108 protein-coding genes (2 of these 108 cut by a window edge) are annotated in these 114,516 nt (G+C 68.5%); 38 read left to right on the top strand and 70 right to left on the bottom strand.

Going from position 1 to position 114,516, the window contains the following annotated elements; all coding sequences use genetic code 11:
- The 5 genes in view from paaE to paaA are tightly spaced (at most 25 nt apart) and all read right to left on the bottom strand, a layout consistent with a single transcriptional unit that may run on beyond the window.
- Positions 1-733, bottom strand: the 5' portion of a protein-coding gene (gene paaE / locus OG474_RS35305) for a 1,2-phenylacetyl-CoA epoxidase subunit PaaE (protein ID WP_405057964.1). It extends 365 nt beyond the left edge of the window; only the first 733 of its 1,098 coding nucleotides appear in the window; it begins with the start codon at positions 731-733; its stop codon lies off the left edge, out of view.
- Between the two features lie 25 nt (positions 734-758).
- Positions 759-1,238 (bottom strand): 1,2-phenylacetyl-CoA epoxidase subunit PaaD, encoded by a 480-nt coding sequence (paaD, locus tag OG474_RS35300; RefSeq protein WP_405057963.1) that lies wholly within the window; start codon positions 1,236-1,238, stop codon positions 759-761.
- The gene (gene paaC / locus OG474_RS35295) at positions 1,232-1,966 is read right to left on the bottom strand and encodes a 1,2-phenylacetyl-CoA epoxidase subunit PaaC (RefSeq protein WP_405057962.1); all 735 of its coding nucleotides are present in this window, start codon (positions 1,964-1,966) and stop codon (positions 1,232-1,234) included. Before paaC ends, paaD begins: the two co-directional genes overlap by 7 nt.
- Positions 1,963-2,244, bottom strand: coding sequence for a 1,2-phenylacetyl-CoA epoxidase subunit PaaB (paaB, locus tag OG474_RS35290; RefSeq protein WP_405057961.1), 282 nt, complete (start codon positions 2,242-2,244; stop codon positions 1,963-1,965). The genes paaC and paaB overlap by 4 nt, the downstream gene beginning before the upstream one ends.
- On the bottom strand, positions 2,241-3,158 hold the full coding sequence (paaA, locus tag OG474_RS35285) for a 1,2-phenylacetyl-CoA epoxidase subunit PaaA (protein ID WP_405057960.1): 918 nt from the start codon (positions 3,156-3,158) through the stop codon (positions 2,241-2,243). The genes paaB and paaA overlap by 4 nt, the downstream gene beginning before the upstream one ends.
- 173 nt (positions 3,159-3,331) lie before the next feature.
- Between paaA and OG474_RS35280 the strand changes: the two genes are divergently transcribed.
- The gene (locus OG474_RS35280) at positions 3,332-4,522 is read left to right on the top strand and encodes a DUF418 domain-containing protein (protein ID WP_405057959.1); all 1,191 of its coding nucleotides are present in this window, start codon (positions 3,332-3,334) and stop codon (positions 4,520-4,522) included.
- Between the two features lie 70 nt (positions 4,523-4,592).
- Positions 4,593-5,207: a GNAT family N-acetyltransferase gene (locus OG474_RS35275; RefSeq protein WP_405057958.1), complete on the top strand. Its 615-nt coding sequence runs from the start codon at positions 4,593-4,595 to the stop codon at positions 5,205-5,207.
- A 1-nt stretch (position 5,208) separates the two neighbouring features.
- Here OG474_RS35275 and OG474_RS35270 read toward each other — a convergent pair whose 3' ends face one another.
- Complete coding sequence (locus OG474_RS35270) at positions 5,209-5,646, bottom strand: VOC family protein (protein WP_405057957.1); 438 nt, start codon at positions 5,644-5,646, stop codon at positions 5,209-5,211.
- A 42-nt stretch (positions 5,647-5,688) separates the two neighbouring features.
- Between OG474_RS35270 and OG474_RS35265 the strand changes: the two genes are divergently transcribed.
- Positions 5,689-6,255 (top strand): winged helix-turn-helix domain-containing protein, encoded by a 567-nt coding sequence (locus OG474_RS35265; protein ID WP_405057956.1) that lies wholly within the window; start codon positions 5,689-5,691, stop codon positions 6,253-6,255.
- 78 nt (positions 6,256-6,333) lie between these two features.
- Positions 6,334-8,061, top strand: a complete 1,728-nt coding sequence (locus OG474_RS35260) for an alpha/beta hydrolase (protein ID WP_405057955.1) — start codon at positions 6,334-6,336, stop codon at positions 8,059-8,061.
- Positions 8,062-8,546: 485 nt separating this feature from the next.
- On the opposite strand, the gene OG474_RS35255 is transcribed toward OG474_RS35260, so the two are convergent.
- The 14 genes from OG474_RS35255 to OG474_RS35190 all read right to left on the bottom strand — a co-directional run bounded on the left by OG474_RS35255 (position 8,547) and on the right by OG474_RS35190 (position 26,970).
- On the bottom strand, positions 8,547-11,039 hold the full coding sequence (locus tag OG474_RS35255; RefSeq protein WP_405057954.1) for an ATP-binding protein: 2,493 nt from the start codon (positions 11,037-11,039) through the stop codon (positions 8,547-8,549).
- Positions 11,040-11,197: 158 nt separating this feature from the next.
- Complete coding sequence (locus OG474_RS35250) at positions 11,198-11,647, bottom strand: hypothetical protein (protein WP_405057953.1); 450 nt, start codon at positions 11,645-11,647, stop codon at positions 11,198-11,200.
- Positions 11,648-11,683: 36 nt separating this feature from the next.
- On the bottom strand, positions 11,684-12,430 hold the full coding sequence (dapB, locus tag OG474_RS35245; RefSeq protein ID WP_405057952.1) for a 4-hydroxy-tetrahydrodipicolinate reductase: 747 nt from the start codon (positions 12,428-12,430) through the stop codon (positions 11,684-11,686).
- A 305-nt stretch (positions 12,431-12,735) separates the two neighbouring features.
- On the bottom strand, positions 12,736-13,731 hold the full coding sequence (locus OG474_RS35240) for an ABC transporter ATP-binding protein (protein WP_405057951.1): 996 nt from the start codon (positions 13,729-13,731) through the stop codon (positions 12,736-12,738).
- The gene (locus tag OG474_RS35235; RefSeq protein ID WP_405057950.1) at positions 13,731-14,729 is read right to left on the bottom strand and encodes an ABC transporter ATP-binding protein; all 999 of its coding nucleotides are present in this window, start codon (positions 14,727-14,729) and stop codon (positions 13,731-13,733) included. The genes OG474_RS35240 and OG474_RS35235 overlap by 1 nt, the downstream gene beginning before the upstream one ends.
- Entirely contained in the window at positions 14,726-15,619 is an 894-nt protein-coding gene (locus OG474_RS35230) for an ABC transporter permease (protein ID WP_405057949.1), read from the bottom strand. The genes OG474_RS35235 and OG474_RS35230 overlap by 4 nt, the downstream gene beginning before the upstream one ends.
- On the bottom strand, positions 15,612-16,538 hold the full coding sequence (locus OG474_RS35225; RefSeq protein WP_405057948.1) for an ABC transporter permease: 927 nt from the start codon (positions 16,536-16,538) through the stop codon (positions 15,612-15,614). The genes OG474_RS35230 and OG474_RS35225 overlap by 8 nt, the downstream gene beginning before the upstream one ends.
- On the bottom strand, positions 16,539-18,122 hold the full coding sequence (locus tag OG474_RS35220; RefSeq protein ID WP_405057947.1) for an ABC transporter substrate-binding protein: 1,584 nt from the start codon (positions 18,120-18,122) through the stop codon (positions 16,539-16,541).
- A 780-nt stretch (positions 18,123-18,902) separates the two neighbouring features.
- Positions 18,903-20,603: an ATP-binding cassette domain-containing protein gene (locus OG474_RS35215; protein ID WP_405057946.1), complete on the bottom strand. Its 1,701-nt coding sequence runs from the start codon at positions 20,601-20,603 to the stop codon at positions 18,903-18,905.
- Positions 20,604-20,733: 130 nt separating this feature from the next.
- Entirely contained in the window at positions 20,734-22,047 is a 1,314-nt protein-coding gene (locus OG474_RS35210; RefSeq protein ID WP_405057945.1) for a M16 family metallopeptidase, read from the bottom strand.
- On the bottom strand, positions 22,044-24,269 hold the full coding sequence (locus OG474_RS35205) for a polyribonucleotide nucleotidyltransferase (RefSeq protein WP_405064645.1): 2,226 nt from the start codon (positions 24,267-24,269) through the stop codon (positions 22,044-22,046). Before OG474_RS35205 ends, OG474_RS35210 begins: the two co-directional genes overlap by 4 nt.
- 285 nt (positions 24,270-24,554) lie before the next feature.
- Positions 24,555-24,827, bottom strand: coding sequence for a 30S ribosomal protein S15 (rpsO, locus tag OG474_RS35200; RefSeq protein WP_132167710.1), 273 nt, complete (start codon positions 24,825-24,827; stop codon positions 24,555-24,557).
- A 115-nt stretch (positions 24,828-24,942) separates the two neighbouring features.
- Positions 24,943-25,920, bottom strand: a complete 978-nt coding sequence (locus OG474_RS35195; RefSeq protein WP_405057944.1) for a bifunctional riboflavin kinase/FAD synthetase — start codon at positions 25,918-25,920, stop codon at positions 24,943-24,945.
- A gap of 48 nt (positions 25,921-25,968) precedes the next feature.
- On the bottom strand, positions 25,969-26,970 hold the full coding sequence (locus tag OG474_RS35190; RefSeq protein ID WP_405057943.1) for a hypothetical protein: 1,002 nt from the start codon (positions 26,968-26,970) through the stop codon (positions 25,969-25,971).
- A 184-nt stretch (positions 26,971-27,154) separates the two neighbouring features.
- Here OG474_RS35190 and OG474_RS35185 point away from each other — a divergent pair, with 184 nt between their 5' ends.
- The 6 genes from OG474_RS35185 (at position 27,155) to OG474_RS35160 (ending at position 34,798) form a co-directional block, all read left to right on the top strand.
- Positions 27,155-28,159 (top strand): LacI family DNA-binding transcriptional regulator, encoded by a 1,005-nt coding sequence (locus OG474_RS35185; RefSeq protein ID WP_405057942.1) that lies wholly within the window; start codon positions 27,155-27,157, stop codon positions 28,157-28,159.
- Positions 28,156-29,778: an FAD-dependent oxidoreductase gene (locus tag OG474_RS35180; protein ID WP_405057941.1), complete on the top strand. Its 1,623-nt coding sequence runs from the start codon at positions 28,156-28,158 to the stop codon at positions 29,776-29,778. Before OG474_RS35185 ends, OG474_RS35180 begins: the two co-directional genes overlap by 4 nt.
- 25 nt (positions 29,779-29,803) lie before the next feature.
- Entirely contained in the window at positions 29,804-31,927 is a 2,124-nt protein-coding gene (locus tag OG474_RS35175) for a hydantoinase/oxoprolinase family protein (RefSeq protein WP_405057940.1), read from the top strand.
- Entirely contained in the window at positions 31,924-32,436 is a 513-nt protein-coding gene (locus OG474_RS35170) for a hypothetical protein (protein ID WP_405057939.1), read from the top strand. The genes OG474_RS35175 and OG474_RS35170 overlap by 4 nt, the downstream gene beginning before the upstream one ends.
- A 2-nt stretch (positions 32,437-32,438) precedes the next feature.
- Positions 32,439-33,710: a hypothetical protein gene (locus tag OG474_RS35165; protein ID WP_405057938.1), complete on the top strand. Its 1,272-nt coding sequence runs from the start codon at positions 32,439-32,441 to the stop codon at positions 33,708-33,710.
- Positions 33,711-33,784: 74 nt separating this feature from the next.
- Entirely contained in the window at positions 33,785-34,798 is a 1,014-nt protein-coding gene (locus tag OG474_RS35160) for an SGNH/GDSL hydrolase family protein (RefSeq protein WP_405057937.1), read from the top strand.
- A 69-nt stretch (positions 34,799-34,867) separates the two neighbouring features.
- Here the strand turns inward: OG474_RS35160 and OG474_RS35155 are convergent, their stop codons facing one another.
- The 4 genes from OG474_RS35155 to OG474_RS35140 form a co-directional block, all read right to left on the bottom strand.
- Complete coding sequence (locus OG474_RS35155) at positions 34,868-35,974, bottom strand: FAD-dependent oxidoreductase (RefSeq protein ID WP_405057936.1); 1,107 nt, start codon at positions 35,972-35,974, stop codon at positions 34,868-34,870.
- A gap of 68 nt (positions 35,975-36,042) precedes the next feature.
- Entirely contained in the window at positions 36,043-36,924 is an 882-nt protein-coding gene (locus tag OG474_RS35150) for an NAD-dependent protein deacetylase (protein WP_405057935.1), read from the bottom strand.
- A gap of 13 nt (positions 36,925-36,937) precedes the next feature.
- Complete coding sequence (locus OG474_RS35145; protein ID WP_405057934.1) at positions 36,938-37,513, bottom strand: transcriptional regulator; 576 nt, start codon at positions 37,511-37,513, stop codon at positions 36,938-36,940.
- Positions 37,510-37,866, bottom strand: coding sequence for a hypothetical protein (locus OG474_RS35140; protein WP_405057933.1), 357 nt, complete (start codon positions 37,864-37,866; stop codon positions 37,510-37,512). The genes OG474_RS35145 and OG474_RS35140 overlap by 4 nt, the downstream gene beginning before the upstream one ends.
- Before the next feature lie 59 nt (positions 37,867-37,925).
- On the opposite strand from OG474_RS35140, the gene OG474_RS35135 reads away from it, so the two are divergent.
- A complete protein-coding gene (locus OG474_RS35135) occupies positions 37,926-38,933 on the top strand; it encodes a PEP/pyruvate-binding domain-containing protein (RefSeq protein WP_405057932.1) in 1,008 nt (335 codons plus the stop codon).
- Positions 38,934-38,939: 6 nt separating this feature from the next.
- On the opposite strand, the gene OG474_RS35130 is transcribed toward OG474_RS35135, so the two are convergent.
- The 8 genes from OG474_RS35130 to rimP all read right to left on the bottom strand — a co-directional run bounded on the left by OG474_RS35130 (position 38,940) and on the right by rimP (position 47,771).
- On the bottom strand, positions 38,940-39,317 hold the full coding sequence (locus OG474_RS35130) for a hypothetical protein (protein ID WP_405057931.1): 378 nt from the start codon (positions 39,315-39,317) through the stop codon (positions 38,940-38,942).
- Positions 39,318-39,408: 91 nt separating this feature from the next.
- Positions 39,409-39,777: a hypothetical protein gene (locus tag OG474_RS35125; RefSeq protein ID WP_405057930.1), complete on the bottom strand. Its 369-nt coding sequence runs from the start codon at positions 39,775-39,777 to the stop codon at positions 39,409-39,411.
- Between the two features lie 1,208 nt (positions 39,778-40,985).
- Positions 40,986-41,873, bottom strand: coding sequence for a tRNA pseudouridine(55) synthase TruB (gene truB, locus OG474_RS35120; protein WP_405057929.1), 888 nt, complete (start codon positions 41,871-41,873; stop codon positions 40,986-40,988).
- Between the two features lie 2 nt (positions 41,874-41,875).
- Positions 41,876-42,313 (bottom strand): 30S ribosome-binding factor RbfA, encoded by a 438-nt coding sequence (gene rbfA, locus OG474_RS35115; RefSeq protein ID WP_405057928.1) that lies wholly within the window; start codon positions 42,311-42,313, stop codon positions 41,876-41,878.
- 98 nt (positions 42,314-42,411) lie between these two features.
- Positions 42,412-45,708, bottom strand: a complete 3,297-nt coding sequence (gene infB, locus OG474_RS35110) for a translation initiation factor IF-2 (protein WP_405057927.1) — start codon at positions 45,706-45,708, stop codon at positions 42,412-42,414.
- A 203-nt stretch (positions 45,709-45,911) separates the two neighbouring features.
- Positions 45,912-46,190 (bottom strand): YlxR family protein, encoded by a 279-nt coding sequence (locus tag OG474_RS35105; RefSeq protein WP_405057926.1) that lies wholly within the window; start codon positions 46,188-46,190, stop codon positions 45,912-45,914.
- A 44-nt stretch (positions 46,191-46,234) separates the two neighbouring features.
- A complete protein-coding gene (gene nusA / locus OG474_RS35100; RefSeq protein ID WP_405057925.1) occupies positions 46,235-47,227 on the bottom strand; it encodes a transcription termination factor NusA in 993 nt (330 codons plus the stop codon).
- A 1-nt stretch (position 47,228) separates the two neighbouring features.
- On the bottom strand, positions 47,229-47,771 hold the full coding sequence (gene rimP / locus OG474_RS35095; protein ID WP_405057924.1) for a ribosome maturation factor RimP: 543 nt from the start codon (positions 47,769-47,771) through the stop codon (positions 47,229-47,231).
- Between the two features lie 186 nt (positions 47,772-47,957).
- Between rimP and OG474_RS35090 the strand changes: the two genes are divergently transcribed.
- The 10 genes from OG474_RS35090 to OG474_RS35045 all read left to right on the top strand — a co-directional run bounded on the left by OG474_RS35090 (position 47,958) and on the right by OG474_RS35045 (position 57,780).
- Positions 47,958-48,512, top strand: coding sequence for a cell division protein FtsK (locus OG474_RS35090; RefSeq protein ID WP_405057923.1), 555 nt, complete (start codon positions 47,958-47,960; stop codon positions 48,510-48,512).
- The gene (locus OG474_RS35085; RefSeq protein ID WP_405057922.1) at positions 48,509-48,919 is read left to right on the top strand and encodes a ferritin-like domain-containing protein; all 411 of its coding nucleotides are present in this window, start codon (positions 48,509-48,511) and stop codon (positions 48,917-48,919) included. The genes OG474_RS35090 and OG474_RS35085 overlap by 4 nt, the downstream gene beginning before the upstream one ends.
- 315 nt (positions 48,920-49,234) lie before the next feature.
- Complete coding sequence (locus OG474_RS35080) at positions 49,235-49,573, top strand: cupin domain-containing protein (RefSeq protein WP_405057921.1); 339 nt, start codon at positions 49,235-49,237, stop codon at positions 49,571-49,573.
- Positions 49,566-50,912, top strand: coding sequence for a class I tRNA ligase family protein (locus tag OG474_RS35075; RefSeq protein ID WP_405057920.1), 1,347 nt, complete (start codon positions 49,566-49,568; stop codon positions 50,910-50,912). Before OG474_RS35080 ends, OG474_RS35075 begins: the two co-directional genes overlap by 8 nt.
- 5 nt (positions 50,913-50,917) lie before the next feature.
- The gene (locus tag OG474_RS35070) at positions 50,918-53,278 is read left to right on the top strand and encodes an FAD-dependent oxidoreductase (RefSeq protein WP_405057919.1); all 2,361 of its coding nucleotides are present in this window, start codon (positions 50,918-50,920) and stop codon (positions 53,276-53,278) included.
- The gene (locus tag OG474_RS35065) at positions 53,275-53,643 is read left to right on the top strand and encodes a hypothetical protein (RefSeq protein ID WP_405057918.1); all 369 of its coding nucleotides are present in this window, start codon (positions 53,275-53,277) and stop codon (positions 53,641-53,643) included. Before OG474_RS35070 ends, OG474_RS35065 begins: the two co-directional genes overlap by 4 nt.
- A complete protein-coding gene (locus OG474_RS35060) occupies positions 53,640-54,884 on the top strand; it encodes an acetyl-CoA carboxylase biotin carboxylase subunit family protein (RefSeq protein ID WP_405057917.1) in 1,245 nt (414 codons plus the stop codon). The genes OG474_RS35065 and OG474_RS35060 overlap by 4 nt, the downstream gene beginning before the upstream one ends.
- The gene (locus OG474_RS35055) at positions 54,881-56,116 is read left to right on the top strand and encodes an MFS transporter (RefSeq protein WP_405057916.1); all 1,236 of its coding nucleotides are present in this window, start codon (positions 54,881-54,883) and stop codon (positions 56,114-56,116) included. Before OG474_RS35060 ends, OG474_RS35055 begins: the two co-directional genes overlap by 4 nt.
- On the top strand, positions 56,113-57,351 hold the full coding sequence (locus tag OG474_RS35050) for an ATP-grasp domain-containing protein (protein ID WP_405057915.1): 1,239 nt from the start codon (positions 56,113-56,115) through the stop codon (positions 57,349-57,351). Before OG474_RS35055 ends, OG474_RS35050 begins: the two co-directional genes overlap by 4 nt.
- Before the next feature lie 54 nt (positions 57,352-57,405).
- On the top strand, positions 57,406-57,780 hold the full coding sequence (locus OG474_RS35045; protein ID WP_405057914.1) for a YchJ family protein: 375 nt from the start codon (positions 57,406-57,408) through the stop codon (positions 57,778-57,780).
- Positions 57,781-57,832: 52 nt separating this feature from the next.
- Here OG474_RS35045 and OG474_RS35040 read toward each other — a convergent pair whose 3' ends face one another.
- Both OG474_RS35040 and OG474_RS35035 read right to left on the bottom strand, forming a co-directional pair.
- Positions 57,833-59,167 (bottom strand): IS4 family transposase, encoded by a 1,335-nt coding sequence (locus OG474_RS35040; RefSeq protein WP_405057913.1) that lies wholly within the window; start codon positions 59,165-59,167, stop codon positions 57,833-57,835.
- Between the two features lie 229 nt (positions 59,168-59,396).
- Entirely contained in the window at positions 59,397-60,287 is an 891-nt protein-coding gene (locus OG474_RS35035; RefSeq protein ID WP_405057912.1) for an SDR family oxidoreductase, read from the bottom strand.
- A gap of 85 nt (positions 60,288-60,372) precedes the next feature.
- On the opposite strand from OG474_RS35035, the gene OG474_RS35030 reads away from it, so the two are divergent.
- Complete coding sequence (locus tag OG474_RS35030; RefSeq protein WP_405057911.1) at positions 60,373-60,948, top strand: TetR/AcrR family transcriptional regulator; 576 nt, start codon at positions 60,373-60,375, stop codon at positions 60,946-60,948.
- Between the two features lie 715 nt (positions 60,949-61,663).
- Here OG474_RS35030 and OG474_RS35025 read toward each other — a convergent pair.
- From OG474_RS35025 to hisD, 6 genes are all read right to left on the bottom strand, one after another.
- A complete protein-coding gene (locus tag OG474_RS35025) occupies positions 61,664-63,052 on the bottom strand; it encodes an alkaline phosphatase PhoX (RefSeq protein WP_405057910.1) in 1,389 nt (462 codons plus the stop codon).
- 119 nt (positions 63,053-63,171) lie between these two features.
- Positions 63,172-63,855 (bottom strand): SAVMC3_10250 family protein, encoded by a 684-nt coding sequence (locus OG474_RS35020; protein ID WP_405057909.1) that lies wholly within the window; start codon positions 63,853-63,855, stop codon positions 63,172-63,174.
- A gap of 16 nt (positions 63,856-63,871) precedes the next feature.
- Positions 63,872-64,513: an imidazole glycerol phosphate synthase subunit HisH gene (gene hisH / locus OG474_RS35015; protein WP_405057908.1), complete on the bottom strand. Its 642-nt coding sequence runs from the start codon at positions 64,511-64,513 to the stop codon at positions 63,872-63,874.
- Complete coding sequence (gene hisB, locus OG474_RS35010; RefSeq protein ID WP_405057907.1) at positions 64,510-65,109, bottom strand: imidazoleglycerol-phosphate dehydratase HisB; 600 nt, start codon at positions 65,107-65,109, stop codon at positions 64,510-64,512. The genes hisH and hisB overlap by 4 nt, the downstream gene beginning before the upstream one ends.
- Positions 65,106-66,236, bottom strand: a complete 1,131-nt coding sequence (locus tag OG474_RS35005) for a histidinol-phosphate transaminase (RefSeq protein WP_405057905.1) — start codon at positions 66,234-66,236, stop codon at positions 65,106-65,108. The genes hisB and OG474_RS35005 overlap by 4 nt, the downstream gene beginning before the upstream one ends.
- Positions 66,233-67,561 (bottom strand): histidinol dehydrogenase, encoded by a 1,329-nt coding sequence (gene hisD, locus OG474_RS35000; RefSeq protein WP_405057904.1) that lies wholly within the window; start codon positions 67,559-67,561, stop codon positions 66,233-66,235. Before hisD ends, OG474_RS35005 begins: the two co-directional genes overlap by 4 nt.
- A gap of 127 nt (positions 67,562-67,688) precedes the next feature.
- On the opposite strand from hisD, the gene OG474_RS34995 reads away from it, so the two are divergent.
- Complete coding sequence (locus OG474_RS34995; RefSeq protein ID WP_405057903.1) at positions 67,689-68,357, top strand: LON peptidase substrate-binding domain-containing protein; 669 nt, start codon at positions 67,689-67,691, stop codon at positions 68,355-68,357.
- A gap of 132 nt (positions 68,358-68,489) precedes the next feature.
- Here OG474_RS34995 and OG474_RS34990 read toward each other — a convergent pair whose 3' ends face one another.
- Entirely contained in the window at positions 68,490-68,858 is a 369-nt protein-coding gene (locus tag OG474_RS34990) for a hypothetical protein (protein ID WP_405057902.1), read from the bottom strand.
- A gap of 45 nt (positions 68,859-68,903) precedes the next feature.
- Here OG474_RS34990 and OG474_RS34985 point away from each other — a divergent pair, with 45 nt between their 5' ends.
- Positions 68,904-69,140: a ribbon-helix-helix domain-containing protein gene (locus OG474_RS34985; protein WP_405057901.1), complete on the top strand. Its 237-nt coding sequence runs from the start codon at positions 68,904-68,906 to the stop codon at positions 69,138-69,140.
- A 1-nt stretch (position 69,141) separates the two neighbouring features.
- Entirely contained in the window at positions 69,142-69,444 is a 303-nt protein-coding gene (locus OG474_RS34980; protein WP_405057900.1) for a type II toxin-antitoxin system PemK/MazF family toxin, read from the top strand.
- On the opposite strand, the gene ilvD is transcribed toward OG474_RS34980, so the two are convergent.
- Positions 69,441-71,291, bottom strand: a complete 1,851-nt coding sequence (ilvD, locus tag OG474_RS34975) for a dihydroxy-acid dehydratase (RefSeq protein ID WP_405057899.1) — start codon at positions 71,289-71,291, stop codon at positions 69,441-69,443. The two genes, OG474_RS34980 and ilvD, sit on opposite strands and share 4 nt — an antisense overlap.
- Before the next feature lie 136 nt (positions 71,292-71,427).
- Between ilvD and OG474_RS34970 the strand changes: the two genes are divergently transcribed.
- From OG474_RS34970 to OG474_RS34945, 6 genes are all read left to right on the top strand, one after another.
- On the top strand, positions 71,428-72,354 hold the full coding sequence (locus OG474_RS34970; protein ID WP_405057898.1) for an RNA polymerase sigma factor: 927 nt from the start codon (positions 71,428-71,430) through the stop codon (positions 72,352-72,354).
- Positions 72,355-72,412: 58 nt separating this feature from the next.
- The gene (locus OG474_RS34965; protein WP_405057897.1) at positions 72,413-73,426 is read left to right on the top strand and encodes an SAM-dependent methyltransferase; all 1,014 of its coding nucleotides are present in this window, start codon (positions 72,413-72,415) and stop codon (positions 73,424-73,426) included.
- A 9-nt stretch (positions 73,427-73,435) separates the two neighbouring features.
- Positions 73,436-74,278, top strand: a complete 843-nt coding sequence (locus OG474_RS34960) for a helix-turn-helix domain-containing protein (RefSeq protein WP_405057896.1) — start codon at positions 73,436-73,438, stop codon at positions 74,276-74,278.
- Entirely contained in the window at positions 74,275-74,685 is a 411-nt protein-coding gene (locus OG474_RS34955) for a VOC family protein (RefSeq protein WP_405057895.1), read from the top strand. The genes OG474_RS34960 and OG474_RS34955 overlap by 4 nt, the downstream gene beginning before the upstream one ends.
- Positions 74,686-74,936: 251 nt before the next feature.
- Positions 74,937-76,790 carry a DNA helicase RecQ gene (gene recQ, locus OG474_RS34950; RefSeq protein WP_405057894.1) on the top strand — a complete coding sequence of 618 codons (1,854 nt, stop codon included), beginning with the start codon at positions 74,937-74,939 and terminating at the stop codon, positions 76,788-76,790.
- A 61-nt stretch (positions 76,791-76,851) separates the two neighbouring features.
- Positions 76,852-77,421, top strand: coding sequence for a dihydrofolate reductase family protein (locus tag OG474_RS34945; RefSeq protein WP_405057893.1), 570 nt, complete (start codon positions 76,852-76,854; stop codon positions 77,419-77,421).
- Between the two features lie 22 nt (positions 77,422-77,443).
- Here OG474_RS34945 and OG474_RS34940 read toward each other — a convergent pair whose 3' ends face one another.
- Positions 77,444-78,322 (bottom strand): LysR family transcriptional regulator, encoded by an 879-nt coding sequence (locus tag OG474_RS34940; RefSeq protein ID WP_405057892.1) that lies wholly within the window; start codon positions 78,320-78,322, stop codon positions 77,444-77,446.
- Positions 78,323-78,420: 98 nt separating this feature from the next.
- Here OG474_RS34940 and OG474_RS34935 point away from each other — a divergent pair, with 98 nt between their 5' ends.
- Positions 78,421-79,122: an SDR family oxidoreductase gene (locus tag OG474_RS34935; RefSeq protein ID WP_405057891.1), complete on the top strand. Its 702-nt coding sequence runs from the start codon at positions 78,421-78,423 to the stop codon at positions 79,120-79,122.
- On the opposite strand, the gene OG474_RS34930 is transcribed toward OG474_RS34935, so the two are convergent.
- Positions 79,119-79,478 (bottom strand): VOC family protein, encoded by a 360-nt coding sequence (locus OG474_RS34930; protein ID WP_405057890.1) that lies wholly within the window; start codon positions 79,476-79,478, stop codon positions 79,119-79,121. The two genes, OG474_RS34935 and OG474_RS34930, sit on opposite strands and share 4 nt — an antisense overlap.
- A gap of 25 nt (positions 79,479-79,503) precedes the next feature.
- The gene (locus OG474_RS34925) at positions 79,504-80,328 is read right to left on the bottom strand and encodes a helix-turn-helix transcriptional regulator (protein ID WP_405057889.1); all 825 of its coding nucleotides are present in this window, start codon (positions 80,326-80,328) and stop codon (positions 79,504-79,506) included.
- Positions 80,329-80,411: 83 nt separating this feature from the next.
- Between OG474_RS34925 and OG474_RS34920 the strand changes: the two genes are divergently transcribed.
- A complete protein-coding gene (locus OG474_RS34920; RefSeq protein ID WP_405057888.1) occupies positions 80,412-81,608 on the top strand; it encodes an MFS transporter in 1,197 nt (398 codons plus the stop codon).
- Positions 81,536-82,339, top strand: a complete 804-nt coding sequence (locus OG474_RS34915) for an alpha/beta fold hydrolase (RefSeq protein WP_405057887.1) — start codon at positions 81,536-81,538, stop codon at positions 82,337-82,339. Before OG474_RS34920 ends, OG474_RS34915 begins: the two co-directional genes overlap by 73 nt.
- On the opposite strand, the gene OG474_RS34910 is transcribed toward OG474_RS34915, so the two are convergent.
- The 5 genes from OG474_RS34910 to OG474_RS34890 all read right to left on the bottom strand — a co-directional run bounded on the left by OG474_RS34910 (position 82,314) and on the right by OG474_RS34890 (position 90,324).
- Positions 82,314-83,951 carry a DUF3352 domain-containing protein gene (locus tag OG474_RS34910; RefSeq protein WP_405057886.1) on the bottom strand — a complete coding sequence of 546 codons (1,638 nt, stop codon included), beginning with the start codon at positions 83,949-83,951 and terminating at the stop codon, positions 82,314-82,316. The two genes, OG474_RS34915 and OG474_RS34910, sit on opposite strands and share 26 nt — an antisense overlap.
- 51 nt (positions 83,952-84,002) lie before the next feature.
- Positions 84,003-84,638, bottom strand: coding sequence for a hypothetical protein (locus tag OG474_RS34905; RefSeq protein WP_405057885.1), 636 nt, complete (start codon positions 84,636-84,638; stop codon positions 84,003-84,005).
- 23 nt (positions 84,639-84,661) lie between these two features.
- Positions 84,662-88,216: a DNA polymerase III subunit alpha gene (gene dnaE, locus OG474_RS34900; protein WP_405057884.1), complete on the bottom strand. Its 3,555-nt coding sequence runs from the start codon at positions 88,214-88,216 to the stop codon at positions 84,662-84,664.
- Between the two features lie 105 nt (positions 88,217-88,321).
- The gene (locus OG474_RS34895; protein WP_405057883.1) at positions 88,322-89,737 is read right to left on the bottom strand and encodes a DHA2 family efflux MFS transporter permease subunit; all 1,416 of its coding nucleotides are present in this window, start codon (positions 89,735-89,737) and stop codon (positions 88,322-88,324) included.
- Complete coding sequence (locus OG474_RS34890; RefSeq protein WP_405057882.1) at positions 89,734-90,324, bottom strand: NADPH-dependent FMN reductase; 591 nt, start codon at positions 90,322-90,324, stop codon at positions 89,734-89,736. The genes OG474_RS34895 and OG474_RS34890 overlap by 4 nt, the downstream gene beginning before the upstream one ends.
- Positions 90,325-90,419: 95 nt before the next feature.
- On the opposite strand from OG474_RS34890, the gene OG474_RS34885 reads away from it, so the two are divergent.
- Positions 90,420-91,070: a TetR/AcrR family transcriptional regulator gene (locus OG474_RS34885; RefSeq protein ID WP_405057881.1), complete on the top strand. Its 651-nt coding sequence runs from the start codon at positions 90,420-90,422 to the stop codon at positions 91,068-91,070.
- A 6-nt stretch (positions 91,071-91,076) separates the two neighbouring features.
- Here the strand turns inward: OG474_RS34885 and OG474_RS34880 are convergent, their stop codons facing one another.
- Genes OG474_RS34880 through OG474_RS34870 form a run of 3 tightly spaced genes read right to left on the bottom strand, consistent with a single transcriptional unit; the run spans position 91,077 to position 93,042 of the window.
- Positions 91,077-91,985, bottom strand: coding sequence for an RluA family pseudouridine synthase (locus tag OG474_RS34880; protein WP_405064644.1), 909 nt, complete (start codon positions 91,983-91,985; stop codon positions 91,077-91,079).
- Between the two features lie 14 nt (positions 91,986-91,999).
- A complete protein-coding gene (gene lspA / locus OG474_RS34875; RefSeq protein ID WP_405057880.1) occupies positions 92,000-92,614 on the bottom strand; it encodes a signal peptidase II in 615 nt (204 codons plus the stop codon).
- Positions 92,587-93,042, bottom strand: a complete 456-nt coding sequence (locus OG474_RS34870; RefSeq protein ID WP_405057879.1) for a TraR/DksA family transcriptional regulator — start codon at positions 93,040-93,042, stop codon at positions 92,587-92,589. Before OG474_RS34870 ends, lspA begins: the two co-directional genes overlap by 28 nt.
- Here OG474_RS34870 and OG474_RS34865 point away from each other — a divergent pair.
- The gene (locus tag OG474_RS34865) at positions 93,041-93,271 is read left to right on the top strand and encodes a hypothetical protein (protein WP_405057878.1); all 231 of its coding nucleotides are present in this window, start codon (positions 93,041-93,043) and stop codon (positions 93,269-93,271) included. The two genes, OG474_RS34870 and OG474_RS34865, sit on opposite strands and share 2 nt — an antisense overlap.
- 390 nt (positions 93,272-93,661) lie before the next feature.
- Positions 93,662-96,814 carry an isoleucine--tRNA ligase gene (gene ileS / locus OG474_RS34860; protein WP_405057877.1) on the top strand — a complete coding sequence of 1,051 codons (3,153 nt, stop codon included), beginning with the start codon at positions 93,662-93,664 and terminating at the stop codon, positions 96,812-96,814.
- 375 nt (positions 96,815-97,189) lie between these two features.
- Here ileS and OG474_RS34855 read toward each other — a convergent pair whose 3' ends face one another.
- Complete coding sequence (locus OG474_RS34855) at positions 97,190-97,666, bottom strand: MarR family winged helix-turn-helix transcriptional regulator (RefSeq protein WP_405057876.1); 477 nt, start codon at positions 97,664-97,666, stop codon at positions 97,190-97,192.
- A 46-nt stretch (positions 97,667-97,712) separates the two neighbouring features.
- Between OG474_RS34855 and OG474_RS34850 the strand changes: the two genes are divergently transcribed.
- Positions 97,713-98,171 (top strand): pyridoxamine 5'-phosphate oxidase family protein, encoded by a 459-nt coding sequence (locus OG474_RS34850; RefSeq protein WP_405057875.1) that lies wholly within the window; start codon positions 97,713-97,715, stop codon positions 98,169-98,171.
- 105 nt (positions 98,172-98,276) lie between these two features.
- Here the strand turns inward: OG474_RS34850 and OG474_RS34845 are convergent, their stop codons facing one another.
- From OG474_RS34845 to OG474_RS34770, 16 genes are all read right to left on the bottom strand, one after another.
- On the bottom strand, positions 98,277-99,047 hold the full coding sequence (locus OG474_RS34845; protein ID WP_132416021.1) for a DivIVA domain-containing protein: 771 nt from the start codon (positions 99,045-99,047) through the stop codon (positions 98,277-98,279).
- Positions 99,048-99,225: 178 nt separating this feature from the next.
- Positions 99,226-99,531, bottom strand: coding sequence for a YggT family protein (locus OG474_RS34840; RefSeq protein ID WP_405057874.1), 306 nt, complete (start codon positions 99,529-99,531; stop codon positions 99,226-99,228).
- A gap of 47 nt (positions 99,532-99,578) precedes the next feature.
- A complete protein-coding gene (locus OG474_RS34835; RefSeq protein ID WP_405057873.1) occupies positions 99,579-100,139 on the bottom strand; it encodes a cell division protein SepF in 561 nt (186 codons plus the stop codon).
- 69 nt (positions 100,140-100,208) lie between these two features.
- Positions 100,209-100,919 carry a YggS family pyridoxal phosphate-dependent enzyme gene (locus OG474_RS34830; RefSeq protein WP_405057872.1) on the bottom strand — a complete coding sequence of 237 codons (711 nt, stop codon included), beginning with the start codon at positions 100,917-100,919 and terminating at the stop codon, positions 100,209-100,211.
- Positions 100,916-101,653 (bottom strand): polyphenol oxidase family protein, encoded by a 738-nt coding sequence (locus OG474_RS34825; protein WP_405057871.1) that lies wholly within the window; start codon positions 101,651-101,653, stop codon positions 100,916-100,918. Before OG474_RS34825 ends, OG474_RS34830 begins: the two co-directional genes overlap by 4 nt.
- 28 nt (positions 101,654-101,681) lie before the next feature.
- On the bottom strand, positions 101,682-102,653 hold the full coding sequence (locus tag OG474_RS34820) for a S41 family peptidase (protein WP_405057870.1): 972 nt from the start codon (positions 102,651-102,653) through the stop codon (positions 101,682-101,684).
- Between the two features lie 45 nt (positions 102,654-102,698).
- A complete protein-coding gene (gene ftsZ, locus OG474_RS34815; RefSeq protein WP_405057869.1) occupies positions 102,699-104,183 on the bottom strand; it encodes a cell division protein FtsZ in 1,485 nt (494 codons plus the stop codon).
- A 151-nt stretch (positions 104,184-104,334) separates the two neighbouring features.
- Positions 104,335-105,075 carry a cell division protein FtsQ/DivIB gene (locus tag OG474_RS34810; RefSeq protein ID WP_405057868.1) on the bottom strand — a complete coding sequence of 247 codons (741 nt, stop codon included), beginning with the start codon at positions 105,073-105,075 and terminating at the stop codon, positions 104,335-104,337.
- A gap of 33 nt (positions 105,076-105,108) precedes the next feature.
- Positions 105,109-106,569, bottom strand: a complete 1,461-nt coding sequence (gene murC / locus OG474_RS34805; protein ID WP_405057867.1) for a UDP-N-acetylmuramate--L-alanine ligase — start codon at positions 106,567-106,569, stop codon at positions 105,109-105,111.
- Positions 106,566-107,654, bottom strand: a complete 1,089-nt coding sequence (murG, locus tag OG474_RS34800; protein WP_405057866.1) for an undecaprenyldiphospho-muramoylpentapeptide beta-N-acetylglucosaminyltransferase — start codon at positions 107,652-107,654, stop codon at positions 106,566-106,568. Before murG ends, murC begins: the two co-directional genes overlap by 4 nt.
- Positions 107,655-107,682: 28 nt before the next feature.
- On the bottom strand, positions 107,683-108,930 hold the full coding sequence (gene ftsW / locus OG474_RS34795; protein WP_405057865.1) for a putative lipid II flippase FtsW: 1,248 nt from the start codon (positions 108,928-108,930) through the stop codon (positions 107,683-107,685).
- A gap of 15 nt (positions 108,931-108,945) precedes the next feature.
- Positions 108,946-110,400, bottom strand: coding sequence for a UDP-N-acetylmuramoyl-L-alanine--D-glutamate ligase (murD, locus tag OG474_RS34790; protein ID WP_405057864.1), 1,455 nt, complete (start codon positions 110,398-110,400; stop codon positions 108,946-108,948).
- Positions 110,397-111,473 carry a phospho-N-acetylmuramoyl-pentapeptide-transferase gene (gene mraY, locus OG474_RS34785; protein WP_405057863.1) on the bottom strand — a complete coding sequence of 359 codons (1,077 nt, stop codon included), beginning with the start codon at positions 111,471-111,473 and terminating at the stop codon, positions 110,397-110,399. The genes murD and mraY overlap by 4 nt, the downstream gene beginning before the upstream one ends.
- Complete coding sequence (murF, locus tag OG474_RS34780) at positions 111,470-112,882, bottom strand: UDP-N-acetylmuramoyl-tripeptide--D-alanyl-D-alanine ligase (RefSeq protein WP_405057862.1); 1,413 nt, start codon at positions 112,880-112,882, stop codon at positions 111,470-111,472. Before murF ends, mraY begins: the two co-directional genes overlap by 4 nt.
- Positions 112,879-114,402, bottom strand: a complete 1,524-nt coding sequence (locus OG474_RS34775) for a UDP-N-acetylmuramoyl-L-alanyl-D-glutamate--2,6-diaminopimelate ligase (protein ID WP_405057861.1) — start codon at positions 114,400-114,402, stop codon at positions 112,879-112,881. Before OG474_RS34775 ends, murF begins: the two co-directional genes overlap by 4 nt.
- Positions 114,403-114,464: 62 nt before the next feature.
- Positions 114,465-114,516, bottom strand: the final stretch of a protein-coding gene (locus tag OG474_RS34770; RefSeq protein ID WP_405057860.1) for a peptidoglycan D,D-transpeptidase FtsI family protein. It continues 2,189 nt past the right edge of the window; only the last 52 of its 2,241 coding nucleotides appear in the window; its start codon lies off the right edge, out of view — the gene reads right to left on this strand; the stop codon is at positions 114,465-114,467.

The raw sequence follows: 114,516 nt of genomic DNA, 5'->3' as shown, positions 1-114,516 counted from the left end.
CGACGCCTTCGGCGAGCAGTAGCTCCTGCGCACCGACGACCATCGCGTACGGGCCGCAGAGGAACCACTCGTCGACACCTGCGATCGGCAGGATGGTTGCGAACATGCGCTGCAATCGCTCCGCGTCGATGCGGCCACTGAACAGCTCCACCTCGGTGGACTCCCGCGACAGCACGTGCACGAGGTGCAGACGCTCGGCGTACACGTCCTTGAGGTCGGCCAGCTCGTCGGCGAACATCACCGAGCCCGCAGTGCGGTTGCCGTAGAGCAGGGTGACGCGGCTGGACGGTTCGACCGACAGGGTGGTCGCGACGAGCGAGAGCACCGGGGTGATGCCGCTCCCCGCAGCCACGAAGGCGTAGTGCTTGGCGTTGGCCGGGTCGAGCGTCGTACCGAAGCGGCCGAGCGGGGTCATCACCTCGAGCTCGTCGCCCACCTTGAGCTCATGCGCCGCGTACGCCGAGAAGGTGCCACCGGGGATCCGCTTCACCCCGATCCGCAGCACACCGGAACCAGCGCGCGAGCAGATCGAGTAGCTGCGCCGGGTGTCGTCGCCGGTACGGCGGACCGTCAGGTGCTGGCCCGCTGCGAAGTCGTACTCCCCCGCAAGCTCCACCGGTACGGCGAAGGTGATCGCCACCGAGTCATCGGTCAGCGCCTCGATCGCCGCCACCTTCAACGCATGAAAGGTCGCACGGCGCCGAGCAGCCACTGGACTAGTTGTAGTAGTCATCAGATCGCCTTGCTGAGTTGGATGTTCAAAGGTCTTTGAAGTGATCGAAGGGCTCGCGGCAGATGTTGCAGCGCCAGAGCGACTTACAGGACGTGGACCCGAACCGGCTCAGCTCCGAGGTGTCAGGCGAGCCACACAACGGACAGCGGATCGTCAGCGACAGCATCACCGGACCGCCGACCGCACGACGCCCAGTGGGCGGTGCGATCCCGTACTCGGTCAGCTTCGCCTTACCCGCCTCACTCATCCAGTCCGTCGTCCACGCCGGCGACAGCACGGTCTCAACATGACCGTCGACACCAAGGTGGTTCAGAGTCAGCTCAACCTCGTGCCGGATCAGATCCATCGCAGGACAGCCCGAGTACGTCGGTGTGATCGTCACGACGACCTCATCACCCTCATGCCGCACACCGCGCAGCACTCCGAGGTCTGCGATCGTCAGCACCGGCACCTCTGGGTCAGCGACCTCACCTACCGCGTCGAGGATCGCAGCGTCGGTCACCATGTCGCACCCGGGTGTGAGCGCGCCACATGCTGCAGCTCTGCCAGCAGGTACCCCATGTGCTCCGTGTGCCGACCACTCCGGCCGCCCTTGTGCTGGTACGACGCTTCCGGCCGACTGCACGTGGACTCGTCGATGACCGCGAGCACCCGGCGCTCCCACTCATCCCGTAAACCGGCCGGATCCACAGCGACCGGTAGACGCCGTACAAGCTCGTCGGACTCGAAGATCTCCGCGGTGTACGGCCAGAGCTCGTCCAGCGCGGCCTGCATCCGGCGGTGGCTCTCCTCAGTACCGTCGCCCAGCCGCACGACCCACTGGGTCGCGTGGTCGACGTGGTACGCGACCTCCTTGACGGCCTTCCCCGCCACCCCGGCCAGCGTCTCGTCGGCGCTCGCGCGGAGCTCGTCGTACAGGAGGTGCTGGTACGTCGCGAAGTACAGCAGGCGGGCCATCGCGTGTGCGAAGTCGCCGTTCGGCAGCTCGCACAGCTGCAGGTTGACGAACTCACGCTCCTCGCGGAAGTACGCCAGGTCGTCCTCGGTGCGGCCGTCCATCGAACCGGCGTACTGCAGCAGCGACCGGGCCTGGCCCAGCTGGTCGAGCCCGATGTTGCCGAGGGCAACATCCTCCTCGAGCTGCGGGGCGGCCGCGATCCACTCGGCGGTCCGCTGCGCCGCGATCAGCGCGTCGTCACCGAGCCGCAGCGCATAGACGAAGAGGTCGCTCACAGGTGGTCGACACCTTCCGGAACGTCGTAGAACGTCGGGTGCCGGTAGACCTTGTCACCCGCCGGATCGAAGAACTCGTCCTTCTCATCCGGGCTGGAGGCGGTGATGTCGGTCGCCGGCACCACCCAGATCGACACACCCTCCTGACGACGGGTGTACACGTCACGCGCGTTCCGCAACGCCATGGTCGCGTCGGGCGCGTGCAGCGACCCGACATGCGTGTGCGACAGCCCACGCCGCGAACGCACGAAGACCTCCCACAGTGGCTCAACCGTCACGCTGCACGCTCCAACTGCTTCGCCGCGTACGCCGCAGCTGCCTCGCGCACCCAGGCGCCGTCCTCATGAGCCTTGACCCGGTTGGCGAGCCGCGTCTCGTTGCACGGCCCGTTGCCCTTCACCACCTCGTACAGCTCGGTGTAGTCAGGCTCGGTGAAGCTGTAGTGACCACTGGCCTCGTCGTACACCAGTCCGTCGTCAGGGACACGCAGCCCGAGCACATCAGCCTGCGGAACGGTCATGTCGACGAAGCGCTGCCGCAGCTCGTCGTTGCTGTGCCGCTTGATCCCCCACGCCATCGACTGCTCGGAGTGCGTCGACGCGGCGTCCGGCGGACCGAACATCATCAGCGACGGCCACCACCAGCGGTCCAGCGCGTCCTGCGCCATCGCCTGCTGCCCCGGAGTACCAGTGGACAGCGTGTGCAGGATCTCGAAGCCCTGCCGCTGGTGGAACGACTCCTCCTTGCAGACCCGGACCATGGCTCGCGCATACGGCCCGTAGGAGCAGCGGCACAGCGGCACCTGGTTCACGATCGCGGCGCCGTCGACCAGCCAGCCGATCGCGCCGATGTCGGCCCAGGTGAGGGTCGGGTAGTTGAAGATGCTGGAGTACTTCTGCCGGCCGGTGTGCAGCAGGTCGAGCAGGTCGGCCCGGTCCACGCCGAGCGTCTCGGCCGCGGCGTACAGGTAGAGGCCGTGACCGGCCTCGTCCTGGACCTTGGCCATCAGGATCGCCTTGCGGCGCAGCGACGGCGCCCGGCTGATCCAGTTGCCCTCCGGCTGCATGCCGATGATCTCCGAGTGCGCGTGCTGCGCGATCTGCCGAATCAGGGTCTTGCGGTAGCCGTCGGGCATGGCGTCCCGCGGCTCGATCCGGCCGTCGGCGTCGATGGTCGCCTGGAAGCTGTCCATACCCGGAGCATAGCCCAGATGTGACACTTTTTCTCCAGATCGACGAAAGGTGTCACAAGGGTGGTGCTGGACCTACCCGGAGAAGGGGGTTCAGCGCACTGGAGCGGACCATGGTCGCGGCGGGAGGATCGTCACAACAGTTCAAGGGCTAAACAGTTCGGAAGGACCCTCCCGTGACGATCCAGCAAACCCTCCCGGCCGACCACCGCGGTCCGGTCACCGGCAAGGAGCGGGCACTCGCCCCCGACCTGATCCGCGGCGCGATGCTGCTCCTGATCGGCCTGGCCAACAGCTCCAACTTCGCGTTCGCCGGCCAGCCCGGTGTCGAGACCGCGCCGCACGGGCTCGAGCGCGTCCTGAACTTCCTCAAGCTCACCTTCGTCGACGCCCGGGCCTACCCGGTCTTCGCGGTGATGTTCGGCTACGGCCTGGTCCAGCTGGCCCGGCGGCAGCGCTCCTCCGGCGCCACGCCGGGCGCGGTCCGGCGGATCCTGCTGAAGCGGAACGCCTGGCTGATCGCCTTCGGCGCGGTCCACGCCACCCTGCTGTACTTCGGCGACTTCCTCGGGGCGTACGGCATCGTCGGCATCATCTGCACGCTGCTGCTCCTCAACCGCGGTGACAAGTTCCACCGGATCGTCATCGGCATCTGGGCCTTCGAGATCCTGTACGTCGCCTGGGTCGGCATCCAAGCCGTCGTCACGACACTCGCCAGCTCCGGCCCGGCGCACGCCATCATCAACGAGCCGAACCCGTCACTCGCGGCATCGTCGTACGGCGCGAGTCTGCTGGACCGGCTGCACGAGTACCCGCTGCACACCGCGAGCGTGATCCCGTTCATCATGGTCGTCTGGCTCGGCATCTGGGCCGCCCGCAAGCAGATCCTGGAGAACCCGGCCGCCCACCGCACTCTGCTCACCCGCGTCGCCGTCGTCAGCATGAGCATCACCATCCTGGGCGGTCTGCCGTACGCACTGGTCGGAGCCGGCTGGCTGCACGTCGACGAGGCCGCGGTTGATGCGCTGAGCATGCTGTCCCACGTCAGCGGGATGTTCGGTGGTCCCGGCTACATCGCTCTGTTCGGCCTGCTGGTCTCGCGGATCACCACGGTGTCGCTGCCGGTCCGGGCGATCTCTTCACTCGGCCAGCGGTCGATGTCCGGCTACTTGTTCCAGTCCGTCGCGTGGATGGCGCTGCTGGCCCCGTTCACGCTGGACCTCGGACACCGCTTCGGCAGTACGGCGTACACGGCCCTCGCAGTAGCTGTCGGCGTCTGGCTGGTCTCGGTGATCGGCGCCTACACGATGAGCCGCCGTTCCTACCGCGGTCCCGCCGAAACCCTGCTCCGCCGCCTCGTCTACTAACTCCACTGTCCCGGCCACCCCGACCGCCCCGGAGGCGGCCGGGGTCCGGCGGTTTGGGAGGATGCACGGTGTGAGTGAAGACTTCGGCGTACCCGAGCCTGCGAATCTGTCCGACCTGTCCGGTGAGCCGCCGGTGGCCGAGACGAGCGTGCGGCTCGCGTTGCCCGCCGAGGCGAACGCGATCGGCGAGGTCCAGGTCGCGGCCTGGCGCGCGTCGTACGCCGGCCTGCTGCCCCCGGACGTCCTGGCCGACCTGAACCCGGCGCAGTTCGCGGCCCAGTGGCGCGCCGCCCTGCTCGCGCCCGGCGAGGCCCGCAACCGGGTGATGGTCGCACTGGCCGGCCGCACGCTGGTCGGGTTCGCCGCCATCACCGTGTCGGACGACCCGGACGCCGACGGCCAGCACGACGCCCTGATCGCCGAACTCGCGGTCCAGCCGGACGCCACCCGCGCCGGCCACGGCTCCCGCCTCCTGAACGCGGTCGTCGACACCGTCCGCGCCGACGGCTTCCGCCGGGTCACCGTCTGGATCAACTCCACCGATGACGTCTCCCGCGCCTTCTACACCGAGGCCGGCTGGGCTCCCGACACCGCGCACCGCGAGCTCGACCTGTACGGCGACGGCTCGGTCCGCATCAAGCAGATCCGCCTCCACACCGACCCGGCCGCCGAAGCCGAAGCCTGAGTCAGTTGACGCAGAACTCGTTCGACTCGGGGTCACCCATCACCACGAGGTAGCCGTCCGGCTCGTCCGCACGCCGTACGACGGTTGCTCCGAGCCCGGTCAACCGCTCCACCTCGGCGTCGATCGCCGTACGGCGGTCATCTCCGGACAGCCCGAGTGCCACCTTGATGTCCAGGTGCAGGCGGTTCTTGACCACCTTCGGCTCCGGTACCTGGAGGAAGAAGATGTCCGGCCGGTCCCGCACCTTGTCCACCAAGGTCCGCGCGGTCGGCCGCTGCTCGACCGGGATCCCCTGCGCGTCCGCCCACTCTTCCCAGCCGGCGAACCCGTCCGGCACCGGCACGGGGAAGTCGTAACCACCCAACGCCGCCATCCAGAACCGCGCCACCCGGTCCGGATCCGCGCAGTCGAACACGATATGCAGCTCGAACGCCGTCACGTCACTCCTCCACTCGCCCTTGAGGGTGACAGTCTTACCGCCATGAGCGAGGTGCGGGTAAACGAGGTCGGGGACATGGTGCTTACGGGCGCCGAGGCGATGCGGGTACTGGCCGAGCCGGTGCGGTTGGCGATCACCGATCGGTTGACGCGGCACGGGGTGGCGACGACCGGCGAACTGGCCGAGGCGGTCGGCATCAGCGACGAGGACGCGGCGACGCATGCGGAGCGGCTGGCCGAGGTGGGCCTGGTCCGGCGGGACGGGGACAGCTGGGAGGCCTGTGGGCGCGGGATCTTCTTCGAGATTCCCGAGGACGGGGACGTTGAGGTTCAGCAGGCGGCACGGGCGTTGAGCAGCGCGATGCTGCTGAGCTACGAGCACCTGCCGCGCCAGTGGGTCGAGGGGACGGAGGCGGAGCTCGAGCTCGACTGGGCTCGGTCGGCGGGCCTCTTCAACGCGGGGATGTGGCTCACCGCCGAGGAGTTGCGCAAGGTGCAGGAAGATCTGGAGGTCCTGCTGATGCCTTACCTGCAACGCAAGGAGCCGACGCCGGACGCACGGCGGGTGCGGATGCTCGCCTACTTCTTGCCGCCGAAAGCTAGCGACTAGCCGGGGGTGGTGCTCGACCACGCACGCCTGACATGACAGATTGCGACGGTCCGATCACGCTTTGCCGTTGGAGTCTGTATGAAGCTCGTCTCCCTGGCCGTCGGCCTGGGGCTGTCCGCCGCCGCCGTCCTCGTTGTTCCCGGCTCGGGAGCGACCGCCTCGATGCAGACTGGGGTGATCGTCGACAAGGCGCGGCCGGTGGCGAACAAGTACCTGCAGCAGAAACTCAGCTGGCGGCGCTGCGGTGACGAGCAACTGCGGACGTTCTGCGCGAAGATCGCCGCGCCGCGCGACTGGTCCCATCAGTACGCCGGGACCGACATCGAGCTCGCGATCAGCAAGGTCGCCCCGGAGCACGGCAAGCCGACCCGCGTGGTGTTCGGCAATCCGGGCGGCCCCGGTGGCGCCGGGCTCGGGATGGCGCCGTACCTGGCGAGTCAGGCCCCGCTGGCGAAGAACCACCTCGCGGTCGGCTTCGACCCCCGCGGTACCGGCGACAGCACCAACGTCACCTGCCAGGGCGCGCCGGGCTACTCGATGGACGCCCGCGACCGCGACCCGTGGAACCTGGACCTGATCTCGCGGGCCTCCGAACTCGCCCAGCCGTACTGCGACGGGCAGTCCCGCGGCCTGCTCCCCTACATCACCACCGGGCAGACCGTCCAGGACATGGACCTGATCCGCCAGCTGCTCGGCTTCGACAAGATCGACTTCGTCGGCTACTCCGCCGGCACCTGGATGGGCGCGTACTACCAGACCTACTTCCCGCAGCACGTCGGCCGCTTCGTGCTCGACTCGAACACCGACTTCACCAACCCCTGGATCAGCACGTTCGAGGCCCAGCCGGCCGCGTTCGAGCGCCGGTTCGAGCAGGACTTCGCGGTCTGGGCGGCGAAGTACGACGACAAACTGCACCTCGGTACGACGTCCCGCCAGGTGGTTCGCAACTACGAAAAGTTACGAGCGGCGCTGAAGAAGCAGCCCGCGGTCGAGGAGTTCCTGGAAGCCTCGGTCCGGATCACCTACGACCAGAACGCGCTCGACGACCTGGTCGCCGGGGATTTGTATACAAAACTCGACTTCTACTCGCTCGCCATCGATCTCGCATTTCTCCGCGACCTTTCCGCGGCCCAGACAAAAGGCGGTGCGCGGGCCGCACAACGCACGGTCGACGCACTCTCCCCGGCCCGTCAGCAAGAGCTGGTACGGCGGGCCCACCGCAACCTGGTCGGCCTCCCCGCGCTCGGCCGCTCCGCTCTCGGCGACGACTACGCGGACGCGACCTTCAGCGCGATCACCTGCAACGACACGGCCTGGCCGCAGGGCCGCGAAGCCGCCGACGAACTCGCCGGCCGGCTCGGCCCGCGGCACCCGCTGATCGGCTGGAGCATGAACGAGAACCCGTGCTTCTACTGGGACCGCCCAAACGTCTCTCTGCCACAGCCGACCGGCGCCGGACTGCCCACAACCCTGATGGTGCAGAGCCAGCACGACCCAGCCACCAACTATGCGCTGGCCGCCACGGCCCATCAGCGGTACGCCGGATCGCGGTTGCTGACCATCACGGGCGAAGGAGACCACGGCGTCTACGGCGGCGTGAACAAGTGCGCGGACCGGATCGTCAACACCTTCCTCACCACCGGCAAGACCCCGGCCGCCGACGTCAGTTGCCCGGGTGAAGGCATCCCCGCGCCATCCACCCCGGAGCCCGTCGGACCCGAGGCGGACGAGGGTGGCGCCAAGGCCGGATCACCACTGCGCCGGGCTGCCGGATTCACCGCCGCTATTTCCGGCTACCTGCACTGAAAACATAACGCACTGAATGATCATGAATCGGTCCCGGCCAAACGCTTGAACCACCTTCCGGACCGGTAATTCCGACCGGTCCGGAATTACCGACGGACAGGCCGCGATCACGGTCGGCCAAATCGTTGTGAAGCTTTCGTTGTCAGGACATATTTGTCAGGGCTATGTCAGGGTTCCGTCCCTGTGCGACGCAGCGTGACTTCGGCAACCTTGTGTCAGCGCGGGAGAGCCGGGCGTCGACCGGGAGGGCTCGACGAAAGGCTCGACCGCTGGACGTGGCTTCGGCCGGCTGCAAGGTGGGGGGACTGCCTGGGGGGTCAGACAGAGGCGCAGCCGGCCGGGACCACGGATCCATGCGTCCCGCCGCACCCAGATCCCTCGCGGGGCATCGTCGATCCCCCAGGTCGTGATGCTCCGCGAGGCATGTACCACCCCGTGCCCCCGACGATCAGCAGCTCTGGTGGACTGCTGATCGGCCGGGCCGGTCAGAGCCGCCGGGAGCGATCCGGATCCGGACTCGGGAACGGGTAGCCGTCGGCGACCGCAGCAAGTGGCGCCGAGCGCCCGGCTGACCAGGCAGTCCGGAAGGCACGCCGTTCGAGGGACTCCTCGACCGCGCTCCGCGTCGCCAGGTAGTCGGGCTTCTCGACCTCCGGCACCGGCGCCTGGATCACTTCCCGTACGCCGTCCGCCGCACCCAGCAGGAATGCCGCATACTCGCTGCGGCCTCGGTGCTGAGCGACAGCCGCGAGCTCTTCCAGCACACTGGCCGATCGCCAGCGGTCTCCCAGGTCCCGGTGCTCAGCCAGGCTCTCGTCGAGCAGGTGCACCGCACGCTCGGTCAGACCGCGACGCCGCTCCACAATGCCGAGCTGGTTGAGCGACCAGGCCACGCCCTCGCGGTAGCCGAGTCGCTGCGACAGCGTGAGGCTCTCCTGCAGCAGCCCCTCCGCCTCGACCAGCTCACCCTTGTACTGCGCGATCGCACCGAGGCTGATCAGCGACCAGGCGAGACCTTCGCCATCACCCAGTACGCGGAAGCTGTCCCGCGCTCGGCCGCAGCGACGCGCAGCGACATCCAGGTCGCCACGCAACCACGCTGCGAAGCCGAGGTGGTTGTGCGCCCAGGACATGCCGGACTGGTCGCCGACCTCCTCGAACAGGTCGTAGCTCTGACAGTTCAGGGTTTCGGCGGTCGCATAGTCGCCACGCTCTCGCGCCACTCCCCCCAGTCGCTGCAGCACCAACGCCGTACCGGCAGAGTCCTTGAGCTCCTTGTACTGCGTGAGCGCGGTCTGGAGCCGAGTCGTCGCCACGTCGTACTCGCACTGCAGGAACGCGAGCATGCCGGCACCGAGATTCGCCTTGGCCAGTGCAGGAGCCGCTTCGTCAGCTGCAGGCAGCAGTGCGAGCGAACGCTCCAGCCACTGACTGCCCTCGGCGTAGTGACCGCGCAGGTAGCAGAACAGCCAGAGCGCACCGGAGAGCCGCAGCGCCTCGCCGGCCGACCTGGTCTGCAGCGCCCACGCCATGGCTGCTCGCAGGTTGTCCAGCTCGCTCTGCAACCGTTCGAGCCACTCCTCCTGGTTGGCGCCGCGCAGCTCACGCTCCGCCTGCTCAGCCAGCCCGATGTAGAAGTGCGCATGCCGGCGGACCGCCTCGTCCACGCTCGACGTGGTCTGCAACCGGTCTGCCGCGAACTCACGGATGACGGCGAGCATGTAGTACCGCGCGACGCCGCGGTGCCGAGTGACCCGGATGAGCGACTTGTCCACCAGCCGTCCGGTCAGGTCGAGCGCCTCGGCCCGGGCGACCGGTCCGGGAGCGGCGTCCCCCGACATCACCATCGCGGCGGCGCCCAGCGTCCAGCCACCGACGAAGACTGACAGCTGCGCAAAGACATCGCGCTCGGCCGGGGTGAGCAGGTCGTGGCTCCACTCGATCGCGCCGCGCATCGACTGCTGCCGCGGCGACGCCGTACGGTCGCCTCCGGCCAGGATGCCGAACGAGGTCTCCAGCTCACCGGCCAGCTCTTCGATCGTCATCACGTTCGTCCGGGCGGCTGCCAGCTCGATCGCGAGCGGCATACCCTCCAGCCGGCGAACCACCCGGGCGACCTGCTCCAGCTGCCCGGCCGGGTCGTAACCACGCGCACTCGCCCGATCCACGAACAGTCGGACCGCGGCAGACACCTCAGGCTCGTCCGCCTCCGGCGGCAGTGCGAGCGGCGGTACGACGTACACGTTCTCGCCGGGGACTCGCAGCAGCTCGCGACTGGCGGCGAGGATAGACAGGTTCGGACAGGACTCCAGCAGCGCTGCACAGACCTGCCCGACGGACGAGACCACGTGCGAGCAGTTGTCGAACACGAGCAGCAGGGTTCGCTGGCCGATCTGCTCGGCGATCTCCTCTATCAGCCGAGTGCTGTCCATCGGGTGCAGGCCGATCGACGCAGCGACCGCGGGAGCGACCCTCTCCGCGTTGGTGAGGGACGCGAGCGGCACCCAGCAGACACTGTCGGGGAAGTCGTCGGAGAGCTCGGCTGCGACCGCCATGGCGAGCCGGGTCTTACCGACCCCACCCGGACCGGTCAGCGTGAGCAGTCTGGTGATGCGCTGGCTCAGGAGCCGCTTGGTCGCAGTCAGCTCGACAGTCCGGCCGATCAACTCGTTCGGCGGAGCGGGCGGACGCCGCAGCACCGGCTGTGGCGACTCGGTGTCGTTGCGGGCGGAGGTGGTGAGCTGAGTGCGCTCTGCGCTGTTCAGCCGCAGTGCGTCCGCGAGCAGTCGCAGAGTGTGCGCTCTGGGCGCACGTCGACGTCCCCGCTCCAACGCCGCGATCGCGTCGACGCTCAGACCGGCCAGCTCCGCCAGGCCCTCCTGCGACAGCCCGGCGTCTCGCCGATGCCGGCGCAACAGGCCGCCGAACCCAGCTCCCTGCACGTCGTCCGAACCGCGGCGAGATCCGTCGGACGACACAGGACGGCTCCACCCAGTTTCCGGCCTCGACGTGGCGGTTGCCACGTACGTTTCCCACGAAAGTATCTTTTCCGGCCCGCCTTGTCAGTTTGTCGCGGGTGGTTCCCAGCGAACTCACAGAAAGTGCCCAGGCCGGTTCGGTACGAATTCGGTGCTGCTCAGAGCGCGTCGGCAGCGTCGTGCCGGGCGATCGCGTGGCGCATGGTCGCCCGTGCGCGCTTACGGTCCCCGGCGGCGTCGTACGCCGTCGACAGCCGGAACCATACCCGCCAATCGTCGGGCGAAGCCTCCGCTTCGGTTCGGTACTGCTCGAAGGCCGCATCGGCCGCGGCCCGGTCGATCCGCCCGGACGGCCGCCGCGGCAGGTCGTCGACCGGCAGCCCGCCCGCCGCCTCCAGCTCCCGGGCGAGTCCCTCGGTCTGGGAGCCGAACCGCAGCTCCCGCCAGACCAGGTAGGCGCCGAGGACCGGAATCACCAGTACGGCGATGCCGAGCCCGACCGCGATCGGGTCGCCGGTGCCGATCAGCAACACCCCGCGCCAGCCGAGCAAAACGGCGTACGCGACGAACACGACCGCCAGAACGATCGCCGCGGTCTTAGCCTTCACGGTCAGCACCAATCCTTCCCCACCCCACCACCCCGGTCAGGCAAGATCCATGAAGTGCTCGAGCCCAACGGTCAGCCCTGGCGTCGTGACGATGGTGCGGACACCCAGCAACACACCTGCCATGAACGACACCCGAGCCATCGAGTCGTGCCGGATGGTCAGCGTCTCGCCCTCGTCGCCGAACAGCACCTCCTGGTGCGCGATCAGCCCACGCAGCCGGACGCCGTGCACCCGGATCCCCTCGAAGTCGGCACCACGAGCGCCGTCGACAGTGGTCGTCGTCGCATCCGGGATCGGCCCCGAACCGGCCGCCCGGCGAGCAGCCGCGATCAGCTCCGCCGTACGGCGTGCTGTCCCGGAAGGTGCGTCCACCTTGTCCGGGTGGTGCAGCTCGATGATCTCCACCGACTCGTAGTACTGCGCGGCCTTGGCGGCGAACTGCATCATCAGCACCGCGCCGATGGAGAAGTTCGGCGCGATCAGCACCCCGACGCCCGGCGCCGCATCCAGCCAGGACTGCAGCTTCGCCAGCCGCTCCTCGTCCCAGCCAGTCGTCCCGACGACCGCGTTCGTCCCGTTGCCGATGCACCACTCGAGGTTCTCCATCACCACCTCGGGCCGGGTGAAGTCCACCACGACCTGGGCGCCCGCCTTGGAGAGCTCGGCCAGATCGTCCCCGTGGTCCAGCTGGGCGACCAGGTCCATATCCGTGGCCTCATCAACCGCCAGACACGTCTGAGCGCCCATCTTGCCCTTGGCCCCCAGCACCGCAACCTTGATCATCCGCGCCCTCTCACCGATCCCGACAACCCCCCAAGGATCTCATCCACCCCGGCCTCCCTTGAGCACCGCCCAGCCACTTCCACCGCCCAAAAGTGGTCGATGCGTACTCAAAGCCCACCCTTGAGCACCGTTCAACCATCTCCACGGCACAAAAGTGGTCGATGGGTGCCCAAAGCCCCTTGAGCACCGTTCAGCCATTTCCGCGGCGGGAAAGTGGTCGATGGGTGCTCAAGGCGCGGCCTTGGGCACGGTTCGACCATCTCCACGGCGCGGAAATGGTTGATGGGGGCTCAAGGCGGGTTGGTTCAGGCGGGGGTGTAGGTGGATTGGGCGTCTTCGGCGAAGTGGCAGGCTACGGTTTGGCCGCTGGGGATGGGGCGGAGCTGGGGTTCTTCGGTCCTGCAGCGGGACTCGGCGCGCAGGCAGCGGGTGTGGAAGCGGCAGCCCGAGGGCGGCGAGACGGGGGACGGCGGGTCGCCGGCCAGGACGATGCGCTTGCGGCCTTGCCGGGCCAGGCCGGGCTCGGCGGACAGCAGCGCCTGCGTGTACGGATGCGCCGGTACGTCGTACACGTTCTGATGCTCACCCAGCTCCGCGATCCGGCCGAGGTACATGACGGCGACCCGGTCGGAGACGTGCCGCACGACGGAGAGATCGTGCGCGACGAAGATGATGCTCAGCCCGAGCTCCCGCTGGAGCCGCATCAGCAGGTTCACCACCTGCGCCTGGACGGACAGGTCGAGCGCGGAGACCGGCTCGTCGCACAGCAGCACGTCGGGGTTGAGCGCGATCGCCCGCGCGATCCCGATCCGCTGCCGCTGCCCACCGGAGAACTGGTGCGGGAACTTGCTCTCGTCCTCGGCCCGCAGACCGACCAGCTCCAGCAGTTCGCGGACGCGCTTGCGGATGTCCATCCCCTTGGAGACGTCCGGGTGCACCTCGAGCGGTTCGGCGATGATCTCGCCGACGCGCATCCGCGGGTTCAGGCTGGAGTACGGGTCCTGGAAGACGACCTGGACGTTCTGCCGCCACTTCCGCAGTTCGCGACCACGCAGTTTGCTGACGTCGACCCCGCCGTACTCGATCGCGCCGGAGGTCGGCTTCTCCAGCGCGGCGAGCAGCCGGACGAGCGTCGACTTGCCGCACCCGGATTCGCCGACGATGCCGAGCGACTCGCCCTTGCGCAGCGTCAGGTTCACGCCCTCGACCGCGCGGACCAGCACCTTCGACCCGAAGTGCAGCGCCGGGCTGATGTCGTAGTGCTTCACCAGATCCGTTGCCACCAGCAACTCTTCGGCCATCAGACGGCCTCCTTCTCGGCGAGCGTCGTCCGCCGGATGCACGCGGCATCGCGGCCGGGAGCCACCGTCAGCAACGGCGGTACGTCGTGCGCGCAGTCCTCGATCGCGATCGGGCACCGCGGCCGGAACGCGCAGCCGGACGGGATCGCCCGCAACGACGGCGGCGTACCGGGGATGGTCGGCAGCTCCTGCCCCTTGAGATCGGCCGACGGCATCGAGCCGAGCAGCCCCTCGGTGTAGGGGTGCACGGGATGATCGAGCGCCGCGGCCGTCGACGCGCGCTCGACCACGTGACCGGCGTACATCACCACCACGTTGTCGGCGACGTCACTGACGACACCGAGGTCGTGCGTGATCAGTACGACGCCCATGTCGCGCTCGGCCTGAAGGTCCGCGATCAGCTCGAGGATCTGCGCCTGCACGGTGACGTCGAGCGCGGTCGTCGGCTCATCGGCGATCAGTACGTCGGGATCGAGCGCGAGCGCCATCGCCAGCATCACGCGCTGCCGCATGCCGCCGGAGAACTCGTGCGGATAGTCGTTCACCCGCTTCGCCGCGGCCGGGATCCGCACCTGGTCGAGCATCTCGGCCGCCCGCTTCAGCGCGTCCTTCTTCGACATCCCGCGGTGCACCCGGTAGCACTCGGCGATCTGCGTCCCGACCGACTGCACCGGGTTCAGCGCCGATAGCGAGTCCTGGAACACCATGGTGATCCGGTCCCCGACGATCTTGCGGCGTTCCTTCGTGGTCATCGCGATGAGGTCGGCGCCGCGGTACTCCGCCGTACCGGACACGATCCGCCCCGGCGGCATCTCCAGGATCCCGGTCAGCGCCTGCGTCGACACGCTCTTGCCCGACCCCGACTCCCCCAGGATCGCCAGCGTCTCCCCCGCCCGCACCTGCCACGACACCCCGTCGACCGCCCGCACCGAACCGTGCGGAGTGTCGAACTCGACGGTCAGGTTCTCGACCTTGAGCAGTACTTCGCCAATAGTCATCGCAGCAGCTTCGGGTCGAGGGCGTCCCTGATGGAATCGCCGATGATCATGAACGAGATCGTCATGGTGGAGATGAACAGGGCCGGCCAGATGAACAGGTGCGGCGACTCCCGGTACGACGCCGCGACGCCGAACTGTGAGCCCCACGAGATCGATGGCGGTTGCAGGCCGACACCGAGGAAGGTGAGCACCGCCTCGAGGCCGATCAGGCCGCCGATCCCGAGCGTGGTCATGGCGAGCAGGGGCGCCATCGCGTTCGGGAAGACGTGTTTGCGCAGGATCCGCAGCGGCGGTACGCCGACCGATCGGGCGGCCAGCACGTACTCGCGGTTGCGCACCGAGAAGACCGAGGACCGCATGATCCGCATGCCCTGCGGCCAGGTGGTGACGAGGATGATCGCGACGATGATCCAGATGCTCCGGTTCGGGACCGAGTTCAGGACCACGATCAGCGCGATCAGCCCCGGCAAGGAGAACAGGACGTCGGCGACGCGCGAGATCACGTTGTCCACCAGGCCTGGGAAGTAGCCGGCCAGCAGGCCGAGCAGACCCGCGACGAGGAAGCCGCCGAGGCCGGCGACGATGCTGACCATGACCGACGGCCGGGCGCCGTAGATGACGTTCGCGAAGTAGTCGCAGCCCTGGATGTCGAAGCCGAACGGATGCCCGGGCTCGCGGCTGTGCGTGCTCTTGCCGAGCTCGCAGAACCGCGGATCCACCGAGGTGAACAGGCTTGGGACCGCGGCCATCACGAAAAAGAGCAGCACCAGGACGAGGCAGATGTCGAACTGCGGTTTGCGCAGCAACGCCCGCAGCAGCTCGCGGTTCGACAGGGTCCGGCCTTCGAGGTCCTGCGTCTCGGCCCCGAAGACCTGCTGGGTCTCAGACATTGCGCACCCTCGGATCGATCGCGCCGTAGATGATGTCGACCACCAGGTTGATCACGATGAACATCAGGAACGCGAGCGTGGACAGCAGCACCACCACTCCGCCCTCCTTCAGCTTGATCGCCTGGAACATGAACTGGCCGAGCCCGGGCAGGTTGAAGATGCTCTCCGCCAGCACCGCGCCGCCGAAGATGCCGGCGAAGTCGATGCCCATCAACGTGACCATCGGCAGCAGGGCGTTCGGCAGCACGTGCCGCCAGAGGATCCGCTGCTCACCGAGCCCCTTGGCGCGTGCGGTCTTCACGAAGTCGGAGTTGGTCGTGTCGACGATCGACGTCCGGGTCAGCCGGGCCAGGCCGGCGAAACCCGCGACACCGATACACAGCGCCGGCAGCAGATAAGCCAGCGGCCAGCCGTCACGGACGCCGGAGACCGGCAACCACTTCAGCTCGACGCCGAACAGGTACTGCCCGGTGAAGTACAGCACCAGTCCGGGCACGGCCAGCACGACCAACGTTGCCAGCAGCAACACCCGGTCGACGATGCCGTTGCGCCGGAACCCGGCGTACAGGCCGAACAGCAGGCCGAGGATCCACTGGAACGCCAGGCTCATCGTCGCCAGCTTGACGGTGACCGGGATCCGCAGCCGCAGCTGGTCGGCGATGTCGGCACCGGCGAACGTCGTACCGAAGTTGCCGGTGAGGATGTCCTTCATGCTCAGCAGGTACTGCACGATGAAGGGATCGTCGAGGTGGAACTGCGCCCGCTTGGCCGCCATCACGGCGGCCGGGATCGGCTTGTCGCCGGCCAGTTCCCGCAGGGGGTCCCCAGGCATCGCGAAGACGAGCGCGAAGACCCCCAGCGTGACGATCAGGCCGATCGGGATCGCCGCGAGGATGCGGCGAAGGATGTACCGGATCATCTACTTGAACGTCGCCCACAGGGCCGAGACACCGACGTACTTGGAGACGCGGGGCTCGATCTTGGCCGAGTGCAGGTAGGCGTTGGACTTGGTGTAGAGCGGGACCAGCGGCATGTCCTCGAGCGCGATGTCCTCGGCCTGCTGGTAGAACGCGATCGCCTTCTCCGGGTTCGGCTCCGCGTCGCCCTTGGCCAGTACGGCGTCCAGCGCCGGGTTGGCGTAGTGGGCGAAGTTCGCGTCACCGGTGGACTTGAACATCGGGGTCAGGTAGTCCTCGATCGACGGGTAGTCGTGGCCCCAGCCGCTGAACCGCAGGCCGTCGAGCTTGCGCTGGTCGGCCAGCGTGGTGATCTCGGAGGCGGCCTTGCCGGCGTACTTCACCTGGAGGCCGAGGTTCTGCCGGAGCATGTTGCCGATCGCCTCGGCGAAGATCTGGCCGGTCGCGGACGACGTGTTGTAGTTGATGAAGAGCGTGTCGGAGAAACCGCCGGCCTCGGCGAGCAGCTGCTTGGCCTTGGTGGCGTCGAAGTCGCAGTACTTGCAGGCGTCGGCGCGGTAGCCGTCCATGTCCGGCGCGACCAGGCTCTTGGCCGGCTCGGACAGCCCGACCAGGTCGGCGAAGGCCTTCCGGTCGATCGCCATCGAGAACGCGTGCCGCAGCTTCGGGTTCTTGAACCGCGGGTCCCAGTCCGGCATCGTCAGGTAGTTCGCGCCGGAGCTGATGCTCGTCACCCAGCCGTCGGGAGCGTCCTGCTTGAACGTCTTGGTCTTGGTCGGCGGGACATCGACGAAGTCGACGTTGCCGGCCAGGAACTCGTTGTACGCCGTGTCCGCGTTCGGGATGTAGCGGTAGGTGATCGACTCGGCCTCCGGCACCAGCGGACCCTTGTAGCCGTCCCACTTGGCCAGCTTGATGTCGTCACCGGCGTTCCAGGCGGCGGCCAGCTTGTACGGGCCGTTGCCGATCGGCTTGCGCTTGTAGGCGTCCGGGTCCTTGCGGACCTCCTCCGGCAGCGGCGCGAGACCGAGGTACTGCAGGGTCAGCCCGAACTGCGAGAACGGCACCTTGAGCTTGACCGTGAAGGTCAGGTCGTCGACCTGCTTGAGACCGCTGAGCGCCTTCACCGACGTCGGCTTCGGCGTCGCGCCCTCCGGGGTCTCCGGGTTCAGCGCCTCGTAGCCCTCGACCTTGGAGAAGAAGCCGTTGTTCTTCCAGGCGTTCGAGCCCTGGGCGGTCATGTTCCAGCTGTCGACGTAGTCCTTGGCGGTCAGCGCCTGACCGTTCTGGAAGGTGTTGCCCGGGCGCAGCTTGATCGTCCAGGTCTGGCTGGTCTTGTCCGGCGTGACCGAGTCGGCCATCACGTTCAGCAGCTTGCCGCTGTTCGGATCGGTCGTCACCAGCGGCGCGAACATCGCCATCGCGATCTGGATCCCCGCGCTGCCGTTCTCGTTCAGCGGGTTGATGTAGTCCAGCGGGTCGGCCGCGATCGCGATCACCTCGCTCTTGGCCCCACCCCCCGAGCTGCCGTCCCCACCCGACTTGCCTCCACACGAGGCGAGCACCAGCGAAAGCCCGAGTGCCACCCCCACAACCCCAGTCAGACGTCGCACGGTCGAACCAACTTCCTCGGCAAAGCGCCGTTCAGCGGGCGGATCAAGCGCCATGCTCGCTGGTCGAAACTGCGCATGTCAACGTTGTCAGCCCGCAAAAGGCGCCAAGTAACACAGGCGTTACCTCTCCAAGACCTCAGATGACCCGAGCCGCGACGCGCCTAACCGATCCACCTTAATCGCCCCAACGCCCGAAGTCATCAGATGTCACACCAGATTCCTGACAAATCAGTTTGTGCACACAAACGCGCAACCGCCACTCGCGCGCACCCTCCAGCCCCCCTCCCCAAACCAGTTCGGGGAGACTTACCCGCAGATTCCGGTGCACCCCCCTCCCCAAACCAGTTCGGGGAGACTTACCCGCAGATTCCGGTGCACCCCCCTCCCCAAACCAGTTCGGGGAGACTTACCCGCAGATTCCGGTGCACCCCCCTCCCCAAACCAGTTCGGGGAGACTTACCCGCCGTTCTCGGTACACCCCCCTCCCCAAACCAGTTCGGGGAGACTTACCCGCAGATTCCGGTGCACCCCCCTCCCCAAACCAGTTCGGGGAGACTTACCCGCAGATCTCGGTACACCCCCCTCCCCAAACCAGTTCGGGGAGACTTACCCGCAGATCTCGGTACACCCCCCTCCCCAAACCAGTTCGGGGAGGGGTGCCTGCGGGGGTTTCCGTGGGGCGACGCGGCGAAACGGTTGGGGAGGCGGCTCCGTGGGCGGGCGGTGGGGTTGGGATCGGGGTGGGTGGGTGGGTCAGTCTTGCTGGGTGACGAAGAGGCGGGCGAAGCGGCCGGAGGGGGCGGCGATCAGGTCGTGGTAGGTGCCTTGCTGGACGACGGTGCCCTCGTCGATGACGTAGATGCGGTCCATCTCGGTCAGGGTCGAGGCCCGGTGCGAGACGACGAGGGTGATGCGGGTGGCTTTGGTACGGCGGAGGTCCGCGAAGATCTCGCGTTCCGCCTCGGCGTCGATGGCGGAGGTGGGCTCGTCGAGGATCCAGATCCCGGCTCCGCGCAGGTGGATCCGGGCCAGCGCGACGCGTTGCCACTGGCCGCCGGAGATCCCGGTGCCACCCCACTGCTGACCGAGCTGGGTGTCCAGCGGGAGCTCGGCCGCGAAGGTGCCGGCCAGTGCGGCCCGAACCGCGGCGTCCGGCACGGCCTGCGGAGATCCGAGAGCGACGGCGTCGCGCAGGGTGAACTCGAACCGGCCGAACTCCTGCACCAGTACGCCGAAGTGACCGAGCCGCTCAGCCTCGGTCAGCTCGGCAGCATCCTTGCCGTCGATCAGTACCTGCCCACGGTCGGGACGCAGGGCACCGACCAGCAGATTGACGATGGTCGACTTGCCCGCGCCGTTGACGCCGACCAGGGCAACCAGCTCGCCCCGGCAGGCGGTGATCGTCGCGTCGCGCAGCGCCGCCGTACCGGCTCCGGGGTAGCCAAAGCTGACGTTGTCGAGGGCAACTGATTCGACCACTGGTACGACGGTCTGCGGCTCCGCGACCGGCACGCTGCCGACGAAGCCCCGGTACGTCGTCGCCCGCGGCGCGGCGGTGACGATGAGTCCGAAGGCATAGCCGCACAACCGGATCGCGTTCAGCCCGGAGATCGTGCCCGCGATCGCGGCGGCCGCTGCTCCCCCGCCGGCACCACCGACCACCAGCGCCACCAGGGCCGCGCCGAACAGCACCACGGTCGCGAGGGCGGCCAGCAGCTCGAAGGACATCGCCGTACGGATCATCCGATCCAGGGCGCGGGTCGCGGTCGCGCGGTACCCGATCGCCAGGTCGGCAACCTTGGCGCCGGAGCCGAGGACGGCCAGTTCCGTGCCGGAGCGCTGCTGGAGAAGTTGCTCAGTCGCGTACACCGCGCGCCGATCGTTCGCCGCGACCTCAGGCCAACAGCGGCCCTCCATCCGGGCAATGGCGGTGAACGCGAGCACGGTCGGCACCAACGCGACCAGGACCAGCACGCCGGACAGGAGGTTGATGGCCCCGATCGCGACACAGAGCACCACCGCGGTCACCCCGGCGCCGAGTACCTGAACAGGCTGGTTCGCGACGGTACTCATCGGGTCGATCGCGGCCTGACTCCCCTCAAGCTCCGTGGCCACCGCGGGGTCAGCCAGCCGGCTCGGACTCAGTCGGGCGGAGGCATGCAGGAGTTCGGAGCGGTAGTGCAGCCGGAGCCGCAACATCAGCCGCTGCCCAGCATCCCGCGCCATCGCGCTCAACGGATACATCGACCCGACGACAGCCGTCAGCCCGATCAGCAACCCCCACGGCCGGTCCCCAGCGGTGAGCCGATCCACCAACTCCCCGATCAGCACCACCTGTACGCCGGGCAGCGCCGCCTGAGCCAGCACCAACAACGAGCAGAACGCGAGCCAGCCGGGCGAAACTCGGGCGGCGTCGACAAGAGATTCACGGGCGGTACGGAACGCGTCGAGCATGGTGATCCTCGCAGAAGACAGGCCGGAGCCGCACTGCGAAAACAGCGCGGATACCGTCGGCCGTCAAGTGCATGCGATCGCGTTCAGAGTGCGATCCAGCGGCAGATCACGTGTGACGTTGCAACCGAGGCTACAACGTGAAGGCGGTTGTGTCTTCGTCGTAGGGGCCCATAACCGTCAGAGTTGGGGTGCCGGCGTAGAGCTCGGCGGCTAGGGCGGTGACGTCGTCGAGGGTGACGGTGTCGATGTGGTGCAGGATCTGGTCGACCGTGGGGAGCTCGCCGTAGACGAGTTCGGCTTTGGCGATCCGGGTCATCTTGGCGCCGGTGTCCTCGAGGCCCATCACGACGGAGCCGCGCATCTGGCCCTTGCCGCGGAGGAGTTCGTCGGGGGTGATGGTGCCGGAGGCGATCGACTCGAGCTCGGCGCGGACGACGTCCAGGACCTCGGGCGCCTTCTTCGGGAGGCAGCCGGCGTAGACGCCGACCATGCCGGAATCGACGTACGCCGAACCGAAGGTGAAGACCGAGTAGGCCAGGCCGCGCTTCTCGCGGACCTCCTGGAACAGCCGGGACGACATGCCGCCGCCGACAATTCCGTTCAGCACACCGGCGGCGTACCGGCGCGGGTCGTTCCGCACCAGTCCCGGCAGGCCGAACACCAGGTGCGCCTGCTCGACGTCGCGGTGGTGAACACGACTCCCGCTGTACGTCGGGATGCGGCGACCGGACGGGCGTCGTACCGGCGCTGGTTCGGCGTCGGTGGTGACCCAGTGGCGCTCGAACGCCTTACGGACAAGGCGAACGACGTCACCGTGCTCGACGTTGCCGGCGACCGAGACGACGATGTTGGCGGGCTTGTAGCGACGGCGATACCAACCGGCGACCTGCTGACGGGTCAGCGCGGCGACCGACTCCGGCGTACCGGTGATCGAGCGGCCGAGCGGGGACGTGCCCCACAGCTGCTCGGCGAACAGGTCGTGGATGTGGTCCGACGTCTCGTCGGCGTGCATCGCGATCTCTTCGTCGATGACGTCGCGTTCGCTCTCGACGTCCTCGCTGGTGAGCGTCGCCGAGGTGATCATGTCGCAGATGACGTCGACCGCGAGCGGCAGATCGGAGTCCAGCACCCGCGCGTAGTAGCAGGTGTACTCCTTGCCGGTGAACGCGTTCATCTCGCCGCCCACCGCGTCGATCTCCGCGGAGATCTCCAGCGCGTCGCGGCGCTCGGTGCCCTTGAACAGCAGGTGCTCGAGGAAGTGGGTGGCGCCGTTCAGCTGCTCCGGCTCGTCACGCGAGCCGACACCGACCCACACGCCGAAGGTGACCGAGCGGAAGCCCGGTACGGACTGGGACAGCACACGAAGCCCGGAGGGCAGGACGGTCCGTTTGATCGGACCGCCCGCCTCCGGGCTCAGCAACGTGCTGGTGATGGCCCTACTCACTCGGCGGAGTCAGCACCCTTGTCGTCGTCGGACTTCTCGCCGGCTTCACCCTCGACCACCGGGATCAGCGAAAGCTTGCCGCGGTCGTCGATCTCGGCGATCTCGACCTGGAGCTTCTGACCGACCGAGAGGACATCCTCGACGGCCTCGACGCGCTTGCCACCGGCCAGGCCACGCAGCTTGCTGATGTGCAGCAGGCCGTCCTTGCCCGGGAGCAGGCTGATGAACGCACCGAAGTTGGTCGTCTTCACGACCGTGCCCAGGTAGCGCTCACCCTTCTCCGGCATCGTCGGGTTGGCGATCGCGTTGATCATCGCGCGCGCCGCGTCGGCCGAGGGGCCGTCCGTCGCACCGATGTACACCGTGCCGTCGTCCTCGATGGAGATGTCGGCGCCGGTCTCGTCGGTGATCTGGTTGATCATCTTGCCCTTCGGGCCGATGACCTCTCCGATCTTGTCCACAGGGACCTTGACCGAGATGACCCGCGGCGCGAACTCGCTCATCTCACCCGGCGCGTCGATGGCCTTGGCCATCACGTCCAGGATCGTCAGGCGGGCTTCCTTGGCCTGGGTCAGCGCGCCGGCGAGCACGCTCGCCGGGATGCCGTCGAGCTTCGTGTCCAGCTGGAGGGCCGTGACGAAGTCCTTGGTACCGGCGACCTTGAAGTCCATGTCGCCGAACGCGTCCTCGGCACCGAGGATGTCGGTCAGCGCGACGTACTCGGTCTTGCCCTTGACCTCACCGGAGATGAGGCCCATCGCGATACCGGCGACGGGGGCCTTCAGCGGCACACCGGCGTTCAGCAGCGACAGGGTCGAGGCGCAGACCGAACCCATCGAGGTGGAGCCGTTGGACCCGAGGGCCTCGGACACCTGACGCAGCGCGTACGGGAAGTCCTCACGCGACGGCAGGACGGGCACGAGGGCCCGCTCGGCCAGCGCGCCATGACCGATCTCGCGGCGCTTCGGCGAACCGACCCGGCCGGTCTCGCCGGTCGAGTACGGCGGGAAGTTGTAGTTGTGCATGTAGCGCTTACGCGTCTCCGGGGAGAGCGTGTCGAGCTGCTGCTCCATCCGGAGCATGTTCAGCGTGGTGACACCCATGATCTGGGTCTCGCCGCGCTCGAAGATGGCCGAACCGTGGACGCGCGGCAGGACGCCGATCTGCGCCTTCAGCGGCCGGATGTCGGCCAGCCCGCGGCCGTCCATCCGGATCTTGTCCTTGAGGACGCGGTTGCGGACGAGCTTCTTGGTCAGCGAGCGGAAGGCTGCGGACAGCTCCTTCTCACGGCCCTCGAAGTCAGCGGCCAGCTTCGCCACCACGGCGGCCTTGACGGCGTCGGTGGCGTCGTCGCGGTCGTGCTTGCCGGTGATCGCGAGCGCCTCGACCAGCTCCTCGGTCGCGGCCTTCTCGACGGCGGCGAACGCGTCCTCGAGGTAGTCCGGGAAGACCGGGAACTCGCCGGTCGGCTTGGACGCCAGGGCGGCCAGCTCGGACTGCGCGTCGACCAGGGTCTTGATGAAGCCCTTGGCGGCTTCGAGGCCCTCGGCAACGATCTCTTCGGTCGGCGCCTGGGCGCCACCGGCAACCTTGTCGAAGGTGGTCGAGGTGGACTCGGCCTCGACCATCATGATCGCGACGTCACCGGCATCGGTGACGCGACCCGCGACCACCATGTCGAAGACGGCGTCGGCGAGCTCGGTGTGGGTCGGGAACGCGACCCACTGGTTGCCGATCAGGGCGACGCGGACGGCGCCGATCGGGCCCGAGAACGGCAGCCCGGCGATCTGGGTGGACATCGACGCCGCGTTGATCGCGAGCACGTCGTACAGCTTGTCCGGGTTGAGCGCCAGGACCGTGATGACGACCTGGATCTCGTTACGCAGGCCGGAGACGAACGACGGCCGCAGCGGGCGGTCGATCAGCCGGCAGGTCAGGATGGCCTCCTCGGAAGGACGGCCCTCCCGGCGGAAGAACGAGCCCGGGATCCGGCCGGCGGCGTACATCCGCTCCTCGACGTCCACCGTCAGCGGGAAGAAGTCGAACTGGTCCTTGGGCTTCTTGCTCGCCGTGGTGGCCGAGAGCACCATCGTGTCGCCGTCGAGGTAGGCGGCGGCGGAGCCGGCGGCCTGCTGGGCCAGACGGCCCGTCTCGAAGCGGATGGTGCGGGTACCGAAACTGCCGTTGTCGACAACGGCCTCAGAAAATTGTGCGCCGTCCATCGGCGCGTTGGTGGATCCCGACACGGGATACCCCTCTCGTCACAGTGTTGACGACTGCGGGGCGCGAGCTATCGGGGTGCCGGTCTTCGATCGAGGCCCGCGGATCCCTGGTCCCGTTTTGAATCAAACAGAGCCTGGGATCCGAAGGTCACTACCGAGGACCGGTCGTCCTCCCGCCACGCGCTGCGCGTCGCCATCGTCGTATTCAGTTGTTCATCCGCGCCCACCCTGGGCGTGGATACGCGAGGAGCGGCCACCCGAACCCGGGGGCCGCTCCTCACGACGTCATCGGCGGAGGCCGAGCCGCTCGATCAGGGACCGGTAACGGCTGATGTCCTTCTTCGCCAGGTAGTTCAGCAGCCGGCGGCGCTGACCGACGAGCAGCAGCAGGCCACGACGGCTGTGGTGGTCGTGCTTGTGCTCCTTCAGGTGCTCCGTCAGGTGCGCGATCCGGAACGTCAGTAGCGCAACCTGGACCTCGGGAGAACCCGTGTCGCCCTCGGTCAGGGCGTACTCGCCCATGATCTTCTTCTTCGTTGCAGCATCAACAGCTGACACAGAAGTTCCTCTCGATTTCCGTTGCGCGGCGCACCGGGGCTTCGTCACCCGAGCACTCTCGATCCGCGGCCGTCAGACGGCAGCGGCCAGAGTATCAGTCCGTGGACGCGCCACCCTAATTCTGCGTGAGGATCCCTCGCGCCCCGTCGACGTCCGCCTTCATCTGAACCAGCAGGTCGTCGATGGTTTCGAAGCGAATCTGGCTCCCCCGCAGCCGCGCCACGAAGTCGATCGCGACCCGGGCGCCGTAGAGCTCCAGGTCGTCGCGATCCAGCACATACGACTCCACCCGCCGGTCCACGCCGTCGAAGGTGGGGTTGCTGCCGACGCTGATCGCCGCCGGCATCGGCTCGCCAAATCCGATCGATACTGTCGCCGGCCCGCCCTCGGCCGGGGTCAGCACGGTCAGCCACCCCGCGTACACCCCGTCCTGCGGTACGGCGGCAGTCGGATCCGCCGGGATGTTCGCGGTCGGGTACCCGAGCTCGCGACCGCGCTTGTCCCCCTCGATGACCACACCGGTCACCCGCAGCGGCCGTCCGAGCGCTTCGGCGGCAGCCTCCACGTGCCCGTCGGCCAGCTCCTGCCGGACGTAGGTCGACGACCACGGCTGAGCCTCGCCGGCCAGGCTCAGACCTTCTACCTGGAACCCGTACGTCGTACCGGCCGCGACCAGCGTGTCCACGTGCCCGGCGGCGCGGTGGCCGAACCGGAAGTTCTCCCCGACCACCACCGCCTTGGCGTGCAGCGTGCCGACCAGGACCCGCTCGATGAACTCCTCCGGCGGCCAGCTCGCCACGTCCTTGTCGAACGGGAGGATCAGTACGGCGTCGGCGCCGTGCGCGCCGAGCAGGTCCGCCCGCTGACCCGGCTCACTGAGCATCAGCGGCGCGTGGTCCGGCCGCAGCACCCGCATCGGGTGCGGGTCGAAGGTGAGCGCGACCACCGGCAGACCACCCAGCTCGGCCGCCCGCGCCTTCGCATGCGCGAGCACCTCCTGGTGTCCCCGGTGCACCCCGTCGAAGTTGCCGATGGTGACGACCGACGGGCCGAAGTCAGCGCCCACCTCGTCCAAACCGTGCCAGACCTGCATAAGCCCAGGATTCCATGTCTGGCGGACCCTCAGCGCACCGGCCCACAATCAGACCGCGCGGGCGATCGCGATGGCTCCGGCCAGCCGCTCCCCCGCCTCGTAGAACATGTACTCCTTGCCGTCCATGGTGCCGAACGACGCGGCGGCGGAGCGGCCGTTGTCGGGCCCGCCGGCCAGCGGGTTGTGGAAGACGCCGAGGTGGTTGCGCTTGGTGAAGTCGTTGCCCACCTCGGTGATCAGCATCCGGCCGCCGGACGCCTTGTCCTGGTGGTAGATCACGTACGTCGAGTTGTTGCGGTGCACCACCGAGGGCGCGCCGATGTCCTGCGAGCCGACCTCTTCGGGGCGGATCAGCGAGTTGGGTGAGAAGACCCAGGTCCGTCCGTCCACCGACCGGCCCCAGCCGATCGACCGGTGGTTCGCGGTGGTGTTGATCATGAAGACCATCACGTACTTCGATCCCTTGGCCGGTAGTTCGTGCTCGAACACCTTCGCGTACGACGTCTCCGTCGTCCCCGCGGGCATCATCGAGGTCGACAGCACCACCTTGTCGTAGGTGAAGTGGATGCCGTCCTTGGATCGGGCGAGCCGGGTGGTGGTGTTCTCGCCGTGGAAGTACAGCCACATCTCCTGTGCGGACTCGTTCCAGAGCACGAACGGCGACGAGACATGACTGACGCTGTAGTGCGGGCTCCAGTTGTTCGCCACGATCGGGTTGTTCGGGTACTCGATGAAGGGTCCCTCGAGGCTGTCGCTGTAGCTCAGGCAGATGCCGCCCGGCGCCTCGTGCGGCGCGTAGTAGAGGTAGTACCGGCCGAGCGGGTTCGCGATCCGTCCGATCGTTCCGCGGATGCACGGGAAGATCACCTCTTTTCGCGCCGGCTCGTACTTGAGCTTGGACTTGTCGAACGCGTTCCGCACATACCGGTACGTCGGAAAGCCCGCGGGCGCGGCACTCGCGGGAGCGGCGCCGAGCAACGGCAGACCGGCGAGGCCGAGCCCGGCTCCGGCGGTTCCACGAAGCACGGTACGGCGGGAAATCTGCGTCATACGACCACATCCTCGGGGCGGGGTTGGTGCCTCGACTCTGGGCGGGGTCTTCAACGACTGTCAAGACGCTAATCCGTATTAGTCACCGTTCTAAGCGATTCAGCACCATTCGATGCAAGTCTTGACTTCGCCGGAAATCCCCTTGATGCTCACCTAAAGCGCATTAGCCAGCCAGGAGAGCCGAATGACGACAGAACGCCGGATGCCGCGGCAGGCGGACATCGCCCGGATCGCGGGGGTGTCGCAGGCCGCCGTCTCGGTCGTGCTCGGCGGCAAACAGACGATCCGGATGGCCGACGAGACCCGGGCCCGGATCCTGGAGGTCGCCGAGGAGCTGGGGTACGTCCCGCACCCGGTCGCCAAGCGGCTCGCGCATTCCCGGTCGAACCTGCTCGGCCTGTATACGTTCCGGACCGCGTTCCCGACCAACGAGGCGGACATCTACCACCCGATCCTGTCCGGCGTTGAGGCCGAGGCCGCCTCGCTCGGGCAGGACCTGATCCTCTTCACCGGCACCAGCGGTCCGGAGGCCCGGCAGGAGGCGGCCATCCGCCGTACCCGGATGGCCGACGGCTGCCTGTTCTTCGGCCGGCAGGTCCCGGAAGCCCCCGTTGCCCGGCTGGTCGACGCGGGCTTCCCGCTCGTCTACATCGGCCGCCGACCCGAGCTAGCTGGCCGCATCCCCTACGTGGGCGCGGACTACGTCGCGGCGTCGGCAGAAGTGCTGGAGCGGCTGATCGGCCTGGGACACCGCAACATCCGGTACGTCCGGGAGCCTGACGAAGCCCCGTCGTCCGAGGACCGGATGCGAGGCGTTCTGCAGGCTGCACCACAGACCGAGGTCGTCCGGCTCGACGGACCGGAGCTGTCCGCCGACGAGGTGCGCTCCTGGCTGGCCGACGGCGTCACAGCACTGGTCGTCGAAGGCACCGACACCGGTACGGCGTACCGGGCGGTGCGCGCGGCTGTCGACGCAGCCGGGTTGTCCGTGCCGGATGACCTGTCGCTGGCGGTGCTGGGCGGACCGCCTGGAGTCAGCGGGTTCGAGGTTCCGATGCAGGAGATGGGACGGCATGCGGTCCGGCTGCTCATCGAGCTGATCACCGACCAGGCCACCGCGCCGCAGCAGCTGCTGTGGTGCCCACCAGTAGCCGGCCGTGAGGTCGGACCGCCAAGGAGTACGGAATGACTGAGCTCGGCACCGAGATCCTCGTCGTCGGTGGCGGGGTCGGTGGCGTCGCCGCCGCCCTGGCCGCCGCGTCGGCAGGACACCGCGTCGTGCTGACCGAGGAGACCGACTGGGTAGGCGGTCAGTTCACCGCCCAGGCCGTACCACCGGACGAGAACCCGTGGATCGAGCAGTTCGGCAGCACTGCGACGTACCGGCTGTTCCGTGAGGGTGTGCGTGACTACTACCGGCGCCACTACCCGTTGCGTGCGGAGGCTGCTGCGCTGGCCGACCTGAATCCAGGCGCTGGGCGCGTCAGCAAGCTGTGCCACGAGCCACGGGTAGCACTCGCAGTGCTGGAGGCGATGCTGGCACCGCACCGGTCGGCTGGACGCCTGACTGTGTTGCTGCAGCACAGGCCGGTCGCAGCTGAGGTCTCCGGTGACCGCGTCGACGCCATCACCCTTGAAGGTCCGGATGGCGACAGCGTCACGGTCCATGCGAGCTATGTGCTCGATGCGACGGAGAACGGCGACCTGCTACCGCTGACTGGGACCGAGTTCGCAGTGGGTGCCGAAGCGCAGGCCGAGTACGGCGAACCGCACGCACCGGAGCAGGCGAACCCGGCGAACCTGCAGGGCATCACCTACTGCTTCGCACTCTCGCATCACGCCGGCCAGGACCACACCATCGACCGGCCGCACATGTACGGAATCTGGCGGGACTACACGCCGGACTTCTGGCCCGGCCCGCTGCTCGGGTTCGTTGCCCCGGATCCGCGATCGCTGGAGCCTGTCCCCCGCACCTTCGATCCCAACCCGGACACCGATCCGCTGGCGATCAGTGCGGACCAGAGCGCCGACGCCGGCGACAAGGAGCTGTGGGGGTTCCGGCGGATCCTGGCCCGCAAACTGCATCAGCCGGGCGCGTTCGACTCCGACATCACACTGGTCAACTGGCCGCTCAACGACTACTGGCTGCGGCCCGCGCTCGAGATCGACGGTGTGACCACTGCCACCGACGTGGCGCAGGCACACCACGAGGCCAAGCAGCTGTCCCTGTCCGTCCTCTACTGGCTGCAGACCGAGGCACCCCGACTCGACGGCGGCACTGGCTTCCCTGGCTTGCGACTGCGGCACGATGTGGTCGGCACGAAGGACGGTCTGGCGAAGTCCGCCTATGTGCGGGAGGGCCGCCGGATCCGCGCAGTGACCACGATCGTCGAGCAGGACGTGTCGCTCGACATCCTCGGCCCGACCGGCCGCAAGCGCCGCGACGACGCGGTCGGCATCGGCAGCTACCGGCTCGACCTGCACCCCTCGACCGCGGGCGACAACTATGTCGACGTACCGAGTGTGCCGTTCGAGCTACCGCTGGGCGCGTTGCTGCCGCGGCGGATGCGGAACCTGTTGCCGGCCGGCAAGAACATCGGCACCACGCACATCACGAATGGTTGCCATCGGCTACATCCCGTCGAGTGGAACATCGGCGAGGTCGCCGGACACCTGGCCGGGTTCGCCCTGCGCGGTGGCACCGAACCGCACCACGTGGGCGAGGACCCCGCGGTGTTCGAAGAGTTCGCCCGGTTGCTCGACCGCGCCGGTGTCGAGCGCCGGTGGCCCGAGGTCCGCGGGTACTGAGTTTCCCCCCTTGGAGGTGCGGATCATGACGTTCCAGCCAGGTGCGGTGCGGGTCGGGATCGACGTCGGTGGCACGTTCACCGACGCGGTCGCCGTCGACGCGCGCACGTTCGAACTGCTCGGCCAGGTCAAGGTGCCGACCAGCCATGACCACACCGACGGCGTCGCCCACGGCATTCTGGAGGCGCTGGAGAAGCTGCGCGCCGACCTCGGTCTCAGTGCGGACGACGTCTCGTTCCTCGCCCACGGCACCACCCAGGCCACCAATGCGTTGCTGGAGGGCGATGTCGCGACCGTCGGCATCGCCGGAGTCGGCACCGGGTACGACGCCTTCGCGACCAAGCGGCTGCGCGCCTTCGGCAAGATGGAGCTGGCCCCTGGGCGCAAACTGCCCGTCCGCTTCGTCGCCGTCCGAGATCCGGCGCGGGCGGGAGCCGCAGTCGACGAGCTCGTCCGGGCCGGCGCCGAGGTGGTCGTCGCCGTCGAACCCTTCAGCGTGGACGATCCCGGCGGTGAGGACGCGGTCGCCGCAGCCGCCCGAGAGCGTGGCGTGCTCGCCACTGCGACCCACGAGATCACTGGCCTCTACGGACTGACCAAACGAGCTCGTACGGCGGTCCTGAACGCCGGGATCATGCCGCGGATGGTCTCGACCGCAGATCTGGTCGAGAGCAGTGTCCGACGGGCAGGCATCACCGCAGCGCTGATGGTCGTCCGCGGCGATGGCGGGGTGATGTCGTTGGCGGAGATGCGCCGCCGGCCGTTGCTGACGGCACTGTCCGGCCCGGCCGCTGGCGTGGCCGGGGCGTTGATGGCGGAGCGCCTCAGCGAAGGCGTGTTCCTGGAGACCGGTGGCACGTCCACCGACATCAGCGTCGTACGGCGCGGCCGGGTGCTGGTCCGGCATGCACACCTCGGCGGGCACGAGACCTACCTGCCGGCCCTCGACGTGCGCACGGTCGGCATCGGCGGTGGGTCACTCATCAGGTTCTCCGGCCGAGCGATCACCGAGGTCGGTCCGCGGAGTGCGCACATCGCCGGACTGCCGTATGCCTGCTTCGCACCGGCAGCAGTCTGGTCCGGAGCCAAGCTGATCACCATTTCGCCGCGGCCTGGTGACCCGGCGGACTACGTGGCGATCGAGACCGCAGACGGCACCCGCTACGCCCTCACCCTCACCTGCGCTGCCAACGCGCTCGGCGTCGTACCGGCGGACAGCTATGCCTATGCCAACGAGGAGTCGTCGCAAGCCGCCCTGCAGCCGCTCGCCACAGCTCTCGGCCTGTCGGTGCAGGAAGCAGCGCGGGCCGTACTGCGCCAAGCGGTGAAGCCGGTGCGGGCAGTGGTCGACCAGCTGGTCCAGGAGTACCGGCTCGACCATCCGACGCTGGTGGGCGGTGGAGGTGGCGCAGCTGCGGTCACGCCGTTCCTGGGCGCCGAGACCGGCCATGACTGGCGGATCGCCGCGCATGCGGAGGTCATCAGCCCGCTCGGCGCCGCACTGGCCCTAGTGCGCGAATCGGTCGAGCGAATCGTGCCCAGCCCGTCCAACGCGGACATTCTGGCTACCCGTGCCCAGGCCGAGGCCGCTGTGGTCGCGCAGGGCGCCGACCCGGCCGGTGTCGAGGTGGACGTCACCGTCGACCCGCAGCGCAATCTGATTCGCGCAGTCGCGACAGGCGCCACCGAACTCCGTACGAAGGACCGCGCCGCCAGTCTTGATGCTTGTGCGGTGCACGCTGCCGTGGCCCGCAGCATCGGCGTCAGTCCGGCCGAGGTGCGCGAGCTGGCGACCACTCCGCAGTACGACGTGTTCGGCGCCTCGAAACGCCGCCGCTTCGGCAGGTCGGTCATGCACCTGCGAGTGGTCGACGGTGAGGGCGTGATCCGCCTGCACAGCAAGAGCGTGGTCGTCGAGACCGCCGACGCCGGTACGGCGCCCGCCCGGCTGGCTGCCTTGGCGGATCAGCACACCCGGTACGGCGACGGTGGTGCGCGCATCCCAGCGGTCTGGCTGCTCGTCGGCCCGAAGATCGCCGACCTGTCCGGAGTGCTCGACGGCGACCAACTGCTCGCCCTGGCCGGCGCGGAACTGAAGACCCGAGCAGACGACGAGCCGGTCGTCCTGATCCTGGAGGACCGCGGATGAACGATCTGGACCTGGCAGTCGGCCTGCTGCGGGACACACCCACCCACGAGAACCGGACCGACGAGCAACTGCAGTCATGGGCCCGCACGGCTCTCGAATACGGCGACGAACTGGCCGACACCGATACACCGGTCGAGATCCACGTGGTGGAGCGCGAGGGCGGCGTCCGGAAAGGCGAACTGCTGCTGGCGGAACACCAGCGCGGCACGGTCGTCGTGTACACGGATGCGTTGCGCCGTACCGAAGAACTGGCGCGCGAACGCGGCTGGCCGATCACTCGCGAGACTCTGCGTCGAGCAGCCATCGCACACGAGGTGGCGCACCACCGGCTCGATGTGCGCGAACTGAACCGGCGGCTCGGCCACACCGCAGCGCGACTCGGGCCATTCCGGATCCGCGGCCACGTGGCCGGTGCGGACGAGATCGCCGCGCACCGCTTCGCCCATCGACGCAGTGGCCTGGCCGTCAGCCCGCTACTGCTCACCGCCGCACTCGCGGGAAGGAACTGATCATGGGGATCGCAATCCTGGTCCTGATGGCCGTCGGCGTCCTGCTGATGCTCACCCGCGTCCTACCGACCGCCTTCGCGCTAGCGCTGCTCGCGCTGGGCATCGCGCTGATCTCGGGTGCACCTCTGACCGGCGCGAAGGACAGCATCCTGACCGGCGTGCTGCAGAACGGCGCGATCACGCTCGCGTCCACGATGATCGCCGTACTGCTCGGGTCCTGGCTCGGCACGCTGCTCGACCAGACCGGCATCGGCGGCACGCTCGTCCGCAAGATCGTCGAGTTCGGCGGTGAGCGGCCGGCGGTCGTCGCGCTCGGCGTCTTCGCGGTGTCGATCCTGTGCGGCAGCATCACCGGCTCAGCCCCGGCGGCGATGCTCGCGGGCGTGGTCGGCATCCCGGCGATGATCGCGGTCGGACTGCGCCCAGTCGCGGCCGCCGGTACCGTTCTGATGGGGATCTCGGCCGGATCGCCGTTGGAGCTGCCGGTGTGGCAGTTCATGTCGGACGCGCTCGGCGCACCGGTCTCCGAGGTGCGAACGGTCATGATCCGGCTGTTCCCGATCGCACTGGTCGTCGGGATCGCCTACGTCCTCGTCCAGACCCGCCGCGGCGCCCGGCACGCGTGGGCGGTGCAGCTGGAGCGGCCGAAGGCACGCGTACGGCGCGGCGACGCCCCCTGGTACGCCCTGGCCACCCCGCTGGTGCCGATCGTGCTCGCCCTCGGATTCACCGTGCCGATCGTGCCGTCGCTGCTCGCCGGCGTCGTCTACGCACTGGCGACGACGACCAAGTGGGGCGATCTCAACGAGCGCGCGCTTCGCTCGCTGTACAAGGGATTTGAGGTCGCGGCACCGCCGATCGCTCTGTTCGTCGCGATCGGAATGCTGCTGGCGGCCGTGAAGCTGCCAGGGGCCAAGACCGCGCTGACACCGATCGTGGCGGCGATCAGTCCGTCGGCCCCGATCTGGTTCGTCGTCGTCTTCGCCGCGCTGGTCCCGCTGTGCCTGTTCCGTGGTCCGCTCAACGTGTTCGGACTCGGCGCCGGGGTCGCGGGCGTGCTGGTCACCGGCGGCATCTACCCGCTCGCCGCAGTCGTCGGGCTGATGGCGTCGTACAACCAGGTCTTCGGCGTCTCCGACCCGACGAGCACCCAGACCGTGTGGGCGGCTCAGTACGCCGGGGTGCGGCCCGAGCGGTCGATGCTGTCGACGCTGCCGTTCACCTGGCTGGTCGGACTGGGCGGAATGGTGCTCACCGCGATTCTCTATCTTTGAGTTTGATCACCCCTTGTAATCGGCGCGTCACTCAACTTAGTGTGGGCGGCGTTGCCGAGCCTTGGGGAGGCCAAGTGAAGTTCCACCGTGCGATCGCGGCGGTCACCGGGTTGCTGATGACGACGGCATTGACCGTCGCAGCGACCGCATCAGCTGATGCGGGACGCCCGCACTACCGCGAGTACGTCGCGCTCGGTGACTCCTACACCTCGGCCCCGTTCGTGCCGATCCCGGATCTGCTGTCGCTCGGGTGCGCCCGCTCATACAGCAACTACCCGAAGATGGTCGCGGCCGCGCTCGGCGTCTACCACTTCACCGACGTCAGCTGCGGCGGCGCGGACACCACGCACATGCTGAGCCCGCAGAGCACCGTCATCGGTACGGCGGCGCCGCAGTTCGACGCGCTGACCCCGCGGACCGACCTCGTCACGGTCGGCATCGGCGGGAACGACTTCGGCGTCTTCGGCTCGATCGTCGGCACCTGCCCGGGGCTGCGTGCCTCGGACCCGGGCGGCGCGCCCTGCAAGGCCCACTTCACCGTCGACGGCGTCGACACACTGAAGGCGAAGCTCGCGCAGACCCAGACGCGGATCACCACCGTTGTCCAGGGCATCAAACAACGGTCGCCAAAGGCAACGATCGTGCTGGTCGGCTACCCGCAGATCGCACCGCAGCACGGGACCTGCCCGGACATCCTGCCGTTCGCGGACGGCGACTACGCCTACCTGTACTCGATCGAGCAGGCGCTCAACGCGGCCGTGTCGAACGCGGCCGCCGCCACCGGAGCGACGTACGTCGACACGTTCGGACCGTCGACCGGTCACGACGCCTGCGCGCCGGACGGGCAGGCCTGGATCCAGGGCAAGGACCTCAACCTGCTGCGCGCGGCCAACTACCACCCGCGCTACGAGGGTCAGGCCGGCGTCGCGTCGCTGACCTTCAAGAAGCTCACCGGCAAGTCGGCCACAGTCACCGCGTCCGAGCAGGCGTCGTGGGCCGCGAAGGGCCGCGAGCTGACCAAGGAAGCAGCAACCTCCCCGGCCGTGAAGGCCGCCAATGACCGCGTACGGACCAGCGCGCAACGCTGACCCTTTCCAATCCGTACGCCGGACCCCAGGCCGGGCCACATCACGCGTGGCTCGGCCCGGTGGTGTCTGTCAGCCCAACAGGTCGGTGAGGCTCTCCGGCGGGGCACCGCCGAAGATCTCCGCCATGAACTCGGCGCCGTCGCTGGGTACGGCCATCCGGGCGAACATCCCCTGCTCGTACTCGGCCAAGGCTCCTTCCGGATCGTCCGGGCGCGCCGCGAGAGCCTGGCCGAGCTCGGCGCCGTCGAGCATCGCGTTGTTGGCACCCTCGCCGTCGGGAGCCTGAAGATGGGCGGCATCCCCGATCAGGGTGACCCCCGCGACCCGGTCCCAGCGGTGCCCGATCGGCAGCGTGAAGTGCGGCCGGTGGAGGAGCGGGGTGTCGCTGTCGGTGATCAGCGCGGTGAGCTCCGGCGCCCACCCGTCGAACTCGCGGACGAGCCGGGCCGCGGTGGCATCCGAGTCGGCGAAGTCGAACTGGGCGAACCAGTCCTCCGGCTTGTCCAGGACCACATAGGTGTGCAGGGTCGCGCCGCGCTCCCGGTGCGCGTTGAGCATTCCGCCCTGTGCGGGAACGAACATCGACCCACCACCGACCGCCTGCGCGGTGGCCGGGTGACGCTCGTCGGCGTCGTACAGGTAGGTCTCGACGAACGACGTACCGGCGTATTCGGGGACAGCGTCGGAGAGCAGCGGCCGGACGCGGGACCACGCGCCGTCGGCGCCGACGAGCAGGTCCGTGCGGAGGCTGGTGCCGTCAGTGAAGGTCACCTCGTGCTGGCCGTTGCTGAGGGCAACGGCAGTGTCGACCTTGTGGCCCCACTGGACGGTGCCGGCCGGGAGGGAGTTGATCAGCAGCTCGCGGAGTTCGCCGCGCTGCACCTCGGGGCGTCCACCGGTCCCGTCGTCGCCCTTCTCGAAGCGGACCGTTCCGTCCCGATCCAGGATGCGCAAAGCTTGCCGGCCCTCCAGGGCGAGGTCGCGGAACTCGTCCGTCAACCCGGCGGCCTTGACGGCCAGCTGACCGTTGTAGTCGTGGATGTCGAGCATGCCGCCCTGAGCGCGGGCCCCCGCGGACGGCTCGGCCTCGTGGACGACAGCCGGGATTCCGTGGACGTGCAGGACGCGGGCAAGAGTCAAGCCGGCCAGGCCGGCGCCGATGATTGTGATGTTCATGGCCTCAGCTTCGACCGGACCGCTGGCATCCGACGTCCAGAGCACTGGCCTGTGTCTGGTACGCCGTGTCAGCGCAGGCGCGCGGTCAGCTCAGTGAGCGCTTGGCCGAGCGGAAGGTTGATGCGGTGCAGCGCGTACGGGTCGCCACGAGTGATCCCCTGGTTGACGATCAGGACCGGCCTACCGGCCTTGGCGGCGTGGCGGACGAAGCGGAAACCTGACATGACGGTCAGGGACGAGCCCAGGACCAGTACGGCGTTGGCTGCGTCGATCAGGTCGTAGCAGCGCTCGACGCGGGGCTTGGGGACGTTCTCGCCGAAGAAGACCACGTCCGGCTTGAGCCGTCCGCCGCAGACCGTGCACGGGACGACGGTGAAGCTCTGGACGACGTCGTCGGGCAGGTCCACGTCGCCGTCGGGGTTGATCCGGGTCGCCTCCGCCTCGAAGGTCTTGTTGGCCTCGCGCAGTCGCGCGTCGAGGGTCTCGCGGGGAGACGTCGCACCGCAGTCCAGGCAGATGACGCGGTCGAGATTGCCGTGCAGCTCGATCACATCTCTGGTGCCGGCGGCGGTGTGCAGACCATCGACGTTCTGGGTGATGACACCGCTCAGGTAGCCGCGGGCCTGGAGCGCGGCGACGGCGCGGTGGCCGTCGTTCGGGTGGGCGCGGGCGATCGTGCGCCAGCCGAGGTGGCTGCGCGCCCAGTAGCGCTGGCGGCCGGACTCGCTGCTCGCGAAGTCGTCGTACGTCATCGGGGTGTGCGTCCGCAGGCTGCCGGTCTCGCCGCGGTAGTCGGGGATGCCGGACTCGGTGGACAGGCCGGCGCCACTCAGTACGACGGTGTTGCGGCTGCTGATGATCTCGGCCAGCGGCGCGATGTCCGTCGTACCGGGCTCGAGCGCGAGGACGTCGGGGCCGGGGGCCCATTGAAGGGTTGGACGGGAGCGCACGACTCCAGAGTACTTACCGGCGCACGCCGAGGGTGGCGATCAGGTCTTCGTGCAGCTCGAACCACACTCGATGGCGGGCCTCAACGTCGTTTGCCGCCATGAAGCGGGTGTCGTAGCCCTCGAAGCGGGCCAGAAGGCTGGTGAGGTCGGCGTTGAGCGGGGCGAGGTCGCCGCCGATCGCTGCGAGCTCGTCGTGGACGGCCTGGTCCCAGGCGGGGTCGCTGTGATCGTTGAAGGCCAGGGGGTCGTCTGCGGTGGGCTTGAGCTGCCACTGGGTGCAGGCGGCCTGGAGGCGCGCGTTGAGCGGCAGGAAGGCCGCGTAAGTCGTTCGGACGGTGTCGTCGTCGGGACCTAGCTCTGCCTGGAGGGTACGTTCATTCTCCGCCCGGCCGGCGTCGGTGAGCGACCAGCCGCCGACGTCCGCGAACTCGCTCCAGGTGACCCAGCCGAACGCTTGCTGGTCGAGAATGAGCTCTTTGGTCGTCGCCGGGTCGAGCGCGAACCGGTCTGCGATCGCCTGGTCGTCCCCGACGCCGAGGAGGCGGACGGCGTGCAGAGTGAGCAGCTCTGGCGTGGATCGGCGGCTCACGAGCGGGCGGTCAGTCGGTCGAGGCGCTGCTGACAGGCCTGCGGCGAGTTGAGGCCGAGCGCGCGAGCCATCTCGGCCCAGGTCAGCCCGAGACCACGGGCGGCGAACATCAGACCGGTCTCCAGCTGGTCGAGCTCTGCTCTTGCTGCTGGGAGCAGTTGCAGGGCGGCGCGCGCGGCGGCTGGGTTGTCGCTGTTCGAGGCCAGGAAGAAGTGGACGAGATCGACGGCCGACGGCGGCACCGGCGCGGGTTGCCAGGGGCGGCGCTCGAGCTGATCGGCACCCAGATCAAGCAGCTCGCGACGGGCGTCCGCCTCCCGCTCGGCCTGCGCGTGGTCGTCGTTGCGTTGCATGCTCGAACAGTGCATGATCAACGGAATGTTGTCAACAAAACATTGAAAGGTTGGTCGGGGTGATCAGTCTCGCGGAAGCGGGTCCCTCGGTAGGTGGCAAGGCCGCGACGCTCGGCCTGCTGCTGCGCGCGGGCTTCCCGGTGCCGCCGGGCATCGTCATCCCGCACGGTGCCTCGGTCGACCTGACCTCGTTGGCAGACGGCCCGTACGCCGTTCGCTCGTCCGCCTCGACCGAAGACACGGCGGCTCGGTCCGCGGCCGGTGTGTACGAGTCGTTCCTCGGGGTTCACCACGCCCAGCTCGCCGATCGGATCGCCGCAACTCGGGCCTCGCTGGGGTCCGAGCGGGCGGCTGAGTACCGCCGTACCGATGCTCGAATGGCAGTGATCGTGCAGCGCCAGGTCGACGCGGACGTGTCCGGCGTGCTCTTCACCGGATCGCCTACCCACATCGAGGCCTCGTGGGGACTCGGCGAGAGCGTCGTCAGCGGCCGCGTCACTCCGGACACCTACACACTTGCTGATGGCAACGTTCTCGAGCGGCGCCTCGGTGACAAGGCCACTCGCGTCGACGGCACCACCACGACCCCGGCCTCCCCCGCTGACCGCGCCCGCTACTGCCTGACCGACTCGCAACTCCGCGACCTCTGGCAGCTCGGCGAAGCCGTCGAACAGCTCCTAGGTGCACCCCAGGACCTCGAATTCGCCTTCGCGGGTGAACACCTCTGGCTGCTCCAAGCCCGCCCCATCACCGTCCCACTGCACGGCACCACCGGCAGCCCCGGTACCGCCAGCGGCCCGGCTCGCCCGGTCCACACCCCCACCGACTTCCCCCGCGTCCGCCCTGGCGACATCCTCATCTGCCGCTACACCGACCCCGCCTGGACCCCACTCTTCCGAGTCATCGCCGGCATCATCACCGAGACCGGCGGCCGCCTCTCCCACGCCGCCATCCTCGCCCGCGAACACCGCATCCCCGCGATCCTCGCCGTACCGAACGCCCTCACCATCCCCGAAGGCACTCCCCTCACCCTCAACGGCATCACCGGTGTGATCCACCACTGCTGACAGGTATCAGCAGCCTCGGGGGCAGACGAGGGAGGCGATGAGCGTGACGCGAGTGACCTTGCCGCGGCCGTTGGACCAGGTGGTGAACTGGGTGCGAGGTTCGAAGGTGACGAGTTGGGGGCCGTCGGCATTGATGTCCGCGCGGTAGGCGCCGGACTCGACCTTCGTCACCCGATAGATCGACACGTCGAGCGACCCGTGCCCGGTGAAGCACAGCGGGGCCGAGGGATGGTCGTCGCTGAACACGCGGAAGTAGTCACCGTTCCCCCGGCACACGTTGTCGTCGTACATCCGTTGAACGCCGGCCGCGGACGCGGTCTGAACACCAGCCAAGCCAAGCCCGGCAGCCAAGGCAGCAGCAAGCAGCAGTTTCAGGGAACGCACAGAAATCACCTCTCGAAGGTCGGGGCGGATGCCTCAGCCTCCGACGCCCCGCTGACCACGAGCGGCAAAGCGTCCGATTCCGGCCAGATCCCTAGTGAAACGACCGCCACAACCTGTGGCTAACCACCAGCATCCCAACCGCTAGACCGGTGATTACCGCCTGCCCGACGTTTCCCAGGGTGAACCCCGGCACCGGCGCGAACACGTACACCGCATACCCATTGGCCAACGCGTCGGCAACCAGCACCGCACTCCCCAGCACGAGTCCCGCCCGGCGCTTCACCCCGATCAGTACGGCGCTCGCCGCATCCAGCACGATCAACCCGGTGTAGAACGCGCCGAGCCACCCCGGATAGCCGCCGTACACATCAAGCCCGCCCCGCACCAGGTCATACGCGTGCACAGCAGTCCCATACGCAAACACCACCACCGCCCCGACCCGCAACACCCCGTCCCTCACCCCAACCAGGTTAGGCCCCACCCGTGGCAACAAGGGCCCGCAACCATGCTTCCCATCGCTGCGTTCAGGCCGGAACCGTCGGTGTCGGGTAGCCGCGTCTAGGCTGAGGGGATGGCGAGGTCAGCGACCACATGCCCGCCGTCCGAGCTTTCGTTGCGCTCAACGAGTCCCGGTCGCCTCCCAGGTTGCCCGGTGCCTGAGCTTCCGCCGCCCTCACCGAATTCAGCATCCCCGCTATCCCTCCAAATCGCGCCGCACCGGAGAGGCCGGACACGTACGCGGTGGCTCAAGCCGCAAAGAGTCCTGATCGTCGGGAGCAACCACAGCCACGGGTCAGCCGCGAAGGGTCCTGATCATTGCGAGCAACCACAGCGATGGGTCAGCTGCGAAGGGTCCTGATCGTTGGGGGCAACCAGAGCCCGTGAGCCATAGGCGACGGGGAACGTCGGTCGCCGACCGCACCATCCGGGCCAGCCGAAGACCGGCCCAGCCACCCGTCTCAGTAGAACCGGCCGCGGCGGCGACCAGCCACCGCCTGCCCCACCGGCCGAATCTGAGCGGTCGGATGGGACGAGCACTTCGGGGAGGCGGGGCTACTGACCAGCCGGAGACCTCAACCACCGCGACCGATCACCCGCCAAATCGCAACAGGCACTCGGTGACGGTAGACATCCGTGAACCACCAGATCACGCGAGATCTGCCGCCACTCGCCGGCAGTAAGTCCCCGCAAACCGTCGACACCGAGATCTGCGGGGATCTACTGCCTCTCAGAGACAGCAGCTCCCCGCAAACCAGCGAAACGACCGCTACCAAACTCCCGCGAGCCAGCAGCCACTGCTCTGGGTCACCAAGTAGGCCTCCCCGTCACTGACAGCAACCACAGCGGCGGGCGACTGGTAGACCACCTGCTTGGCGGCGGCAACCGTAGCCCGGAAGCTCAGGCAGCGTTCACCTCTGGCCGCCGACCTCGCCGCCCACCCCAGCCACCGGATCGGCCAACCACCCTGTCGCTGCAACGGCCGCAGCGGCGAGCAACCACCGCGTACCTCACGGGCCGCATCCGGGCAACGCGGAGCCCGCGAGCCAGCCGAGCTCGTGCAGCTGCGGACGTGCATCACCCAGTAACTCGTCGGCCGGGCCGTGCGCGAGGGGGCGGTGAGCGTGGGGGCTGGGCTGGTGAGGGGGTTGGTGGGTGGTGGGGGTCCGCTTAGGCGACGAAGACTGCGGTGGGTTTGGCTAGGGGGCCGTGGGGTTCGTACAGCGCCAGGAAGGTGCCTGACGGGTCGAACATCGCGGTTTGGCCGACCGGGAGGTTGAGGCCGGGGAGGGGGCGGCCGGTGCGGATGGCGGCGGCCTGCTCCACGTCGGCGTCGTACCGGGGGAAGGTGCCGGCGGCAACGTCTGCGATGGGGAGCCAGACGAAGTCTTCGGCGAGGGATTCCAGGGTGTGGGCCGCGGTCAGGTCGAAAGAGCCAACCCTGGTACGGCGAAGTGCCGTCAGGTGGCCGCCGACTCCGAGGTCCGCACCGAGGTCCCGGGCCAATGCCCGGATGTAGGTGCCGCTGGAGCAGTCGACGGAGATGTCGATGTCGATCCAGGTTTCCGTGACGCGGATGTCGAGGATGTCGTAGCGCGACACGGTGACCGTGCGGGACTTGAGGACCACCTCTTCACCGGCGCGAACACGCTCATAGGCGCGCTTGCCGTCGACCTTGATCGCGGAGACCGCCGACGGCACCTGGGAGATCACACCCCGGTACGCCGCGACGGTCGCCGTGATCGCCGAAGCGGTCACGCCGTCGACAGCCGCCGTCGACACGACCTCGCCCTCGGCGTCATCGGTCGTCGTGACCGCGCCCAGGCGCAGGGTCGCGTCGTACGACTTGTCTGCCAACTGCAGGTGGCCGAGCAGCCGGGTGGCCCGGTTGAGGCCGGCCACCAGGACGCCGGTGGCCATCGGGTCCAGCGTGCCGGCGTGCCCCACCTTGCGGGTGCCCGCCAGCCGCCGGACCCTCGCGACGACCGAGTGCGAGGTCATCCCCGCGGGTTTGTCGACCACGACGATGCCGTCCGAGGACGGCGTGAAGTCAGGCACTCTCAGTCGTCCTGCTCGTCCTCGTCGTCCTTGTGCTTGTACGGGTCGGCGTCACCGGCCGGCTTGGCACCGGCGGCGGCCTTGGCCACCTCGGCGTCGGCCCGGCGTGCCTTCTGCAGCAGTTCTTCGATCTGGCCCGCGGTCTCCGGGATCGCGTCCAGGAAGAACGCGAGACTCGGTGCGCGCCGCAGCCCGAGCGCCTTGCCGACCTCGCTGCGGATCAGCCCGCGGGCCGACTCCAGCGCCGCCGCCGTGGAGGCGCGGTCCTGCTCGTTGCCGTACACCGTGTAGAAGACGCTGGCCTCGCCGAGATCAGCGGTCAGCTTCGCGTCCGTCACAGTGATGAATCCGAGCCGCGGGTCCTTGACCCGTCGCTCGAGCAGCTCGGCGACCAGGACCTGGATCCGGTCGGCCAGCTGCTTGGCCCTTGCTTCGCCCATCGGGGCTCACTCCCTCATTCATGAAGAACGTCCGGAGAGACGGTAACCGCCTCTCCGGACGCTACTCCTCGACGACCCTCAGCGGGTCATCACCTGATTCAGCTGCGTGCCTTCTCGCGGAGCTCGAACGACTCCACGACGTCGCCGATCTTGATGTCGTTGTAGTTGTTCACGGTCAGACCGCACTCGAAGCCCTCGCGGACCTCGGACGCGTCGTCCTTGAACCTCTTCAGCGACGACAGCTCGCCGTTCTCCACCACGACCGCGCCGTCCCGGATCAACCGGATCTTGGCGTTGCGGCGGATCAGGCCGCTGGTGACCCAGCAACCGGCGATGTTTCCGACCTTCGACGAGCGGAAGATCTCGCGGATCTCCGCCTGGCCCAGCACGACCTCTTCGTAGATCGGCTTGAGCATGCCCTTCAGGGCCGCCTCGATGTCGTCGATCGCGGCGTAGATCACCGAGTAGTGCCTGATGTCGACGCCCTCGCGCTCGGCCACGTCCCCGGCCTTGCCCGCCGGCCGCACGTTGAAGCCGATGATGACGGCGTTCGACGCGATGGCCAGGTTGACGTCGTTCTCGTTGATCGCACCGACACCACGGTCGATGATCCGCAGGTTGACCTCGTCGCCGACCTCGATCCGGACCAGCGCGTCTTCCAGCGCCTCGACCGAACCGGACACGTCGCCCTTGAGGATGAGCAGCAGCTCCTGCGTCTCGCCCTTCTCCATCGAGGCCATGAAGTCCTCGAGGGTCCGGCGCGCACGACGCTTGGCGTTGGCGGCCGCACGAGCCCGGGCTTCACGCTTCTCAGCGATCTGCCGGGCCATCCGGTCGTCGTCCACCACCAGGAACTTGTCGCCCGCACCCGGTACGGCGGTCAGACCGAGCACCAGGACCGGACGCGACGGCGTGGCCTCTTCGACCGCGTCGCCGTGCTCGTCGAGCATGGCCCGGACCCGGCCGTACGCCGGTCCCGCGACCATCGAGTCGCCGACCCGCAGCGTTCCGCGCTGAACCAGCACGGTCGCCACCGGACCACGGCCCTTGTCGAGGTTGGCCTCGATCGCGATGCCCTGGGCCGGCATGTTCGGGTTGGCCCGCAGGTCCAGCGCCGCGTCCGCGGTCAGGACGACACCCTCGAGCAGCCCGTCGATGTTGATCCGGGCCTTCGCCGAGACGTCGACGAACATCGTGTCGCCGCCGTACTCCTCGGGGACCAGGCCGTACTCGGTCAGCTGACCGCGCACCTTGGTCGGGTCCGCGTTCGGTACGTCGATCTTGTTCACCGCGACCACGATCGGCACACCGGCCGCGCGGGCATGGTTCAGCGCCTCGATCGTCTGCGGCATCACGCCGTCGTCGGCCGCGACCACCAGGATGACGATGTCGGTGGCCTGCGCACCACGGGCACGCATGGCGGTGAACGCCTCGTGACCGGGGGTGTCGACGAAGGTGATGGCGCGCTCGACGCCGTCCACCGTGGTGGTCACCTGGTAGGCACCGATGTGCTGGGTGATGCCACCGGCTTCCTTGGCGACGACGTTCGCTTCGCGGACCGCGTCCAGAAGCTTCGTCTTACCGTGGTCGACGTGACCCATGACGGTGACGACCGGCGGCCGCTTGACCAGCTGCTCCTCGCCGCCCTCGTCGGTGCCGAAGTCGATGTCGAACGACTGCAGCAGCTCGCGGTCCTCGTCTTCCGGGGACACGACCTGGACGTCGTAGTTCAACTCGGTGCCCAGCAGCTGCAGGACCTCTTCGTTGACCGACTGGGTGGCAGTGACCATCTCACCGAGGTGGAACAGCACCTGCACCAGCGACGCCGGGTCGACTCCGACCTTCTCGGCGAAGTCCGTCAGCGAAGCACCACGGGCAAGCTTGACGACCTCGCCGTCACCGTGCCGGACGCGAACGCCGCCGACCGCGGGAGCCTGCATGTTGTCGAATTCCTGGCGCTTGGCGCGCTTCGACTTGCGTCCACGACGCGCCGGACCGCCCGGACGCCCGAAGGCACCCTGCGTTCCGCCACGACCCCGGTTGCCCGGACCGGGACGGCCACCGCCGCCACCACCGGGAGGACCGCTCGGGCCGCCACCGCCGCCGGGACGGAAACCGCCGCCGCCACCGCCGCCACCCGGACGTGCACCGGCACCCGGTCCACCCGGACCGCCGCCACCCGGACGACCACGACCACCGGCGCCACCACCGCCGCCGCCCCCACCGGGGCCGGACGGACGACCGGTGAACGTACCGGCCGAGGACTTCGGCATCATCGCCGGGTTCGGGCGCGGTGCACCCGGTACGCCGCCCGGACGCGGCGGACGGTCGCCGCCGCCACGACGGTCGTCACGACCACCGTCGCGAGCCGCCGGCGGACGCGGAGCCATTCCGGCCGGGCTCGGAGCGCCCTGACCACCCTGACCGCCGCCCTGGCCACCGGGGCCCGGACGTGCGCCGCCGCGCTGCATGCCTTGCGTGGAGCTGAACGGGTTGTTGCCCGGACGCGGTGCACCCGGACGCGGGCCACCACCCTGACCACCCGGACGCTGGTTGCCACCGGGGCGCGGTGCACCCGGACGCGGCGCGGAGCCACCCGGACGCGGAGCCGAACCCGGACGCGGCGCAGCACCCTGGCCACCCTGGCCACCGGAGCTCTGGCCACCCGGCCGCGGGGCCGGACGGTCGGAGGCGGGACGGTCGGAGGCGGGACGGTCGGCAGCCGGACGCGGCGCGGCCGGAGCGGCCGCCGCAGCGGCCTCGGGGGCCGGAGCCGCCTTGGCGGCCGGAGCCTCGAACGACGGCGTGGCCGGGGAGGCCTCGACCTTCGCTGCGGGGGCCTCGACCGGAGCGACCGGAGTCTCGACCGGAGCTGCCGGAGCGGGGGTCTCGACCGGTGCGGCCGGGGTCTCGGCGCGCGGACCCGGCTTCGGGCCCGGACGCGGGCCCGGCTTGATGCCCGGCGTTGCCTTGGAATCCAAAGGATTCCGTGCAGCGGGTGCTGCCGGGGCGGCCGGAGCCGACTCGGCCACCGGGGCCTGCGCCACCGGAGCGGGCGCCGACTCGGCGACAGGCGCCGACTCGGCGACAGGCGCCGGACGCTCGGCAGCCGGCGCCGCGGGGGCGGCCGGCTCGGACTGCTTCTGAACCGGCTCGGCAGGGACGACCGGAGCGGTCGCCTGCGGCGCGGCAGACGTGCTGGCAGCGGCCTTGTTGGCCGCGCGCTTCTTCGGCGGGTTCTTCTCGAACTCCTCCGCCAACCGCCGGACAACCGGCGCCTCGATGGTCGAGGATGCCGATCGAACGAACTCACCCATGTCGTTCAGCCTGGTCAGAACGACCTTGCTGGTAACTCCGAGCTCTTTCGCGAGCTCGTAGACTCGGACCTTTGCCACTACTCTCCCTCTGGTCCGAGCCTGGGGCCGCGGACCGTTAGCTGACGTACATGCTCATCGCATTGCACTCATCGCTGTGTATCCATCACTTTTGGACACTCATCGAGTGGTCATGAGTCGATGACCCGCCTTCATGTCGGTCACGACGGTCCGGTCGGACCGCCGCGGACGGCCTGCCGGCCGCCACGTGTACTTGTTGATTATCACTCTCCGCTGATGTGCTCGCGCAGCCCGGTCGCCTCCAGCGGCCCCGGGACCTTGAAGGCCCGCGGGAACGCCTTGCGCCGGACGGCGAGCTCGAAGCACTCGATCGTGGGGTGCAGGTGCGCCCCTCGGCCAGGTGCCCGACGCCCGGGATCCGGGAGGACAAGTCCTCCGGACACCGTCATCCGCAGCAGTTCGGTCGGGCTGGATCGTTTCCGGCACCCGATACAGGTGCGCTCCCGAACCTTCTCAGGGCGCGCGTCTGCAGTTTTTGTCACAGTTCCTCAGGGTGTGGTGACGACTCAGTCGACCGACCGAGAGATCAGTCTACCTTCTTGTCCTCACCAGTCACATCGGTATCCGGCCGGATGTCGATCCGCCAGCCTGTGAGCCGGGCCGCGAGGCGCGCGTTCTGCCCCTCCTTGCCGATGGCGAGGGACAGCTGATAATCCGGTACGACGACCCGCGCGGCGCGTGCCGCGGCGTCGACGACCTCGACCGACGTGACCTGCGCCGGGGACAACGCGTTCCCCACGAAGGTGGCCGGGTCGTCGCTGTGGTCGATGATGTCGATCTTCTCACCGTGCAGCTCGTGCATGATGTTGCGCACCCGCTGGCCCATCGGGCCGATGCAGGCGCCCTTCCCGTTCACCGACGGGTTCAGGGTCCGGACCGCGATCTTGGTCCGGTGACCGGCCTCGCGGGCGATCGCGGTGATCTCGACGGTGCCGTCGGCGACCTCCGGGACCTCCAGCGCGAACAGCTTCTTGACCAGGTTCGGGTGCGTCCGGCTGACCGTGATCTGCGGGCCCTTGAAGCCCTTGCGGACGCCGACCACGTAGACCCGCAGCCGGGAGCCGTGGTCGTACTTCTCCCCCGGCACCTGCTCCGGCGCCGGCAGCACGGCCTCGATCTTGCCGAGGTCGACCATCACCGAGCGCGGGTCACGGCCCTGCTGGACGATGCCGGAGACGATGTCGCCCTCCTTGCCCGCGAACTCGCCGTACCGGACGTCGTCCTCGGCGTCGCGCAGCCGCTGCAGGATGATCTGCTTGGCCGTCGTCGCGGCGATCCGGCCGAAGTCGCTCGGGGTGTCGTCGAACTCGCGGAGCAGCGTGCCGTCCTCGTCGACCTCACGCGCCATCACGCTCACGTGCCCGGTCTTGCGGTCCAGCTCGGCGCGGGCGTGCTGCTGCGCGCCCTCGGTGCGGTGGTAGGCCACCAGCAGCGCTGCCTCGATCGCTTCGGCAACGACCTCCAGGGAGATGTCCTTCTCCCGTTCCAGCGACCGCAGGACGGCCATGTCGATGTCCATGTCAGTTCTCCTCCACCGTGTCGTCGGCGGAGTCTTCGCCGTCGACAGATGATTCTTCTTCGTCGTTGCCGGCGGGCCGGTTGAACTCGATCTGGACCTTGGCCTTCTCCACGTCGCCGTAGGCGACCGAGCGGAGCTTGCCCTTGACGTCCAGTTCGGCCGCCTCGTCGGAGGCGGTCTTGATGCGGCCGGTCAGCTTCTGGCCGTTGGTCAGCGTGACCGCGACCAGGCGGGTGGTGTTGCGGCGCCAGTGCCGGGGCAGCGTGAGCGGCCGGTCGACGCCGGGGCTGGAGACCTCCAGCGTGTAGGCGCTCGCGCCCATCAGCTTGTCGTTCTCGTCGAGCGCCTTGGAGATGGCGCGGGTGACGTCGGCGACGTCGTCCAGGTTGATCCCGCCGTCGCGGTCGATCAGGACCCGGAGCAACCGGCGCTTGCCGACCGGCACGATGTCGGTCTCCTCCAGGTCGCAGCCGAACTGCGCGACGATCGGCTGGAGGAACTTCTCGAGGCTCGTGGTGTCCGTGTGGTCAGTCCTTCGGCTCACAGGTAGACCTGCCTCTCTGCAGTTGTGCGCCCGTCCCACCACTCGGCAGTGCGGCCGAGGGCAGTAGCCCACCTTATCCGGCCGCGGACAGTGCTCAGGTCACCGGATCGTGTCATTCCCTTCTCCACCCCTCCGCCCCGGTCAGGTCAGGCCAGTCACCGACCCGTCACCGGGTAAGGTTCCGGGGTGCCGATCGAACCCCTCCGACTGTCGCGCCGCGTCGCCCTGCAGTCCGCAGCCCTGACTTCCAGCGTGCTGCTGCTTGCCGGCTGCAAGGACGACCAGGCCGGTTCCGGTACGCCGGGAGCCGTGGACCCGGGGACCGGCAAGACGGTGCCGGGGAACACGCCGACCGTGGATCCCGCGGTGGTGGCGGCTCTGACGACCGCGGCCGGAGTGGTGAGTTCGCTGGCCGCCCAGTACACGCTGGTCGGCACGAAGTTCCCGGCGCTGAAGCCCAAGCTCGCGGCCGCTCTCAAGTTCCACACCGGTCACTTGGCCAAGCTCCAGGAGACGGCCGGAGTGACCGTGCCCAAGGCAGCCACCGCACCGACCGTGCCGCCCCAGTCGGCCGCTGCCTTGGCGCTGCTGGCCAAGCAGGAGAAGGCCGCGTCGATCGCGCACGCGGCCGCGGCGGCCAAGGCGTCCGGACCGGCGGCCCGGCTGCTCGCGATGATCGCGGCGTCCGAGGTCCAGATCGGTTCGACTCTGCTCCCGACCAAGAAGGCGGCTTCCTCATGAACCAACTGGAAGCCCTTCAGGCCGCGCTGGCCGGCGAGCATGCCGCCCTGTACGGCATCGGTGTGGCCGGCGGGAAGTTGACCGGCGCCAAGTTCCAGTCGGCGACCGAGACCTTCGAGCGGCACCGCGACAACCGCGACAATCTGGCCGGACTGATCACGGCGGCCGGTGAGACCCCGGTCGCCGCCGAACCGGCGTACGACCTGCCGCAGCCGGTCACCAACGCGGTCAGCGCGAGCGCGTTGATCCTGGGCATCGAGCAGCGCCTCGCCGCTGTGTACGGCGATCTGGTCGAGGCGGCCGAGCAGCCGCCGGTCCGCCAGCTGGCGATCGACGCGCTGCTGGCGACCGCCGCGTCGCAGGTCGCGTGGGGTGGCGCACCGGTCGCCCTCCCGGGCGCCGTCTAAACCCGCACGGTGACCGCGCGGACACGGTCCGCCGCCGAATACCGGCGCTAACGAAGGAATTCCGGCCGAGTTACGCCTCGACCGGAAATTCATAGCGTATTCCCCTTTACTCGCAGCGCGACCTTCCCTATATTTTCGGCCACGGAGACTGGGGGGTCACCGGGTTTCACGACGACCGCGTTGGTGGCGCAGGTCGCGTGCATCGCAGTGTTCCTGCTGCCGATGTTTCGGCGCGTTTCAACTGCGCCTTGTTCCGTATGTTCATTTCAACTTCTTCGGTCCCGCTCGCGGCGTGATCATGGAGGGTGGCGAAGCATGCGTACATTCGACCTGCGTACCGGCGAAGACCTGTTCGTGAAAGACCTGCGAGTGGTCCGCTGGGAGCAATACGCACTGGATCGGGAAGTCCCGTTCCAGGCGATGTGGTACTCCGTTCCACCCGGTTCGGAGAGCCCGCTCGACCAGCATCCCGAGCTCGAACTCTCGCTCGTCGTCGCCGGCACGGCCCATGTCCGGACCGGTGGCACGACGTACGAAATCCAGCAGGGCAACGCGTTTCTGCTCGCCAGCACCGAGCAGCACGTCGTACAGAACCGATCGGACTCGGTCGAGCTGACCGTGTTCAGCGCGTACTGGATGCCTCTCGATGGCTGAGCTCAGCGTCTTCACGTTCCCGCAGCCGACCGTCAACGGGCCGCTGCATGTCGGGCACCTGTCCGGCCCGTACCTGGCCGCCGATCTCGCTGCCCGTGCCGCACGTGCCCGTGGCGAACAGGTCCTCGTCACCAGCGGCCTCGACGTACACCAGAACTATGTGCTGACCCGCGCCGAGAACGAAGGCCTGGATCCGCACGCGATGACGGCCGCGTTCCGCGACGACATCCTCGACACCTACGAGCTGGCCCGGATCGGCTACGACCGCTTCACCGATCCACTCAGCGACGGCCACGCGCCGGTGATCCGGCAGCTGATGAACCACCTGGTCGCCTCCGGCGCCGCACCGCTGCGAGAGCTCACCTTGCACGCCTGCAGCGATTGCGGCCGCACACTGCACGAGTCCTACCTGAGTGGGCTGTGCGGTGAGTGCAAGGAGCCCGCGGCCGGTGGCGCGTGCGAGGCGTGCGGCACGTTCACCCAGGTCGAGACGATGGTCGACCCGGCCTGCGGCCGCTGCGGCGGTGAACCCCGTCCGTTCCTGGCGACCGTGCCGGTACTACGGATGGAGGACCACCGCGCTGCGCTCATCGAGACCTGGATCCGCGCCGAACTGCCACCGGCGGTCCGCGAACTCGTCGACCGCATGCTGCGCACCAGCCTGCCCGAGATCCCACTCGCCTACCCGACCAACTGGGGAATCGAAGGCGACGGACCACTGACCGGCCTCCGGATCGGCCCGTACACGGAGGTCGCCCTCACGGACCTCTACGGCATCGCCCAAGCGGTCGACCCGAGCGCCGCCGACGTCGACGGCTACCTGGCCGCGATCGGCCGCATCGGCAACCTCTGGCATTTCCTCGGTCTTGACAACGCATTCTGGTACGCCGTCTACTGGCCGGCCGTCTGGGCCGCCGCCGGGGTCGACCGGTCACCCCTTTCCGGACTAGTCGTCAACGAGTTCTACACCTCCGGCGGCGCGAAATTCTCGACCAGCCGAAAACACGGAATGACGGCGACGGAATTACTCCGTTGCAATGACCCGTCAATCGTTCGTTTGTTTCTGGCCTGGGACCGGCCCGACCGCTATCAGAGCGATTTCCAGAACAATTCATTAAAAGCTTTCACCGAGTACGCCGAACCGCTGCTCGCCGGCGTCCGGACAGTCACCGAACCGCTCGATCCGGCGCTGGCGGCGATCGAGCTGGCCCGCGGCGAGGCCGCCCTCCGGCCGAGCGGCTTCGACCCGCCGCTCGCGGCTCGCTGCCTGCTCACCCTGCTGGCCGGCGGCGTCCACGACACCGGATCCCTGCGCGCCGCGCTGACCGGGCTGGGGTGAGCCAGATGCGTATCGGCGTCATCGGCGCCGGGATCGCCGGAACGCTGCTGGCCTGGCGGCTGAGCAGCCAGGCCACCGTCGACCTCATCACCGGCACACCGGGCAGTGACGCGACCGCAGCCTCGGGCGGCGGGGTGCGCGGGTTCGAGACGCATCCCCTCCAGCGCAGGTTGGCGATCGACAGTCTCACCGAGCTCCTCGGCACGCTGCACGACCAAGCGTCGTACACGGAGACTGGTTGCACCTACCTGCTTCCGGCGTACGACGGCCTGGCGGCGGCGGTGGCCGAGGTCGAGCAGGCACTGCCAGGCTCGACCACGGTCGTCGACCGCACTGAACTGCGCCGTCGCGGCTGGCGCGGTCTTCCCGCAGGCACAGTCGGCATCTGCGAACGGCAGGCCGGCTTCATCAATCCCGACCAGCTGCGGCAGACCGTCGTACGGCGACTCGCCAGCGGCCGGACCAGCCGAGTCCTGACCGGACCAGTCCTGCGACTGCTGCCCCACCCCGACGGCTCGGTCGCGTGCCGCCTCCCGGGTCGCACCGAGCAGTACGACGCCGTCGTGGTCGCTGCGGGTGCGTGGACCCCGGCGTTCCTGGCCGCGAACCACCTGATCGACCACAGCAAGACCAAGGCCATCCAGCTTGCCGTCTATCGAGTGGCCGGTGCATTGCCGACCATGTTCGTCGACGAGACCAGCGACCTGTTCGGACGGCCCACAGCAGACGGCCGGCTGCTCCTCGGGGTCGACACCCAGCGCTGGTCCGTTCCACCCGGCAGTAGTGCCCCCGTCCCGGACCTGGCCGCCCAGGCCGCCCGGATCGCGGCCGAGCGGCTGCCACACCTCGAGTTGTCGGCGCCTGACCACCTGGTCAGCACGGCCGACTGTTACGCCGATCCACCGGTTCTGACCCTCTGGCCGGTCCCTGGTGGAACTCATCGGCTCTACACCTTCACCGGTGGGTCCGGGGGCAGCGTGAAGACCGCGCTGGCCGCAAGCCGGGCCGCCGCGAGCGAACTGCTCGCCACCGGCGGGACCAGTACCTCCACTTCGCGGACGGAGAACCAGCGCATGACGATCACCGAACGAGGCATCCATCACGAAATACGAACCACGCCCCGCTACCACACCGTGGGTATCGGGGCCGGACCCTCCAACCTGTCGTTGGCGGCGCTCTACAAGAACGTCACCAGTGAACGGCTCGCCCTGTTCGACTCCCGACCGGGCTCCGGCTGGCACACCCCACTCCTCTACCCCGGGGTGCGGATGCAGACCGGCTGGATGAAGGACCTCGTCTCGCTCGTCGATCCCCGCCACGAACTGACCTTCCTGAACTACCTGGTCACGTCGGGGAGGCTCTACGCGCTGATCAACTCCCAGTTCGACTCGCTCCCCCGGATCGAGTACGAGCGCTACCTGACCTGGGCCACCGAACGCCTCGGCGTGGTGAACTTCGGCACCCAGGTGGACTCGATCTCGATCACCGACGACGGCTTCCAGATCAGCGTCGACGGCATCCCGGCCGCTCTCTCGGAGCACCTGGTCCTCGGACTCGGCACGCGCGCCGTGCGTCCGGCGTACCTGGGTGGACTGCCGGCCGAGCGGGCCTTCATCGCCGACGACCTCGGTCAGCGGCTGGCCACGCTCGACCGGACCGCACCGACCGCGGTCGTCGGTGGCGGCCAGACCGGTCTGGAGTCTGTACTGCGTCTGCTGGGCGCGGGCTTCACCGACCTGCGGTGGATCGGCCGGAACCAGTGGTTCCGCAGCATCGACGACTCCCCGATGGCCAACGAGCTCTACCGGCCGTCGCACATCCAATACCTGCAAGGGCTGAACCGCGGGATGCGGCGCCAGCTGATCGACGACTCACGCTACAGCGGCGACGCCATCACGCCAGGCGGACTGCGCGCGCTCTACCAGGCCAATTACGACGGCTTCCTCTCACTCGGCCAGTTCCCCATCACCTTGCTGCCCGGCCGCGATGTCCGTACGTCGGACCTGCTGTCCGACGGGAACATCCGGTTGTGCTGCTCGACGACCGCGTTGCCGGAGGAGCACGTCGTCCGGCAACTGATCGTGGCAGCAGGTCGTGAGCACGTGAAAGCGCCGCTGGACGACGAGTTGCGGGAGCGGATCGAGACCGACGAGGACGGGCACGCGCTGGTCGAGTCGGACTACTCGGTGCGCTGGAAGGGGATGAACGGGCACAAGATCTACACGTTCAACGCGAGCCGGTACAGCCACGGTCTGACGAACGCCGGGCTGACGCAGCTGCCGGTCCGGGCCGCGATCGTGCTGAACTCGATGTTCGAGCGCGAGATCTACCCGATCTCCGACGACGTCTGCGCGGTGCACTGGTGACGGCCGCCGCGCACGATCCCGCCGTACCGGATGTCGACGGGGTGTGGTTCCAGCTGGAGAGCGACGACCCGGCGCCGTACGGGCAGTATCACCGGGAGGACGACCTCGTCTGGGCGGAGTTCTACGCCGGTGGCACGTTGCGGAGCGGCCGGCTGGTCGGGCGGCTGCGGGCGGACGGTTCGTTCGACGCGTCGTACTGCCTGCTGGCCGAGACCGGCGAGCTGATCAACGGCAGCTGCCACAGCGTTCCCGAGTTCGATGCCCAGGGCAACATCGTGATCTCGGACCACTTCGAGCGAGCTGACGGATCCCACGGCGTGAGCCGGATCCGGCAGATCCCCGGCCCGATCAAGGGGGCCTCATGACCGGCAAACCTCATCTGCTGGTGGTTGCCACCGGCATGCGGTTGTTCCGTGAATACCTTCTGCGGTCGATCGCGCCGCAGTACCGGTTGCACATGTTCCTGCACTCCGAACCGACCTGGGAGAAGGAGTACCTGGACGACTGGACGGTGCTGGAGACCACACTGGTTGCCGAGACGCTGGTCGCGGCGGCTGTTGAGCTGCACGGCACCGATCCGATCGACGGCGTGCTCTGCTGGGACGAGGCGCGGATCCTGCAGACCGCGCACGTCGCCGAAGCACTCGGTCTGCCGGGCGGCGACGTCGCGATGATCAACCGGTGCCGCGACAAGCACCTGACCAGGTCGGCATTGGCCGAGCACGGCGTACCGCAGCCTCAGTCGGTGCTGGTGAACTCGGTGGACGAGGCGCTGACGACGGCCGGTGAAATCGGCTACCCGATCATCCTCAAGCCGCGAGCGTTGGCCGCAAGCCTGGGCGTGATCAAGGTGCAGGACGCTGCCGAGCTTCGCGACAGTTGGGCCTTCGCGCACGACACGACTGTGCCGGAGGCGCCGCACTACGACGTGAACGTGCTGGTCGAGGAGTTTGCCGACGGCTACGAGATCAGTATCGACTCGGCGATCTTCCACGGCCAGGTGACGCCGTTCTGCCTTGCTCGTAAGGAGATCGGCTATCCGCCGTACGCGGAGGAGATCGGGCACCTCGTCGACGCGACGGACCCGCTGCTCGCCGACGACCAGCTGCAGCAGGTGCTGGTCGATGCGCACAAGGCGATCGCGTTCACCGACGGCATCACCCACACCGAGATCATGATGACGGCCTACGGCCCGAAGATCATCGAGATCAACGCACGGATCGGCGGCGACCTGATCCCGTACCTCGGATTGCAGGCGACCGGGGTCGATCCCGGCCTGGCGGCCGCGGCGGTGGCCTGTGGACGTCAGCCCGCGCTGGACCCGGATCGGACGTTGGTCGGTGGGGTGCGGTTCTTCTACGTCGACGAGAACGACACTGTGCTCGACTCGGTCAGCTTCGATCCGATTGACGCGCCTGGGATCGACCAACTCGTCGTACTGATGGAGCCCGGGCAGACGACCAGTCCCCCGCCGGCCGGCACGTTGTGGGGCCGGATCGCGTACGCGACCACGGTCACCGACTCGATCGCGGAGAGCCGAGTCGGTCTGGATGCGGCCGAGCGGGCGCTGCGCTGGACCGGGCACCCGCAGGAGCCGGTCTCATGACGGACTCTGCGGAAAGCACAGGCATCTGGCAGACCATCCGGGAGGCGCCGGCACCGGTGAAGGCGTTGCTGGTCGGCGTCTTCGTGAACAAGCTCGGCTGGTTCCTGCAGGTCTTCCTGGTGCTGTTCCTGACCACCTCGCGAGGCTTCACCCCAGTCCAAGCCGGTACGGCGTTGGGCGTGTACGGCGGCGGCTCGGTGATCGGTCTGATCATCGGCGGCTCGTTGACGGACCGGATCGGGCCGCGCGCCGCGGTGATGATCAGCATGTTCGGGATGGCCGGTTTCGTGCTGGCGATCGCGTACGTGCCGAGCTATCTGGCAGTGGTGGTCGTGGTCGCGCTGGCCGGCGCGGTCGGTCAGTTCTACCGCCCGGCCTCGGCCGCGTTGCTGACCGAGCTGACGCCACAGAACCGTCAGGTGATGACGTTCGCGATCTACCGGCTGGCAATGAACCTCGGTACGACGGCCGCGCCGCTCATCGGGGCCGCGCTGGTCGCGGTGTCGTGGAACCTGCTGTTCATCGGTGAAGCGATCGCCGCCCTTGCCTACGCCGCAGTCGCCATCGTCGCCCTGCCTGGGCGGAAGAAGGCGGTGCAGACCGAGGCAGCGGAACCGCAGTCGTCGGGCAGCTACCTCGCCGTACTGAAGGATCACAAGTACGTGCTGTTCCTGCTGTGCATGTTCATCAACGCGGCGATCTACATGCAGTACCTCGCGGTGCTGCCGCTGCACATGACGGCGGACGGGTTCTCGACCTGGTGGTACAGCGCGATGGTCGCGCTGAACGGGTTCATCGTGATCACCTGCGAGTTGCTGGTGACGAAGGTCGTCCAGCACAAACCGGCCCGGACGGTCGCGATGCTCGGCTTCGTGCTGCTCGGTGGCGGGCTCGCGTTCTACGCACTCCCCGGCGGCCTGGCGATCTTCGTGATCGGCACCCTGCTGTGGACGCTGGCCGAGATCGTCGGCGGGCCGACCATGTTCGCCTATCCCGGCATGGCCGCGCCGAAGCCGTTGCTCGGCCGGTACGTCGGTGGCGCGCACGCGATGTTCGGGCTGGGCTCCGCCCTCGGCCCGTTCCTGGGGGTCTGGGTGTGGAACAGCGCGGGGGCCCAGGTGTGGTTGTGGTGTGGCGTTCTCGGCGCGGTCGGGTTGGTGCTCGCGTACTTCGGGATGGCGCCTGCTCGTGTTGAGGAAACGGCCGAAGTCGTGGAAGGGGCAAAGGCATGACTGAGTACACGATCATCGTGGATCCGTTGTCGACGGGGCAGGAGTACCCGGCCGCGTTCCGGGCTGCGGGGCGGCAGCCGGTCGCCGTACTGAGCGGGTTGGAGCCGCCACCGGCGTACACGGCCACCTGGCATCCGGAGGACTTCGAGCACATCCACTACTTCACCGGAGATGTGGCGGCGCTGGCTGAGGAGCTGCGGCAGTACGAGCCTTCGTATCTGCTGCCTGGCGCTGAGAGCGGGGTCGAGTTGTGCGATCAGCTCATCGAGAGCCTGCTGCCCGGGACCGGCAACGTGCCCGAGTTGGCATCGGCGCGGCGTGACAAGTGGGATATGGCCCAGGCTCTGTCCGCGACCGGCGTACCTCGACTGCGGCAGATCCTCACCGCGGATCCGGCCGAGGCCGAGGAGTGGTTGCGCGCGAACGACCTGCTCGGCAAGCGGCTGGTGATCAAGCCGCCGAAGAGCGTGGCGGGTGACGAGGTGTACGTCGTCTTCGAGGACGGCGACTGGCATGAGCGCTTCCACCGCGTGCTCGGCCGGACGAACAAGCTGGGGCTGGTCAACAACGCCGTGCTCATCCAGGAGTACGCCGAGGGGACCGAGTATCTGGTCGACACCTACAGCGTGGACGGCGTCCACGCGCTCGTCGACGTCTGCCGCTACACGAAGGTCCACCGCGGCGACAAGATCGGGATCTACCGCCGGATCGACTTCCTCGCCGAGGACGCCCCGGAGGTGCAGGCGCTCTGGCCCTACACACGGGACGTCCTCGACGCGGTCGGCATCCGGATCGGCTGCGGGCACGCCGAGGTGATGATGACGGCCGACGGCCCGCGACTGATCGAGGTCGCGGCCCGGCCGTCCGGTGGCGGTCACCAGATGGTCAGCGAACTGGCCACCGGTGACAACCACATCAAGCGAACCGTCGCGCATCGCGTCCGCGGTGAGGTGCGGGACGGCTTCGACCTGGTCCAGCATCTGCGCGGCATCTTCATCATCGCGCCGCGCGAAGGGTACTTCCGCAACCGCGAGGTCTTCGACGGAATCGAGGACCTCAAGTCGTTCCACTGGATGAAGATCCTGCACGACGACGAAGCCGTCGTCCCGGCCACCGTGGATCTGCTCACCTGCCTCGCCTGGGTGATCCTGATCCACAGCGACCCCCAAACCCTGGACGAGGACTACCAGCGGGTGCTGGAGATGGAGGCCGAAATCATCATCGAGACCCCCTGATCCGTGTGCGTCGGTCCGGGCGGACCACCAACCGCCCGGGCCTACAATCGCGACATGCCAAGCCCGTCTGCTCCCTGCCCGTGCGGTCTCCCCGCCACCTACGCCGACTGCTGCGGCGGTCTGCACGACGGCACCCGTACGGCGGCGACTGCCGAGCAGCTGATGCGGTCCCGCTACACCGCCTTCGTGGTCGGCGACACGGCGTACCTGCTCCGCACCTGGCACTCCAGCACCCGACCACCGCAGCTCGAGCTGTCCCCGAACATCCGCTGGACCGGCCTGGAGATCCTGCACACCACCGACGGCACCCCCTTCCACACCGAAGGCACCGTCGAGTTCCGCGCGTCGTACAAGGGTGGAGCCCAGCAAGAGAACAGCGCCTTCACCCGCGAACACGGCCAATGGACCTACCTAAACCCCGTCCGCTAACCACGCGGCCCAGCCCAGCTGCATCTGATGGGTGGACCCCAAGGCCGGTTAGTTAGGGGGGTGGGGGTGGTGTCAAGGCGGTGATGTTGATGGTGATGGTGGCTTTGTAGGTGGTGCGGTTGATGTTGAGTCCTTTGGCGGGGTATCTGGATGTGGCTCGTTTGACGGCGCGGGGGCTGAGGCGGGTTCGGCGTTTGGGGAGGAGGTTGGCCAGGACGAGTCGGCCGATGTGGCCGACGAGGTCGGTGACGGTGTCGGCGATGATGCCTGCGGCTTGGACGAGTTGGTCGCGGGCGGCGTTGAGGGTGATGGTGAAGCTGGCTCGGTCGGGATCGGTGCCGGGCCGGGTGTCGGTGGCGTTGGTGATGGCTTGGCGCAGGATCTGGTAGGTGGTCAGGAGGGCGTAGACCTCTTGGGTGATGCCTTCGGGAGTGCGGGCTCGGAGGATGTGTCCGCCGAGGATGGTGGATTTGAGTTCGAGGTAGGCGGTCTCGATTTCCCAGCGCTGGTGGTAGAGCGTGACCAGATCGAACGCGGGGTAGGTGTGGGGGTCGAGCAGGGTGGTGACGAGCCGGTAGCTGCCGGTGCGTCTGCCGTCGCGGGTCGCGATGGTGATCTCGGCTTCGATGACGCGGACCGGGGTTCCCATCCAGTGCGACAGGTAGGAGCCGTCGGCCAGGCGGTCCACGGCGGGGAGTTTCCGGTTGGTTTTGCAGCGGATCAGCAGGTCGGCGCCGGTGCTGGTGATCGCGGTGATGATGTCGTTGGTGGCGAAGCCCCGGTCGGCCAGCACGATCATGCCGGCGCGCAGGGCACGGGTCAGTAGCGCGGGGGCGTAGCTGGTTTCACCGATGCCGGACGGGCCGAAGACGGCGTCGATGACGGTGCGGGTGCCGCAGCAGACCACAGCCAGGAGCCGTAGATGTGGATACGACCCGGTGTTGCCGCTGGCCTTTTTGGTGAACACGGCCAGGTTTGTGGCCGTGTCGGGCACCGACAAGGTGGTGCCATCGATCGCGGTGACCAGTAGCCCCCGCCAGCACACCCAGCCCCTGGTGCTGGTTGCCGCCGGGCCGCGGACCAGGTCGAACAACGCCTTCAACGGCGCCGCCCCGAGCCGCACCCGGGCCTGGGTCAACGCGGCCGCGGTCGGTGCAGCCACGGCCAGGCCGTGCAGCCCGGCGACCATCCGGTGCCACACCTGGCCATAGCCACGATCGTTGAACAAGCACCCGGCCAGCAACAGGTAGACCACGACCCGGGACGGCAGATCCCGCACCCTGACCTGGGTCTTACCGGTCTCGGTGAGAACCGCATCGACCATCTCGAACGGAACATGCTGGGTCAACTCGCCCAGATGACCAGGCGCGAAAGCACCCTCAGCCACCTTGATCGTGCGAGTAATGACAGACTGAACAGACAGCGGAGCCCCTCAGGTAGCTGATTGTCTCGCGAGGACAAATCTGTCTACCCGGGGAGCTCCGCTGCTCCATGTTCAACACGCCCTTGACACCACCCCGACCCTCTTAACTAACCGGCCTTGGGGTGGACCCATCGGGTTGTGGGTTCCCCCACCGCATACGGGTCCAGAAGCCACAAGCTCATGGGGGAACCCATCAAATGGTGTTGGGCTGGAGGTTTTCCAGGTCGGCGAGGAGGCTGGGGTGGGTGGGGGTCCAGCTGAGGAGCGCGCGGGTTCGGGTGCTGGAGGACGGTTGGTCGGTGGCGAAGATCTGGCCGATGGGACCGAAGTCTTCGATGGAGACGGGCTTCACGGGGAGGTTGAGGCGGCGGCCGATGACGGCGGCGATGTCGCTGACGCGGTCGCCTTCTTCGGCTACGGCGTGCCAGTAGGTGCCGGGGGCGGCGTTCTCCAGGGCTAGGCGGAAGAGGACGGCTGCGTCCAGTGCGTGTACGGCGGGCCAGCGCTGGGTGCCGTCGCCTGGGTAGGTGACGACTCCCGTGGCGCGTGCCATCTGGGTGAGCAGGCCGGCGAATCCGCCGTCGCCCTGGTTGTGCACGGTGCGCGGCAACCGCACGGCCGAGCTGCGGACGCCCTGGGCGGCCAGTGCGACGACGGCTGCGACTGCTCGGCTACGGCCACCGACCAAGCCTTCCGACGACAGCTCGTCGGCCTCGGTAGACGGCCGGCCCGGCGCGAACGGCGTACCGGAGACTGTGACGAACGGCTTGTCGGTGCCGATCAGCTCGTCACCCAGAGCCTGCAGCGCGGCCGTCTCCTCCACCACGTTCGCCGCCACCGACTCGGCGCTGCTGAAGTCGTTGCCAAAGGCAAGGTGGATGACGCCGTCGGCCTTCGCTGCGCCGGCCCGGAGCACGTCCAGGTCGGCGAGCGTGCCGCGGATCGCTTCGGCCCCAGCCTGTACGACGGCCTGGGCCGAAGCGTCGGAGCGAGCGAGGGCGAGCACGGTGTGGCCGTGACTGAGCAGTTCGGCGACGACGGCGGAACCGACCAGACCGGTGCCGCCGGTGATGAAGACCTTCATGAGTGTCCTCCAGGAAGTGATGAGACCTTTGTCCCATCACTCTACGCCGCGATGGGACAAAAGTCCCATCACCTATGATGGTGCCATGAGTCGCTGGGAACCGGGAGCGCGCGAACGCCTCGTGCTGGCCGCCGTCGACCTGTTCACCGAGCAGGGCTACGACGCGACCACCGTCGCGCAGATCGCCGAACGCGCCGGCGTCACCAAGAGCACCTTCTTCCGCCACTTCCCCGACAAACGCGAACTCCTCTCCGCCGGCCAGGAAGCCCTCAGCCAGCTCCTCACCGAAGGCGTCACCGAGGCCCCCTCCGACGCCACCCCACTCGAGGCTGTCGCCGCCGGCCTGGCGCGGGCCGCAACCGTGATGGGCCCGATGAACCGCGAGCTGGCCCCCCGCCTCAAGGCAGCCATCGCCGCGAGCACCGAACTCCAGCAACGCGACGCCCTCAAAACAGTCGGCCTGACCGCCGCCATGGTCGACGCCCTCGTCACCCGCGGCATCCCCGACCCGGTCGCCGCCCTGGCCGCCGAACTCGGCGCCCTAGCCTTCAAACGCGGCTACCAAGCCTGGTCCGAAAGCGCTCGCGCCGAAGACGAGTTCGCGCCGTACGCCCTAGCAGCCCTCAACGAACTCCGAGCCGCCAGCACCTCCCTCGGCTAACCACCTTCCCCCACCCGTGCCCCCGTCGTGGCGCGAGCGATATTCCCCGCCCGTGGGTTCCCAAGCCGAGCAACCGACCACCCATCGCCCCAACGTCCGAAGGACCGGAGACGGACCCTACGGTTCCTTCGGACGTTAGCCACCGCTCCCCCACAACGTCCGAAGGATCGGAGACGGACCCTACGGTTCCTTCGGACGTTACGTGCGGTTGCTCGGTTGTGGCCGGTTCACGGATGATCACTGCCGCTCCGTGGCAGTAGAACTCCGTGGATCTCGTTCGCCGGGCCGCCGATGCGCCTTTGCGGGGAGCTGCTGTCGCTGGGAGGCAGTAGATCCCCGCAAACCCGAGCTTTCGCTCGCTGCAATGCGACCGGACGGAAGCGCCGCGGCGGATCAGCTGCCAGGCCTCGGAACCGGCGGCCGCAACCAGAGCCCGTCAACCGTAGGCGACGGGGAACCTCGGTCGCCGGCCTCGCCATCCGGGGCCAGCCACCAGCGACCTCAGCCACCCGCCTCAGTAAAACCGGCCGCAGCGGCGACCAGCCAGCGCCTACCTCACCGGCCGAATCCGAGCGGCCGGACGGGACGAGCACCTTCGGGGCGGCGGGGTTCCTGATCTCCCAGGTCCCCACGTGGCCGACGGTCAGTTGCCCGCGGCGGCTCACCACCCGCCGGGCCCGGGTGGGCAAGACCGCCCAAGCCACAGCCGGGAGGGTTAGCGGCGGCGGCGCCAGGGGCCGGTGATGGCGTAGGTGATGCCGGGGTTGTAGACGTTGAAGAACATGGTGCGGCCGTCGGCGGAGAAGCCGACGCCGGTCAGTTCGCCGTACTCGGGGTCTGTCGGGGTGCCGATGTTCACCGTGTTCTTGGCGAACTTGAAGACCTTGCCGTCCTCGGTGGTGCCGAGGATGTGCTGGTCGCCGATGCCGTCCTCGCACATCATCAGTCCGCCGTACGGCGACATCGTGATGTTGTCGGGGGCATCGAACTCGGGGTTGTCCGAGCCGGGCTTGTCGCGCTTGAAGATCACTTCGAGCCGGAGGGTGTGCTTGCGCGGGTCGTAGCGCCAGACCTGACCGTCGTGGTCGATCTTCGGGCCGAGTTCGGTGCGGGCGAACGAGGAAACGAAGTACACACAGCGATCCCGGGTCCCCCACCAGCAGCCCTCGAGCTTGTAGCCGCCGGTGATCGGCTTGGCGTAGGCCTGCGCGCGGACCGACTCGGTCTTGGCCAGCGGGTCCGGAACCTTCACCCACTGCACGCCGTGGAAGACCGTGCCGGCTTCCTGGACGGTGGACATGTCCAGCAGACCTGGGATGTGCATGGCCTGCAGTTCGCCGCCGGCCCGGAGCGAACCCCAGCCGCCGCGCGGACGGTTCGGGAGGAATCGGTAGAAGCCACCGAGCGGTGCGACGAACGCGTCCTCGGTCTCGTAGACGATCCCGGTCGCCGGGTCGATCGCCACTGCCTCGTGCTGGAAGCGGCCCATCGCCGTCAGCGGATGCGGGTTCAGGTTGCGGCGGTCGTCGTACGGGTCGACCTCGAAGATGAAGCCGTGGTCCTTGGTGTAGCCGCTCTGACCGGCCTTGAGTTCGGTCTCCTCGCAGGTCAGCCAGGTGCGCCACGGGGTGATGCCGCCGGAACAGTTGATCGCCGTACCGCCGAGGCTGACGTGCTCCTTGGTGGTCCGGAGATGCCGGTTCACCGCCAGGGTGCTGGTGCCGCCGGCGCCGCCTGGGTCGTAGGTGCGCTCCGGCGGGGCGACGACCTTGATCGTCGAGGTCGGGCTGCACTCATGGTTGCGGACCAGCCGGGAACCGCCGTCGCGATCCGGGAACGTCCCCATTCCGTCGAAGCGGCTCGGGGTCTTGAGCCCGTCCTTGCGGATCGTGCCTTCGCGCGACAGGACGTCGTACCGGAAGCCGTGCGGCAGGTCGAGCATGCCGTCCGGGTCCGGGATCAGCGGGCCGTAGCCGATCTTGGGGCCGGACGTACCGAGCGCCGGCTGTGCGGTGTACAGCGCCTCGACCGACCCGGCCACCGTGACGGCGACTCCGGCCGCGGCGGCGGTACCGACGAACTGACGCCTGGACAACTCGGACATGGGGCGGCCTCCTGGATGCAGGGACAAGCAGTGGTCGCCAGTGAACGTACGGTAAACACATAACAAACTTCAAGGGAACAGAGTCACTACCTGGCGGTAGCGGATGACTAAGGGTGACCTCACTTCGGCGCCGGAATGTGCTCCACGAACAAGGGACTGGCCACGACGATCCGTCGCCCGTTCGCGCTGACCTCGAAGCTGGTCCGGGCCATTCCACTCAGCCAGCCGGCGGTCAGGTCGGGCGCGATGAGCCGCAGCTGGCGGATCACCCGGGGCAGCATCGACTGCAGCGACGGGGACGACTCGGCGTTCTCGCCGTCGTCGGTGGCTTGGAGGAAGTTGATCAACGCGGACACCCGCGACATCGAGACCAGTTCCGTGGGCGCCGCGTCGGCGTACGCCGGGAGGAGATGCTGCGGCGAGCCATGCAGCACCAGTTGCGGCGAGGCGGCGTCCTGCGGATCGTCTCGGCCCCTGAAGAGCAGCAACTGCCGCCGGCCCGGCGAGTCAGTCTCCAGTACGCCGTACGCCAGGCGCGCCTCGAACTGGATCCACTCCCCCGGCTCCAGCTCCTCGGTCCAGTACCGGACCGGCCACTTGGCGCGGATGAACTTCTCGGCCTCGTCCAGAGTCGCCGTGGTCGCGACCGCGGCCTGCGCGGCGTCGTACGTGAGTCCGACCTCGGCGCTTGGGAGGCCGGTGCCGGTTGTCACCTTGAGCCCGCCGCTCAGGCCGTCGCGCTTGTTCGCGGGCTTGCGGAACTGCTGGAGCTTGGCCTGCGACAAGTAGACGAGTTCGCGCATGCGCCAACCCTACGAGCTACAGCGAGCGGACCCAGTTCTCCAGGACTGTCGCACCCGCGTCGCCGGACTTCTCCGGGTGGAACTGGGTGGCGGTCAGCGGGCCGTTCTCGACCGCGGCCACGAACGCGTCCTCGCCGTACGTCGTCCACGTCACCAGCGGCGCGACCGATGCGCGGGCGTCGTTGAGCTCCCACGAGCGCACGCCGTACGAGTGGACGAAGTAGAAGCGTTCCTTGTCGACACCCTCGAAAAGACGAGTGCCGGCCGGTACGTCGATCGTGTTCCAGCCCATGTGCGGAACCGGCTGTCCATCCGTGGGCTGGAGGCGTTCGACCGTGCCCGGCCACTGCTCGCAACCGTCGGTCTCGACGCCGTGCTCGATGCCGCGGGCGAACAGGATCTGCATGCCGACACAGATGCCGAGGACCGGACGGCTCCCGGTCAGCCGGCGGTCGACGATGGCGTCACCGCGGACCGACTTCAGGCCGGCCATGCAGGCGGCGAAGGCGCCGACGCCGGGGACCAGGAGGCCGTCGGCGTTCAGCGCTTCGTCGAAGTCCGAAGTGACGGTGACGTCGGCGCCGACCCGTTGCAGCGCACGCTCGCCGGATCGGATGTTGCCCGATCCGTAGTCGAGGAGGACGACCTTCTTGCTCACAGGGCGCCCTTGGTGGACGGGATCCCCGGCTGCCTTGGGTCGAGCTCGGCGGCCGCACGCAGCGCACGGGCGAACGCCTTGAACTGCGCCTCGACGATGTGGTGCGGGTCGCGGCCGGACAGCACCCGGATGTGGATGCAGATCGCGGCATTGAAGGCGAGCGTCTCGAAGACATGCTGGGTCAGCGAACCCGCGTAGTCACCGCCGATGATCGCGTAGACCTGACCGTCGGGCTCACCGGTGTGCACGCAGTACGGCCGACCGGACAGGTCGACCGTGCAGTGCACGAGCGCCTCGTCCAGCGGCACGGTCGCGTCACCGAAGCGACGGATGCCCTTCTTGTCGCCCAGCGCCTCCTTCAAGGCTTGGCCGATGCCGATCGCGGTGTCCTCGACCGTGTGGTGCGCATCGATCTCGAGGTCGCCGACCGTGTTCACGTGCAGGTCGAGCAGCGCGTGCTTGGCCAGCGCGTTGAGCATGTGGTCGTAGAAACCGACCCCGGTCGAGATGTCCGCCCGTCCGGTCCCGTCGAGGTCCAGCTCGATGAGAACCTTGGACTCACTCGTCTCGCGATCGATCCGCGCTGTCCGACTCATGTCAGCCTTCCCGTGTCTGTCTTGAGGATGCGCTCCAGCGACGAGCGGAACGCGGCCATCTCCTCGCCGGTGCCGATCGAGACCCGCAGCCAGCCGTTCGGGCCGGTCTCGCGGATCAGGATGCCGTCGTCCAGCAGTGTCTGCCAGACCGCGTGCCGGTCGGCGAAGAGGCCGAAGAGGACGAAGTTCGCGTCCGAGTCGACCGCGCGCAGACCTTGGGCGCGCAGCCAGTTCACCGTCTCGTCGCGCTCGGTCCGCAACTGCTGGACCCGTCCGAGCAGCTCGTCGGAGTGCCGCAGCGCGGCCCGGGCGACCGCCTGCGTCACGGCTGACAGGTGGTACGGCAGCCGCACGATCCGCAGTGCGTCGACCAATTGGTTGCTCGCGGCAAGGTATCCGACCCGCCCACCGGCCAGCGCGAACGCCTTCGACATCGTCCGGGCGACAGCGAGATTCGGGTACGCCGGGAGCAACGAGAGCGCACTCGGTGTCCCGGTACGCCGGAATTCGCCGTACGCCTCGTCCACGACCAGGACCGCCCCGGTCGCGGCCGTGCGAGCGGCAATCGCCTCGACGACCTGGATCGGGAGCGCCGTACCCGTCGGGTTGTTCGGTGAGGCGAGCAGGACGATCGACGGCCGGTACCGCGAGATCGCGGCGAGCGCCTTGCTCTGGTCGAGGGTGAAGTCCTCGGCGCGGCGGCCGGTGACCCAGGCGGTGTTGGTGTTCCGCGCGTACTCCGGATACATCGAGTAGGTCGGCGCGAACGAAAGCGCCGTACGGCCGGGACCGCCGAAGGCCTGCAGGATGTGCAGCATGACCTCGTTGGAACCGTTTGCCGCCCAAACCTGCTCGGCGGTCAGCTGCGCACCGGACTCCCGGCCGAGGTAGGCGGCGAGATCTGCCCGCAGGTCGAGGAACTCGCGGTCCGGGTAGCGGTTCAGGCCGCGCGCGGCCGCCGTCACCGAGGCCGCGATATCGGCGACGGTCTCCTCGCTCGGCGGGTACGGGTTCTCGTTGACGTTGAGCAGGATCGGTACGTCGAGCTGCGGAGCGCCGTACGGCTCGAAGCCCTTCAGCTCTTCGCGCAGAGGGAGGCCGTCCCAGTGCGAATCATTGGGGCTCATGTTGCAGCTCCGGGGAAACGGACGGACACCGCGGCGCCGTGGGCGGGCAGATCCTCGGCGTTGGCCAGGGCAACGACATGGCCGGCGACCTCTTCGAGGGCGTCCCGCGAGTAGTTGATGACGTGCACGGCCTTCCGGAAGCTGCGCACGGACAGGCCGGACGAGTGGCAGGCGCAGCCCGCGGTCGGCAGGACGTGGTTCGACCCGGCGCAGTAGTCGCCGAGCGAGACCGGCGACCAGCCACCGACGAAGATCGCGCCGGCGTTGGTGATCTGGGCCGCGCGCTCCTCGGCGTCGACGGTCTGGATCTCGAGGTGCTCGGCGGCATACGCATTGACGAGCGCGGTGCCCTGGTCGAGATCATCGACCAGTACGACGGCCGACTGCTGGCCGTTGAGCGCCTCGGTCACGCGCTCGTGGTGCTTGGTCTGCGCGACCTGGATCGGCAGCTCTGCCTCGACAGCCGCGGCGAGCGTCTCGCTCGGCGTGACCAGGACCGATGCTGCCATCGGGTCGTGCTCGGCCTGGCTGATCAGGTCGGCCGCGACGTGCTGCGCGTTGGCGGTGTCGTCGGCGAGGATCGCGATCTCGGTCGGGCCGGCCTCGGAATCGATACCGACCTCACTCTGCAGGAACCGCTTGGCGGCAACCACGTAGATGTTGCCGGGGCCCGTGACCAGGTTGACCTTGCGGCAGCCGTCGAAGCCGTACGCGAAGCCGGCGATCGCTTGCGCGCCGCCCATCGCGTAGACCTCGGTGATGCCGAGCATCGCGCAGACGGCGAGCACCGTCGGGTGCGGCAGGCCGCCGAAATCCTTCTGGGGCGGGGATGCGACCGCAAGCGAAGGCACCCCGGCAACCTGAGCCGGGACGACATTCATCACGACACTCGACGCCAGCGGCGCACGGCCGCCCGGGACGTAGAGGCCGACGCGCTGGACCGGCACGAACCGCTGCGTGACCCGGCCACCCGGCGCGGGCTCCGAGACGATGTCGGCGGTCAGCTCGTCCTGGCTGACCTCGCGGACGCGCCGGATCGACTCCTCGAAGGCCGACCGCACGGTCGGGTCGAGCTCCTCCAGCGCGGTCTTCAGCGCCGACTCCGGGACCCGGAGGTCGTCCACGCTCACATGGTCGAACTTCTCGCCGTACTCCCGAATGGCTGCCAGTCCGCGATGGCGGACGTCCAGACACAGGGGTCGGACGACGTCGAGAGCCTTCTCGACGTCGAACACGGCTCGGGGGACGAGGGCGTTCACTTCGGCTTGGAGGTCGGACACCTCACCGGCCGCCACTCGGCCCCGCAGGTCGACGCGGCGAATCATGCGCTCAGTCTAGTGGCGACGGCGGACAGTCCTGACCGGCCTATCCAGAGATCGAGCACAGTCAGGGTTCGAACGTCACGCCCCGTCACGCCACGTACTGAGATGAGTTGTCCACTACGCTCCTTGTATGGACTCCCGCCTGCCGTTGCTCACTGTCGACACGGTGATCTTCCCTGGGCTGGTGCTCCCGATTCCGGTCACCGATGTCCAGGGCCGCGCGGTGATCCGCGACCTGGTCGAGAACGGTGGCGAGATGATGTGCGGCGCCCTCGCGGTCCGCGACGGCTACGAGCTCGGCGAGCGGGTCTTCCGCTCCCTCTACGGCACCGGCTGCTCGGCCACTATCTCCGAGATCCGCCTGGACGCCGACGACGACGGCCCGGTCGAGATCACCCTCACCGGCAGCCACCGCTTCAAGGTCGCCGAGCTCGACGGCGGCGGCGACTACCTGGTCGCCGACGTCGAATGGCTCGACGAGGAGCTCGGCGAGGACCCCCTCGGCGCCGCCACCATCGCCGTCGGCCGCTTCCGCCGCTACGCCGAGGCCGTCTCCGCCATCAGCCGCCCCGGCCTCCACCTCGGCGACCTCCCCGACGACCCCAGCACCCTCTCGTACCTGATGTCGGCCGCGATGACGCTCCTCACCCCCGACCGCCAGAAACTCCTCGAAGCCACCGACACCACCGACCGCCTGACCCAACTGGTCGGCCTCCTCGACGCCGAACTCTCCGCCATCACCGCCCTCCCCTCCCTCCCCGCCACCGACCTCAGCTGGTCCTCCATGTCCCCCAACTGAGCTCACCCCCAACCATTCCCACACCCGCAGAATGGTCGACCCGCACCCAAAGCCGCCACACACGCCTTGAGCACCCACCAACCATGCGAGCACCCCAGAAATGGTCGAACCGTGCTCAAGGCCGCGGCTGAGTCAGAGGCCGGTCGGCCAGAGGGCAAGCTCTACCGCGAACCGCACGAATACCCCGGGCGGCGGCGCCTCGCCCACGGACTCGGCCGGGAACTCGACGCGCGGCAGGCCAAGCGTGACCACGCCGTCCCCCTCGACCTGCACGAGCTGGGCGCACAGCACGGTGCCGTCGGGTCCGATCGACAGCCCAGGGGTCGCCTCGGCCAGGACCTCAACCTCGTCCCACCGGTACGGCGACGCGAGGTCGAGCTCGACATCGACCGGGACACCGAGCTCCGGCGGACCGGCGCCCATCCATCGGGCGATCGCCGAGCCGGCGTCACTCGTGAACTGCACCTGGGTGCTGGTGTGGGCGATCGGCACGATCTGCATGCCGTCACGCTACCGAAGTGAATCCCGGGGCGGTATGGTTTTGGTATGAGCAAGCAGATCACGGTGCGGTTGCCGGACGAGTTGGTGGAGTTCATGGACCAGCTGGTGGCGACGGACAAGGCGACGAGCCGGGCTTCGGTGGTGGCCCGGGCGATGGAGCGGGAGCGGCGGCGGGAGCTGGCGGCCCGCGATCTGGCGATTCTGGCCGAGTACGGCGACTATCCGGAGTTCGAGGGGATGGCGCCGGCGGCGGCCGGGACCGCGTTGAGCGATCTGGACTGAGATGCGTCCGCTGCACATCGCCCGGCTGGACAAGCCGCGGCCTGTTGTCGTGCTCACGCGCGAGCTGATCCGGCCGCGCCTGACCAACGTGACGGTGGCACCGATCACCAGCACCATCCGTGGACTCTCCACCGAGGTGCTCGTCGGCCCGCAGAACGGGCTCGACCACGCGAGTGCCATCTCCTGCGACAACATCCAGACCATCCCGAAGGCACACCTCGGCCGCCTGATCGGCTACCTGCACCCCGACCAGGAACCAGCTCTGGCCGAGGCGATCAGTCTTGCCTTCGACTTGGAGATCTAGCCGAGCTTGGTGACGTCCCGTACGGCGCCCTTGTCCGCGCTGGTCGCCATCGCGGCGTACGCGCGCAGCGCCTGCGACACCTTCCGCTCCCGGGCCTTCGGGGCATAGACCCCACCCAGCGCGGTACGGCGGGTTTCCAGCTCGGCGTCGTCGACCAGCAGGTCGATCGAGCGGTTCGGGATGTCGATGCGGATCTGGTCGCCGTCCTGGACGAGCGCGATCGTGCCACCGGAGGCGGCTTCCGGGGAGGCGTGCCCGATCGACAGGCCCGACGTACCGCCGGAGAACCGGCCATCCGTGACCAGCGCACAGACCTTGCCCAGGCCGCGGCCCTTCAGGAACGACGTCGGGTAGAGCATCTCCTGCATGCCCGGCCCGCCCTTCGGGCCTTCGTAGCGGATCACCACGACGTCACCCGGCTGCACCTTCTTGGCCAGGATCTTCTCGACCGCTTCCTCCTGCGACTCGCACACCACCGCAGGACCCTGGAACGTCCAGATCGACTCGTCCACGCCGGCCGTCTTCACGACACAGCCGTCGACGGCCAGGTTGCCCTTGAGTACCGCCAGCCCACCATCGGCAGAGTAGGCATGCTCCAGATCGCGGATGCAGCCACCGGCCGCGTCCGTGTCCAGCGTGTCCCAGCGCTCCGACTGCGAGAACGCGGTCGCGGACCGCTTGCACCCCGGCGCCGCGTGCCACAGCTCAACGGCCTCGGCCGACGGCGAGCCGCTGCGCACATCCCAGTTCTTCAGCCAGTCACCGATCGAGGCGCTGTGCACGGTGTGGATGTCCTCGTTCAGCAGGCCGGCCCGGTAGAGCTCACCCAGGATGGCCGGGATGCCACCGGCGCGGTGCACGTCTTCCATGTAGTAGGTGCCGCCGGGAGCGACGTTCGGCGCGACCTTCGCCAGGCAGGGGACGCGGCGCGAGACCGCGTTGATGTCGTCCAGGTCGAAGTCGACCTCGGCCTCCTGGGCCGCGGCCAGCAGGTGCAGGATCGTGTTCGTCGAGCCGCCCATCGCGATGTCGAGCGCCATCGCGTTCTCGAACGCGGCGCGCGAGGCCACGGTCCGCGGCAGCACGGTCGCGTCGTCGGTGTCGTAGTACCGCTTGGTGATCTCGACGACCGTGCGGCCGGCGTTCTCGTACAGGGCCTTGCGGGCGGTGTGCGTGGCCAGCACCGAACCGTTGCCCGGCAGCGCGAGGCCGATCGCCTCGACCAGGCAGTTCATCGAGTTCGCCGTGAACATGCCCGAGCACGAACCGCAGGTCGGGCAGGCGTTCTCCTCGATCCGCCGGATGTCCTCGTCGGAGACGTTCTCGTTGACGGCCTCGGACATCGCGTCGATCAGGTCCAGCTTGCGCACGGTCCCGTCGACCAGCGTCGCCCGGCCGGCCTCCATCGGGCCACCGGAGACGAACACGGTCGGGATGTTCAGCCGCAGCGCGGCCATCAGCATGCCCGGGGTGATCTTGTCGCAGTTCGAGATGCAGATCAGCGCGTCCGCGCAGTGCGCCTCGACCATGTACTCGACGGAGTCCGCGATCAGGTCGCGCGACGGCAGGCTGTACAGCATCCCGCCGTGCCCCATCGCGATCCCGTCGTCGACGGCGATCGTGTTGAACTCGCGCGCGATCCCACCGGCCGCGTGGATCGCCTCGGACACGATCCGGCCGACCGGCGCCAGATGCGTGTGCCCGGGCACGAACTCGGTGAAGCTGTTCGCCACCGCGACAATCGGCTTCCCGAAGTCCCCACGGTCTACGCCGGAGGCCATCATGAGGGCGCGGGCGCCCGCCATGTTGCGGCCGTGGGTGACGGTACGGGACCTCAGATCAGGCACGTCAATCTCCAAGAACTAGGGCTGGACGACTCCGTCCATGGTGCCACTCGCAGTCCGAATGCCGAAACACCGGTCCCGCATGACGGATGCCCGACGCTCCTGAGCGGGGTGGACAGGCCCGGCTATCGTGGAGTTCATGGACGACTCCGAGCTGGTGCGGGCGGCTTGCTCCGGGGAGATCGGGGCGCTCGGCATCCTGCTCGCCCGGCACCGGCCTGGTATGACGGCCGTCGCGGTCTCGATCCTCGGCGCAGGACCGGACGCCGATGACGCCGTCCAGGAGGCGATGGCTGTCGCGCTCGCCCGGATCGGCGACGTACGGGATCCGGCCGCGGTCGGACCGTGGCTCCGCCAGGTGGTTCGCAATGCTTGCCTCACGCAACTGCGTGCCCGGCGGCCACTCCCCCTCGACGACCAACTGCATGCCGTCCTTCCGTCGACCGAGCCCGATCCGGCCGAGCTGCTGGAGCGGCACGCCACTCGGGACTGGGTCTGGCGAGCGCTGGAAGACCTGTCCCCACCGCTGCGCCTGGTGATGATGCTGCGGCACTTCAGCGGCGTCACGGCGTACCAGGACATTGCTGATGCCTGTGGCATCCCGGTGGGCACAGTCCGCAGCCGTCTGGCCAAAGCGCGCGGTCAGCTGAGCACCAGCCTGCTGGCCACGGCTGACGACGCCCATAGCGATGTGAACGCACTAGCCGCCGTACGGCGTCGCGAGGTCGAGGACACGCTCGTTGCGGCCGAGCGGGGGACGCTGGCTGAGGTGCTGGCCGCGCACTGGTCGCGCGACGCCGGCTACAGCTGGTGGGGCGGCCGCGGCGACACCAGCGGCTTCCTCCGGGCGATGTACCAGGACATCGCAGACGGTGTCCGTGGCCGGGTCACCAATGTCCTGGCCAGCGGGGAGCTGGCGGTCAGCGAGATCGAGCTCTTCAGCCCACCGGAGGACCCGTCGCACTGCCCACCGAAGGTGGTGTGGGTGCAGCGTCTGCAGGACGGGCGGCTGCGGGACCTGCGGCTGTTCCACCCGCAGCGGGTCGAGCAGTCGATCCCCGCCTGAGTGACTCAGGTCACTGTCAATCCAGCGAACTTCAGGCCCGCTCCCGCATCCTGTCACCGTGAGCAACCAAGACGAGCAACTCGCCCGATTCGCCCTCGCCGGTCAGGCGCGTGACGTGGTCAAGGCCTGGGTCGATGGTGCCCAGGTGCTGGCGCTGGTGACCGCGCTGCGCGACAAGGGCTGGACGACGTACCTGACCGAACCGCGCACACTCGAGGCGCTGACCACGTTCTCCGGTCTGCCGCCGGAGCGCGTCGCCGACCTCGTGAGCGCCCTTGAGGCGAACGGCGTGGTCACGTACGGCGAGACCGTCCAGCTGACGGATGCGTTCGCGGCACTCGTGGCTGACGACGCCTACATCGGTCTGAACGATGCACTCGACCAGGCCGAGTTGCTGACCCGCATGGTGCGGACGGCGGCCGAGGACCCCGGTCCGCTGCCCCTGTCCGAGGCAGATGCGCTCGTCACGGCGCGGGCCACCGGCGGGAAGGCCAGTGCGGTCACCGAGGCGCTGTACGCCAAGCTCTTCCTCCCCCAGATCCCCGAGCTGGCCGAGCTGATCCACACCGATCGATTCCTGGACGTCGGGTGCGGAGTCGCGGGCGCGTCGACCACTCTGGCCGGGCTGTTCCCGGAGCTGCGCGGGACGGCGATCGAACTGATCCCGACGGTCGCTGCGGAGACGCGGCGCCGGATCGAGGCGTTGGGCGTGGGCGACCGGGTTGACGTTCGCGTCATGGACGCGCGCGACTTCGACGAGAAGGATGCGTTCGGCTCGGCCTTCTGGGCGCAGCCGTTCTTCCCCGCGTCGACCCGGCAGGCGACGCTGGAGATGATCCTGCGGGCGCTCCGACCGGGCGGCATCCTGTTCGTGCAGGAGATGGAGCCGCTCCCGGACGAGGCCGGGCGGCCGTCGTACACGCTGCGGCGCCTGGTCGCTCAAGGGTGGGGTGTGCCGTTCGGGCGGACCGCCGAGGAACTGACCGACGAAGCCGTCGCGGTCGGGTTCGAACTGGTCCGGGTCGCGCAGACCGACTTCGGACGCATGGTTCTTGTCCGTAGGCCTGTCTAGATTGGGGGCATGGCAGGGTTCACGCACGTTCATCGTGCGGTCCACCCTGCCCTGCGTCCCTTCGTCGGTGATCTGAGCGGCTATGCGTACGACGGTGAGCCGCCGGCGCTGCATCGCGGTCTGCCGTCGCAGTACCTGACGCTTGTCATCACGATGGACGAGCCGCTCGGGATCGCCTGGCCGGACGGACCTGCCGGCAAGTACGACGCGGGAGTCGGCGGACTGCACTCCCGTGCGGTCCACGTCGGCGGCTCGCCCAGCCGGGCCGGCGTTCAGCTGGCGCTCACCCCCGCCGGGTCTCGCGCGCTGCTCGGTCTACCGCCCGGTGAGCTGGCCTGGCGGGTGATTGAGCTCGACGAGTTCTTCGGGCCGTCGGCGCACCGATTGGTGGACCAAATGCGCGATGCCGGCAGCTGGGCGTCGCGGTTCGAGCTGCTGGAGGCCGCGTTGCTGCGGCGATGGACCGCTCCCCCGGCAGCCGCCGTACGGGCTGAGGTTGATTGGGCTTGGCAGCGGTTGCGGTCCGCGCATGGCGCGGTCGGAGTGCAGGAGCTGGCGGGTGAGGTCGGCTGGAGCCGGCGGCATCTGACGGATCGGTTCACGGCCGAGTTCGGGCTCGCGCCCAAGGTGGCCGGGCGGGTGTTGCGCTTCGAGCAGGCCGTCGCGCGGTTGCGACGTCAGCCCACGATCCGGCTCGCGGATCTGGCTGCTGATCTCGGGTACGCCGATCAGGCGCATCTGACGCGGGAGTGGCAGGCGCTCGCGGGCTGCTCGCCGCGGCAGTGGATCGCCGAGGAGCTCCCAAACGTTCAAGACCCATCGGCCCTGGAGATCGCACACTCAGGGGTATGACATCCCTGACGAAGACAGTCGGCGTCTGGCCGACCCTGGTGTACCTCGACGGCCAGGCAGCACTGCAGTTCCTCACCAACGGGCTCGGCTTCGAGCTCGTCACCTCGTACGCGGGTTCGGCCGAAGGATCGGTTGCCCACGCCGAGTTGCTGTGGCCGTCCGGTGGTGGCGTCATGGTGAGCTCGACCGACGCGCAGTCCGAGCCGAACGAGTTCACACTGCTCGCCGACCAGGCACAGTCGGTGTACCTCGTCCACGACGACCCCGACGCCTTGATCGGGCGAGCGATCGGAGCCGGAGCGATCGTCGTACGGGGTCTGCAGGACAGTGACTACGGCTCCCGTGGCTTCACCGTGCGCGATCCGGAGGGAAATCTGTGGAGTATCGGAACGTATGCGGGTGAGTAACCCGGCTTCGCGCGTTGGCAGACCGGCGGGTGCAGCTGTCCGCGCCGGTCATTCCACCGACCACGTCCTGTGGGTGCGCACCCCCTGCGGGGCCTTGAACAAGTTATGACTTGTTCACAGCCCCCGTTTCCTGTCCAAACCCCCACCAACTGCACGCGCGGTGGCTGCTGCCGAACGGTCAGAAGGGCAGGTAGTCCACAGGTTGCGGGTTTTGGGCGATTCGGGGTCGGGGAGCTGCCTAGAATCGCTGGGTGACAGAAACACCTGTGCCGCCCGTGTCCGACGAGTCCTTGCCCAGTGAGGGACTCGATGTCCTGCGCCGTGTCTTCGGGTACGACGCTTTTCGTGGCGAGCAGGGCGACATCATCGACACGGTGATCGGTGGCGGCGACGCGCTGGTGCTGATGCCGACCGGTGGCGGGAAGTCGCTGTGCTACCAGATTCCGTCGCTGGTGCGATCGGGGGTCGGGGTGGTGATCTCGCCGCTGATCGCGCTGATGCAGGACCAGGTCGACGCGTTGACGGCGCTCGGCGTCCGGGCCGGCTTCCTGAACTCGACGCAGGACTTCGAGCAGCGGCGTGAGGTCGAGCAGGCGTTCCTGGCCGGTGAGCTGGATCTGCTCTACCTCGCGCCGGAGCGGTTGCGGGTCGAGGCGACCGTGCGGTTGCTCGACCAGGGCAAGATCGCGCTGTTCGCGATCGACGAGGCGCACTGTGTGTCCCAGTGGGGCCACGACTTCCGGCCCGACTACCTGATGCTGTCGGAGCTGCACGAGCGGTGGCCGGAGGTGCCGCGGATCGCGCTGACCGCCACCGCGACCGCGGCGACCCACCAGGAGATCGCCACCCGGCTGAATCTGACGGACGCCAAACACTTCGTCGCGAGCTTCGACCGGCCGAACATCCACTACCGGATCGTGCCGAAGGACAACCCACAGCGTCAGCTCCTCGATCTGCTCCGGACCGAGCACCCTGGCGACGCGGGCATCGTCTACTGCCTGTCCCGCAACAGCGTCGAGAAGACCGCGGCCTTCCTGACGCAGAACGGGATCGAGGCCGTTCCGTACCACGCAGGTCTGGACAGCCGGGTCCGCGCGCGCAATCAGTCGCGGTTCCTGCGCGAGGACGGGCTGGTCGTGGTCGCGACGATCGCGTTCGGGATGGGGATCGACAAGCCGGACGTCCGGTTCGTCGCCCATCTCGATCTGCCCAAGTCGGTCGAGGGTTACTACCAGGAGACCGGTCGCGCCGGGCGTGACGGGCTGCCGTCGACCGCCTGGCTGGCCTACGGTCTGCAGGACGTCGTCCAGCAGCGCAAGATGATCGACACCTCCGAGGGCGACCTGGCCCACCGGCGCCGCCTCAGCGCCCATCTCGACGCAATGCTCGCGCTGTGCGAGACCGTGGAGTGCCGGCGTTCCCAACTCCTCGCGTACTTCGGTCAGCACGGTGAGGCCTGCGGCAACTGCGACACCTGCAACACCCCGCCGGAGGCGTGGGACGGCACGATCCCCGCGCAGAAGCTGCTCTCGACGGTCTACCGGCTCCAGCACGAGCGCGGCCAGAAGTTCGGCGCCGGCCAGCTGGTCGACATCCTGCTCGGCAAGGAGACCGAGAAGGTCAAACAGTTCCGCCACGAGCAGCTCTCCGTCTTCGGCATCGGCACGGAGCTCAAGGACACCGAGTGGCGCGGCGTCATCCGCCAGCTGCTCGCCCTGCGCCTACTCACCGTCGAAGGCGACTACGGCACCCTCGTCCTCACCGAGGACAGCGCCGACGTCCTCGCCCGCCGCCGCGACGTGATGATGCGCCGCGAGCCCGAGCGCACCAAGTCGAAGTCCCGCTCCAGCAGCGGCAAGAAGTCCCCCGCCGCCGACCTCCCCACCGAGCTGGTCCCCGTCTTCGAGCGCCTCCGCAGCTGGCGCGCCGCCGTCGCCAAGGAGCAAGGCGTCCCCGCCTACGTCATCTTCCACGACGCCACCCTCCGCCAGATCGCCATCGACCTCCCGACCTCCCTGTCCGCCCTCGGCACCATCAGCGGCATCGGCGAAAACAAGCTCGCCAAGTACGGCGAAGGAGTCCTCGAAGCCCTCGCCGAGGAGTAGGTGTCGATTCCGCGTGCTGCTGTTCGACGAGTAGTCGAACGCTCGGAAAGGAGCACGCACCATGTCCGCTTCGGTGTTGTTGATGTCGATGTCGCTCGATGGGTTTATCGCGGGTCCGAATGATGTGCCCGGGAATCCGGGTGGGGACGGGTTCATGCGGTTGCACGACTGGTACCAGCAGGCTGATGGGAGCTTCGGTCGGCCGGTGGGGCCGGCTGGTGAGGTCTGGGACGAGGTTCACAGCAGTGGGGCGGTGTTCGTCGGCCGGCGGACGGCGGAGCAGGTCGACTACTACGGCGGGACACACCACGGCGTACCGCTGTTCGTGCTGACCCGCCGCGCGCCCGACCCGCTGTTTCCGCAGGTCCACTTCGTGACCGACGTCGCCGAGGGGATGGCGCAGGCCAAGGCCGCGGCTGGTGACCGGGATGTGTTGGTGCACGGCGCCGAGGCAGCCCGGGCCGCACTGGAGGCGGGCGTGCTGGACGAGCTGCAGATCGACCAGATCCCGGTCCTGCTCGGCCAGGGCCGCCGGCTGTTCGACGTACTGCCGCAACGCATCGAGCTAGAGGTGGCGCGCGTCATCGACACCCCAGCCGCCACCCACCTCCGCTACCGCATCGTCAGCTAAGCAACGGTCGCTGAGATCCCACTCAGCGGGGGCGCGTCCAGTCGACGTTGTCGGCGACGGTGGCGAAGTCTTGGATTGTGCGGGAGCGGCGGGAGGCTAGCCAGGCCAGGCAGACCTTGTTGGGGCTGAGGTCGTTGACCGGTACGGCGTTGACGTCGGGGCGTTGGTAGTAGGCCGCGACCGAGAGCGGGAGGATGGAGATGCCGCGGCCGCTGGCGACGTGTTCCAGCTTCTCCTCCACGCTGTTGAGGTCGGGCAGCGGGCGGGGGCGGCCGGAGCGGAGCTCGATCGCGATGTCGCGCCACTCCGGCACCTGGTCGGCGTGCTGCAGGAGGTGCTCGTCGGCGAGATCGGCCAGGTCGAGCGCGGGCTTGTCCGCGAGCCGGTGATCGGCGGGCAGCATGGCCAGCCGCGGTTCTTCGAAGAGGGGCCGGATACTCAGCCCACGCTGGTCGATCGGCAGGCGCACCACGCTCACGTCGGCGCGACCGTCGTACAGGACCTGGACCTGATCGAGTGTCGTGACGCGGAGCACCTCGACGTCGATGTCGGGGCGGAGCGCCTCGAACGCCCGCACGGCCTGCGTCACGGTGATGCCCGGCATGAAGCCGATCGTGAACGTCTTCGGGCCGCGGGCCGCCTGGACGGCCCGGCGCCGGAGCGCCTCGGCCGAACTGAGCAGCGGACGGGCGTCGTCGAGGAGCTGCCGACCGGCCGGCGTCAGCTCGGTGGAGCGTTTGGTACGGGCGAAGACCTGCACGCCGAGCTCGTGTTCGAGGGCCCGGATCTGCCGGGAGAGCACCGGCTGGGCGATGTGCAGCCGCTCGGCCGCGCGGCCGAAATGCAGTTCCTCGGCGACCGCGACGAAGTACCGGAGCTTGCGGAGATCGACGTCCGTCATACCTTCAGGGTATTACAGACGGCCGAACAGGTCTTGGACCGCGAGCACCGCGCGGGCGCATCGTGGCAGGGAATCCCCACCACGAAAGGCGAACTCTCATGACCCTGCACGACCAGCGCGTCGTCCTCCTCGGCGGTACGTCGGGCATCGGGCTGGCCACCGCCCGGCTCGCCGCCGACCAGGGCGCCACCGTGATCGTTGCCTCGAGCAACCCGACCTCGGTCAAGCGAGCGCTCTCCGAGCTGCCGGCCACCGCCTCCGGTACGGCGGTCGACCTGACCGACGCCGCGGCCGTCGAAGCGTTCTTCGGCGAACTCGACCCGATCGACCACCTCGTCTACACCGCCGGCGAAGCCCTCAGCCTGCTCGACATCCGGATGATGGACCTCGCCCGCGCCCGGAAGGCCTTCGAGCTCCGCTACTTCGGCGCCCTCAGCGCGGTCCACGCCGCCGTCCCGAAGCTCCGGCCCGGCGGCTCCGTCGTTCTCACCAGCGGTACGGCGGCCGACCGCCCCGGACCGGGCTGGTCCGTCGCGGCCAGCATCTGCGGCGCCGCCGACGCCCTCGTCCGCGCACTCGCCGTCGAGCTCGCGCCGATCCGGATCAACGCCGTCAAACCCGGCATCGTCCGAACCCCGTTGTGGCCCGAGGACTTCGACTACGACGCCGCCCTCGCAACCATCCCGGTCGGCCGGATCGGCGAGCCCGAGGACATCGCCGAGGCCTACGTCTTCCTGATGAACCAGCAGTACGCCACCGGCTCCATCGTCACCGTCGGCGGCGGCAACGTGCTGGTTTAGTCCTGAGCGACGTACAAGGTGTTGCCGTCGACGTCCTGGAAGGTGAACATCGGCGGCACCCCCGGCCAGCTCAGCAGTCCGCTGGTGCTGACGTGCTCGTTGTTGAGGTACTCGTGCACGGCTGCGGCGTCTGCGGTGCCTAGGCGGATGCCGGTGTCGGTGCCGGCCTCGGTCGCGGGAGTGAGAGCGAGGCTGGCTCCGCCGGGCGCCGCGACGACGATCCAGCGGCCGCCGAGCTGCGGCAGCGGCGCGTCCATCACCAGGGTGAAGCCGAGGGTCCTGGTGTAGAACTCCAGCGCCCGGTCCTGGTCGGTGACCGGGATGCCAACGGTGTGCACACTCGTGAAGTGGTTCATGATCTTCTCCTCTGTAAGGGTGCGTTCAATCAGAGGTAGAGACCGCGCCGGAGATTTCGACATCCGCGGGCAAAGGATTTTCGAGCCCGTACAGAACGAGGTACTGATCAGGCGTGTCCAGTACGGCGAGCACCTCGTGCCGGACGGTCAGCTCGCCGAGCACCGGGTGTTTGAGGCGCCGCTCCCCCGACACATGCCGCTTCACGTCCCGTCGCGGCCACCGCTCGGCGAACTCCGGAATCGCGAGCAGCTCCTCGACCAGTACGCCGTACTCCGGGTCGTCGACCAGATGCCCAGCCGCAGCGCGGAGATGGGCGACGACGTCGTCCGCCACCTCGTCCCAGCCCAGGTAGAGCTCGCGGGCCGCGGGGCTGAAGGCGTAGCGCGCGTTGTGCGGTCGCCGCTCCAACTGCTCCCCCGGCTCCGGGAAGCGGCCGGGGAAGAGGAAGTCGGCCGCGTCGTTCCAGGCCAGCACCTCCCCGATCCGGCCGAGCACGACTGCGGCCGTAGGCACGATCAGGAAGTTCATCGTCCGGAGCGCCGACTCGGACACCGCCTCCACCTCAACCGCCGGTACGTCGGTTGAGGCGGCCAGCGCTCTGAGATGGTTCGACTCGTCCTCGGTCAGACCGAGGGCGCGGATCAGGGCGTCCAGCACGCTGTCCGACGGATGCGGAGCACGGCCCTGCTCGAGCCGCGTGTAGTAGCCGACGCTCACCCCGGCCAGGCCCGCGAGCTCGGCCCGCCGCAGACCCGGCGTACGGCGTGGTTCGTCGGCGACCGGTGGAGTCAGGCGGCCGCAGCGCTCCCGCAGGAACTCGCCCAGCTCTCGCCGCCGTCCCGATCGCACTTCGCGCTCCCTACCCTGGGTGTCCCTGCCAGGTGCACCCAGCAACCTTTTGTCCGTCCGTACCAGGGTCCACGGTAGTAGTTGTGCCCATTCGACGTTCCGCTACCACTGCCGCCGCACTGTCGTTCTTCCTGATCACGCTCAACGCCTCCACGGTGACCACGGCGCTACCGGTCATCGGCCGCGACCTCAACGCGCACGCCGGTCTGGCCTGGGTCCTCACCGGCTATTCGTTAGTCTTCGCGCTCTGTCTGCTTCCGGCCGGAGCGTGGGCTGACCGGATCGGTGCGCGCCGAGCGTTCGTGGCCGGCCTCGCCCTGTTCGCGGCGACCTCCGTGGTCTGCGCGCTCGCGCTCGACCTCACCGTCCTGCTCGCGGCGCGTGCTGTGCAAGGGATCGCGGCCGCAGTCATCCTCCCGTCCGGCCTGTCGATGCTCAACGCGGCGTACCCCGAACCGTCCGAACGCGCTCATGCCATCGGGCGATGGAGTGCGGCCGGTGCGATCGCGCTCGTCATCGGCTCCCCGCTCGGCGGTGCGATCACGTCGGCGATCGGCTGGCAGGGCACCTTCTGGCTCACCGTTCCGCCGACCGTGCTCGCGCTGGTCGTGGCGCTCCGCGTTCCTGCCACACCAGGGCAGCCCCCGCTACGACGGACGTCGTACCGGCAGGTGGTCACGGCGCCGGCGGTCGTGCTCAGCTCGGTCACCGGATTCGCGCTGAACTTCGCGACGTACGGCATGATCTTCGTGGTGACGCTGTATCTGCAGCAGAGCCGCGGCCAGTCCGCGTGGGTGAGCGGGCTGGTGTTCATCCCGATGACCCTGCTCATCATCCCGGCGAACCTGCTGACCGGCCGGCTGACCGCTCGCATCGGTGTCCGCCGGACGCTGCTGCTCGGTCAGCTCCTGATGGTGATCGGCCTGGCCGGCCTGATCTTCGCCGACCGCAACGCCCCGGTGTGGCAGCTGGCGCTCTGGCTACTCCCGGCCGGTGCTGGTGGTGGGCTGATCGCGCCGACCACGACCACGCTGATGCTCAACGGCCTGCCGCCCGCCCGCAGCGGATTCGGCGCCGGGCTGCTGAACGCGATCCGGCAACTCGGCAGCGCGGCGGCTCCCGCCGTACTGGCTCCACTTGGGTTCAAGGTCTGCATGATCGTGTCCGCGGTCGTCATCGCCTTGCCCGCAATCCTTGGAAGGAAGCAATGCCTACCGTCGACCTCCCCCACGGCCGATTCCACTACGAAGACGCCGGCGGCAGCGGGCTGCCAGTCCTAGCCCTGCATGGCACCTTCGGCCGCGGCCGGACCTTCGCCGCGCTCGCGGAGCGGCTGCTGCCGGACTACCGCGTGCTCGCCCCCGACCTGCGCGGCCATGGCCTGACCAGAGCTCGCGGCGACTTCGGCCGGGAAGCGTTCGTGGAGGACGCGGCCCACTTCGTCGAGGCGCTCAATCTGGCGCCCGTTCTGCTGTATGGGCATTCACTCGGTGGCGTGACGGCGTACCAGCTCGCAGCCCGGCGACCTGAGTTGGTACGGGCGGTGGTCGTGGAGGATGTGGGCGCAGTCACCGACGAGAGCGCGGTGCCGGAGCCGGTGCTCGACGTCACGGGCTGGCCGCGTCGCTTCGCGAGTCAGGCGGAGGCTGTCGAGTTCTTCGCGGCGACCCCGGCGCCGGAGTACTTCCTCGAGAGCGTCGTCGACGGCGAACTGCTCTTCGACCTGGCCACGATGATGCGGGTCCAGGAAGGCAACCGCGGCGTCTGGTGGACCGACTGGGAGGCGGTGCGCTGCCCGATGTTGTTGCTGCGGGCAAACAACAGCTTCCTGCTCGGTCCGGAGCTCGCCGCCGAGATGGTACGGCGATCGCCCGGCACCGAACTGGTCGTCTTCGACGGCACCGGGCACTGGATCCATCGAGCCGTCGGCACGCGAGAAGGCCCGGACGGCTGTGCTGCTGCCATCCGGGCCTTCTTCGGTAGAACTACTTCGCGACGACCCGGAGGGTGAACTCGCCCTCGAAGTTGCCGGTGTTGCGAGCGACCATGCCGGCCGAGCGCAGCGCCTTGATGTCGGCACTGGACTTCTGGCCCAGCGACTCCATGATGCCGTTCGCACCGTCGAAGTCGACGTACGCGATGCCGGTGGCACCCGACACGTCCGGAAGCGCCAGCTTGAAGCTCTCCGACGCGCCGAGGTTGCCGCCCTGGAGGACCTTGGCGGCGTACTCCTTGTCCGTCGAGACGACCAAGGTGTCACCGTCCTTCGCGGTCTCGAGCGGCACCTGGACCGGCGACCGCTGCTGCAGCAGCGTGGTCAGCTTCTCGAGCACCGGCTCGGCCTTGGCCGGGTCGGTCTCGAGCCGGGCCGCGATCTTCGGGCCGGCCGCGGAGTCCTTGTCGACGACCACGGACAGGTTCTTGCCGAGCAGGTTCTTCAGGTCGTCCGGCAACTTGAGGCCGGTCTGCTCCGCGAAGCCCTGCACGAGCTCGCCCATCTCGCCGCTCTTCTCGAGCGTCTTCCAGACGTTGTCGATCGACGAGTCGACCCCCGACACGCTGATCGCCGCGGCCGTGGTGTCCGGCAGCTTGGTGACCAGCTCGCTCGCGTCGGTGGCCTTCGCCACGATCTCCTGGTCGGAGCGGACGATGCCCTTCAGCTCGACGTACTGCGCGTCGAACCGCAGCGCCGCCGCCATGCTGCCCTCGCCGATCGGGCCCAGCTTGACCGGAGCCTTGTCACCGGCGAGCTTGGCGATGCCCGCGAAGTCGGCCCACAGCGTCGCGAAGCCCGGCTCACCGAGCTTCTCGAGATCCGCCTTGTACTTGGCGTTGTCCGCGAGCGGGGCGCTCTTGGTGGCCGTCACCGCGGCGTCGACCTCGGCCTGGGTCTCACTGACGATCATGTACCCGTCGGTGAACGCGCGGCCGACCTTCTCGTTCGGCTTGCTGCCCTTGTCGAGCGCCTTGCCGGCCGCCTCGTCGTCCTTCGACTGGACGGCGAAGACGATGCTCGGGTCCTTCTTGGCATCGGCTGCCGGTACGACGGCGATGCCGACCCGGTCGCCCATCCACGGCTCGACGTCCTTCGCGTAGTCGATGTTCTTGAGGTCACCACTGTCGTCGTTCGACTTGAGGGCCTCGAACAGCTTCTGGCGCAGGTCGTCCTTGTCGCCGGTCAGCTTGAGCTTGTCCTTGGCGGACGGGAACTTCATCAGGAACCGGAGCGCGGCCAGCTTCTGGCCGGCCGACGGGTTCAGGTCCACGCGCAGGTAGCCGATCGCCGTACCGGGCAGCACGGCGTCGGGTTGCCCGCCGCCGTTGAGCTTGCCGTAGGCAAAGATTCCGCCGCCGGCGACGACCACGACCATCGCGAGCGCCGCGACGATCGGGATCAGCTTGCCGCGCTTCTTCTTCGGCGGCTCCGGCTGCCACTCGCCGCCCATCTGCATCTGCTCATAGGGAGCATTCGGCGGCGGGCCCTGCTGCTGGTACGGCTGGCCCTGCGGCTGGTTCTGGTACGGCGCCTGCTGCGGCTGGAACTGCGGCCCCCCGGCACCTGGGTACTGCGGACCACCCTGACCCGGGAACTGCGGGCCGGGCGGAGTGTTCTGGTCAGACATCAACTTCCCCCTCGTACGGACCGGTGGCCTCACCCACCGGACCAGGACACCCTAGTGCACCGGGGGGTTGCCCTCTGACGCAACAGGTTTCGAACCGGTTGCAACCGGTTCGGCCCGCCAGGTGATCGCTGCGATCACCGCAGCGGCCAGCGCCGCACCCACCAGCCAGGCAGCCGCGGGCGTCCAGGTGTGCAATTCGAGCGGCGCCGCGACCAGGTCACCAGGCTTCGCAGCCTGCAGCCGATCGGTCAGCGAATCGTGCCCGAGCAGCATGCCGACGCCCCACGCCACTCCGGACCCCAGGCACGCGCCGAGGCCGACGATCGCCACCGACCACGGACCGTAGTTCCGCAGCCACCAGAACAGTGCACCGCCGAGCAGGAAGGCAGCCACGAACCCGATCGAGGTGAACGTGCCGTCCGGCCCGAACACCCGGGTCATCTGCTCCTCGCCCAGCGCCCCGCCCTGCTCGTCCACCGTGTACTGCGCGAGCGGCGAGAACTGCTGCCACGCCCAGCCCCCGACGACACCCGCCACCAGGAACACCACCACCGTCACCAGAATCGCCTTCGCCCACGGCATCTCCGGCTCAGGCGCCGGCGGCGTCCCGAACGGATTCGTCGTAGGCGGCGCGAGATACTGCATCGGCTGCCCGTAGACAGGCCTCGGGGGCAAGGAATCACTCACCTCGACAGTGTGCCGCATCACTCCTACCCAGCCAGGCAGGAGGGGCCTAGGAGGGCTTTCAGGTCGGCCATCAGGGATGCGGTGGGGGTGACGCGGAAGCGGTCGCCGATGCGCATGACGGTGGTTTTCTGGCGGGCTTGCAGGCGGAGCTGGACCTCCGTCATACCGGGGTGGGCGTGCAGGATGTCGCGGAGCTGGTCGACGACGGGCTGGGTGCAGCGGGTGACGGGCATGGTGATGACGACCGGGCCGCTGGGGCCTTCGGTGAGGTCGGGGACCACCACCTCGTCACCGCTCAGCTCGACGCGGTCCTCACGGCGGCGGATCCGGCCCTTCATCAGGATGATCGCGTCGTTGCTGAGCAGGTGCGCGTGCAGCTGGTACGCCGAGGAGAACATCATCACCTCGATCGAACCTTCGAGGTCCTCGATGGTGACGATCGCGTAGATGTCACCGCGCTTGTTCACCTTGCGCTGGACCGCGGTGACCAGGCCGCCGATCGTGACCCGGGTGCCGTCCGGCCGGTCCTCGTCGGACAGAAGCTGCCCGATCGTGCAGTCGGTGCCGTTGGTGAGCACGTGCTCGACACCGAACAGTGGGTGGTCGGAGACATACAGACCGAGCATGTCGCGCTCGTGGGCGAGCTTGGTCGCCTTGTCCCACTCCTCGATCTCGGGGACGCGCACCGACAGCCGGCTGTTCATCTCGCCGTCGTCGCCGGCCGGCTCGTCGTCGCCCATCGAGAACAGGTCGAACTGGCCGTGTGCCTCGTTGCGCTTGAGGTCGATCGCCTCGTCCACCGCCTGCTCGTGGACCGCGACCACCGCGCGCCGGGCGTGGCTCATCGAGTCGAACGAACCGGCCTTGGCCAGCGACTCGATGACGCGCTTGTTGCAGACCGGCAGCGAGACCTTGTCGATGAAGTCGACGAAGTCGGTGAACCGGCCCTTCTCCTCGCGGGCCGCGACGATCTCGGCCACCACGTTGACGCCGACGTTGCGGATCCCGGACAGGCCGAAGCGGATGTCGGTGCCGACCGGGGTGAAGTTCGAGTCGGACTCGTTCACGTCCGGCGGGAGCACCTTGATGCCCATCCGGCGGCACTCGTTCAGGTAGATGGCCATCTTGTCCTTGTCGTCCTTCACGGACGTCAGAACGGCAGCCATGTACTCGGCGGGGTAGTTCGCCTTCAGGTAGGCCGTCCAGTAGGAGACCAGCCCGTACGCCGCGGAGTGCGCCTTGTTGAACGCGTAGTCGGAGAACGGGAGCAGGATGTCCCACAGCGCCTTGATCGACTCCGCGGAGTACCCGTTCGACTTCATGCCCTCGGCGAAGCCGACGTACTCGGCGTCCAGCACCTCGCGCTTCTTCTTGCCCATCGCCCGGCGGAGCAGGTCCGCCTTGCCCAGCGAGTAGCCGGCCAGACGCTGGGCGATCTCCATCACCTGCTCCTGATAGACGATCAGGCCGTAGGTGACGCCGAGGACCGGCTCGAGTGCTTCCTCGAGCGAGTCGTGCGGATAGCTGATCTCCTGCTGCTTGTTCTTGCGCAGGGCGTAGTTGGTGTGGCTGTTCGCACCCATCGGGCCCGGCCGGTAGAGCGCCGTACTCGCGGAGATGTCCTCGAAGTTGTCCGGCTTCATCAGCCGCAGCAGCGCCCGCATCGGGCCGCCGTCGAACTGGAAGACGCCCAGGGTGTCGCCGCGGGCGAGCAGGTCGTACGTCGGCTGGTCGTCGAGCGACTTGCTCAGCGCGTCGAGGTCGATGGTGATGCCGTGCGCGGCCTGGATGTTCTTGACCGCGTCGTCCATGATCGTCAGGTTGCGCAGACCCAGGAAGTCCATCTTGACCAGACCGAGCGTCTCGCAGCTCGGGTAGTCGAACTGGGTGATGATCTGGCCGTCCTGGTCACGGCGCATGATCGGGATCAGCTCGATCAGCGGCTCGCTGGACATGATCACGCCGGCCGCGTGCACACCCCACTGGCGTTTCAGGTTCTCCAGGCCGCGGGCGGTGTCGACGATCTTGCGGACGTCCTGGTCGGACTCGTAGAGCTGACGGAACTCGCCGGCCTCGGAGTAGCGCTTGTGGCTGGAGTCGAAGATGCCGGACAGCGGCACGTCCTTGCCCATCACCGCGGGCGGCATCGCCTTGGTGATCCGGTCACCCATCGCGAACGGGTAGTCGAGCACCCGGCCGGCGTCCTTGATCGCCTGCTTGGCCTTGATCGTGCCGTAGGTGACGATCATCGCGACCCGGTCGTCGCCGTACTTCTCGGTGACGTAGCGGATCACCTCGGGGCGGCGGCGGTCGTCGAAGTCGATGTCGAAGTCGGGCATCGACATGCGTTCCGGATTCAGGAAGCGCTCGAAGAACAGACCGTGCAGGAGCGGGTCGAGGTCGGTGATCTTCATCGCGTACGCGCACATCGACCCGGCACCGGAACCACGGCCCGGGCCGACCCGGATGCCGTTGGCCTTGGCCCAGTTGATGAAGTCGGCGACGACGAGGAAGTAGCCGGCGTACCCCTTGGAGGTGATGACCTCGAGCTCGTAGTCGGTCCGCTTGCGGACCGGGTCCGGGATGCCTTCGGGGTAGCGGTAGTGCAGGCCGGTCTCGACCTCGGCGATGAACCAGGACTCCTCGTTGTGTCCCTCCGGGCAGGGGAAGCGCGGCATGAACCGGCCCTCACCCTCGGTGAAGCTGACGTCGCACTGCTCGGCGATCAGCAGCGTGTTGTCACACGCCTCGGGGAAGTCCTTCCAGACCTCGCGCATCTCGGCCGCGGTCTTCACGTAGAACTCGTTCGCGTCGAACTTGAACCGGTTCGGGTCCGACAACGTCGAGCCCGACTGCACACACAGCAGCGCCGCGTGCGAGGTCGCGTCCTCGGCCTTGGTGTAGTGCAGGTCGTTGGTGGCCACCAGCGGCAGCCCGAGCTCCTTGGCCAGCCGGAGCAGGTCCTTCTGGATGTTCCGCTCGATGCCGAGACCGTGGTCCATCAGCTCGCAGTAGAAGTTCTCCTTGCCGAAGATGTCGCGGAACTCCGAGGCCGCCTTGATGGCCTCGTCGTACTGCCCCAGCCGCAGCCGCGTCTGCACCTCGCCCGACGGGCACCCGGTCGTCGCGATCAGGCCCTGGCCGTACGTGTTCAGCAGCTCGCGGTCCATCCGGGGCTTGAAGTAGTAGCCCTCGAGACTCGCCAGCGAGCTCATCTTGAACAGGTTGTGCATGCCGGAGGTGTTCTTCGCCAGCAGCGTCATGTGGGTGTAGGCACCCGAACCGGAGACGTCGTCGCGGCCCGAGTTCGCGTCGCCCCACTTGACCCGCTTGCGCTCGGTCCGGTGGGTGTGCGGCGTCAGGTACGCCTCGACGCCGATGATCGGCTTCACGTCGTACTTCTTCGCGGTCCGCCAGAACTCGTAGGCCCCGAAGACGAAGCCGTGGTCGGTGGTCGCGATCGCCGGCTGGCCCATCTCCTGGGCCGTTTTGAACAACTCGTCGATCCTTGCCGCGCCATCCAGCATCGAGTACTCGGTGTGCACGTGGAGATGCACAAAACTGTCGCTGGACCCCATATCGGCGGAGACCTCCCAGGGTGTTTGACGAGCGGAACTGCGATGCTGTCAGCCACCTTAAACGTCCCCGCGGACAGTCCTCGAACCGGCGCTCCGGCCGCCCGGTCAGCCGCCCGCTATCCGTACCCTGGCCAGGCCGATCCGCAGCCAGATCGAGGCGGCCAGCGCCAGCACGGCCGAGCCTGTCAGCCACCAGAAGGCGTTCTGGAAGGCGTGTTCGGGACCGTCCGCCAGACCTCCGGCCAGGGCAACCGAGTAGAGCGACCCGCCGAGTGCGCCACCGATCCGCTGCACGATGTTGACCTGGCTGGTGGCGTCCGGAAGCTGCTCGGGGCGCACAGTCCGGTACGCCGCGATGCCGGGCGGAACTGCGGTCGCCGCGACCGCCATCCCGAGCAGGAGCAGCAGGGCCTCGATCACGACCGGACTGGCTTCCGCGTCGGCGCCGAACAGCACGAACAAGACCGTCACCAGCAGCGCGGACACGCTTCCCCACACGCTGACCACGCCCCCGCCGTACCGGTCGGTGAGCCTGCCCGCGATGGGCAGGACGACCGCCGTACCGATGCCGAGCGCGAGCATCCGCAAGCCGGCCTCGAGCACGCTGTCGTGCCGGAGCAGTAAGAAGTACAGCGGAAACAGTAGCGCGGAGCCGAACATCAACGCCCCACTGAAGGCGGCCGCGACACTCGCCGCGACGTACACCGGCCGGCGGTACAGCCCGAGATCCAGCAGCGCGTCGGCGCGATGCCGGCTTCGGATGACGAACGCGGTCAGCCCGGCGATTCCGGCGACGATCGGGACCAGGACCGAGGGAGCCAGCAGGTCGCCGTCCCGGCTCCATGCGGTGAGGCCGTAGACGAGCAGCGGGAGACCGCCACCGATCCAGGTCAGCCCCAGCCAGTCCAGCCCGGTGGTACGCCGCCGATCACCGCGCGGCACATAGCGCAGGCCGAGTACCAGTCCGATCGCACCGATCGGCAGATTGATGAGGAAGAGCCACTGCCACGACAGCGAATGCAACACGACGCCACCGACGACCGGCCCAAGAGTCGGAGCCAGCGCCGCGGCGATGCCCAGGGTCGACATCACCCGGCCCAGCCGGGCAGCTCCGACGGCCTGCCCGATGATCGTCTGGCCGGCCGGGACCATCAGTCCGGCCGCCAGACCCTGGACGACCCGCAGAGCGATCAGCGAGCCGATGTCCGGCGCCGCGGCGCAGAGCCCCGAGGCAACGGTGAACGCGACCAGCGCCCCGAGCCACAACCTGCCCGCCCCGAGTCGCCGGCTCAGCCAGCCGCACAACGGCAGCGACACGGACAGCGCGACCAGGTAGCCGGTCGCGACCCACTGGACGACATCCAGGCCGGCGTCGAGATCCATCCCGATCGTGTCCAGTCCGATGTTGGTCAGCGACGCGTCCAGTCCGGAGGCGAACGCCCCGAAGACGATGACCAGAGCGATCCGCCAGGTCGGCCAGCCGATCCTCCCCGCGGCGGGTACGTCGACGGTGCCGGTCATACCGGAACCCCGGCCCGCAGCGGCGCCAGTGCTCGGGACCACTCCAGCACCTCACCGAGCATCCGGACCACGGTCTGCTCCTGGTGCTCCCCCGGGCTCAGGACACCGGGTTCGGACATGTCGGTGATCCTGAAGTCGGTGAACAGTCCCAGCGCGACCGTGGTCCGGGCACCGGCGACCTTGACCTCGGCGAGGGTCAGCCGCAGATGCTCGACCGCCCGGGTACCGCCGTGGACGCCGTACCCGACGAAGCCCGCGGCCTTGTCACCCCACTCCTTGAAGAGGAAGTCGATCGCGTTCTTGAGCGCCGCGGGCAGGGAGTGGTTGTACTCCGGGGTGACGAAGACGAATCCGTCGAAGCCGGCCACCGCCTCGGCCCAGCGTCGGGTGTGCGACCGGACGTAGTCACCGAGAGCGGCCGGCAGCTCCTCGTCGAGCAGCGGCAGGTCGAACGCGGCCAGGTCGAGCAGCTCGAACTCAGCGCCGTCCGGCGCCGAGCGCTCGGCTACTTCGAGCACCCATTCGGCCACCATCTGCGCCCGGCGGCCGGGCCGGGTACTACCGATGACGATCGCGATCCGGGTCATGGCTGTCTCCTCACAGAAGTCGGCATCACCTAAAGTACAATACAGATTGTACTTTACTTCTGCAATGAACGTTGTACTTAAGCTAGGATGCGGAGATGACCAGCAGCCCCACCGACGCCCGCCGACCCCGTCGCCGCCCGGGCAAGCGGGAGGCGATCCTCGACGGCGCCCGGACAACCTTCGCGCGGGAGGGGTACAGCCGCGCGAGTATCGAGACCATCGCCGCCGAGGCCGAGGTGTCGAGCCGCACCCTGTACAACCACTTCGGGGACAAGGCCCGGCTGTTCGAGGCCGTCATCCAGGTCAGCGCGACCGAGGTCGCCGAGTTCCAGCTCTCGCTGATCGAGCAGTTCCTCGGCGACGTCACGGACCTGAGCGTGGACCTCGACGCCTTCGCGCGGGCCTGGGCCGGGCCGGCCCCGCAGCACGCCGGGCACCTCGCCCTGGTCCGGCACATCCAGGCCGAGGCCGGACATCTTCCCCCGGCCGTGCTGGCGGCCTGGCACCGCGCGGGGCCCGGTCGCGTGCAGGAGGCACTCGCCGAACGACTCCGATCCTTCGCAGAGCGCGGTCTGCTGACGGTGGACGACCCCGAGCAGGCGGCGTTCCACCTGTCCATGCTGATCACCGCCGAGGCGGACAACCGCAGCTACCGGGGCGCGGTCCAACTGCCCGCGGAGGAGGTGGCCGCCATGGCTAGCGCCGGCGTGCGCGTCTTCCTCCGCGGCTATCAGCCCACGGAGTGAGCAGCCCTACTGACTGTCGGCGAGGCGATCGAGGGCCTGGTCCAGGTCCTCGGGGTACTGCGAAGTGAACTCGACGTACTGCCCGCTGCCGGGGTGCTCGAAGCCGAGGCGCATGGCGTGCAGCCACTGGCGCTTCAGCTCGAGACGCTCGGCCAGGACCGGGTCCGCGCCGTACGTGAGGTCACCGCAGCAGGGGTGGCCGATCGCGGACATGTGCACGCGGATCTGGTGCGTGCGGCCGGTCTCGAGAGTGATCTCGAGCAAGGTCGCATACCGGAACGCCTCGAGCGTCTCGTAGTGCGTGACGCTCGGCTTGCCGCCCGCGATGACGCCGAACTTGTAGTCGTGGTGCGGGTGCCGGTCGATCGGTGCGTCCACGGTGCCGGTGAACGGGTCGGGATGACCCTGGACCAGCGCGTGGTAGATCTTCTTGACCGTCCGCTCCTTGAAGGCGCGCTTCAGGACGGTGTACGAGTACTCCGTCTTGGCGACGACCATCAGGCCGGAGGTGCCCACGTCGAGCCGGTGCACGATGCCCTTGCGCTCGGCGGCACCGCTGGTGGAGATGTTGAAACCGGCGCCGGCCAGGTGCCCGATCACGGTCGGGCCGGTCCAGCCCGGTGACGGGTGGGCGGCGACACCGACGGGTTTGTCGACCACGATGATCTCGTCGTCGTCGTGGACGATCCGGAGGTTGTCCACAGTCTCCGGTACGACGCTCACCTCGGAAGGCGGCGGTGGCAGCTCGACATCGAGCATCACCCCGGCCGTGACGCGGGACGACTTGATCGCGGTCGAACCGTCCATCTGGACCAGGCCGGCCTCGATCATCTCGGCGGCCTTCGTCCGGGAGACGCCGAACAGGCGGGACAGCGCGGCGTCGAGACGCTCGCCGGCCAGGCCGTCCGGGACCATCAGCGTGCGGGAGCTCACTTGCGCTGCTCCTTGGTGCCGTCGAGGCGGATGCCGCGCAGGGTCTGGATCACCAGCAGGATCGCGGCCGACGTGACGGCCATGTCCGCGACGTTGAAGATCGCCCAGTGCGGCGTCTGCAGGAAGTCGACGACATGCCCGTGGAAGGGCGAGGGCTCACGGAAGATCCGGTCGGTGATGTTGCCGACCGCACCGCCGAACAGCAGCCCGAACGCGATCGCCCAGCCGATCGACCCGAGCTTGCGGGACAGGTAGATGACACCGAGCGCGACGGCGATCTGGATCACGCTGATCACCGGCGTGTAGCCGGCGCCGAGGCTGAAGGCCGCGCCCGAGTTCCGGATCAGGTTGAACTTCAGCAGCTCACCGACCACGTTCACCGGCTCGCCGGGCGTCAGATGCGCCAGCGCGAGGGCCTTGGTGAGCTGGTCCAGGCCCAGGACCACGATCCCGGCCACCGCGAACAGCCCGATGAACTTCCAGGACCGGGCGGAAGACGACGCAGAACCGGCCGACTCGTGGTCGGCCGGTTCCGTCAACGTCTCGTCCCCTGGCTCACGGGGCGTGGGGGCGTCGTCGTCGTTCAGCGACGTTCTTCGCGTTCTTTGCATGAGACGCACAGTGTCGCACGCGGGAATGCCTGCAGCCGACCCTTGCCGATGGCCTTGCCGCAGGACTCACACACGCCGTACGTGCCGTCCTCGATCCGGGACAGGGCGCGCTCGTCCTGGTCGAGCATGTCCCGGGCGTTGTTGGCCAGTGACATCTCGTGATCGCGCTCGAGCGTCGTGGAGCCGACGTCGGCCTGGTCGTTCCCGGCCCCGTCACCGCCGTCGCGCAGCAGCCCGACGATCTCCTTCTCGGCGACCTTGATCTCGTCGCGCAGGTGCACGACGTCGGCCTCGAGCTCCGCGCGGAGCTCGGCCAGCTCGGCCGCCGTCCACGGGGTCTCGCCGTCCTTCACTGCCAGGGTCTCGGCCTTGTGCACGGGGGACTTGGCCGGAGCTGTCGCCGGCGCCCGGTTCTCGTTCGTCTTCATGGCCACCCTCTTCTTCGCCGGTGCCTTACGGGTTGTCGTCGCGGACTCACTCGATCCCGAGGCACTCTTCTTGGCCGCGGTCGTGCGTTGGGGGGCGGACTTCCTGGGAGCCGTAGCCATGGGCAGCTACCCCCTCTGGTCGGAGACTCTGAAGCGGACCGGTCGCCAGACAGTAGGCCAGCTCACCGAGCCTGGCCAGTCCGACGCGCAGACCGTGGACATACGGTAGTCGCTTCTTCAAGTTCACTCGATGTTCCGCGCGTCACAGCCGTGTCTCAGCCGCTACGCTCGGTGACATTTGTGTGAACATCACGAAGCATTCTCACGGCTGTACCCCCGAATGGCACCCCATTAACGATTCGTAGTTGCCCAGTACTACGCCGTACACTGGCAACCGCGAGCAGCAAGGCAGTGATGGGGCCATCACCCCGGAGCCGCCGGAAGAACAGTCCGTGGCGACCTATTAGAACCGGCAGCGGCGCGCGAAGGAAGTGGGTGACTCCCCCGGTTCAACCCTGGGAAGCCGCCAAGGAGGGTGGTACCGCGCGGTGCCCGGCCGATCCGGCCCGGTGCACTCCGTCCCTCGTCGAGCAGTCAACGGCGACGAAGGAACGGAACAATGGCGGCACAGAACCCCGGGACCAGCTGGCGGCAGGTTCCCGCGCAGGTCGACTTCCCCGCGCTGGAGCGCGAGGTGCTCACGCACTGGGACGAGCACGGCACCTTCGCCAAGAGCCTCGAGCAGTCCGCCGGCGGCACGCCGTGGACCTTCTTCGAGGGTCCCCCGACCGCGAACGGGATGCCCGGCACGCACCACATCGAGGCGCGGGTCTTCAAGGACCTCTTCCCGCGCTACCGGACGATGAAGGGCTTCTCGGTCGAGCGCAAGGCCGGCTGGGACTGCCACGGCCTGCCGGTCGAGGTCGCCGTCGAGAAGGAGCTCGGCTTCAACGGCAAGAACGACATCGAGGCCTACGGGATCGCCGAGTTCAACGCCAAGTGCCGCGAGTCCGTGCTGCGGCACGTCGACGCCTTCGCCGAGCTGACCACCCGGATGGGCTACTGGGTGGACATGGAGCACCCGTACAAGACGATGGACCCGGAGTACGTCCAGTCCGTCTGGTGGTCGCTCAAGCAGATCCACGACAAGGGCCTGCTGGTCGAGGACTACCGGATCACGCCGTACTGCCCGCGCTGTGGCACCGGCCTGTCCGACCACGAGCTCGCCCAGGGCTACGAGACGGTCGTCGACCCGTCGGTCTACGTCCGCTTCCCACTCACCTCCGGGCCGCTCGCCGGTAAGGCGTCCCTGCTGGTCTGGACGACCACGCCATGGACGCTCGTCTCCAACACCGCCGTCGCCGTGCACCCCGACGTCCAGTACGTCGTCGCAACCGACGGCAACGAGTCTCTCGTGGTGGCCGAGCCGCTGCTGGACCGTCTCGGCGAGGGCTGGACCGTGACCGAGCAGTATGTCGGCCGGGACATGGAGCGCTGGACGTACCAGCGCCCGTTCGAGCTGGTGGAATTCCCCGAGCCGGCGCACTACGTCGTACTGGCTGAGTATGTGACCACGGAGGACGGCACCGGTCTGGTGCACCAGTCCCCCGCGTTCGGTGCGGACGACCTCATGGTCTGCCGTGCGTACGGCCTGCCGGTTGTGAAGCCGGTCGAGGCCGACGGCACGTTTGCCGCGGACATCCCGCTGGTGGGCGGCCAGTTCTTCAAGAAGGCCGACGCGGATCTGGTGGCCGACATGCAAGCCCGCGGCGTGCTGTTCAAGCACGTGCCGTACGAGCACCCGTACCCGCACTGCTGGCGCTGCCACACGCCGGTCATGTACTACGCCCTCCCGTCCTGGTACATCCGCACCACGCAGGTGAAGGACGCGCTGCTCCGGGAGAACGAGAAGACCAACTGGTTCCCGGAGTCGGTCCAGTGGGGCCGGTACGGCGACTGGCTGCGGAACAACATCGACTGGGCGGTCTCGCGCTCCCGCTACTGGGGTACGCCGCTGCCGATCTGGCGCTGCGAGGAGGACCACCAGGTCTGCGTCGGTTCCCTGGCCGAGCTCGGTGAGCTCGCCGGGCAGGACCTGAGCGCCACCGACCCGCACCGGCCGTACGTGGACGACATCACCTTCGCCTGCCCGACCTGCGGCGGCGAGTCGCACCGGGTCGCCGAGGTGATCGACGCCTGGTACGACTCGGGCGCGATGCCGTTCGCGCAGTGGGGCTACCCGTGGGCCGAGGGCTCGCAGGAGAAGTTCACGAAGGCCTACCCGGCCGACTTCATCTCCGAGGCGATCGACCAGACCCGCGGCTGGTTCTACACGCTGATGGCGATCGGCACGCTGGTGTTCGACGAGTCGTCGTACCGCAACGTCGTCTGCCTCGGGCACATCATGGCCGAGGACGGCCGGAAGATGTCCAAGCACCTGGGCAACATCCTGGAGCCGATCCCGCTGATGGACGACCACAGCGCGGACGCGGTGCGCTGGTTCATGGCCGCCTCCGGGTCGCCGTGGAAGGCGCGCGGTATCGGGCCGAACGTGCTGAACGAGATCGTCCGGAAGGTGCTGCTCACCTACTGGAACACGTCCGCGTTCCACTCCCTGTATGCACGGCTCGCGGACTGGTCGCCTTCCGACGTGCCGCCCGTTGCGGAGCGCTCGGTCCTGGACCGCTGGCTGGTGAGCGAGACGCACCGGCTGGTCCGCGACACGGATGAGGCCTACGCGGCGTACGACACGCAGAAGCTCGGTCTGCTGATCAGCTCCTTCGTGGACACGCTGTCGAACTGGTACGTCCGGCGGTCGCGGCGACGGTTCTGGGCCGGCGACACCGGCGCCCTGGCGACGCTGCACGAGACGCTGGACGTGCTGACGCGGGTGATGGCGCCGCTGACGCCGTTCGTGACCGAGCGGGTCTGGCAGGACGTGTTCCGCCCGGTCACGCCTTCGCTGGCGGAGTCCGTGCACCTGTCGCAGTTCCCGACGTACGACGCGGGGCTGATCGACGACGTACTGGCGCAGCACGTGTCGATGGCGAAGCGGGTCGTCGAGCTCGGCCGCTCGGCGCGAGCCGAGGCCAAGGTCCGGACGCGGCAGCCGCTGTCCCGGGCACTGGTCGGGTCGGCAGCGATCGCGGATCTGTCCGCCGAACTGCTGCAGGAGATCGCGGACGAGCTGAACGTCGGTTCCGTCGAGCCGCTGTCGTCGGCTGGTGCTGATCTGGTCGAGTTCTCCGCGAAGGGCAACTTCCGCGAGCTCGGCAAGCGATTCGCCAAGCAGACGCCGGTGGTCGCCGCCGCGATCGCCGCGGCCGATGCCGCCGTACTGGCTGCATCGCTGAAGGCCTCCGGTACGGCGACCGTCGTGGTCGATGGTGCTGACGTCGAGGTGACCGAAGCCGACGTGCTGCTGTCCGAGCGCCCCAAGGAAGGCTGGTCGGTGGTGAACGAGCAGGGCGAGACCGTTGCCCTCGACCTCGAGATCACCCCCGAGCTCAAGCAGGCCGGCCTCGCCCGCGAGGTCGTCCGCACCCTGCAGGAAGCCCGCAAGGCCGCCGGCCTCGAGGTCTCCGACCGCATCAAGGTCTGGCTCACCACCACGGACACGGAGCTGGCCGACGCCCTCGGCAAACACGGCGAAGACCTCGCCCGCGAGGTCCTGGCCGTAGAACTGACCCACTCCACCCCCGCCGACTCAGCAACCCTCACCACCGGCACCGAGCCCGACCTCAACCTCACCTACTGGCTCACCAAAGCCTGACCCGCCCCAACCCCGATTTGGTGGGCCCGCCCACCAAATCGGGGGTCTACCCACTGCATGCGGTTGGCCCTCCCCCAACCACGTGGGTCGGCCCATCACCGGCCAGCTCTTGGGGGTGCGGAGGGCGCGCGGTGGGCTTGAACAAGTAATGACCTGTGCCGGCCCACCGGTACCTGTTCAAGCCCCGGACAGCGAGCCTGGCGACCGCGATCCCCTTCGGCCCGACCCTGACTCGCCCGCGCCCCGCGTCGTACCGGCTCGCGCGAGGGAGGCCACCATCTCGTGGGTCCACCCATGAGGTTGTGGGTTCCTTACCCGCATGCGAGTCCAGGACCCACAAGCAGATGGGGGAACCCAGCAGATGGGGAGGGGTGGTCAGCGGGGTGGGCGGACTGCGCGGGCTCGGAGGGTGGGGGTGGCGCCGAGGTGGGTGAGGACGTCGACGAGGAGTTGGCGGGCGGCTTCTACTCGGTCGTCGCCTAGGGCTGCTCGGAGTTCGGTGTCGATGGCGGCTCGGTGGGTGCGGGCGGCGGCGATGACTGCGTGGCCTCGGTCGGCCAGTGCGACTTGTTTGGCACGAGAGTCCGCAGGATCGGTACGGCGGGTGACGTAACCCCGGCGCTGCAGGTCGGCGACTGTCTTGGAGACGGCCTGCTGGGTTACGCCCAGTGACTGGGACAGCGTGGTGATTGTCACGGGGCCGGCGACCAGATGCTGGAACACGACGCCGTCGGCGAAGCGGGAGTCGGCGAAACCGTCGGCGGCCAGGCGGCGTTGCAGCTCGTCGGCGAGGGCCCAGCCGGTGAACAGCGAAGCGAGGGACAGGTCGGCGCCGGCCGGATCGAACTCCATGTGCACGAATATACAACCTGGGTTGTGCATCAGGTAATCTACAACCATGGTTGTGCAAAAGGAGTTCATCGAGAGGGCGCACAAGATCGTCTGGTGCACAGTGGCGACCGTGGGGCCGGACAACCGGCCGCGGAGCCGGATCCTGCACCCGATCTGGGAGATCGACGGCGCGGAGCTGACCGGCTGGATCGTCACCCGGGCGACACCGGTGAAGGTGCGGCATCTTGCGTACAGCAACTACTTGAGCTGTAGCTACTGGGAGCCGGGCCACGAAGTGGCGATCGCGGACTGCCAGGCGGGGTGGATCGACGATACGGCGACCCGGCAACGGGTCTGGGAGCTGTACGCCGCTGCTCCGGCGCCGCTCGGTTACGACTTCTGGAGTGTGTTCCCCGAAGGACCGGCTGGGGAATCACCCTCGCTGCTGCGGCTGACGCCGTACCGGCTGAGGCTCTTCGATGTCGAGACTCTCACCGGTCGAAGGCGACCGCCTGCGTGGCCCTGACTCTCAGTCACTGACTACGGACAGTGAGTGAAAAGTTCCCGGACACGCCGAAGAGGCGGTGCTGCCGGAAAGCACCGCCCCTTCACAGGTTCAGACGTTAAATACTCAGACTCCGTGACCGCCGTGCGCCTGGGCGCGGGCCTCGGGACGGAATCCGTTCCGCGGGCTCAGCGTGTCGTCGCCGTTGCCCAGCGCCTTGAGCTGCTCGGTGAAGTACGTCTTCAGCCGGCTGCGGTACTCGCGCTCGTAGGCGTGCAGGTCGTCGATCGTGCGCTCCAGCTGGCCCTTCTGCTTCTCCAGGGTGCCCAGCATCTGTGCGCGGCGCTCGGCGATCTCGCCGTCCAGCTTCTCGGCGCGGGCGCGAGCCTCGCCGGTCATCCGGTCGGCCTTGCCACGCGCCTCGTTCTCCAGGCGCTCGGCCTTGGCGCGGGCCTCGCCGATGATCTTGTCGGCGGTGTCCTTCGCCTCCTGGACCAGGTCGTCGGAGTGCTTGGTGGCCATCTCCAGCAGCCGCACGGCGGAGCTGGACGCGTCGCCGACGGTCCCTGCTGCCGCAGCAGCCCCCGCGGCCGCTACCGCGGGCACCACGACAGGCGGCTTCTCCTCGATGATGGGCTTCTCGACCACCACCGGGGGCTTCGGCTGCTGCACGACCGGCGGCAGCGCGGCGGTCTGGTCGACCGGCCGCTCCTGGCCGGCGCCAGCGCGCTGGGCGGCCGCGAGCTTGGCCCGCAGCTCCTCGTTCTCGGCGAGGAGGCGCTCGAGCTCGGCCTCCACCTCGTCGAGGAAGGAGTCGACCTCTGTGACGTCGTAGCCCTCCCGTAGTCGGACGGGCGTGAACTGCTTCGAGCGGACGTCATCCGGCGTCAGCGGCATCTTTCACCTCGTTTGTCTGTGTCTTGGCGGAGTCCCCGTGGCCTTCACCTCGGCGACTCAGTAGATCACGTTATCGCTTCGTTGTGTTGTGACGGAATCCGGGCGGGCGACAACGGTCAACGACTTGCGTTTGTCCGAGACTCTACCTACCCCGTCCCAACCGTCCTATCCGTAGCACTCACAGCGAATTCAGGGCCGTGGTGTTGATCGACATCGCCACGGAGACGATCACGAACAGCATCAGCATGGACAGGTCGATCCGGATCCCGCCGGCCCCGATCGGGGGCAGGATCCGCCGCAGCGGCCGCAGCGCCGGGTCCGTGACGGAGTAGATGGCCTCGAAGAGGAGCAGCAACGGCCCCTTCGGGTGCCATTGCGGGGCGAACATGACGATCAACTGGAGTACGAAGCGCGCCACCAGCACGAGGAAGAAGGCGAGCAGTACCCAGTACAGAACACTGAGGACGAGCACTAAGGCAACCATGTCGTCAATGAGTGTAGAAGACGGCGGAAGTCATCGGACAGCCGCGATCAGCTCTGGTTGTAGAACCCGTCCGCGGCGATCTTCTCCTTCTCCTCCGCGGCGACCGTCACGTTCGGCGGGCAGACCAGGAACACCTTGGTGGTGATCCGCTCGATGGAGCCGCGGCAGCAGAAGATCAGGCCGGCGGCGAAGTCCACGAGGCGCTTGGCGTCGGCGTGGTCCATCTCGGTCAGGTTCATGATGACGGGCGTGCCGTCGCGGAAGTGCTCACCGATCACACGCGCCTCGTTGTAGCTGCGCGGGTGCACGGTGGTGATGCGGGCCAACTCGGTAACCTCCGGGGACGGTGCGACACCGCGTCGTTCTGGGAACTTGCTGACCGTGCCGCCCGGCTCCTCGCGCCCCTGGTGGTGCTCGGGGCGGGTCTCCGGCCGCTCGCGGCTGTCCCGGCCGGCCGGAACCGGCTCGGTCTCCTGGGAGTCCCCGTCGACGGCTTCGTCGTCGTACTCTTCGTACTCGTCGAACTCGTCGTCGTACCGAGCGTTGTAGCGCTCCCCGTCCTCGACCAAGCCGAGGTACACACCCATCTTGCGCAGTGCGCCGCTCATGGCCCTCCAGCCTCTCGATCCCGGTTCGACGGCAACAGTGAGCAGGAACAAACCTGCTCGATGTCGACACTAACCGAGTGGAGGACGCGTACCGAGTAAGGCGCGCCCGAGCCGGACGTGTGTTGCTCCGTGCCGGATCGCCGCCTCCAGATCGCCGGTCATCCCGGCGGAGATCCAGGTGGCGCCGGCATGTTCGGAGCGTAGCCGGGCAGCCACTTCCTGCAGGCCGGCGAACGCCTTGTCCGGCTCCGATCCGAGCGGCGCGACAGCCATCACCCCACCGAGCTCGAGACCGTCCGCGGCCACGACCTCAGCAGCCAGCTCCAGTACGTCGGCCGGCGCGACGCCACCGCGGTCCGCACCGGTCGCCGCGTCGTCCGGCCCGTACGACGCCAGACTCACCTGCAGGAGACATCGCAGCGACTTCTCCTCGGCCACCGCGGCCTTCGACAGCGCGCTGAGCAGCGACAACCGGTCCACCGAGTGCACGACGGACGCGTGCCGGACCACCGAGCGAGCCTTCTTCGACTGCAACTGGCCGACGAAGTGCCAGGTGAGCTCCGGACACTCGGGCGCCTTCGCCTTGAGCTCCTGCTCCCGGTTCTCGCCGACGTCCACCACTCCGAGGGCCGCCAGCGCCGCCACATCGCTGACTGGGAAGGTTTTGGTGATCGCGACGAGGGTGACCTCGTCCCGATCTCGTCCGGCCGCCACACAGGCCGTCCCGATCCGCTCCTGCACCAGTCGCAGACTGTCGCGGAGCTCTTGCTCTCGGCTCATACGAGCTTCACCAGACCGGCGAGCCGGCCGCTTCGCTTACCTTCGCGGCGGTACGAGTACAGGCTCTCGGACTCCATCGTGCAGCCGCGCGCGTCCTCGATGACCTCGACCCCGAGCTCCTCGAGCTGCGCCTTGACCCCGGCTGCCACATCGAGCGCCGGAGTCCCCCAGCTGGTCTCCGAGTACGACGCCGGGACCCGCTCGGCGACCTCGGCCCGCATCGTGTCCGGCACCTCGTAGCACTGGCCGCATGCATTCGGTCCGAGCACTGCGGTGATCCGGTCGGCGCCGAGCGCGCGCATCGCCTCCACAGTCGCGGGCGCAACACCGACGTACATGCCTGGCCGTCCGGAGTGGGCGGCGCCGATGATGCCGTTCTCACTATCAGCAAGCAGAACTGGCAGACAGTCAGCAGCCCGGACGCACAGCACGATGTCGGTGCGGGTGGTCACGAGCGCGTCCACGTACGGCGGCGGGCTGAGTGGAATCGGATCGCCCGGCCGGATGACGTGAACGTCCCGGCCATGTACCTGACTCACGCGCACGACGTACTCCGGAGCAACTCCGAACGCCTCGCCCACCCGCCGGAAGTTCTCCCCGACCCGCGCGGGGTCCTCCCCCAGCTCACCCGCCCCGCCGAGGTTCAGCTCGCCGTACGGCGACTCGCTCACCCCACCGAAGCGATCGGTGACGGCGAAGCGGGCAGCACCATGAACCTCGTCGTAACTGAACACCATCAAAGGCTACCTGCGGTACTGGCACTCAGGCGGTGACACCGAGCCTGTCGAGCGCGGCCTTGGCCTCCTCGGAGATCTCCCGCCGGCCCGGATCCGCCGACAGCGAGAGCACATGCTCCAGAGCCGGCCCGTACGCCGCGGCGAAAGCCCGATCCGCCGGGACGTCCACATCGGGAGTGACACCAGTGCCTTCCCAGTTCGTGCCGGACACCGGGTTGACCGCCTTGGCCACCGGAACAGTGACCTCAAGATGCGGATGCACCGTGAAGCCTTCGCGCGGATGCGCACCACCCCGGGTGCGTTCACCAACCACGACCGCACGGCCGAGCTGCTGCAGGTCGTAGCTCAACTCCTCGCCCGCCGAGAACGTGATCGACGAGGTCAGGACCCAGATCGGCTTGTCCGCACCGAACCGAGGCCCGACCAGCTGTGGCGTCGTCCAGAACTGGCGGACCGTCCCGGCCGACGGCGTGACCAGGTCGTTGAGATGCACGGGCTCGTCGGAGAACAGGTAGCTGCAGACGAGCGCGACCATGTCCGGCGAGCCACCACGGCACCCGCGAAGGTCGATCAGCAACGCGTCGGTCATGTGCAGCATCGCCATCGCACCGGCGAACGCGGCGCCGGCGTGCCTCGGCTCGAACAGCATCGGCCGGATCTCCAGTACGCCGACGTTCCCGGCGAGCCGTTCCGCCCGGGCCATCCCGGCCGTGGTCAGCTCGGCCCGCCGTCGCCAGAACGCTTCTTCGGCGACCGGGTCGCTCTCCGATTGGACGAGCTCGTCGACATGGTGGAGGAGGCGCAGATGCTTGTCGTCGTTGCCCACTTGAAGATCCGCGGTCACCCGCTCCGCCAACGCGAGCGGATCGGTCAGGTCGTCGTACTGGGCTTCGAGCAGCCGGTCCGCGACCGCCGCGCCCACCTCGGGGAACACGTAATGGGTCCGTACGAGGGCGGCGGTCCGGTCAACGACTGCGGTGATTTCTTCTGCGCGCATGGCGGATAGTGAATCACCGCCATGCGCCGGCAGTCGTGCGGGTTTCTACTTGAGGAAGTCCGGGATGTCCAGGTCGTCTTCGGCCGGCTCCGGCTTCGGGGCAGGACGGACGGGCGCGGCCGGCCGGGTCTGCTGTGCCGGAGGCGGCGTTGACGTGCTGGGCCCGTTGGTCGGCCAGGTGCCGCCCTGGGTGGGCGGAGCCGGCTGGGTCGGCTGCACGGTGCGGACCGGCTCGCCGGGCTGCGGGCGGGCCGAGTGAGTGGTGCCTTGGCCGGGGCGGCCGTCGTTCTGAGTCGGGACCGGGACGGTGTCGTCGGTCGGCGACGTCGGGAACGGCGAGGCGACCGGCTGGCTCACCGGCGGCTGCGCAGGTGCGGACTGCACCGGCGGCTGCTGCTGGGTCTGCGGCTGGCCGGCAGGCGGCGCGGCCGGAGCGGACATCTGCTCCGAGTACGTCGACTGTGCCGGGGGCTGCTGCTGGACCGGCGGCTGTTGCACCGGCGGCTGCTGCTGGGCAGGCGGCGGAGTGGCCGGCCGGGACTGCTGCCGGGCCTGGCTGGTCGCCTGCTCGCGGCGCTTCGGCATCCCGCCGTCGAACCCGGCGGCGATCACCGTCACCCGCACCTCGTCACCGAGGGCGTCGTCGATGACCGCACCGAAGATGATGTTCGCGTCAGTGTGCGCCGACTCCGAGACCAGCTGGGCCGCCTCGTTGATCTCGAACAGGCCCAGGTCGGACCCGCCGGCGATCGAGAGCAGCACGCCGTGCGCACCCTCGATGCTTGCCTCAAGCAACGGAGACGAGATGGCCGCCTCGGCCGCCGCGACCGCGCGGTCCTCACCGCGGGACGAGCCGATGCCCATCAGCGCGGAACCGGCGTTCGACATGACCGCCTTGACGTCCGCGAAGTCGACGTTGATCAGACCCGGGGTCGTGATCAGGTCGGTGATTCCGGAGACACCCTGCAGCAGCACCTGGTCGGCCTGCTTGAAGGCGTCCAGGACCGAGACCGCACGGTCGGAGATGGTCAGGAGCCGGTCGTTGGGGATCACGATCAGGGTGTCGACCTCTTCGCGGAGCGCGGCGATGCCGTCCTCCGCCTGGGTCGCGCGGCGCTTGCCCTCGAACGAGAACGGCCGCGTCACCACACCGATCGTCAGCGCGCCGAGCGAGCGCGCGATCCGGGAGACCACGGGGGCGCCGCCGGTCCCGGTGCCGCCGCCCTCACCGGCGGTGACGAAGACCATGTCGGCGCCCTTGAGCGCCTCCTCGATCTCCTCGGCGTGATCCTCCGCGGCCTTCTGCCCGATCGCCGGGTTCGCCCCGGCGCCGAGGCCGCGGGTCTCCTCCCGGCCGATGTCGAGCTTGACGTCCGCGTCGCTCATCAACAACGCTTGCGCGTCGGTGTTGATGGCGATGAACTCAACCCCCTTCAGACCGTGCTCGATCATCCGGTTGACGGCGTTCACGCCGCCTCCGCCGATACCGACGACCTTGATGAGTGCCAGGTAGTTCTGCGGTGCCGCCACAGTCCGCGCCTCTCGCCTCGTTCTGTTCCCGTTGTCCAGCGAAAAGACTGAACCTCAACTGAATACTTAGACTTATGTCAACTTTAGATTACGTCGCACCGTACGGGACCCTTGACAGCAAAGTCCACGCGCCTCGCCGTGGTGAGACGCCTCACCGCTTTTCGCCTTTAGTTACTGGGAGATCGGGCGCGGACACGTCGTACACGACTGCCTTGCGTTTCATCAGCACACTCAGTACTTCGGCCTTGCGCGCGCTGTCATCGGAGCTGCCCCAAACGACCTTCACACCGCCCCCGAGATTCAGGGTGATCGAGTCCGGCGAAGCGGCCGAAATCGAACCCACCTGACCTCGCAGCGTATCCGGAAGCGCGGCCGAGACCGTCACCACCGAACGAATCGTCTGGTCCCGCCGCGGCCCGGTCACCTTGGCCTCCGGTAATCCGGTCGGCCGGGTCGCCAGAGTCTTGAACGACGTCCCGGTCGCATCCACCAACTCGTACCGGGTGCCGTCGGTGACGACGACGACCGGTACACGCTCGGTGATGACGATCACCACCTTGTTCGGCCACGCTCGGGTCACCTGCGCGTCCGCCACCGCCGGGATGGTCCGCACCCGGGTCGCGATCGCCCCGAGCTCGACCTTCGCCAGCGGTGTGCCCAGCGGCGCGGCCGCGGCCTGCTCGATCGTTGCCACCGGCACCGTGTCCGCACCGCTCACCCGGACGCCGGAAACGGCGAACGCGGAGGAGAAGTAGAACAACCAGACGACCAGAGCAGCGACCAGGACCACGCCGCCGCCGATGGCCCACGGCAGCCAGCTCCGCCAGCGCACCAGCCGTTGCCGGCGCGCGAACCGCTGTTGCGCCCGAGCCAGATCAGCGCTCTGGCTCATGACCCAACCCCACGTTCAGCAAACCCCACGCAATTACTTCAGCACAGGGTCGGCCGCGACCGGCGCAGACTCGCGGAGGGCGGCCCGTTCGGCCAGCAAACCAACGACTTCCGGGCCGATCAGCGATACATCCCCGGCGCCCATCGTGACCACCAGGTCGCCCGGTACGGCGAGATCCGTGACCAGTTGCGGTACGGCGGACCAGGACGGCTCGAACCGTACTTGCTCCGGCTTCAGCGGCACGTGGTTGGCGAGCAGAGCGCCGGTGATGCCGGGCTCGGGGTCCTCGCGGGCCGCGAACACGTCCATCACGACAACCTCGTCGGCCAGCGCCAGCGCCTCGGAGAACGCAGCCGCGAAGATCCGCGTCCGGCTGAACAGATGCGGCTGGAAGCACGCGATCACGCGCCCCTCCCCCGCCACCTGCCGGGCTGCGGTCAGGTCGACCGCCAGCTCGGTCGGGTGATGCGCATACGAGTCGAAGACCCGGACACCGTCCTCGAGACCCTTGAACTCGAACCGCCGCCCGGTCCCGGTGAACGCGGCCAGCCCCTCGGCCAGGTCGGCCGCGGAGAAGCCGAGCCCGAGCCCGACCGTCAACGCCGCCGCCGCGTTCAGCACGTTGTGCTTGCCGGCCTGCTGCAGGTGCACGATCGGGAGCTTGCGCCCCCGGTAGACGGGCACGAAGGTCTGCACCGCACCGGTCGCCGTGAGCTCGGTCACCTGCAGGTCGACGTCGTCGGACTCGCCGTACGTCCGCACGTCGACCCCACGCTCACGCGCGTACGCCGTCAGCTTCCGCGCACCGGCGTCGTCGTGGCAGATGACCATGAACCCGCCCGGCAGCACGCGCGCCGTGAAGTCCTCGAACGCCTGCCGGTAGTTCTCCTCGGTCCCGTAGTTGTCCAGGTGATCGGGCTCGACCGATGTGACGATCGACACCTCGGGCGCGTACGTCAGGAACGACTTGTCCGACTCGTCGGCCTCGGCGACGAACAGGTCGCCGGTCCCGTCGTGGGCGTTGGAACCCGACTCGTTCAGGTTGCCACCGATCGCGTACGACGGGTCGACGGCGCAGTGCTGCAACGCCACCGTCAGCATCGACGTGGTGGTCGTCTTGCCGTGCGTCCCGGCGACCGCGATCGTCCGGCGGCCGACCATCACCGCGGCGAGCGCAGCGGCGCGCGGCAGGATCGGAATCCCGGCGGCCCGAGCGGCAACGACCTCAGGGTTGGTCTCGCGGATCGCGGTCGACACGACCACGGTGTCGACGTTCGCCACATTCTCGGCGGCGTGGCCGACCCAGCAGGTCGCGCCCAGCGCGCGCAGGGCGGCCAGAACCTTGCCGTCCTTGGCGTCCGAACCGGACACCTCGATACCCCGCGACGCCATGATCCGGGCAATCCCGGACATCCCGGCGCCGCCGATTCCCACGAAGTGCACCCGGCCGAGCTTCTCAGCCGGCAACAGAGTGTCAGGAGCGGTGACGATCACGAAGCAGACCTCACCACATCGAGGATGATCCGCGCCAATCGGTCGTCGGCATCCGTCCGGATAACGCCCGTCGCTGCTGTGGACATGGCTGTCAGACGCGCGGAGTCGTGCAGAAGTTGCGGCACCGTGGCGCGGACCCACTCCGGGGTCACCTCGGCGTTGTCGACGAGCAGGCCGCCGCCCGCATCCACGACAGGCTTGGCGTTCTGCCACTGCTCACCGTTACCGTGCGGCAACGGAACGTAGATGGCTGGCAGGCCGACACCGGAGACCTCGGTCACCGTGTTCGCGCCCGAGCGGCACACGACCAGGTCGGCCGCGGCATAGGCCAGATCCATCCGGTCGACGTACGACAGCACCTTGTACGGCGCCGGTCCGGTCTGCGCGACCTCCAGCGAATTCTTCGGGCCGATCACGTGCAGCACCTGGACCCCGGCCGCCTGCAGATCCGCGGCCGCACCGGCGAACGCCAGATTCAGCTGCTGCGCACCCTGCGAACCGCCGGTCACGAGCAGCGTCGGCAGCTCCGGGTCCAGCCCGAAGAAGGCCTGCGCCTCGGCGCGGACCGCGGCCCGGTCGAGAGTCGAGATCGCCCGCCGGATCGGCAGGCCGACGTACTGGGCATGCGGCAGTTCCGAGCCCGGGAAGGACGTGATGACGTGCTGGGTGCAGTACTTGGCGGCGAACTTGTTCGCGATGCCTGGTACGGCGTTGCCCTCGTGCACGACGATCGGCGTCTTGCGGCGCCACGCGGCGACGTACGCCGGGGTGGAGACGTAGCCTCCGAAGCCGACCAGGACGTCGGCCTTGGCCTCGTCCAGGGCCTTGCGGGCCGCGGAGACCGAGGCCAGCATCTTCCCCGGGACGGCGAGCAGGGCGGGCGTGGGCTTGCGCGGCAGCGGAACCGGCGGGATCAGCTCGAGGCGGTAACCGGCCTCGGGCACCACCCGGGTCTCGATCCCGCGCTCGGTGCCGAGGGCGAGGATCTCGATGGTCGGGTCGATCCGGCGCAACGCGTCGGCGGTGGCGATCAGGGGAGAGGTGTGGCCGGCGGTACCGCCACCGGCCAGGACGATGCTGGGCACAGCTTTCAACGCTCCTGCAGCTCTGTAGTTAGGGCGTACGGCGCGAAGGCAGCCAACCGAACCGCGGCCGTCTCGTCTCCTTGAGAGCGGCCTGCGCACCGGGTTCGACCTTCGCGAAGGACAGCAGCATGCCGATCGCGATCAACGTCGGCAGCAGTGCGGAACCACCGTACGACAAAAGCGGGAGCGGAATTCCCACGATCGGTAGCAGTCCGATCACGGCGCCGAGGTTGACCAGCGTCTGGGCCATGATCCAGACCGTGATCCCGGCGGCCGCATAGCGGACGAAGGGCTCCGTGTTCCGGGTCGCGATCCGGCAACCGGCGTACGCGAGGGTGAGGAACAGCGCGAGCACGGTCAGTGAACCGAACAGGCCGAGCTCCTCACCGATCACCGAGAAGATGAAGTCGGTGTGCGCCTCGGGCAGGTTGCCCCACTTCTGCCGGCTGTTCCCAATCCCGACGCCCCACCAGCCGCCGGTCGAGAGCGCGTAGAACGAGTGGTACGCCTGCCAGCCGACCTGGGTCGGGTCGGCGAACGGGTTCATGAACGAGGTGACGCGCTCCATCCGGTGGCTGGCCGTGGTGACGAAGTACCACGCGACGCTGCCGACCACCACGATCGTCGCGACGAACAGGCGGGTCGGCGCACCGACCACCCAGATCATCCCGATCATGATCGCCATCAGCACCAGCGACGTCCCGAGGTCGTGCTGGCCGACGACCAGCGCGATGATCAGGCCGCAGACCGGGACCATCGGCACCAGCAGGTGCTTCCACTGGGTCAGCAGCTTCTGCTTGCGGGCATAGAGATCCGCGCACCACATCACCAGCGCGAGCTTGGCGAACTCGCTCGGCTGGATCTGCAGCGGACCACCCAGCGTCAGCCAGTTGTTGTTGCCCTTCACACCCTTGCCGAGGCCGGGCACGTAGGTCAGCACCAGCAGCAGGACCGCGCCGAGCAGCGCGAGGTAGGCGAGCATCCGGAAGTGCCGCGGCGTCATCCGGGAGGCGACGTACGCCATCGGGAGACCGACGCCGACCCAGATCAGCTGGCGGATGAAGATCGTGTAGCTGTTCCCGTTCGCACGCAGCGACAGCACGCTGGACGCCGACAGCACCATCAGCAGCCCGAGCACCAGCAACAGGCCGGTCGCACCGAGCAGGATGTGGTACGACGTCAGTGGCCGGTCCAGCACCTCACGGATCGCAGCGATCCACGGGCGTTCCGGAACTCGGGTCTTCCGGTCGTCCGGCGGGTCCGCGATCGACGTCACGCGATCACCCCCGGATCAGTCCCGGAGACCGCGTACGGCTTCGGCGAAGGCGTCCCCGCGGGCTCCGTAGTTGGCGAACATGTCCCAGGACGCGCAGCCCGGCGCGAGCAGCACGGTGTCTCCCACCTGTGCCAGCTTCGCTGCCTCCCCCACCACGATCTCCATGGCTCCAGTGTCCGTTGACTCGACGACGATCTTCGGGACATCTGGAGCGTGTCGCTCAAGTGCTTCCGCGATGACGGCCTTATCTTGCCCCAGCAGGACCACGGCCCGAAGCCGGTCCTTCGCCGCGATCACCAGGTCGTCGAACGTCGCGCCCTTCGCCTGTCCCCCGGCGATCCACACGACGTGCTCGTACGCGAGCAACGACGCCTGGGCCGCATGCGGGTTGGTGGCCTTCGAGTCGTCGACATAGTTGACCCCGGCAACCTCCGCCACGTGGGCGATCCGGTGCTTGTCCGGCGTGAACCCGCGCAGCCCGTCCCGAACCGCAGCCGCCGGTACGCCGAAGGCGCGGGCCAGTGCGGCCGCGGCCAGCGCGTTCGCCACGTTGTGCGGTGCCGGCGGGTTCACGTCCTCGACCTTCGCCAACTCGAGCGCGGAGGTCTGCCGCTGCTCGACGAACGCACGGTCGACCAGCAGGTCCTCGACCAGGCCGACCATCGACAGGCCCGGCATACCGAGGGTGAAACCGATCGCGCGGCAGCCCTCGATCACATCGGCGTCCAGGACCAGCTGCTCGGTGACCGGGTCGGCGACGTTGTACACGCAGGCGACCTGGCAGTTCGTGAAGATCTTGCCCTTGTCCGCCGCGTAGGCGTCCATCGAGCCGTGCCAGTCGATGTGGTCCGGCGCCAGGTTCAGTACGGCGGCCGAGTGGGCGGACATCGAGTGCGTGAAGTGCAGTTGGTAACTGGACAGCTCGACCGCGATCACGTCGTACGGCTCGGGGTCCATGACGGCTTCCAGCAGCGGCAGCCCGACGTTGCCGGCGGCAACCGCACGATGCCCTGCGGCGGACAGGATCGCAGTCAGCATCTGCACGGTCGTCGTCTTGCCGTTGGTCCCGGTGACGCACAACCACGGCGCGGCGTTGGCGGGATCGCGCAGGCGCCAGGCCAGCTCGATCTCACTCCAGACCGGGATGTCCCGCTCGGCCGCTTGAGCCAGCAAGGGCGCGGACGGCGGTACGCCGGGGGACGTCACCACGATGTCGACGTCCTGCGGGAGCGTCGCCGTACTGCCTGGTCCGAGGGTACTGTGCTGGCCGAGAATGATGGTCGCGCCGAGGACCTCGAGGATCTGCGCCTTGTCGCGCAGGGCCTCGTTGTCGCGGTCGTCGACGACGATCACGTGCTCGGCGCCGGCCTGCAACAACGAGTCGGCGCACGCGTAGCCCGCCGTACCGAAGCCCAGCACGACGAACCGGGTGGTCGCCCAGCCGTCGTCGGTGCGGTTGGTGAGGGTCATCCGGCCACCCACTCGGCATAGAACAGGCCGAGGCCGATGACGACGCAGAGACCCTGGATGATCCAGAACCGGATCACCACGTTGATCTGCTCCCATCCGAGCATCTCGAAGTGGTGATGGAGCGGTGTCATCAGGAAGAGCCGTTTACCGGTACCGGTGGTGGCCTTGGTGAACTTGAAGATGCTGACCTGCAGGATCACCGAAGCGGTGATCATCACGAAGAGACCGCCGAGCAGCAGGACCAGCAGCTCGGTCCGGGTCATCACCGCGAGGCCGGCCACGGCGCCGCCCAGGGACAGCGAGCCGGTGTCGCCCATGAAGATCTTGGCCGGGGACGCGTTCCACCAGAGGAAGCCGAACAACGCGCCGGTCAACGCTGCCGCGACCACGGCAAGGTCGTGGGGATCTCGCACCTCGTAACACTTCGAGCCCGGCGCGGTCGCGCAGCTCTGGTTGAACTGCCAGATGCAGATCAGCGTGTAGGCGCCGAACACCATCATCGACGCGCCCGCGGCCAGACCGTCCAGACCGTCGGCCAGGTTCACGCCGTTCGACATGCCGTTGATCAGCAGCAGCACCCAGACCACCACGAGCACCGGGATCAGGTGCAGCCAGCTGATGTCGCGGATGAACGAGATGAACGGCGACGCCGGCCGCTGCCCGCGTGCGTCCGGGAACTGCAGCGCGAGCACCGCGAACGTCACCGCGATGAGCGTCTGCCCGGTCAGCTTCGCCTTGCTCCGCAGACCGAGGCTGCGCTGCCGGAAGATCTTGATGAAGTCGTCGACGAAACCGACCGCGCCCATCCCGGCGAACAGGAACAGCACCAGCAGGGCCGAGGCGGTCGGCTCGGTCATCGTGAACAGCTTCGCCGCGAAGTACCCGACGATGGTCGCGATGATGAAGACGAGACCACCCATGGTCGGCGTACCGCGCTTGGTCGCGTGCGACGTCGGGCCGTCGGTCCGGATCTCCTGGCCGTAACCGCGCTTGGCCAGCAGCGCGATCGCCCAGCGGGTACCGATCAGCGTCAGCACCATCGAGACAGCGCCACCGAACAGGATCGAGATCACTGGCCACTCTCCTCAGTCAATGTGGCCTCCTCGATCAGTGCGGTCGCCAGCTTGTCGAGCCCGACGAACCGGGACGCCTTCACCAGCACCACATCACCCTGCTGCAGCTCTTTGCCCAACAGCTCGAGCGCTTCGTCCATGGTGTCCACGTACGCCGACTCGTTGCCCCACGATCCTTCCAGCGAGGCACCGAGGTGGATCGGGCGGGCTGCCTCGCCGACTACGAGCAGGCGCTGCACATCCAGCCGGACCGCGAGGCGGCCGATCCCGTCGTGCTCCTCGGTGTGGCTGTCCCCCAGCTCACCCATCGGGCCGAGTACAGCCCACGTGCGGGCGCTGCGGGCCCGTCCGATCGCGACCAGCGCCTTCAGCGCGGCGCGGACCGACTCCGGGTTGGCGTTGTAGGCGTCGTTGATGACTGTCACGCCGTCCGGGCGCTCGGTCACCTCCATCCGCCACTTCGACGCAGCTGTCGCCGCACTGAGGCCCTCAGCGATCTGTGCGGGCGTCAGACCAACAGCCTGTACGGCGGCCGCCGCGGCGAGCGCGTTGGCAACCTGGTGCTCGCCGATGACCTGGAGCTGCACCGCATGCTCCTCGCCGCCGATCTGCAGGGTGAAGGACGGCCGCCCGAGCGGGTCCAGCTCAACATCGGTGGCGCGCACGTCCGCTCCGGCCGCCTCGCCCCAGGTGACCACGGTCTCCTGGGTACGGGACGCCATCGCGGCCACGCGCGGGTCGTCGGCGTTCAGGATCGCGGTCCCGCCCGGCCGGACTGCCTCGACCAGCTCGCCCTTCGCGACAGCGATCGCGTCCTGGCTGCCGAACTCGCCGATGTGCGAGTGCCCGACGTTCAGCACGAGGCCGACCTTGGGCGGGGTGATCCGGCACAGGTAGGTGATGTCGCCGACGTGCCGGGCGCCCATCTCCGCCACCAGGAAGCGTGTCGTGAAGTCGGCCTTGAGTGCGGTCCGCGGGTGCCCGATCTCGTTGTTCTGCGAGCCGATCGCCGCCACCGTCGGGCCGTACGGCGCGAGCAGCTGGGCGATCAGGTCCTTGGTGCTGGTCTTCCCGGATGAACCGGTCAAGCCGATGATCGTCAGATCCGGCAGGCGGCTGATGACCAGCGCGGCCAGGTCGCCGAGGGCCTGCTGGGCGTCGGCGACCACGATGCACGGGTAGCCGTCGACCGGACGGGTCGTAAGGGAGACGGTGACACCGGACTCGGTGACGGCGGGCACGAAGTCGTGGCCGTCGACGCGTTCACCGGGAAGGGCTACGAACAGTCCGCCCGGGACGGCCTCGCGGGAGTCGGTCACCACGGCGCCATCGACGACGGCAGCGGGGTCCACCCCCACGAGCTCGCCGTGGACCGCCGCGGCGATCTCCTCGCACCTGACGCCTATCACTGCTCTGCCTCCAACAACTCACGCACGGTTTCGCGGTCGTCGAACGGGTGGATCACGCCGCCGACGTCCTGGCCTGTCTCATGGCCCTTGCCCAGTACGACGACTGTGTCGCCCGGACCGGCCAGCTCGATCGCAGTGGCGATCGCCTGCCGACGGTCACCGATCTCATGCAGGTCGACGGCCGGAACCGCCTGCCGGGCTCCTGCGATCGCAGCGGCCCGGATACTGGCCGGGTCCTCGCTGCGCGGGTTGTCGTCGGTCACGATCACGACATCCGCCGTACGGGCTGCTGCCGCACCCATCGCGGGGCGCTTGCCGGGGTCGCGGTCACCACCACAGCCCACCACGCCGAACAGCCTGCCCTTCGTCGCGCCACGCGCTGCCTGCAAGGCCAGTGCGACCGCGTCGGGCGTGTGGGCGTAGTCGACGATCACCTGCAGACCGTCGTCGCGGGTGAACAGCTCCATCCGCCCTGGCACGCTGGCGTCGCGCAGTCCGGCCGCGATGGCCTCAGCCGGTACGCCGACCTGCCGGAGCATCGCGGTCGCCAGCAGCGCGTTCGACACGTTGAAGTCACCCGGCAGCCCGATCTCCACGGTCAGGGTCTCGTCCGGTCCCTGAATGTCCAGCACAGTGGTGCCGTGCTCGGACGCGTGCCGGTTGGCGACCGTCCAGTCGGCATCCCCCGCGACGGACACAGTCACGAGCGGTACGACGACCTGTGCGGCCAGTCTGCGGCCGTACTCGTCGTCGATGGTCACCACGGCGACGTCACACCGCTCCGGGGTGAACAGCGAGGCCTTGGCGGCGAAGTACTCCTCGAACGTCTTGTGGAAGTCCAGGTGATCCTGCGTGAGGTTGAGGAAGCCGGCCACGGCGAACCGCGCACCGTCCACCCGTCCCATCGCCAGTGCGTGGCTGGAGACCTCCATGGCGCACCAGCCGACCGACTGCTCCCGCATCACTCCGAACAGCGCCTGCAGGTCGGTGGCCTCTGGAGTGGTCCGGACGCTCTTCACGACCTCGTCGCCGATCCGCGTCTGGATCGTGCCGATCAGTGCGGTCGGACCGAGCCGCCGCAGTACGGCGTCGAGCAGGAAGCTGGTGGTGGTCTTGCCGTTCGTCCCGGTGATCCCGAGCAGGCGCAGCTGACTGGTCGGCTCGCCGTACACGCGGGAGGCGACCGCACCCAGCACCTCTCGGGGCCGATCGATCACCAGGACCGGCAGACCGGTCTCCTGGGCACGCTCAGCACCGGTGGGGTCGGTCAGGATGGCGGCCGCCCCGGCTTCCTTCGCCTTGGCGACGAACGCCGCGCCGTGCGTGACCGCTCCGGGCAGGGCGGCGTACAGGTCGCCAGGAAAGACTGAGCGGGAGTCGAGCGTGACTCCGGTGACCTGGACGGCTGGATCCGGGGCCTTGGCCCCGATGATCAGGGCCAGGTCGGCAAGGGCTACCGGCACCACGTGCCGGGGTCGGATCGCTGCTACGGCACCGCCTGCGGCGGTAGGGGTGGACACGGGCCCAGAGGCTACCGCTCCAGACCCTGCGACACCTACCTGACCCTGCGTCACCGCCTGTGTCACCAGGTGGTCGGGACGTTCTGCTGCTTCGCCCCCGTCGGAGGAACCGCG

It is taken from the genome of Kribbella sp. NBC_01505 (assembly GCF_045040285.1).
GTDB lineage: Bacteria > Actinomycetota > Actinomycetes > Propionibacteriales > Kribbellaceae > Kribbella.
This window is presented reverse-complemented; position numbering and strand designations above follow the sequence as displayed.

Excerpts from the sequence above, each read along its gene's own strand:
- paaD (WP_405057963.1), bottom strand. The coding sequence starts at position 1,238 with ATGGTGACCGACGCTGCGATCCTCGACGCGGTAGGTGAGGTCGCTGAC.
- paaA (WP_405057960.1), bottom strand. The coding sequence starts at position 3,158 with ATGGACAGCTTCCAGGCGACCATCGACGCCGACGGCCGGATCGAGCCG.
- OG474_RS35265 (WP_405057956.1), top strand. The coding sequence starts at position 5,689 with ATGAGCGAGGTGCGGGTAAACGAGGTCGGGGACATGGTGCTTACGGGC.
- OG474_RS35260 (WP_405057955.1), top strand. The coding sequence starts at position 6,334 with ATGAAGCTCGTCTCCCTGGCCGTCGGCCTGGGGCTGTCCGCCGCCGCC.
- dapB (WP_405057952.1), bottom strand. The coding sequence starts at position 12,430 with ATGATCAAGGTTGCGGTGCTGGGGGCCAAGGGCAAGATGGGCGCTCAG.
- OG474_RS35240 (WP_405057951.1), bottom strand. The coding sequence starts at position 13,731 with ATGGCCGAAGAGTTGCTGGTGGCAACGGATCTGGTGAAGCACTACGAC.
- OG474_RS35235 (WP_405057950.1), bottom strand. The coding sequence starts at position 14,729 with ATGACTATTGGCGAAGTACTGCTCAAGGTCGAGAACCTGACCGTCGAG.
- OG474_RS35230 (WP_405057949.1), bottom strand. The coding sequence starts at position 15,619 with ATGTCTGAGACCCAGCAGGTCTTCGGGGCCGAGACGCAGGACCTCGAA.
- OG474_RS35225 (WP_405057948.1), bottom strand. The coding sequence starts at position 16,538 with ATGATCCGGTACATCCTTCGCCGCATCCTCGCGGCGATCCCGATCGGC.
- OG474_RS35215 (WP_405057946.1), bottom strand. The coding sequence starts at position 20,603 with ATGCTCGACGCGTTCCGTACCGCCCGTGAATCTCTTGTCGACGCCGCC.
- OG474_RS35205 (WP_405064645.1), bottom strand. The coding sequence starts at position 24,269 with ATGGACGGCGCACAATTTTCTGAGGCCGTTGTCGACAACGGCAGTTTC.
- OG474_RS35195 (WP_405057944.1), bottom strand. The coding sequence starts at position 25,920 with ATGCAGGTCTGGCACGGTTTGGACGAGGTGGGCGCTGACTTCGGCCCG.
- OG474_RS35190 (WP_405057943.1), bottom strand. The coding sequence starts at position 26,970 with ATGACGCAGATTTCCCGCCGTACCGTGCTTCGTGGAACCGCCGGAGCC.
- OG474_RS35185 (WP_405057942.1), top strand. The coding sequence starts at position 27,155 with ATGACGACAGAACGCCGGATGCCGCGGCAGGCGGACATCGCCCGGATC.
- OG474_RS35180 (WP_405057941.1), top strand. The coding sequence starts at position 28,156 with ATGACTGAGCTCGGCACCGAGATCCTCGTCGTCGGTGGCGGGGTCGGT.
- OG474_RS35175 (WP_405057940.1), top strand. The coding sequence starts at position 29,804 with ATGACGTTCCAGCCAGGTGCGGTGCGGGTCGGGATCGACGTCGGTGGC.
- OG474_RS35170 (WP_405057939.1), top strand. The coding sequence starts at position 31,924 with ATGAACGATCTGGACCTGGCAGTCGGCCTGCTGCGGGACACACCCACC.
- OG474_RS35165 (WP_405057938.1), top strand. The coding sequence starts at position 32,439 with ATGGGGATCGCAATCCTGGTCCTGATGGCCGTCGGCGTCCTGCTGATG.
- OG474_RS35155 (WP_405057936.1), bottom strand. The coding sequence starts at position 35,974 with ATGAACATCACAATCATCGGCGCCGGCCTGGCCGGCTTGACTCTTGCC.
- OG474_RS35140 (WP_405057933.1), bottom strand. The coding sequence starts at position 37,866 with ATGCAACGCAACGACGACCACGCGCAGGCCGAGCGGGAGGCGGACGCC.
- rbfA (WP_405057928.1), bottom strand. The coding sequence starts at position 42,313 with ATGGGCGAAGCAAGGGCCAAGCAGCTGGCCGACCGGATCCAGGTCCTG.
- nusA (WP_405057925.1), bottom strand. The coding sequence starts at position 47,227 with ATGGACATCGACATGGCCGTCCTGCGGTCGCTGGAACGGGAGAAGGAC.
- OG474_RS35085 (WP_405057922.1), top strand. The coding sequence starts at position 48,509 with ATGAACCAACTGGAAGCCCTTCAGGCCGCGCTGGCCGGCGAGCATGCC.
- OG474_RS35080 (WP_405057921.1), top strand. The coding sequence starts at position 49,235 with ATGCGTACATTCGACCTGCGTACCGGCGAAGACCTGTTCGTGAAAGAC.
- OG474_RS35075 (WP_405057920.1), top strand. The coding sequence starts at position 49,566 with ATGGCTGAGCTCAGCGTCTTCACGTTCCCGCAGCCGACCGTCAACGGG.
- OG474_RS35070 (WP_405057919.1), top strand. The coding sequence starts at position 50,918 with ATGCGTATCGGCGTCATCGGCGCCGGGATCGCCGGAACGCTGCTGGCC.
- OG474_RS35060 (WP_405057917.1), top strand. The coding sequence starts at position 53,640 with ATGACCGGCAAACCTCATCTGCTGGTGGTTGCCACCGGCATGCGGTTG.
- OG474_RS35055 (WP_405057916.1), top strand. The coding sequence starts at position 54,881 with ATGACGGACTCTGCGGAAAGCACAGGCATCTGGCAGACCATCCGGGAG.
- OG474_RS35050 (WP_405057915.1), top strand. The coding sequence starts at position 56,113 with ATGACTGAGTACACGATCATCGTGGATCCGTTGTCGACGGGGCAGGAG.
- OG474_RS35045 (WP_405057914.1), top strand. The coding sequence starts at position 57,406 with ATGCCAAGCCCGTCTGCTCCCTGCCCGTGCGGTCTCCCCGCCACCTAC.
- OG474_RS35035 (WP_405057912.1), bottom strand. The coding sequence starts at position 60,287 with ATGAAGGTCTTCATCACCGGCGGCACCGGTCTGGTCGGTTCCGCCGTC.
- OG474_RS35030 (WP_405057911.1), top strand. The coding sequence starts at position 60,373 with ATGAGTCGCTGGGAACCGGGAGCGCGCGAACGCCTCGTGCTGGCCGCC.
- OG474_RS35025 (WP_405057910.1), bottom strand. The coding sequence starts at position 63,052 with ATGTCCGAGTTGTCCAGGCGTCAGTTCGTCGGTACCGCCGCCGCGGCC.
- OG474_RS35020 (WP_405057909.1), bottom strand. The coding sequence starts at position 63,855 with ATGCGCGAACTCGTCTACTTGTCGCAGGCCAAGCTCCAGCAGTTCCGC.
- hisB (WP_405057907.1), bottom strand. The coding sequence starts at position 65,109 with ATGAGTCGGACAGCGCGGATCGATCGCGAGACGAGTGAGTCCAAGGTT.
- OG474_RS35005 (WP_405057905.1), bottom strand. The coding sequence starts at position 66,236 with ATGAGCCCCAATGATTCGCACTGGGACGGCCTCCCTCTGCGCGAAGAG.
- hisD (WP_405057904.1), bottom strand. The coding sequence starts at position 67,561 with ATGATTCGCCGCGTCGACCTGCGGGGCCGAGTGGCGGCCGGTGAGGTG.
- OG474_RS34995 (WP_405057903.1), top strand. The coding sequence starts at position 67,689 with ATGGACTCCCGCCTGCCGTTGCTCACTGTCGACACGGTGATCTTCCCT.
- OG474_RS34990 (WP_405057902.1), bottom strand. The coding sequence starts at position 68,858 with ATGCAGATCGTGCCGATCGCCCACACCAGCACCCAGGTGCAGTTCACG.
- OG474_RS34985 (WP_405057901.1), top strand. The coding sequence starts at position 68,904 with ATGAGCAAGCAGATCACGGTGCGGTTGCCGGACGAGTTGGTGGAGTTC.
- OG474_RS34980 (WP_405057900.1), top strand. The coding sequence starts at position 69,142 with ATGCGTCCGCTGCACATCGCCCGGCTGGACAAGCCGCGGCCTGTTGTC.
- OG474_RS34970 (WP_405057898.1), top strand. The coding sequence starts at position 71,428 with ATGGACGACTCCGAGCTGGTGCGGGCGGCTTGCTCCGGGGAGATCGGG.
- OG474_RS34960 (WP_405057896.1), top strand. The coding sequence starts at position 73,436 with ATGGCAGGGTTCACGCACGTTCATCGTGCGGTCCACCCTGCCCTGCGT.
- OG474_RS34955 (WP_405057895.1), top strand. The coding sequence starts at position 74,275 with ATGACATCCCTGACGAAGACAGTCGGCGTCTGGCCGACCCTGGTGTAC.
- OG474_RS34945 (WP_405057893.1), top strand. The coding sequence starts at position 76,852 with ATGTCCGCTTCGGTGTTGTTGATGTCGATGTCGCTCGATGGGTTTATC.
- OG474_RS34940 (WP_405057892.1), bottom strand. The coding sequence starts at position 78,322 with ATGACGGACGTCGATCTCCGCAAGCTCCGGTACTTCGTCGCGGTCGCC.
- OG474_RS34935 (WP_405057891.1), top strand. The coding sequence starts at position 78,421 with ATGACCCTGCACGACCAGCGCGTCGTCCTCCTCGGCGGTACGTCGGGC.
- OG474_RS34930 (WP_405057890.1), bottom strand. The coding sequence starts at position 79,478 with ATGAACCACTTCACGAGTGTGCACACCGTTGGCATCCCGGTCACCGAC.
- OG474_RS34915 (WP_405057887.1), top strand. The coding sequence starts at position 81,536 with ATGCCTACCGTCGACCTCCCCCACGGCCGATTCCACTACGAAGACGCC.
- OG474_RS34910 (WP_405057886.1), bottom strand. The coding sequence starts at position 83,951 with ATGTCTGACCAGAACACTCCGCCCGGCCCGCAGTTCCCGGGTCAGGGT.
- dnaE (WP_405057884.1), bottom strand. The coding sequence starts at position 88,216 with ATGGGGTCCAGCGACAGTTTTGTGCATCTCCACGTGCACACCGAGTAC.
- OG474_RS34895 (WP_405057883.1), bottom strand. The coding sequence starts at position 89,737 with ATGACCGGCACCGTCGACGTACCCGCCGCGGGGAGGATCGGCTGGCCG.
- OG474_RS34890 (WP_405057882.1), bottom strand. The coding sequence starts at position 90,324 with ATGACCCGGATCGCGATCGTCATCGGTAGTACCCGGCCCGGCCGCCGG.
- OG474_RS34885 (WP_405057881.1), top strand. The coding sequence starts at position 90,420 with ATGACCAGCAGCCCCACCGACGCCCGCCGACCCCGTCGCCGCCCGGGC.
- OG474_RS34880 (WP_405064644.1), bottom strand. The coding sequence starts at position 91,985 with ATGGTCCCGGACGGCCTGGCCGGCGAGCGTCTCGACGCCGCGCTGTCC.
- lspA (WP_405057880.1), bottom strand. The coding sequence starts at position 92,614 with ATGCAAAGAACGCGAAGAACGTCGCTGAACGACGACGACGCCCCCACG.
- OG474_RS34865 (WP_405057878.1), top strand. The coding sequence starts at position 93,041 with ATGGCCACCCTCTTCTTCGCCGGTGCCTTACGGGTTGTCGTCGCGGAC.
- OG474_RS34870 (WP_405057879.1), bottom strand. The coding sequence starts at position 93,042 with ATGAAGACGAACGAGAACCGGGCGCCGGCGACAGCTCCGGCCAAGTCC.
- ileS (WP_405057877.1), top strand. The coding sequence starts at position 93,662 with ATGGCGGCACAGAACCCCGGGACCAGCTGGCGGCAGGTTCCCGCGCAG.
- OG474_RS34855 (WP_405057876.1), bottom strand. The coding sequence starts at position 97,666 with ATGGAGTTCGATCCGGCCGGCGCCGACCTGTCCCTCGCTTCGCTGTTC.
- OG474_RS34850 (WP_405057875.1), top strand. The coding sequence starts at position 97,713 with ATGGTTGTGCAAAAGGAGTTCATCGAGAGGGCGCACAAGATCGTCTGG.
- OG474_RS34845 (WP_132416021.1), bottom strand. The coding sequence starts at position 99,047 with ATGCCGCTGACGCCGGATGACGTCCGCTCGAAGCAGTTCACGCCCGTC.
- OG474_RS34840 (WP_405057874.1), bottom strand. The coding sequence starts at position 99,531 with ATGGTTGCCTTAGTGCTCGTCCTCAGTGTTCTGTACTGGGTACTGCTC.
- OG474_RS34835 (WP_405057873.1), bottom strand. The coding sequence starts at position 100,139 with ATGAGCGGCGCACTGCGCAAGATGGGTGTGTACCTCGGCTTGGTCGAG.
- OG474_RS34830 (WP_405057872.1), bottom strand. The coding sequence starts at position 100,919 with ATGAGCCGAGAGCAAGAGCTCCGCGACAGTCTGCGACTGGTGCAGGAG.
- OG474_RS34820 (WP_405057870.1), bottom strand. The coding sequence starts at position 102,653 with ATGCGCGCAGAAGAAATCACCGCAGTCGTTGACCGGACCGCCGCCCTC.
- OG474_RS34810 (WP_405057868.1), bottom strand. The coding sequence starts at position 105,075 with ATGAGCCAGAGCGCTGATCTGGCTCGGGCGCAACAGCGGTTCGCGCGC.
- murD (WP_405057864.1), bottom strand. The coding sequence starts at position 110,400 with ATGACCCTCACCAACCGCACCGACGACGGCTGGGCGACCACCCGGTTC.